Source organism: Streptomyces griseus subsp. griseus (assembly GCF_003610995.1).
Lineage (GTDB): Bacteria > Actinomycetota > Actinomycetes > Streptomycetales > Streptomycetaceae > Streptomyces.
The window spans coordinates 4,526,424-4,638,261 of record NZ_CP032543.1 but is presented as its reverse complement, the minus strand read 5'-3'; the positions used below and the strand labels follow the sequence as shown (position 1 = coordinate 4,638,261).

Sequence of the window (111,838 nt, the reverse complement as noted above, 5' to 3'; positions counted from 1 at the left end):
CCGCGTTCTTCGGCGGGTCCAGCGGCTCGGTCATCACGGCCGTCAGGGTGGCGATGGCCGACCCCTTGTCGTACGGCGGGCAGCCCTCGACGCTCGCGTACAGCAGTCCGCCGAGCGACCACAGGTCGGCGGGCGGTCCGGGCTTGTGGCCTCGGGCCCGCTCCGGCGAGATGTACGAGGGGGCGCCGACGAGCATGCCGGTGGAGGTGACCGAGGGGTCGCCCTCCACCTGGGCGATGCCGAAGTCGGTGAGCACGACGCGGCCGTCCTCGGCGATCAGCACGTTGGACGGCTTCACATCGCGGTGCAGGATGCCCTCGCGGTGCGCCGATCGCAGCACGTCGAGGATGGCGAGCCCGACCTCGGCGGCCCGCCGGGGCGTCAGGGTGCCGTCCTCGCGGATCGCTTCGGCGAGCGACTTGCCCTCGATCAGCTCCATCACGATCCACGGGCGGTCGTCCTCGTCGACCACGTCGTAGACGGTCACCGCGCCGTTGTTGCGGATCCGTGCGATCGCCTTCGCCTCACGCAGCGTGCGCGTGATCAGCCGGCGCTTCTCGTCCTCGTCGATGGCGCCCGGGAACCGCAGTTCCTTCACCGCCACCGTGCGGCCGAGCGTCTCGTCGTCGGCGCGCCAGACCGTACCCATGCCGCCCCGGCCGAGCACTCCCCCGAGCCGGTACCGCCCCGCGAGGAGACGACCGTTCTTGTCCCGTTGGGGCTCCCGTGCCTGCTCCGCCTCCGACATGCGTCCCCTCTGCGATCAACCCGCCCTGGCAGAGCGTTCATTGTCCCTCACCCCGGGACCGGTCCTGGTGCCGGGTCCGGGGGTCCGCCGCGATGCCGCGATACGGCCCGAAGAGGGAATCTCCCACAGCCTCCTACCAACCAGGCCTCCCCGTCCAGCACCGGCCAAGCGTCCACCGCGGCGGAACCCGGAACACTCCGCCCAACTGGCCCGGAGCCGAAGGGCGGTGGCCGCCCGGGTGAACGCGGGCCGGCCGGGCCCCGGCCGGCGCCCGGCCCACGGGGGCCCGCCTGATCGACAAGGCACCCCCTAGATCGGCAGGATGTCCGGCGCGCCGAGCCGCGCCGCGTCCGCGGTGAGGTCGTCGGGCTGGCGCTGCGACTCGCGCTCGGCCTCCACCCGCTTCTCGTAGTGCTCCACCTCCCGGTCGACCTGTCCCTCGTCCCAGCCGAGCACCGGCGCCATCAGCTCCGCGCAGAGGCGGGCGCTGCGGGTGCCCCGGTCGAAGGTCTCGATGGAGATCCGGGTGCGCCGGGTGAGGACGTCGTCCAGGTGCCGGGCGCCCTCGTGGGAGGCGGCGTAGACGATCTCGGCGCGGAGATAGTCGTCGGCGGCGGGCAGCGGTTCGCCCAGGGTGGGGTCGGCCAGGATCAGTTCCAGAATTTCTTCCGTCATTGAGCCGTACCGGTTGAGCAGGTGCTCCACCCGGACGACGTGGAGGCCGGTGCGGGCCGCGATCCTGGCCCGCGCGTTCCACAGGGCCTTGTACCCCTCGGCGCCCAGCAGCGGGGTGTCCTCGGTGACGCAGGCGGCGACCCGCTGGTCGAGTCCGTGCACCGCCTCGTCCACCGCGTCCTTGGCCATGACCCGGTACGTCGTGTACTTGCCGCCCGCCACGACGACGAGGCCGGGGGCGGGATGGGCGACGGTGTGCTCGCGCGACAGCTTGCTCGTCGCGTCCGACTCACCGGCCAGCAGCGGGCGCAGCCCGGCATAGACACCTTGGACGTCGTCCCTGGTCAGCGGGGTGTTGAGGACGGAGTTGACGTGTTCGAGCAGATAGTCGATATCGGCGCTGGAGGCGGCCGGGTGGGCCTTGTCCAGGTCCCAGTCGGTGTCCGTGGTGCCGATGATCCAGTGCCTGCCCCAGGGGATCACGAAGAGCACGGACTTCTCGGTGCGCAGGATGAGGCCGGTGGAGGAGTGGATGCGGTCCTTGGGAACGACCAGGTGGATGCCCTTGGAGGCCCGGACGTGGAACTGTCCGCGCTCGTTGATGAGCCCCTGGGTGTCGTCCGTCCACACGCCGGTCGCGTTGACGACCTGCTTGGCGCGGACCTCGTACTCCATGCCGCCCTCGACGTCCCGCACCCGGGCGCCCACCACCCGCTCGCCCTCGCGGAGGAAGCCGATCACCCGGGCCCGGTTGGCGACCTGGGCCCCGTAGGAGGCGGCGGTGCGGACGAGCTCGGTGACGAAGCGGGCGTCGTCCATCTGGGCGTCGTAATACTGCAAGGCGCCGACCAAGGCGTCCTTCTTCAGCGCGGGGGCGACGCGCAGGGCGCGCTTGCGGGTGAGGTGGCGGTGGACGGGCAAGCCCCGGCCGTGTCCCGAGGAGACCGACATCGCGTCGTACAGCGCGACGCCGGAGCCGGCGTAGAACCGCTCCCAGCCCTTGTGCTGCAACGGGTAGAGGAAGGGCACCGGCTTCACCAGGTGCGGTGCGAGCCGCTCCAGGAGGAGCCCGCGCTCCTTCAGCGCCTCGCGCACCAGGGCGAAGTCCAGCATCTCCAGATAGCGCAGCCCCCCGTGGATCAGCTTGCTCGACCTGCTGGATGTGCCGGACGCCCAGTCGCGCTCCTCGACCAGGCCGGTCGAGAGCCCTCTGGTGGCGGCGTCCAGCGCCGTACCCGCGCCGACGACGCCCGCCCCCACGACCAGCACGTCCAGTTCGCGCTCGGCCATGGCGGCGAGCGCGGCGGTGCGCTCGGCGGGTCCCAGTGTCGCTGTCCTCACTGCTGCCTCCCGGTGGATCGGGGTGGTCGGACACGGGAGTGCCACCCGGCCGAGGGGCCGGCCGCCCGTGTCCACCCTTCGATTCTGTCCGCGCTTCCCGACTTCAGCCACCGCCTGTGGACAACACCCGGACGACAGGCATCACGCAATGCGACATATAGGTCATATTTACGCCTAGTCTGACATTGCACTGTCCACAGCAGTTGCGCTTTTCGCACTCCGGTCTTAGGGAAGGCGGCCTTCGACATGCCCGCAGACCTCGCCGTCATCGGACTCGGCCACCTCGGCCTCCCCCTGGTGCAGGCCGCCGTGGCCGCCGGGATCGACACCGTCGGCTACGACACCGACCCACGCCCCTGCGCGGAGCTGCGCGCGGGCCGCACCCCCGTTGAGGGCTCCCTCACCGCGTCCGACATCCGCCGCATGCTCTCCGGCGGCTTCCGCCCCACCACCAGCGCCGCCGAGCTGGGCCGGGTCCGTACCGCCGTGATCTGCTCCCCCACCCCCCTCGGCCCCGACCGCACCGTCGACCTCACCGCCCTCGGCGACGCCGCCCGCGCCCTGGCCGCCCGGCTGCGCCCGCACACCACCGTGCTGCTGGAATCCGCCGTACCGCCCGGCACCACCGAGAACTTCCTGCGCCCCCTGCTCGAAGAGGGCTCCGGGCTCACCGCCGGACGCGACTTCCACCTCGCCTGCTCCCCCAGCCGCCTCGACCCCGGCAACCGCACCCACACCTACGCCTCCACCCCCAAGGTCATCGGCGGCCTCACCTCCGCCTGCACCGAGTCGGCCGCCGCCTTCTACGGACGCCTCGCCGACAAGGTCGTACGGGCCCGGGGGCCGCGCGAGGCCGAGATGACCAAGGTGCTGGAGACCAACTTCCGGCACGTCAACATCGCGCTGGTCAACGAGATGGCGGTGGCCTGCCACGACCTCGGCGTCGACCTGTGGGACGTCATCCGGTGCGCCGAGACCAAGCCGTTCGGCTTCCAGCCCTTCCGCCCCGGCCCCGGCGTCGGCGGCCACGGCGTCCCGGTGGACCCGGGCTGCCTCCCGTACAGCAGCCGCACGCCCGGCCACCCGCTGCGGATGGTCTCGCTGGCGCAGGAGATCAACGACCGGATGCCCAGCTACGTGATCCAGCGCTGCGCCACCCTGCTGAACGAGCACGGCAAGTCCGTCCGGGGCGCCCGCGTCCTGCTGCTCGGCGTCACCTACAAGCCGGACAGCGCCGACCAGGAGGCCGCGCCCGCCCGGGAGATCGCCACCCGGCTGATGGACATGGGCGCCCAGATCGGCTACCACGACCCGCACGTCCTGGACTGGCGGGTGCGCGAACGCCCCGTCCCGCGCGCCGACTCGCTGTACGAGGCGGCCGCCGCGGCCGACCTGACCGTACTGCTCCAGCAGCACCGCACCTACGACCTCCAGGGCCTCGCGGTCAAGGCCCAGCTCCTCCTGGACACCCGGGGCGCCACTCCGGCGGGGGCGGCACACCGGCTCTGACGGCGCATAACGGCCATCAGCACATGTGCATATCGGCCATCGGATAGCTAGTGACCAATTCCGCTGCGTACTGCTACCGTGCGGCGTCACAGAGCGCACACATGTTCGCGTCAAGGACGCGCATGCGCATTTCGCCCCAGGGGGAGACCCAGCGTGAGCCAGCCCGTGCAGCCGCCGAACCAGCCCCAGCAGCCGTACGGCGGCCAGCCCGTAGACGGCAACCCGTACGCGGCCGGACCCGCCGCCCCCACGGGCAACCCCTACGGCGACCAGCCCCCGGCCGCCACCGGCAATCCGTACGGCGACCAGCCCGCGGCCCCCACCGGCCGTCCCTACGGCGACCAGCCCCCCGCGCCCACCGGTAACCCCTTCGGGAACCCGCAGGGCCAGCCCGCCCCGTTCGGCGGCGCCCCCTTCGCACCGTCTCCCCCGGCCCGCAAAGGCCTCGCCGTCGGAGTGCTGGCCGCCCTCGGCGCGGCGATCGTCGCGTCCATCCTGTACGGCGTGCTCCTCGGGTCGATCGAGCGCGAGATCGGCTACGCGGCGGTCGCCGTCGGCTTCCTCGTCGGCTTCGCGGCGGCCAAGCTCGGCGGCGCGAGCCCGGTGACCATCGCCGCGGCGGCCGTCTTCTCCATCGGCGCCGTCTACTTCGGCCAGCTCATCGGTTACGCGATGGTGATGGCGGACGTCGCCCGCGTCTCGTTCTCCGAGGTGTTCTTCGACCACTTCGACGCGGTCACCCGGGTCTGGAAGGAAGAGGCCGACTTCATGCGCTACCTCTTCATCGCCCTCGGCGCGATCGCCGCGATCGGCGGCGCCAAGAAGGCGAGCTGACACCTCGCGGAGACAAGCGGAAGGGCCCGTACCGCCGTTGCGGTACGGGCCCTTCCGTCTGCGTACGAACAGGTCAGCGGCGGTGCTGCGAGTCCGCCACCGTCACCTCGACGCGCTGGAACTCCTTCAGGTCGCTGTAGCCGGTGGTGGCCATCGCGCGGCGCAGGGCACCGAAGATGTTCATCGATCCGTCCGGGGTGTGCGAGGGGCCGGTGAGGACCTCCTCGGTCGTCCCGACCGAGCCGAGGTCGACCAGCTTGCCGCGCGGCACGTCCTCGTGGACGGCCTCCATGCCCCAGTGGCGGCCCCGGCCCGGCGCGTCCGTGGCGCGGGCCAGCGGGGAGCCCATCATCACGGCGTCCGCACCGCAGGCGATGGCCTTCGGCAGGTCGCCGGACCAGCCGACGCCGCCGTCGGCGATGACGTGCACGTACCGGCCGCCGGACTCGTCCATGTAGTCGCGGCGGGCCCCGGCCACGTCCGCGACGGCGGTGGCCATCGGGACCTGGATGCCGAAGACGTTGCGCGTGGTGTGCGCGGCGCCGCCGCCGAAGCCGACGAGGACACCGGCCGCGCCGGTGCGCATCAGGTGCAGGGCGGCGGTGTACGTGGCGCAGCCGCCGACGATGACCGGGACGTCCAGCTCGTAGATGAACTGCTTCAGGTTGAGCGGCTCGGCCGCGCCCGAGACGTGCTCGGCGGAGACCGTCGTACCCCGGATGACGAAGATGTCCACCCCGGCGTCGACGACGGCCTTGGAGAACTGGGCGGTGCGCTGCGGGGAGAGCGCGGCGGCGGTGACGACACCCGAGTCGCGCACCTCCTTGATGCGCTGCCCGATCAGCTCCTCCTGGATGGGCGCGGAGTAGATCTCCTGGAGCCGGCGGGTCGCGGAGTCGACCGGCATCTCGGCGATCTCGTCCAGCAGCGGCTGCGGGTCGGCGTGCCGGGTCCAGAGCCCTTCGAGGTTGAGGACGCCCAGGCCGCCGAACTCACCGATGCGGATGGCGTGCTGCGGGGAGACCACGGAGTCCATGGGAGCGGCCAGGAACGGCAGCTCGAAACGGTAGGCGTCGATCTGCCAGGCGATCGAGACCTCCTTCGGGTCCCGGGTGCGGCGGCTCGGTACGACAGCGATGTCGTCGAATGCGTAAGCCCGGCGGCCGCGCTTGCCGCGCCCGATCTCGATCTCAGTCACGATGTGTGGCCTTTCCCTCTACGTCTGCGCTGACCAGTATCCCCGACACACGGGTGAGGGGCGGTACCGGGAACTCCGGTCCGCCCCTCACCTGTGCCGACGCGTTACTTCCGGCTGTAGTTCGGTGCTTCCACCGTCATCTGGATGTCGTGCGGGTGGCTCTCCTTGAGACCCGCCGAGGTGATCCGTACGAAGCGGCCCTTGCTCTCCATCTGGTCGACGGACTCGGCGCCGACGTAGCCCATGGTCTGGCGCAGGCCGCCGACGAGCTGGTGGAGGACGTTGGCCAGCGGGCCCCGGTAGGGCACCTGGCCCTCGATGCCCTCGGGGACGAGCTTGTCGTCCGAGGAGACCTCGGCCTGGAAGTAGCGGTCCTTGGAGTACGAACGGCCCTGGCCGCGCGACTGCATGGCGCCCAGCGAGCCCATGCCCCGGTACGACTTGAACTGCTTGCCGTTGATGAACATCAGCTCACCCGGCGACTCCTCACAGCCCGCGAGGAGGCTGCCGAGCATGACGCTGTCCGCGCCGGCGGCGAGCGCCTTGCCGATGTCGCCGCTGTACTGCAGGCCGCCGTCGCCGATGACCGGGACGCCCGCGGCCCGGGCGGCGAGCGCGGCCTCGTAGATCGCGGTGACCTGCGGGACGCCGATACCGGCGACCACGCGGGTCGTACAGATGGAGCCGGGCCCGACGCCGACCTTCACGCCGTCGACGCCGGCGTCGATCAGCGCCTGGGCGCCGTCGCGGGTGGCGACGTTGCCGCCGATGACGTCGATGCCGACGCTGGACTTGATCTTCGCCATCCAGTCGAGGGCGTTGCGGTTGTGGCCGTGCGAGGTGTCGACGATGAGGAAGTCGACCCCGGCGGCGGCGAGCGCCTGGGCGCGGTCCAGCGCCTCGGGGCTGGCGCCGACGGCCGCGCCGACCAGCAGCCGGCCTTCGGCGTCCTTGGCCGCGTTCGGATACTGCTCGGCCTTCTTGAAGTCCTTGACCGTGATGAGGCCCTTGAGGAGGCCCGCGTCGTCGACCAGCGGCAGCTTCTCGATCTTGTGGCGGCGCAGCAGCTCCATGGCCTCCACGCCGGAGATGCCGACCTTGCCGGTGACGAGCGGCATCGGCGTCATGACCTCGCGCACCTGGCGCGAGCGGTCCGACTCGAAGGCCATGTCGCGGTTGGTCACGATGCCCAGCAGCTTGCCCGCGGCGTCGGTGACCGGCACGCCGCTGATGCGGAACTTGGCGCAGAGCGCGTCCGCCTCGCCGAGGGTGGCGTCGGGGTGCACGGTGATCGGGTCGGTGACCATCCCGGACTCGGACCGTTTTACCAGGTCGACCTGGTTGACCTGGTCCTCGATCGAGAGGTTGCGGTGCAGCACGCCGACGCCGCCCTGACGGGCCATCGCGATGGCCATCCGGGACTCGGTCACCTTGTCCATGGCGGCCGACAGCAGCGGGATGTTCACGCGGACGTTCCGCGAGATGAGGGACGAGGTGTCGACCGCGTTGGGCAGGACCTCTGACGCGCCCGGCAGCAGCAGCACGTCGTCGTATGTCAGCCCGAGCGTCGCGAACTTCTCAGGCACTCCGTCGACGTTTGCAGTCATGACACCTTCCCCAAATGGTCTTGATCGGTGCGGATGTCCATGCTAACGGGCTCTACGGGTGTCTCATTCCACGATCAAGATCAGTTGGGCGTTGTGTAGCTTCCTACGGGCCGCCGCGCGGAAGGTGGCCTACTGCTCGGCCAGCGCCCGCAGCCGGCTGAGCGCGCGGTGCTGGGCGACCCGGACCGCGCCCGGGGACATCCCGAGCATCCGGCCGGTCTCCTCGGCGGTCAGCCCGACCGCGACCCGCAGGACCAGCAGCTCGCGCTGGCTCTCCGGAAGATTGGCGAGGAGCTTCTTGGCCCAGGCGGCGTCGCTGCTGAGCAGGGCGCGCTCCTCCGGCCCGAGGGAGTCGTCGGGCCGCTCGGGCATCTCGTCGGAGGGGACGGCGGTCGACCCGGGGTGGCGCATCGCGGCACGCTGGAGGTCGGCGACCTTGTGGCCGGCGATGGCGAAGACGAAGGCCTCGAAGGGCCTGCCGGTGTCCTTGTAGCGCGGCAGGGCCATCAGCACGGCGACGCAGACCTCCTGGGCGAGGTCCTCCACGAAGTGACGGGCATCACCGGGCAGGCGGTTGAGCCGGGCGCGGCAGTAGCGCAGGGCGAGGGGGTGGACATGGGCGAGCAGATCGTGGGTGGCCTGCGCGTCGCCGTCGACGGCACGGTGCACGAGTGCACCGATCACCGTGGTCTCGTCCTCGCGCATCGGACCATGGTGCCCTGATGCCGCGAGGTCCGCTCCATCGCGTCCCGAGTTGTGCACCGAAGCGTTATGAGCGGGTGCGCCGGATGTCATGTCCTGCGCCCTCCCCTTCCGCTCGACCGAATCGTTCCTGAGGAACTCCACGACTCAAGGATGCGTCATCGGCCGGGAAGCGTCACACGGCGCCGACGGCGGGCACCCGGATCCGGGGCCGTACCGCTGGTGACCCGTCCCGTCGCCCCGTCCGCCGGCCTACGGACGGGGGCGGTCCGGGCCGGGCGTCAGCGGACCAGCCCCCAGCGGAATCCCAGGGCCACCGCATGGGCGCGGTCCGAGGCCCCGAGCTTCTTGAACAGCCGCCTGGCGTGGGTCTTGACCGTGTCCTCGGAGAGGAACAGCTCACGGCCGATCTCCGCGTTGGAGCGGCCGTGGCTCATGCCTTCGAGCACCTGGATCTCCCGCGCGGTGAGCGTGGGGGCCGCGCCCATCTCGGCGGACCGCAGCCGGCGCGGGGCGAGCCGCCACGTCGGGTCGGCCAGCGCCTGGGTGACGGTGGCCCGCAGCTCGGCGCGGGACGCGTCCTTGTGCAGGTAGCCGCGGGCACCGGCGGCGACCGCGAGCGCGACCCCGTCCAGGTCCTCGGCGACGGTCAGCATGATGATCCGGGCCCCGGGGTCGGCGGAGAGCAGCCGCCGGACCGTCTCCACACCCCCCAGACCGGGCATGCGTACGTCCATCAGAATCAGATCCGAGCGGTCGGCGCCCCAGCGGCGGAGGACTTCCTCGCCGTTGGCCGCCGTGGTCACGCGCTCGACACCGGGCACGGTGGCCACCGCGCGACGGAGCGCTTCTCGGGCGAGCGGGGAGTCGTCGCAGACGAGCACAGATGTCATGACCGTCCTCCGCAGCTGATGCGCGTCACCTTGAGCCTCCAGGCTGATACAAGTCGTCACCTGTGCGGTTGACCCCTTCGGACATGTGCCCGAGCTCGTTCTCCGTCAACCGCATCCGCCCTCTTAACGATGGTCACTCGAAAGAGTTACGGGTCGGACCTTCGGGTTCGGCACTCTACGTGAGGGTCCGCACACGGAGGAGAACGACGCGGGTGATTCACCCGTCAACCGAATTTTCACTCCCTGGCTTGCCCTATTTGGCGAGATTTCTTCCCTTTTGAGGGTGTCTGTGGCTAGATTCGCAAACAGTCATATTTACATCTACTAGCACCACAGATGTACGGTCGAGAGTCAGGTCACCGAAGAGACGATCGCCGATCACGGATCGCCGGTTCACCGGCGGTCGAGGATGCCGCTTCCGACGCAGCACGGCTTCGAGGGGACAAGCGCAATGGCAGATTTCTCCCGCCTTCCCGGACCCAACGCAGACCTGTGGGACTGGCAGTTGCTCGCCGCCTGCCGAGGCGTCGACAGCTCCCTGTTCTTCCATCCCGAGGGTGAGCGCGGCGCCGCCCGCAGCGCTCGTGAGACCTCCGCGAAGGAGGTGTGCATGCGGTGCCCGGTACGCGCCGAGTGCGCGGCCCACGCCCTGGCCGTGAGAGAGCCTTACGGGGTGTGGGGCGGCCTGACCGAGGACGAGCGCGAAGAGCTCATGGGCCGGGCCAGGACCAGACTCATCACCGCGGCGCCCTCCGGCGCCACCACGGCCACCACGGGCTCCCGCCCGACCTGACACCCGACAGCCCCGACCGAACGCAGAAACGTTTCCCCAGCACCGCCCGAAACACCGCCCCCCCAACCCGGCCTCCGACAGGGCCTCGACTCGACCCCCGACGCCGCCGCCCCGTCCCCGGCCGCGCGGCTCCTCAGCGGGCGGCCGCCAGGGACAGCTGGTCCAGGGTGGCCGCCACCGCCGGGACCCGGGCCAGGTCCGGGAGGGTGAGCGCCACGATCTCCCTCTCGATGGCGGGCTCCACCGCGACGGTCCGGGCCCCCTTGGGGCGTACCGACTCCACCGCGAGCTCCGGCAGCACCGCCACACCGAGCCCGGCCCCCACCAGGCCCATCACCGCCGGATAGTCGTCGGTGGCGAAGTCGATCCGGGGCGTGAAACCGGACGCCTCGCAGACCTCCACCAGCTGGCGGCGGCAGCGCGGGCAGCCCGCGATCCACGACTCGTCGGCCAGCTCGCCGATGGCGACGCTCGCCGCGTCCGCCAGCCGGTGCCCCTCCGGGACCAGTCCGATCAGCCGGTCGGTGAGCAGCGGCCGGACCACCAGGTCGTCCCATTCGCCGCCGGTGGTGCCGTAGCGGAAGGCCAGTGCGATGTCGCAGTCACCGTCCCGCAGCAGGTCGACCGAGCGCGGCGGCTCGGCCTCCACCAGCGAGACCCTGGTCCCGGGGTGCTCGGCCCGCAGGGCCGCCAGCGCCCCGGGCACCAGGGTGGAGCTGCCGCTGGGGAAAGAGACGAGCCGGACCCGGCCGGCCCGCAGTCCGGCGATGGCGGCCACCTCCTCCTCGGCCGCGGTCAGCCCGGCGAGGATGCCGGAGGCGTGGCGCACCAGCGCCTCGCCCGCCTGGGTGAGGCGCATCTCGCGGCCGGTGCGGATCAGCAGGGTGGTGCCGGCGGAGGACTCCAGGGCCTTCATCTGCTGGCTCACCGCGGGCTGGGTGCAGCCGAGTTCGCGGGCGGCGGCGGAGAAGGAGCCGGTGGTGGAGACAGCGCGCAGGACGCGGAGGTGGCGTGCTTCGATCACACCCACCACCATAAGAGCTTCTTGGGTGGGAGGCGAATTAGTGACGTACCTCTTTGAGGGCTGAGCCGTTAGCGTGACCGGTATGAGATTGCTGAGCGTGAATATCGGCCGGCCCACCCCGCTCCCGTCCGCCGGTGGCCCCGGCGGTCTGTCCGGGATCGACAAGCGGCCGTTCGAGGGAAGCGTGCGGGTCTCCGACCCCGGCCCCAAGGGAACGGGCGGCAGCGGGCTCGCCGGGGACGCGGTCTGCGATCTGCGCAACCACGGCGGCAGCGACCAGGCGGTGTACGCCTTCGCCCGGGAGGAGCTGGACGCCTGGGAGCGGCGGCTCGGCGGCCGGGAGCTGGCGAACGGGGTGTTCGGCGAGAACCTCACCACCCTCGGGGTCGATGTGAGCGGCGCGCTGATCGGGGAGCGCTGGCGGGTGGGGGACGAACTGCTGCTGGAGGTGGCCTCCGGCCGTATCCCGTGCCGGACGTTCGCCGACCACGTCAAGGAGGAGAAGTGGGTGCGGCGGTTCACCCAGGAAGCGGTGACCGGCGCCTATCTGCGGGTGATCGAACCGGGCACGATCCGGGCCGGCGACCCCGTCGAGATCGTGCACCGACCGGACCACGAGGTCACCGCGGCTCTGCAGTTCCGGGCCGTCACCACCGAGCGCGCCCTGCTGCCGTCGCTGCTGGCCGCAGCGTCGGCACTGCACCCGGAGGCACTGCGCAAGGCGCGGGAGTACGTGGCGGCCCAGGGCTGAGGAGGCCGCCCAGGGCTGACGAGTCTGCGTCGCCGGCCGGGCCGGGCCTTCCTCATGGGCCCGGGAGGCGCGGGCACGGAGAAGGTGCTCCTCCAGCACCCGGCGGCGGCCACGGCGCCCGGGACCAGGGTGGGCGGCGGGCGGCCTATGCCGACGGCCGGGTCGTCGGCACCTCGTCGGGCGTGAGCGGCACGGACAGCGACCACCGGGCCCGCGTGCCCTGCTTCGCCGCCGCCCGGCCCTGACCGGGCCGCCCGTCCGGGGTCGCGGTGCGGCGACCACGGGCGGGTGAAACCGGGGGCGCGCGGGGGCACTAACGTGCCGCGTATGACGACTGCACTGATTACGGGCGCGACGGCGGGTATCGGGGCGGCCTTCGCGCGGCGGCTCGCGGGCCAGGGGCACAACCTGGTGCTGGTGGCCCGGGACACCGCCCGGCTGCACGAGCAGGCCACCGAACTGCACGACCGGCACGGCATCGAGGCCGAGGTGCTGCGCGCGGACCTGTCCACGGACGCCGGGATCGAGGCGGTCGAGAAGCGGCTCGCGGACCGGACGCACCCGGTCGATCTGCTGGTCAACAACGCCGGGTTCGGCAACAAGGGGCGCTACCTGGAAGTGTCCATGGCCGACGAGCTGACGATGCTGAAGGTGCACTGCGAGGCGGTGCTGCGGCTGACCTCGGCCGCCGCCACGGGCATGGAGGAGCGCGGCCGGGGCGGGGTGATCAACGTGGCGTCTGTCGCGGCGTTCGTGCCGCGCGGTACGTACGGGGCGTCCAAGGCGTGGGTCGTGCAGTTCACCCAGGGTGCGGCGAAGGACCTCGCCGGTTCGGGGGTACGGCTGATGGCGCTCTGCCCGGGCTTCGTCCGTACGGAGTTCCACGAGCGGGCCGGGATGGGCACCGGCAACATCCCCGGGTGGATGTGGCTGGACGCGGACAAGCTGGTGGCCACGGCCCTGGCCGACCTGGCCCGGGGAAAGTCGGTGTCGATCCCGGACCCGCGCTACAAGGCACTGATGGGGCTGGTCAAGGTGGTGCCGCGCAGCCTGCTGGGCGGCGTCAGCTCGCGTACGGGGCGCAAGTACGGTCCGCAGTAGGCGCGTCGGGCCCACCGGTCCGTACCGGGCCCTCCCCTCCCCCGACCCCGTTGTGATCGAATGATCGGCCATCACCCATGGTTCGATCATTCTGCTCAAGGGGGGCTGTCACCGTGCGCGAAGGTGGAGCCGAACGACATGACCGGCTGCTGAACCTGGTCCGCGAGCGCGGCACCGTACGGGTGTCGGACCTGGCGGGACGCCTGGGTGTCTCGGTGGTCACGGCCCGGCGCGATGTCGAGGCGCTGGCCTCCCGGGGGCTGCTGGAGCGGACGCACGGCGCGGTGTCCTGGCCCGCCGACCGGGGCCCGGCCGGTACGCCGGTGGGCGGCGGGCCGGTGATCGGGATGCTCGCCCCGGCGACCGCGTACTACTTCGCCGAGGTCATCCGGGGCGCCCACGAGGCAGCCGCCCGGCTCGGCGCCCGGCTGATCCTGCGCGTCACCGACTACCGCCCCGAGGACGACGCCTCGCACGCCGCCGGGCTGCTGGCGGCCGGGGCCCAGGGGCTGCTGCTGGCGCCGAGCTGGACCGAGCCCGAGCACCCGGCGCGCTACAGCGACTGGATCGCCCGGCTGCCGGTCGCGAAGGTGCTGGTGGAGCGGGAAGGGGAGCCCGGCGGTCCGCTGGAGGGGCTGGACCGGGTCGGCTCCGACCACGCGCACGGGGTGCTCCTCGCCGTGACGCATCTGGTGCGGCTCGGACACGGGACGCCGATGCTGGTCGCCCGGACGGACAGCCCCACCGCCCGGGCGGTGCGCGCCGGTTACGGGCGGGCGCTGGAGACCCTGGGCCTGGCCGGCACCGAACCGCTGATCGCCGCCACCTCCGCCGAGCGCGACCCGGCCCTCTTCGAGCGCTCCGCGCTGGCCGTGCGGAACGCGGTGCGCGAGGGGCGGGCGGGCTCGGTGCTGGTGCACAACGACGAGGACGCCATCCGCATGGTGCGCCGCCTGGCCGAGCTGGGCGTGCGGGTCCCGGACGACCTGGCGCTCATCACGTACGACGACGAGGTCGCCGCCCTCGCCGACACCCCGCTCAGCGCGGTGGCCCCGCCGAAGCGGGAGGTCGGGCGGTGCGCGGCGGAGCTGCTGGTGGAGCGGCTGTCCGGGCCCCGGTATCCGGGGGGCGAGGAGGCCGCGCCCCGGCGCCGGGTGGCGCTGCTGCCGACGTTGCGGGTGCGGGGGTCGTGCGGGCGGCCGGGGGCGGAGGAGGCCGACCGTCTTGCGACGGTCTGACCCTCTTCACACCCTCTTGAATCGATCATTATTCGATCATTCAATCTTTCGCTCTTGACTTCGCTCAGGCGGGATCGAAACATCGCGGCTACCCGCTCGAACCGTCCGTGCGTCCGTACAGGAGCCATGCCGTGAGCCGCAGTTGGTCCCGTTCCGTCCATGCGCTGGTCGGCGCCGCCACCGCTCTCGCCGTTCTCACGGCGTGCGGCGGCGCCGACGACTCCCGCACCCGAGGCACCGCCGACGATCCGGTGACCGTGTCCTTCTGGGCCTGGACCAGGGGGTCGCAGGAGGTGGTGGACGCGTTCAACGCGACCCACGAAACGATCAAGGTGGAGTTCGAGGAGATACCGTCCGGCGGTCTCGGCGGCTATCCGAAGATCGCCAACGCGGTGAAGGCGGGCATCGCCCCGGATCTGCTCTCCATCGAGTATCCGCAGCTGTCCGCGTTCGTCAGCCAGGGCTCGCTCCAGGACATCAGCGGCTACCTGACCGAGGACATCAAGAGGAAGTTCCTGCCGCAGACCATCGAGATGACCACGCTCGGCGGCCGGAACTGGGCGGTCCCGTTCGACGCCGCGCCCCAGGTCTTCTACTACCGCAAGGACTTCTTCACCGAGCACGGCATCACCCCGCCGGCCACCTGGGACGGGTTCCGGGACGCGGCCGAGCAGGTGCGGAAGGCCTCGCCGAAGACCCGGATCGCCACCTTCTTCCCCGACGACCCGACGTTCTTCCAGGCCATGGCGTGGCAGGCGGGCGCGCAGTGGTTCCGGGCCGACGCGGGCACCTCCGCCTGGCGGATCCACACCACCGACCCCGCCTCCGCGCGCACCGCCGCGTACTGGCAGGGCCTGATCGACGACCGGCTCGTCTCCACCGCCTCCTCCTTCAGCCCCGAGTGGACCGGTTCCCTCAAGCAGGGCACCACCGTCGGCTATCTCGGGGCCTCCTGGGGCGCGGGCGTGCTCGCGGGCATCGTGCCCGAGCAGAAGGGGAAGTGGGCGGCGGTGCGGCTGCCGTCCTGGGAGGCGGACCGGCCGGCCAGCGGGATGATCGGCGGCTCCACGTTCGCCGTGAGCAAGGGCAGCACCAGGACCGCGGCGGCCGTCGAGTTCGCGCTGTGGATGTCGACGCACGAGGACGCGATCAAGGCGCGGATCGGGGCGAGCACCTCCAGCGCCCTGCCCGCCTCCCCCGCGATGGTGCCGATCGCCCGGAAGGCCTTCGACACCAGCTTCTACGGGGGCCAGGACCTGTACGGGCTCTTCGAGGAGGCGGGCGCCTCCATCGGGCCGGACTGGGTGTGGGGCCCGAGCCCCGGCGCCACCAACTCCGCGCTGGGCGACGCGCTCGGCGAGGTGGTGGGTGGTGCGTCGACGCTGCCGAAGGCGATCCGGCGGGCCTATGACGCCACGGTCGCCGACCTGCGGAAGCGCGGCCTGAAGGTGGAGGACCCGGCATGAACGACAAGGCCGATCCCGTACGTGGAACGCCTGATCCCGCCACCGGCACGCCCGGTCCCGCACACGCAACACCCGGCCCCGCCACCAGCCCACCCGGTCCCGCACACGGAACGTCCGGTCCCGCCACCAGCACACCCGATCCCGCGCGCGGCAACGACAGCAGGCGCCCCGCCAAGGCGCTCAGCACCCGCGCCCGCACCCGGCTCGCGGCCGGCGCCCTCCTCACCCCCTTCTTCGTCCTCTTCACCGTGGCGATGATCGTCCCCGTCGTCTACGCGCTCTGGCTCAGTCTCTTCACCGAGAAGCAGTCCGGCCTCGGCTTCGACGGTCCCCGTACCGTCTTCGACGGGCTCGGCAACTACGCGGCGGCCCTGGGCGACCAGGCGTTCCGCGACGGCTTCTGGGTGCTGCTCGGCTACTGCGCCTTCTACATCCCGCTGATGGGCGGCGGCGCGATCGTCCTGGCCCTGCTGCTGGACACCACGCTGGCGCGCGCCCGGCGCTTCTTCCAGCTGGCGCTGTTCCTGCCGCACGCCATCCCCGGTCTGATCGCCGCACTGATCTGGATCTACCTCTACACCCCGCAGCTCTCCCCGGTCGTCGCCGCGATGGAGGCGGGCGGCATCGGCTTCGACTTCTTCTCCTCGGCGGGCACGCTGCCCTCCATCGTGAACATCGCGCTCTGGGAGTGGCTCGGCTACAACGTGGTGATCTTCTACGCCGCGTTGCAGGCCGTGGACCGCTCGCTGCTGGAGGCCGCGACCGTGGACGGCGCAGGCAACTGGCGGATCGCCTTCTCCATCAAGCTCCCGCTGATCCGCTCCTCGCTGGTGATGGTGCTGCTCTTCACGATCATCGGCTCGCTCCAGCTGTTCACCGAGCCCCTGATCCTCAGCCGCGGCTCGGGCTCCGCGGTGACGAGCACCTGGACCCCGAACATGTACGCCTACAGCGCCGCGTTCGAGCGCAACGACTACGGGCTGGCGGCCGCCGCCTCCGTCCTCATCGCCCTCGTCGCCGCTGTGCTCTCCTTCGCCGTCACCCGCTTCACCCACCGGAAGGAGGCACGGTCATGACCTCCGGAACTTCCAGAACCTCCAACCGGTGGCTGTCGAAGACCGCGGTCAACGGTGTGCTCCTGATCGCCGCCCTCTACACACTCTTCCCGCTGATCTGGCTGCTCACGGCCGCCGCCAAGGACGCCGGGAACCTGCTGGGCGGTGATGTCTTCTCCTTCGAGGGCTTCGACCTCGCGCACAACCTGTCGGAGCTGACGGCCTACCAGGACGGCATCTACTTCCGCTGGTACGGCAACTCCCTGCTGTACGCGGGCATCGGGGCGCTGGGCTGCTCACTGGTGAGCGTCGCCGCCGGGTACGCCTTCGACAAGTACCGCTTCCGGGGCAAGGAGAAGCTGTTCGCCCTGGTGCTGCTCGGCGTGCTGCTGCCCTCCACGGCGCTGTCCCTGCCGCTGTACCTGCTGGCCGTCGAGACCGGCACCGTCAACACCTACTGGGCGGTGCTGATCCCGGCGCTGGTCAACCCGTTCGGCGTGTACCTCTCGCGGATCTTCAGCGCGGGCTACATCCCCGACGAGGTGCTGGAGGCCGCCCGGATCGACGGGGCGGGCGAGCTGCGGACCTTCTGGTCGGTCGGGCTGCGCATGGTCATGCCCGGCTTCGTGACGGTCTTCCTCTTCCAGTTCACCGCGATCTGGAACAACTTCTTCCTGCCGCTGGTGATGCTCTCGGACAAGGACCTCTATCCGCTGAGCCTCGGCCTCTACAACTGGCACAGCAACGCCAACGCCGACCCGGCCTTCTACCCGATGGTCGTCACCGGCTCGCTCCTCGCCGTCACACCGCTGATCATCGCCTTCGTCGTGCTCCAGCGGCACTGGAAGGCGGGCCTGACCGCAGGGAGCCTCAAGTGACACCCACCCCCACCGCCCTCCTCGCCATGGGCCCCGGCATCGCGGACCGCCTCTTCACCCCCGTACAGCGGGAGCGGCTCACCGCGCTCGTGGAGACCGATCCGGCGCTGGTCGCCCACCGGCTGACCGGGCCGTCGCCCGAGGTCGCGGCGGCGCTCGCCGGGGCGGAGCTGCTCATCACCTGCTGGGGCGTGCCCCCGCTCACCGCCGGCGTCCTCGCCGCCGCGCCCCGGCTGCGGGCCGTCGTCCACGCGGCCGGGAGCGTCAAGCACCACATCACCCCCGCCTGTTGGGAGCGGGGCATCCAGGTCAGCTCGGCGGCCGGGGCCAACGCGCTGCCGGTCGCCGAGTACACGCTGGCCGCGATCCTGTTCGCCGGGAAGAACGTGCTGGGCGCCGCCCACCGCTACCGGCGGCTGCGCGCCCCGCACGACTGGCGCGCGGAGCTGGACGGGCACGGCAACTACCGGCGGTGCGTGGGGATCGTGGGCGCCTCGCGGATCGGGCGCCGGGTGATCGAACTGCTGCGCCCGTTCGACCTGGACGTGCTGCTCTTCGACCCGTACGTGGACGCGGGGGCGGCGGCCCGGCTCGGCGCGGCGAAGACGGGCCTGGACGAGCTGTGCGCCCGTAGCCGGATCGTCTCGGTCCACGCGCCGGAGCTGCCTGCCACCCGGCACCTGATCGGCACCGCCCAGCTCGCGGCGATGGCGGACGGCACGACGCTGATCAACACCTCGCGCGGTTCGCTGATCGACGGGGACGCGCTGCTGCCGGAGCTGGTGTCGGGGCGGCTGAACGCGGTGCTGGACGTCACGGAGCCGGAGGTGCCGCCCGCCGGTTCGCCGCTGTACGACCTGCCGAACGTCCTGCTGACCCCGCATGTGGCGGGGTCGCTCGGGGACGAGATCCACCGCATGGGGGACTTCGCGCTGGAGGAGATCGCGCGTTACGTGGAAGGGGTGCCGTTCGCCGACCCGGTCACGCCGGACGAGCTGGCGCGCAGGGCGTAGGCGAGGCGGCCGGAACGCACCGAGGCCCGGTGCCCCCGCGACGGGGGTACCGGGCCTCAGGCGTACGGAGAGCTACGTACTAGTGGGAGTGGCCGTGGCCGCCGTGACCGGCGTCGGCCTCTTCCTCGGCCGGCTTCTCGACGACCAGGGTCTCGGTCGTGAGCAGCAGCGACGCGATGGACGCGGCGTTCTCCAGGGCGGAGCGGGTGACCTTGACCGGGTCGATGACGCCGGCCTTGACCAGGTCGCCGTACTCGCCGGTGGCGGCGTTGAAGCCCTGGCCCTTGTCCAGCTCGGAGACCTTGGAGGTGATGACGTAACCCTCCAGGCCGGCGTTCTCGGCGATCCAGCGCAGCGGCTCGACGGCGGCGCGGCGGACGACCGCGACACCGGTGGCCTCGTCGCCGGTCTTGCCGAGGTTGCCCTCCAGCACCTTCACCGCGTGGACGAGGGCGGAGCCACCGCCGGAGACGATGCCCTCCTCGACCGCGGCGCGGGTGGCGGAGATGGCGTCCTCAAGGCGGTGCTTCTTCTCCTTGAGCTCCACCTCGGTGGCGGCACCGACGCGGATGACACAGACGCCGCCGGCCAGCTTCGCGAGGCGCTCCTGGAGCTTCTCGCGGTCCCAGTCGGAGTCCGTGGACTCGATCTCGGCCTTGATCTGGTTGACGCGGCCCTTGACGTCGTCGGAGTTGCCCCCGCCGTCGACGATGGTCGTGTCGTCCTTGGAGACGGTGACGCGGCGGGCGGTGCCGAGCACGTCCAGACCGGCCTGGTCCAGCTTGAGGCCGACCTCTTCGGCGATGACGGTCGCACCGGTGAGGGTGGCGATGTCGCCGAGCATGGCCTTGCGGCGGTCACCGAAGCCCGGGGCCTTCACCGCGACGGCGTTGAAGGTGCCGCGGATCTTGTTGACGACGAGGGTGGAGAGCGCCTCGCCCTCGACGTCCTCGGCGATGATCAGGAGCGGCTTGGAGCCACCGGACTGGATGACCTTCTCCAGCAGCGGGAGCAGCTCCTGGATGGAGCCGATCTTGCCCTGGTGGATCAGGATGTACGGGTCGTCGAGGACGGCCTCCATACGCTCCTGGTCGGTCACCATGTACGGGGACAGGTAGCCCTTGTCGAAGGCCATGCCCTCGGTGAACTCCAGGTCCAGACCGAAGGTGTTGGACTCCTCGACGGTGATGACACCGTCCTTGCCGACCTTGTCCATCGCGTCCGCGATGAGCTCGCCGACCTGGGTGTCCTGCGCGGAGAGCGCGGCCACGGCGGCGATGTCGGACTTGTCGTCGATCGGGCGGGCCGTGGAGAGCAGCTCCTCGGACACGGCCTTGACGGCGGCGTCGATGCCCTTCTTCAGGGCGGCCGGGGAGGCGCCCGCGGCGACGTTGCGCAGACCCTCGCGGACGAGCGCCTGGGCCAGGACGGTCGCGGTGGTGGTGCCGTCACCCGCTACGTCGTTGGTCTTGGTCGCCACCTCCTTGACGAGCTGGGCACCGAGGTTCTCGTACGGGTCGTCGAGTTCGACCTCGCGCGCGATGGTGACGCCGTCGTTGGTGATGGTGGGTGCGCCGAACTTCTTGTCGATGACGACGTTGCGGCCCTTGGGGCCGATCGTCACCTTGACCGTGTCGGCAAGCTTGTTGACGCCGCGCTCAAGGGCGCGACGGGCGTCCTCGTCGAACTTCAGAATCTTCGCCATGGGCTGTACTTCCCTCTCGAACGAACTGCGCCCCTCGCCGCCCGGCTAGTTATTTCGCAGGGGGCCAGGGGCGCAGAACACAAGCAAACGTGGGTGAATTACTTCTCGACGATCGCGAGGACGTCGCGGGCCGAGAGGACGAGGTACTCCTCGCCGTTGTACTTCACCTCGGTGCCGCCGTACTTGCTGTACAGGACGACGTCGCCGGTCTTGACGTCGAGCGGAAGACGCTCGCCGTTCTCGAAGCGGCCCGGGCCCACGGCGAGGACGACGCCCTCCTGGGGCTTCTCCTTCGCGGTGTCCGGAATGACCAGGCCGGAAGCCGTGGTCTGCTCGGCGTCGAGCGGCTGGACCACAATGCGGTCCTCAAGCGGCTTGATCGCAACCTTGGAGCTGGTGGTCGACACGATCCGGTCTCCCCCTTCGGAGATCTCACGGGGTTTAGCAGTCAGTGGGCGGCGACCAGACCGATCCGTCGTCGCGGGTGCCGGACCTGCCCTGTCGCACAGTGTGGTGCTGGCACTCTCCAGGGGGGAGTGCCAGACCCGAGACTATGACCGCGATTAGCACTCGGTCAAGCGGAGTGCCAATTCACCACCCTCGCGCCTCCCGATCGGGGCCTTGATGACGGATGCGCGCCCGGCCCGGGGAGGGCGAGCGCGCATCCGGAGCGTACGGGGAGGGCATCGGGTCAGACGTAGTCCTCCAGCTTCGCCACCGCGTACCCCTTGTCCGTGATGGTCTTCATGACCAGGCGGATCATGTCGGGCATCGTGCCCTTCCAGGCGCCCTTGCCCCGGAAGTGGGTGAGGACGATGTCGCCGGGGTGCAGGTCCCGGTCCCACTCGCGCCACTCCATGTGGTCGGCGAAGGCCTCGGCGGACCACAGGGGCACGGCGGTGATGCCGCAGCTCTTGGCGACGACGAGGGTGTCGCGGTTGTAGTTGCCGTAGGGCGGGCGGAAGAGGGTGGGCCGCTTCCCGTACTCCTTGAGGAGCTTCTCCTGCTGGCCGCAGATCTCCCGCCTCTGCTCGGCGTAGGAGAGGCCGGGCAGATAGCGGTGGTTGAGCGTGTGGTTGTTGAGGGCCACCCCGCGCTTCTGCATCTGCCGGAAGTACGCGTAGTTGTCATTGGTGACGTAGTCACTCAGGAAGGCGCTGTACGGGATGTCCAGTTCGGTCATCATCCGCAGCAGCGCGGGGTCCTTCTCCGCCCCGTCGTCCATGGTGAGGAAGACGATCTTCTCCTTGGTGGGGACGGTGGTGAAGACGGGCGGCAGCCCCTCGTCGTCCCGGACCTCGAACCCCTTGCGGGTGGTGATGCGCGGCTTCACCGCCGGCGGCTCGGGGGCCGCGAGCGGAGTCTTGGCCAGCCCCCACTTCTTCGCGGCGACGGCCCGTGCGGCCTGTCTCCGCTTGAGTTCCCCGGCGTACGTGTCCAGAGCGCGGGCGGGCCCGGCCTGCGCGGCGGCCTCGTTCGGCTGCCCGGCGGCGGGCTTCGCCGGTCCGCCCGGGGCTCCCGCGCCGCCGCCACCCGTCTCCGACGCACACGCGGAGGTGATGGTGGCGGCCAGGAGGGCCGCCAGCACGACGGAGACCGGCCGGTGCCGCTTCATGGGTGATTTTCCTTTTTGTCGTACTAGCTGCATGGCGCCGCATCCTGCCAGCCGTCCACCCGCCTCCCGTCCCGACACCGCGAGGGGACCGGACCCGTCCCCCGACCGGCCCACAGGGGCGACGCGTCGGCTTGTGGGCGACGCGTCGCCCGGTAGGAGCACGTGTCGGCGTAGAGGGAACCCGCGTCGACGTACAGGACCCCGCGTCGACCCCAGGGCGCCCGCCTTCGCGCACCGGCCACAATGGGACGGGTGAACGCATCGACCCCCGCCACCCCGGCCGACGACCCCGCCCGCGCCGCCTTCGCCGCCCTGCGCACCCCCGAGGGCGAGCACCTGCTGGCCGGGCTGCGCGACCACGACCCCGCCGCAGAGCTGGCCACCGCGACCCGGCTGCGCCGCACGCACCCGGCGGAGCTGGTGTCGGCCGCCCTGGGCCAGGCCCGGCTGCGGCAGCGGGCGGTGGCGAAGTTCGGGGCCGAGGACGCGTACCGGATGTACTTCACGCCCAACGGCGTCGAACAGGCCACCCGCACCTCGGTCGCCACCCACCGCGCCGCCCGGTTCGCCGCGCTCGGCGTGCGGAGCGTGGCGGACCTGTGCTGCGGCATCGGCGGCGACGCCATCGCGCTGGCCCGTGCCGGGATCGCCGTCCTCGCCGTGGACCGCGACCCGCTCACCGCCGAGGTGGCACGCGCCAACGCGGAGGCGCTCGGCCTGGGCGCGCTGATCGAGGTGCGGTGCGCCGACGTCACGGAGATCGACACCTCTCCGTACGACGCCGTCTTCGTGGACCCGGCCCGGCGGGGCGGGAAGGGAGGGGCCGCGCGCAGCGCGTCGGGCAGGGGTGGTGGCCGGGCGGCGGGCGGGCGGATCTTCGACCCGGAGGCGTACTCACCGCCGCTGTCCTGGGCCACGGCCGCCGCGCTGAAAGCTCCCCGCGCGGCGCTGAAGATCGCGCCCGGCATCCCGCACGAGGTGATCGGCCCGGAGGCGGAGGCCGAGTGGATCTCGGACGGCGGCGATGTGAAGGAGGCGGTGCTCTGGTACGGGGAGGGGTTCACGCCCGGTACGTTCCGGGCCACCCTGCTGCCGTCCGGCGCCACCCTCTCCGCCCCGGCCCCGCTGGACGCCCCGCCGGTGGGCCCGGTCGGGCGCTATCTGTACGAGCCGGACGGCGCGGTGATCCGGGCGCATCTGGTCGCGGACATCGTGGAGCGGTGCGGCGGGCGGCTGGTGGACGAGACGATCGCGTACGTCACGAGCGATGTGCCGTACTCCTCGCCGTACGTCACCGGGTACGAGATCACCGACCGGCTGCCGTTCAACATGAAGAAGCTGAAGGCGCTGCTGCGGGAGCGCGGCGTGGGCGTACTGACCGTCAAGAAGCGGGGCTCGGCGGTCGAACCGGAGGAGCTGCGCCGCCGGATGAAGCTGAGCGGGCCCGAGGCGGCGACGGTGTTCCTGACCCGGGTGGCCGGGGCCCCGACGATGCTGATCGGGCATCCGCTGGGGTGACGCCCGAAGCCTGAAACCCGAAGCTCAAACGCTTCGGCAGAGGCCAGCGGAGCGTCAGGGCGTCAGCCGACACTGCGGGGCGCCCGGGCCCGCCCGCCGCCAGGGCGCACGACAGCAGCAGCCGGACCGGGCTCATCGCTCATCCCGGGCAGCCGCAACTCCCGGTCGCGCTCGGGGTCCCGGTCCGGCGCACCCCGCTCCACGAGCAGCGCGCGCACCTCCCGGTCCCAGGAGCGGACCGGCGGGCGACCGGCAGGCACAGACGCGTCCCCACGAGCGGACCGGCAGGCGCGAGCGCCCCCGGGAGCGGGCCCGCCAACTCCGCTCAGGCGTCCCGCAACGCCTGGATGTCCAGCTTGCCCATGCCGAGCATCGCCTTCATCGTCCGCTCCGCCTTCACCGGGTCCGGGTCGGCCAGCAGCCCCGGCAGCTCGTTCGGGACGATCTGCCAGGAGACGCCGTACCGGTCCTTGAGCCAGCCGCACTGCCCCTCCTCGCCGCCCTCGGAGAGCGCGGCCCAGAGCCGGTCCACCTCGGCCTGGTCGGCGCAGTCCACGGAGAGCGAGATCGCCTCGGTGAAGGGGAACTGGGGGCCGCCGTTGAGGCCCATGTACTCCTGTCCCGCGAGCCGGAAGCTCACGGTGAGGACGTCGCCCGTGGTCCCGGGACCGGCTTCGCCGTAGTAGCTGATGTCCAGGATGCGGGAGTCGCCGCCGAAGACCGCGACATAGTGCTCGGCCGCCTCCTTCGCCTGGCCGTCGTACCAGAGGCAGGGGGTGATCTTCTGCATGATGGTCGTCTCCTCTTCCGGCCGCCCCGTGGTCGGGGCGGGCCTAGTGGAAGGTAGACCGGCCCGGGCGCCCGGACTCATCGGCCGGCGGCGCCCTCACTCATCGGCCGGCCGCGTCCCCTTCGTGCTCCGCCGCGACTTCATGCTCCGTCGCGACCGGCTCGGCCGCCACCGGGCCACGGGCGGCCCTCCGCTCCCCCGGCAGCAGGACGTACGCCGCCAGCGCGGCGGCCGCCAGGAGCCCGGCCGCGACCCAGAACGCGGCCGCGTACCCGGCGGAGAGGTCCGTGACCCCGGTGCCGCCGCCCGTGGCCTGGGCGGCGACCGTGACCAGCACCGCGAGGCCGAGCGAACCGCCCACCTGACGGGAGCTGTTGAGCAGCCCGGACGCCATACCGGTCTCGCCGGGCACCACGTCGGTGGTGGCGGCCGTACCGAGCGGCACGAAGCAGAGGCCGATGCCGAGCGAGCAGAGGAGCGACGGGCCCAGGATCGAGGTGAGGAAGGAGCCGTCGACCGTGGCGGTGGCCGCGAACCACCCCATCCCGAGCGCCGCCAGCACAGCGCCCACGCCCATCAGCCGCCGGATGCCGAGCACCGCGACCGCGCGGGTGGCCAGGATGGAGCCCGCGACGACGCCCACGCAGAACGGCAGGAACGCGAACCCGGCGGCGGTCGGCCCGTAGCCGAGGACCAGCTGCATGTAGAGCGAGACGAAGTAGAACGCGCCGAACTGGGCCGACGCCAGCAGCAGGCAGAACAGGTTGGCGGTGAGCACCGGCCGCCCCCGCAGCAGTCCGGGGCGGAGCAGGGGCGACGCCGTACGGAGTTCGACGGCGACGAAGGCGGCCAGCAGGAGCGCCGCCGCACCGAGCGTGGAGAGCGTGACGGCCGAGCCCCAGCCGTCGTCCGAGGCCCGGACGAGGCCGAGGACCAGCAGCGTCGTCCCGGCCGTGGCCAGGAGCGCCCCGGCGAGGTCCAGCCGGGCGCCGGTCCGCCGCTGCCCGCCGACCGGTCCGGTGCGCGCGGCGGCGACCAGGGCGAAGGCGACAATCGGCACGTTGACGAGCATCACGGCCCGCCACCCCGCCACATCGGTGAGCACACCGCCCGCCAGCACCCCGACCGCGCCGCCCGCCGCGCCCGCCATGCCCCAGAGCCCGAGCGCCCGGGAGCGGGCGGGCCCGGCCGGGAAGGCGAGGGTGATCAGGGCGAACGCCACCGGAGCCAGGGCCGCGGCGCCGACGCCCTGGACGGCCCGTGCCGCCACCAGCGACCCGGGCGACCAGGCGAGGCCCCCGGCCAGGCTGGCGAGCCCGAAGAGGACCAGGCCCGCCGTGAGGACGCGGCGGGGCCCCGCCAGGTCGGCGAGCCGGCCGCCGAGCATGAGGAGTCCGCCGAAGGCGAGGGCGTACGCATTGACGACCCAGAGCAGCCCGTCCCGGCCGAAGCCGAGGTCGCTGCGGATGTCCGGCAGGGCCACGTTCACCACGGACATGTCCAGCGACACCAGGAACTGCACGGTGAGCGCCACCACCAGCAGCCACCGCCCGTGCCGTGCCGCCCCGTCCGCCCCCGACCCGCTCGCCACCGTGCCGTCCATGACGCGCCCTCCCCTTCGCCGACCCTCACCGATCCCCGGCCAGAGAATTACCATACACGTATAGAAACTAAACCCGCCGCTACGGAGGAGAACCCGAAAGGGGAGAATGCCCAGGTGCCAGGCAGCGAGAAGACCGAGAAGCAGACCCGGAAGCCCGAGCAGAAGAAGAAACCCGTGGGCCGCCCCCGCAGGCTGGACCCGGACGTGATGGTCGCCACCGCGCGCCGCATCGTCGAGGAGGAGGGCGTGGCGGCCCTGTCCATGCGGCGGGTGGCGAAGGAGCTGGGCTCCACGCCGATGGCGCTCTACCACTACGTGCAGGACAAGGACGAGCTGCTGATGCTCACCCTCTCCGGCACCGCGGCCGCCTTCCCGCGCCCGGAGCTGCCGGAGGACCCGCGCGAGCGGATGGTGGCGGTGGCCGTGCACATGCACGACATCATCGGCCGCATCCCCTGGGTCCTGGACATCCTGGCGCTCGGCGAGCTGACCGACCGCAACGCGCTGTGGATGGTGGAGGAGATCATCGACTGCGCCCTGGCATGCGGCCTCTCCCCCGCCCGCTCGGTGCGCGCGTACCGGACGATCTGGAGTTACGTCTACGGCGACCTGGTCTTCCGCAGGGCGGCGGCCCGCCGCGCGGAGCAGCCCTCCCGGCGGGAGTTCTTCCCCGAGATGATCACGGAGAAGGACACGGCGGAGCTGCCCCGGCTCACCGAGGTGAAGGAGCACTGGCGGGAGTACGCCGCCGACTACGAGACCGCCGCCGAGCTGGACGCGATCGTGGAGGGCCTGATCAGCCGGGGCACACGGGGTTGACTCTGCACCACGGAGCCTGAGGCGCCCCTCACCCCACCGCTTCGAACCGCCACCGGTGCACCGGCCGGGTGATCAGGGCGGCGTCGGGCTCGGGGAGTTCGGGGAGGTCGTCGGCGTACGACGCCTGCTCCCACCACGTCATGACCAGCACCCGGTCCTGCGGGGCGCGCAGCAGTTCGCGGCGGGCGGGCTCGCGCGACAGCTCGGCGGCCCGGGCGCGGGCCCACTCCAGGAGTTCGCCGCCCCGGCCCTCCACGGCGCGGGCCTCCCACATCAGGACGATGGTCGCGCCGCTCATGAGTACAGGTTGTCCTTGCTGATCTCGTGCACATGGTCGTGATCATGCGTGTGGCCGGGGTCCGCCCCCGGAACGTGCGGCTCCGTCACCGGGAGCGAAGAGTCCGCCGACAGCTCCAGGTCGGAGGGGCGCCGGTTGCGGGCGACCATCTCCGCGCCGAGCGCCGCGACCATCGCGCCGTTGTCCGTGCAGAGGCCGGGGCGCGGCACCCGCAGCCGGATGCCCGCCCGCTCGCACCGCTCCTGTGCCAGCGCGCGGAGCCGGGAGTTGGCCGCGACCCCGCCGCCGATCATCAGGTGGTCGACGCCCTCGTCCTTGCAGGCCCGCACCGCCTTCCGGGTGAGCACGTCGACCACGGCCTCCTGGAAGGACGCCGCCACGTCCCGCACCGGCACCTCCTCGCCCGCCGCCCGCTTCGCCTCGATCCAGCGGGCGACCGAGGTCTTCAGGCCGGAGAAGGAGAAGTCGTACGGGGCGTCGCGCGGGCCGGTCAGGCCGCGCGGGAACGCGATGGCCTTCGGGTCGCCCTCCCTCGCGAGGCGGTCGATGACCGGGCCGCCGGGGAAGCCGAGGTCCAGCACGCGGGCGATCTTGTCGAACGCCTCGCCCGCCGCGTCGTCGATGGTCGCGCCGAGCGGGCGGACGTCGCTGGTGATGTCGGGGGCCAGCAGGAGGGAGGAGTGGCCGCCGCTGACCAGGAGCGCCATGGTCGGCTCGGGCAGCGGGCCGTGCTCCAGCTGGTCGACGCAGATGTGCGAGGCGAGGTGGTTGACCCCGTAGAGCGGCTTGTCCAGGGCGTACGCGTACGCCTTCGCGGCCGAGACGCCGACCAGCAGCGCCCCGGCGAGCCCGGGGCCCGAGGTGACCGCGATCCCGTCGAGGTCGCGGGCGCTGATCCCGGCCTCCTTCAGGGCGCGTTCGATGGTGGGGGCCATCGCCTCCAGATGGGCGCGGGAGGCGATCTCCGGGACGACGCCGCCGAAGCGGGCATGGGTGTCGACGCTGGAGGCGACGGCGTCCGCGAGCAGGGTGGTCCCGCGCACGATGCCGACGCCGGTCTCGTCGCAGGAGGTCTCGATGCCGAGTACGAGGGGTTCGTCGGCAGCCATCATTCAGTCCCGGTCTCTGGTGCGTTTTCCGCTACGTCTTCTTGCATGGTGAGGCGCATGACCAGCGCGTCGATGTTGCCCGGCTGGTAGTAGCCGCGCCGGAAGCCGATCGGCTCGAAGCCGAACCGCTCGTACAGCTTCTGCGCCCGGGTGTTGTCGACCCGGACTTCGAGGAGCACGGTGGCGCACTCGAACGCGGTCGCGGCCTTCAGCAGGTCGGTGAGGAGTTCGGAGCCGAGGCCGGTGCCCCAGGCGTCCCGGCTGACCGCGATGGTCTGGACGTCGGAGAGGTCGCCGAGGGCGGCGAGCCCGGCGTACCCGACGATCCTGCCGGTGGCCGGCTCCTCGGCGACGACGTAGTGACGGGTGGCGCCGGGACCGCGGGCGTGGGCCAGCTCGGACCAGAACATGCCGGGCGACCAGGCGTCGTCCGGGAAGAGCGCGTGCTCCAGCTCCAGCACCGGTGCGATGTCCCACCAGCGCATCTCGCGCAGCACTGCGGCGGTGACGGCGCTCACTTCGGGGTGACCACCTTGTAGTTCTTCGGGACCTGCGCGTCGGGCCGGCGCAGATAGAGCGGCTGCGGCTCCAGCAGCTCCTGCCCGGCGGCCAGCCGTTCGGCGGCGAGCGCGGCGAGCGCCCCGGCGGCCACGTGCTCGGGGCCGCGCGCGTCCGGGAAGGCGTCCGGGTAGAGCCCCGCGCCCTGGCCGATCACGGGGAGCCCGGCGAGCGCCTCGGCGATGTCGGCGGGGCGGTCGACGGCGGGTTCGCCCGAACGGGTGCGGGCGTTCTCGTACCGCGCCCAGTAGACCTCCTTGCGGCGCGCGTCCGTCGCCACGGCGAAGGCCCCTTCCAGACCGTCCTGCCCGGCGGCGTACGCGAGGCCGTCCAGGGTGCAGATCCCGTGTACGGGGACGGCGAGGGCGGAGCCGAAGGTCGCCGCGGTGACCAGGCCGACGCGCAGCCCGGTGTAGGGGCCGGGTCCGACGCCCACGACCACGCCCGTCACGGCGTCGAGTTTCACCCCGGCCTCGGCGAGGACCCGGTCGACGGCGGGCAGCAGCAGTTCACCGTGCCTGCGGGCGTCGACCTGGCCGGAGGAGGCGATGACGGACGCACCGTCGTGCAGGGCGACGGTGACGGCGGGCGTGGCGGTATCCATGGCGAGCAAGAGCACGCAAACAGCCTACGGCTCCGCCGACGGCGGTACGGCGTCCGTACGGCGTCCCGGCCTGCCCGTCCCCTGCTGCTACCGTCACCGGGTATCCGCGGGTACGACGTAAACGCTTGTACGACATGTGGCAGGGCGTGGCCGAAAGGGGAGTTCACGGTGGCAAGGGGAAGCTCGGGAATGGTGGCCGGGCTCACTGCGGCGGCGGTCGTCGTGGTCGCCGTGCTCGCCTACCAGGCATCGGCGAACGCACCCGATTCGGTGGCCTCCTCCTCGGCCACTCCGAAGGCCTCGGCCTCCGCCTCCGCCCAGCCGACCGCGAAGCCGAAGCCCACGAAGGACCCCCTCGCGGTCCCGGCGGACTCGGGCACCGGTGACCGCGTCGTCTACGCGCTGAAGGACCGGCGGGTGTGGCTGGTGGAGGGGGACGAGAAGGCGCTCCGTACGTTCACGGTGATGCCGAGCCCCGTGAGCCCGCCGCCCGGCACCTACCAGGTGTCCTCGCGCTCGGGCACGGTCCAGGGCTCGGACGGTGTCCCCATCGAGCACGTGGTGCGCTTCGCCAACGTCGGCGAGGTCGCGGTGGGCTTCAGTGCGGCGCAGGACGGGTCGATGGAGGCCCCGGACCCGACGTCGAAGACCGGTGGCGTACGGATGAAGCGGGCGGACGGCAACGCGATGTGGAGCTTCGCGACGGTCGGCGCCAAGGTCGTCGTCGTCCCGTAGGAACCCGGATTCAGGCCGCTCGGAGATATCCCGCAGGTCCCCGGATTCAGGCCGCTCGGAGACATCCCGCAGGTCCCCGGGCTCAGGCCACCCCGAGACGTCCCGCAAGGCCCCGGATTCAGGCCGCCCGGGGACGTCCCGCAAGGCCAGGGACTCAGGCCGCCCGGCGCCGCTCCGCGCTCCCGTCGCCGGTCTCCTCGTCACCCTCGGCCGCGTCCGGCTCGCTGGGCGGGGTGGAGACCGCCGTGGCCGCCGCACCCGCGGCCAGCAGGTCCTTCATCGACAGGGCGGACGGCGTCGGCTGCTGCTGCGGCTGCTCCGCGCGCTGGGGCGTCACCATGGATGCCTCCTGAGGTTCCGGTGGAGGTCGTGGTTAGGCAGACCTAACCAGGTCCCGTACCCATGTGACCACGACCACGGTCCCGTGCGCAACAATTTACCGACACCTCGTCGGGAAGGCGACCTCCGTGTGACGCCTTCGCTACGCCAGGTCCTCCCGCAGCCCCGCCCAGCGCGGGCCGACGCCGACCAGGGTCACCTCGCGCCGCTCGTCGTCCGTGTCGCCGGTCGCGCGGTCGATGAGCACGCGCAGCCGGTCCTCGGAGAGCTCCTCGACCTTGCCGTCGCCCCACTCCACCACCACCACCGACTCCGGCAGGGAGACGTCGAGGTCCAGGTCCTCCATCTCGTCGAGGCCGCCGCCGAGGCGGTACGCGTCGACGTGGACCAGCGCCGGACCCTCGACCAGGGAGGGGTGGACGCGGGCGATGACGAAGGTGGGCGAGGTGACCGCGCCGCGCACGCCGAGGCCCTCGCCGAGCCCCCGGGTCAGCGTCGTCTTCCCGGCGCCCAGCTCACCCGTGAGCATGACCAGGTCGCCGGGGGCGAGGACCCTCGCCAGGCGGCGGCCCAGGTCCTGCATCTGTTCGGGCGACTCGACGGTGATCGTCACGGTGACGGCCTCGGGGAGGGCCGCCACGGTCGTCTCCCGGCTATCGGCGGCCGGGCTGCTGTGCGGTGCTTCCATGCTCGCCAACGTTAGCGGCAGCGACCGCCCCGCCGCGTACGAGCAGGTCGGCCAGCCGGCCGGTGACCGTCTCCGGGTGCTCCAGCATCACCAGGTGCCCGGCGTCCGGCACCAGGGTCAGCTCGGCGTCCGGCAGTACGTCGGCGATGGCCTCGCTGTGCGAGCTGGGGGTGACCAGGTCCTTCTCCCCCGCCAGGATCAGCACGGGCACATCCCGGAAGGCGGGCAGCGCGCCGCTCTTGTCGTGCTCGGTGAAGGCCGGGTAGAACTCCGCGACCACATCGATCGGGGTCGACTCGATCAGCCGCTCCGCGAACCGGGCGACCGCCGGGTCCACGTCCCGCGAACTGAACGAGTACCGCTTGATCAGCCCGGCGAAGAGGTCGGCCGTGGCCCGGCGCCCCTTCTCCACCAGCTCCGCCTGCGTCCCCAGCGCCCGCAGCACCCCCGGCAGCACCCGGCGCACCGCCCGCACGCCCGCCACCGGCAGCCCGAAGTTGACCTCGCCGAGCTTGCCGCTGGAGGTGCCGACGAACGCCACGGCGGCGACCCGGTCGCGGATGAGGGCCGGGTACTGGTCGGCCAGGGCCATCATGGTCATGCCGCCCATGGAGTGGCCGACGAGCACGATGCGCCCTTCGGGGGCAGCCGCGTCGATGACGGCCTTCAGGTCGCGGCCGAGCTGGTCGATGGCGACGGCCACCCCGTCCGCCTGGGCCCGCCCGCGCTCGGAGCGGCCGTGGCTGCGCTGGTCCCAGTAGACGGCGCGGACGAGGCCGCGCAGGGCGGCGCGCTGGAAGTGCCAGGAGTCCTGGCCGAGGCAGTAGCCATGGCTGAAGACGACGGTGACGGGGGCGGAGGCCTTGCGCCCGAAGAGCCGGCGGCGGCGGTTGCCGTCGGACGCGGCCGCGTCGGCGGGCGCCGCCGGCTCCACCTCGTCGACCTCGTAGTACAGCTCGGTCCCGTCGTCGGCGACGGCCCGGCCCGGCGTCCCGCGCAGCGAGCCGTAGGGCCCGGTCGCGTCCAGCGCGAGGCGGGCCTTCTTCCGCATCCCGCGCCCGACGGTGAGCCGCTCCACGGCGACCCCGGCCGCCGCGCCGGCGGCGAGCACTCCTATCGCGGCCCCGGCCACGCCCGCCCGGCGCCAGCCGGGCGCCGTCGCGGCGGCCACCGCCATGACGTCCCCCGCCAGCTCCCCCGCGCTGTTCTCGCTCACTGTGGTGCGCCCCCGCTCGGATCGGCCGGACCTGCCGTCTCGTTCACGTACACCCTCGGTACCCGGCTGCCGATCCGGGTGACGATCTCGTACCCGATCGTGCCGGCGGCCACCGCCCAGTCCTCGACGCCCGGCTCGCCCCGGTCGCCCGGCCCGAACAGCACGGCCTCGGCGCCCGCTTCGGGCCGGTCGCCGCCGAGGTCGACGACGAACTGGTCCATGGCGACGCGGCCCGCGACCGTACGGACCGTGCCGCCGACCAGGACGGGCCCGCGCCCCGAGGCGTGGCGCGGGATGCCGTCGGCGTAACCGACGGGGATGAGGCCCAGCGTGGTCTCGGCGGGGGTGGCGTAGTGGTGGCCGTAGCTGACGCCGTGGCCGGCCGGGACGTCCTTGACCAGGGCGACGGCGGCGGCGAGCGTCATCACCGGGCGCAGTCCCAGCTCGGCGGGGTGCCCAGCTCGGGGGCGGGCGAGACGCCGTACATCGCGATGCCGGTCCGTACGAGGTCGAAGTGCGCCTCCGGAAGGGTCAGCGTGGCCGGGGAGTTGGCCAGGTGGCGCACCTCGGGGTCGACGCCCTCCTTCTCGGCGTACGCGACCATGTCCCGGAACGCGGAGAGCTGGGCGGCGTTCGCCGGGTGGCCGGGCTCGTCGGCGCAGGCGAAGTGGGACCAGAGACCGGTGATCCGGAGGGTGCCGGTCCGCTCTGCGGCGCGGGCCTCGGCGACGAGTTCGGGCCAGTCGGCGGGCTGGCAGCCGCCCCGGCCGAGGCCGGTGTCGGCCTTGAGCTGGACGCGGGCCGGGCGGCCGGCGGAGGTGGCGGCCGCGACGACCTCGCGCAGGGCCCACAGCGCGCCGACCGACACGTCGATGTCGGCCTCGATCGCCTCCCGCCAGGGTCCGCCGGGCGTCCAGAGCCAGCACATGATCCGGCCGTCGAGACCTGCGGCCCGCAGGGCGAGGGCCTCGTGCGGGGTGGCGGTGCCGAGCCAGGTGGCCCCGGCCTCGCGGGCGGCGCGGGCCACGGGCACGGCCCCGTGCCCGTACCCGTCGGACTTCACCACGGCCATGAGCTGTGCACCGGCCGCCCGCTCGCGCAGGGCACGCACATTGGCGCGCAGCGCGGCGAGGTCGATCTCGGCACGGGCTCTCAGGGACGCTGTCTCGTTCATCGCGCCCAGTCTCTCAGAGGCACCCGCCGCCTCCCCGGCAGTGCACGCCGGTATCCACACCTATGTACGTTTCATCACATGCTGGAGGTGGTCGGCCAGGACGGGCACATGGCTGTCGGCCACGTCCTTCACGGCGGTGATCAGCGTGACGGGCCCGCCCGCGCGCACGAATCCGGCCAGCCGGTCGACGGCCTCGGTGTGGGCCGGGTCGTCCAACTCGGTGCGGTAGCGGTCGACGAAGCCGTCGTGGCGGGCGCCCGAGCGGTCCTGGTGGTACCAGGACCGCAGCGCGTCCGAGGGGGTGACGTCCTTCAGCCACACGTCGATCGCGGCGCGCTCCCTGGAGACGCCGCGCGGCCAGAGCCGGTCGACGAGCACGCGGGTGCCGTCGCCGTCCTCGGGCGGGTCGTAGACCCTGCGTACGCGTACGAGGTCGTCCATGGCCGGAACCGCCCTTCTGCCAGGGCCTCGGGGGCTTCCACCTTCGCCCCGGCTCACCCCGCCCGCACGTCGCGCCAGGCCGCCGGGATGCCGTTCGCGACGTCCTGGGCGGAGACCGGGGCCCCGTCGGAGCCGTGGCGGGCGGCGAGTCCGTGCAGATAGGCGCCGACGGACGCGGCGTCGCGCGGGGCGAGCCCGGCCGCGAGCAGGGACCCGGTCAGCCCGGAGAGCACATCGCCGCTGCCGGCCGTGGCGAGCCAGCCGGTGCCGGTCGGGTTGACCCGTACGGGGGTGTCCCGGGCCTCCGCCACCAGGGTCGTGGACCCCTTGAGGAGCACGGTGGCGCGGTAGCGGGCGGCCAGCTCCCGTACGGCGGCGAGCCGCCCGGCCTCCACCTCCTCGCGCGCCACGCCGAGCAGGGCGGCGGCCTCCCCGGCGTGCGGGGTCAGGACGGTGGGGGCGGTCCGGGTCCGTACGGTCTCGGGCTCCAGCAGCCGCAGCCCGTCGGCGTCGACCAGTACGGGGACGTCGGCGCCGAGCACGTCGGCGACGGCCTCCTCCGCCCACCGGCCGTCCCCGAGGCCGGGCCCGATCACCCAGGCCTGCACGCGTCCGGCCTTCGAGGGCGGCCCGGCGTGCACCAGGGTCTCCGGGAAGCGGGCGATCACGGCGTCCGCGCCGGGCCCGACGTATCGCACCGCCCCCGCCCCGCCGTGCAGGGCGCCGGAGACCGCGAGGACGGCCGCGCCCGGGTAGCGCTCGGAGCCGGCGACGACGCCGACGACACCCCGGCTGTACTTGTCGCTCTCGGCCCCCGGCACCGGCAGCAGCGCCGCCACGTCCGCGTACTGGAGTGCCTCCAGGTCCGGCGGCTCCGGCAGCTCCGGCCCGAGCCCGATGTCCACCAGCCGCAGGGCGCCCGCGTGTTCGGCGGCCGGGTCGATGAGGAGACCCGGCTTGTACGTACCGAAGGTGACGGTCGCGTCGGCGCGGACGGCCTCCCCGTGCACCTCCCCGCTGTCGGCCTCGATCCCGCTGGGCAGGTCGACGGCGAGGACGGGCGTAAGGCCGTGGTCCCGGGTCACCGCCCGCAGCAGGGCGCGGGCGTCCTCGCGGAGCCCGCCGCGCCCGCCGATCCCGGTGATGCCGTCCACGACGAGGTCGAGGGGGCCGCCCACCTCGTCCGGTCCGTCGAGGACCTGTCCCCCGGCGGCCAGGAACGCGTCGAGACCGCCCGCGTGCGCTCGGTCGGGCGGGACGAGGAGGGCGCGCACCCCGGCGCCCCGGCGAGCGAGGCGCGCACCCGCGTACAGGGCGTCGCCCCCGTTGTCACCGCTGCCGACCAGGAGCAGGACCCGGGACCCGTACACCCGACCGTTGCGCCGCAGCAGATCCCCGCAGGCCACGGCGAGCCCGGCGGCGGCGCGCTGCATCAGGGCGCCTTCGGGCACCCGCTTCATCAGGGCGGCCTCGGCGGCCCGTACGGTCTCCACGCTGTAGGCACGTCGCATACCGCCCACCCTCCGCGATCACGGGGACGAACGCCACCCCCGCGGACCCGCGCGCGGGTTGGCGGCGGGGGGTGCGGGCTTGGGCGCGGGTCGGTGGCCGAGGCGTAGGTCCGTGGCCGAGGCCCGGGGCCGGTGACCGGGGCGCGGGTCCGTGGCCGGAGCCGGGGCCTCACCCCTCCGCGATCACCACCGCCGACGCCACCCCCGCGTCATGGCTGAGCGAGACGTGCCACCCGCGCACGCCCAGCTCGGCCGCGCGGGCGGCCACCGTGCCGCTGACCCGGAGCCGGGGCTGTCCGCTCTCCTCGACCCAGACCTCCGCGTCGCTCCACAGCAGCCCGCCCGGTGCGCCGAGGGCCTTGGCCAGGGCCTCCTTCGCGGCGAACCGGGCGGCGAGCGAGGCGATGCCGCGCCGCTCGCCGCTGGGCAGCGTCAACTCGCTCGCCAGGAAGAGCCGGTCGGCCAACTGGGGCGTACGCTCCAGCGCGGCGCCGAACCGCTCGATCTCGGCCACATCGATCCCGACCCCAATGATCACGAACCCACCCTCGCCATCCCCATCGGTCCATCACCCGGGGCGTGCGCCCCGGCTCACTCCACGGTCACGGACTTCGCCAGATTGCGCGGCTGGTCCACCTCGTTGCCACGGGCCGTCGCCAGCTCGCAGGCGAAGACCTGGAGCGGCACGGTGGCGACCAGCGGCTGAAGCAGCGTAGGCGTTGCGGGGACGGTGATGAGGTGGTCGGCGTACGGGACGACGGCCTCGTCGCCCTCCTCGGCGACGACGATGGTGCGGGCGCCCCGGGCCCGGATCTCCTGGATGTTGGAGACGATCTTGTCGTGGAGGACGGAACGCCCGCGCGGTGACGGCACGATGACGACGACCGGCAGGCCCTCCTCGATGAGCGCGATCGGCCCGTGCTTGAGCTCCCCGGCCGCGAACCCTTCCGCGTGCATGTAGGCGAGCTCCTTGAGCTTGAGCGCGCCTTCGAGGGCGACCGGGTAGCCGACGTGGCGGCCGAGGAAGAGCACCGTGTCGTGGTGGGCGAGGGAGCGGGCCAGTTCGCGGACGGGCTCCATGGTCTCCAGTACGCGTTCGACCTCGCCGGAGATCGCGGAGAGCTGGCGCACCACCGTACGGATCTCGTCGCCCCACTTGGTGCCGCGCAACTGCCCCAGGTACAGGGCGACGAGGTAGCAGGCGACGAGCTGGGTGAGGAAGGCCTTGGTGGAGGCGACGGCGACCTCGGGCCCGGCGTGGGTGTAGAGGACGGCGTCGGATTCGCGCGGGATCGTCGAACCGTTGGTGTTGCAGATGGCGAGCACCTTGGCGCCCTGTTCGCGGGCGTGGCGCAGGGCCATCAGGGTGTCCATGGTCTCGCCGGACTGGGAGATGGCGACGACGAGGGTGCGCTGGTCGAGGATCGGGTCGCGGTAGCGGAACTCGCTGGCGAGCTCGGTCTCGCAGGGCAGCCGGGTCCAGTGTTCGATGGCGTACTTGGCGATCATCCCGGCGTGGAAGGCGGTTCCGCAGGCGACGATGACGACCTTGTCGACCTCGCGGAGTTCGGCGTCGGGGATGCGCACCTCGTCGAGGCTCAGGGATCCCTCGCCATCGATCCGGCCGAGGAGGGTGTCGGCGACGGCCTGGGGCTGGTCGGCGATCTCCTTGAGCATGAAGGAGGCGTAGCCGCCCTTCTCGGCGGCGGAGGCGTCCCAGTCGACGTGGTACTCGCGCACCTCGGCGAGGGCCCCGTCGAACCCGGTGACGGTGACGCCCTCGCGGCTCAACTCGACGACCTGGTCCTGGCCCAGTTCGATGGCGGACCGGGTGTGCGCGATGAAGGCGGCGACGTCGGAGGCGAGGAACCACTCGTCGTCCCCCACCCCCACGACGAGCGGGGAGTTGCGCCGGGCGCCGACCACCACGTCCGGCTGGTCCGCGTGCACGGCCACGAGTGTGAAGGCCCCCTCCAGCCTCCGGCACACCTGCCGCATGGCGTCCGCGAGGTCCCCGCCCGCCGAGAACGCCTCGCCCAGCAGATGCGCGACGACCTCGGTGTCCGTCTCCGACTCCAGGGCGTGCCCGCGCCCGGTCAGCTCGCGCCGCAGGGCCGCGAAGTTCTCGATGATCCCGTTGTGGACGACGGCGACCCGGCCCGCGTTGTCCAGGTGGGGGTGGGCGTTCACATCGTTGGGCGCCCCGTGCGTGGCCCACCGCGTATGCCCGATCCCGGTCCGCCCGGCCGGCAGCGGCCGGTCCCCCAGCTCCTTCTCCAGATTGACGAGCTTCCCCGCCTTCTTCGCGGCGGCGAGCCCGCCGTCCGCGAGCACGGCGACACCCGCTGAGTCGTAGCCCCGGTATTCGAGACGCTTGAGTCCTGCGACGACGACGTCCTGCGCCGACTGACCACCGACATAACCCACGATTCCGCACATAGCGGCACCCTAAGGCCGGAAGCGGCCCCGGGTCAGGAAGGCGGACGACACACGTTGCTCCACCCGACGCGGGCACGGTTCCCGGACGAGGTGAGGGGCAGCAGGCCGGCGTGTGGACGGGCGGGTCAACGGCGACCGGCGGCCTCTCCGGCTCGTCGATGTGGGAGCCGGTGGCGAGGCACACGCGGCACTCCCGATCGACACGGTCACCGGCCGCCCGGTACAGCCCGACCCCGCCGACGCACCGGAGGGCGAACAGCGCGGTCGGCCGTGGGCCAGGCGGCCCGGTGGAAGGCCGGGCCGCCTCTCCGTGTCACCCGAGGACGGGAGCGGGCCGGGCCGGCGGTGTGCCACACCGGCAGACCCGGCCCGCGTGGGCGGCCGTCACGAGCAGTACTGCGCCTCCTTGCCGATCGACCGGTACATGCAGTCCGCGTTCTCGATCAGTTGGAGCACCGCGTCCCGGTTGCGGGAGGTCTCGCGTTCGATGACCTCATCCGGCGGGTAGAAGCCGCCGCCCGAGGACGAGCGCGGGTACATCTCGAAGGTGTAGCCGAAGATCTTCTGCGAGCCCCACAGCCAGTCGTCGATGGAGCCGTCCGTGATGTACAGGTCGCTGGACTGCTCGGCGGTGTACCCGTTGCTCGCCGCCATCTTGCGGCCCACCGCGGCGAACGCGTTGCGGTCGTCGGCAGTCATGCCGGGGGCCGTGTCGTTGTACGTGTAGCCGAACGGCCAGAGCACCAGCTCGCTGTACGTGTGGAAGTCGATGGCCGCCGTGATCTGCTGCTTCCCGCCGACCACCCGGCTGCGGACGAAGTCCGCCACGACCTTCGTCTCGGGCGCGGACTCGGCGCCCGCACCCCGGTATGTCTCCGAGGACGGGCTGGAGGAGGAGCCGCCGCAGCAGCCCCACTTGAAGGCCCAGTTGCGGTTGAGGTCGGTGCCCACGGCGCTGGAGCCGGAGTTGGGCTGCCGGTTCTTGCGCCAGCTGCGGTACGAGCCGGTGGCGATGTCGTACTCGCCGCCGTCCGGGTTCATGTCCGGGATGATCCACAGTTCGCGGCCGTTGACCGCCTGGGTGATCCGGGAGTCGGTGCCGTAGCCCGTGGCGAGCTCGCGGAGCAGGTAGAGCGCCATCTCGACGGTCAGGTGCTCGCGGGCGTGCTGGTGGGCGGTGAACAGGACCTCGGGCTCGGCCTCGTCGGTGCCCACGTTGTCGCTGACCTTGATCGCGACGATGTCCCGGCCCTGGTAGGTCTTGCCGATGACGCGCTTGCTCATGATCGAGGGGCTGGCGGCGATACGGGCGTCGATGGCCGCGGTCATCTCGGCGTAGTTGTGGTACCGGGAGTCGGCCGGCGGGAAGTCGAGTGCGCTGACGCCGTCGGACCCGTGGCCGTGGGCCTCGGGTGCGGGCAGCGCCTCCAGGACGTGCCCCTTGGCCCGCAGCTTCCTGGCCTGGGCCGCGTCCGCCGTGATCACGATGCCGTGGTCGTGCACCTCGTCGACCGAGACGCCCGCGCGGGCGATCTCGGTGCGGGCGGCGGGGGTGGTGCGCCCGGTGATCTCGTACTGGAGTGTCCGCTCGTCCGCGGCGACGGCCGCGTTCGGGGCGGAGGTCTCGGCGGTGGCTACGGCGGTCGCCGGGGCGGCGAGGCCGAGGGCGAGCAGGACGGCGATGGCGGCGTTCCGGCCGGCCTTCGTCCTGGCCTTCGCCGGCCGGGTTCCCGGCCGGGGATTCCGTGCGTTGACGAGTCGCATGCTGGCAGTCTCCTGAGTCCGTCGGGGTGGGGGGTGGAGCTGTGCGACGGGCACAGAATGGAGCCATGTCATGAGCGGGTCAAGGCGGGTAATCCGGCCATGATTCGCCCCTCGGACGGACAGCGACCGGTCCGGCGCGCCGGGAACCCGCTCGTGGCGGCGCGGCGCGGGTGCTCACACGCGGCGGTACGTGCGCCCGCCCCGTCGAGGCAGAGCCCTCGGGTCGTCCCCGTCCTTCGCGGTGGCCTCCAGGGCCAGATGCAGTTCCGCCCGGACGGTGGCGTCGGTGAGGTTCTGCCCGAGGCGCTCGGCACACTGGGTGAGCCAGACCGTCAGGGTGGTGCGGTGGACGTGCAACTCGCTCGCGGCGGGAGCGGTTCTGGCGTGGTGGCGCAGCCAGCAGGCGAGCGCGATCCGCAGATGGGGTTCGAGCCCCCCGACCAGGCCGACGGCCCAGGTGCGGGCCACGTCGGTGTCGAGAATGCCGCCGGGCAGCGTCTGCGGGCGGGGCGGCCGGCCATGCTCCTGGCCGTTGCTCCGTGCCTGGTCGTCGTTCCGCGCCTGGTCGTCGTTCAGTGCCTGGCCGTTGTTCCCTGCCCTGTCGTTGCGGCCCGCCTGACCGTTGCCGTCGCCGTCGCCGTCGCCCCGCGTGGGCGCGCGGAGCGCGAGCAGCAGGTGGGCCTGCACCGTGATGTCGTCGAGGTCCGCGCCGAGGAGGGCGGCCACGCCGCGGAGCCGGGTGCGGACCGTGCCGGGCGAGAGTCCTAGCGCGGCGGCGGCACGCGGGGCGCTGCCGGTGCGGAGCCGGACCAGGAGCAGGTGGCGGTGTTCCCGGGTCAGCGGGCTCAGCACGGAGCGTGCCCACGCGGTGTACGGGCCGGGGGGCAGCAGGCGGGCCAGCTGAGGGGTGCCGACGGCGTCGGCGGGGACGATGCGGTGGGCGGGGGTGGCGCTGTGCCGGGCCGCCGCCGCGTCGGCGTGGGCGGTGGGCATCTCGGCCAGGGGCACCGGTCCGGCCAGGCCCGCGAGGAGGCCGTGACGTTCGCTCACCCGGGAGACCAGGCGCAGGATTCGCCCGTCGTCGCTGCCGTGGTGGAGCTCGGCGACCAGGAGCTCGCCGTCCACCTCACCGATGAGGGCGCAGGACCCGCCGTGCCCGGCCAGGGACGGGCGGGCGGCCCGCCAGAGGACCTGGTGGGCGGTGGGAACGTCGGGGCCGGTGAGCCGGTAGAGCGTGACATGCGTGAGCCCGTCGGCGCTCACGGTGTTCGTGACGGAGGTGGTGTGGCCGGCCAGGAGCAGCCGGAGCAGGGTGGTGTGCAGCCGCATCTGCTCGGCGCGCAGCTCGGCGGCGCGCTGTCCCCGTACCTCCAGGAGGGCCGCCGTGGTGGTGACGACCAGCCCGACGTGTTCGGCGGGCACGGTGGGTGCCGGATGCAGGACGAGGACGGCTCCGGCCGCCGGGCGCTGCACATGGTGCGGGTGCTCCTGCGGATGGGCCGCGGCGTGGACGCCGTCGGCCGCCGCAGCGGCGGGTGTGCTGTAGACGGCCCCGGCGATCGGGTCGGCCAGCACCGCCGCCCCCTGGACGAGAACGGCGGCCTCGCTGACCAGCTGCGCACCGGATCGCGTCGCGGCCCGCAGCAGCCGGCCCGCCACCGCTTCCGGCGTCACGCGCCGGTCCCCCGGGCCCGCGGCATCCGGGCCCGTCGTGTGCGTGGTGCTCATACCGCACCCCCTCGGCGGACGAAGCGCGCCGCGCACCTGCGGTCCGGTGCGCGGCGCGGCGATCACGGCAACGGCTCAGGGAATGCGGGCGACGGCTCCCCACCCGGCCCGGCCGGTGGTGGTGCCGGTGTTCGCGTCGGGCCGCCAGTTCGGCCAGGACACCATCCCCGGCTCCACCATCTCCAGCCCGTCGAAGAACGCGATGGTGGTCTCCGGCTCGCGGAAGATGTACGGGATCGCCCCGCTGCTGTTGTACTCGTCCTGGACCGCCCGGTGGGCCTCGTCCGAGGCGGTGGAGTGGGACAGGGAGAGGTAGCTGCCCGAGGGCAGCCGCGCCACCAGCCGCCGCACCAGGGACAGGGCGTCGTCCCAGTCCACGATGTGCCCCAGCACGTCAGAGATCACCAGGGCGACGGGCCGGCTCAGGTCCAGGGTCTTCGCCGCGCCCTCCAGGACCGCCTCCGTGTCGCGCATGTCCGCCTCCACGTAGGCGGTCGCGCCCTCGGCGCTGCTGGTCAGCAGCGCGTGGACGTGGAGCAGCACCAGCGGGTCGTGGTCGACGTAGACGATCTTCGATTCCGGGGCTATGCGCTGCGCGACCTCGTGCGTGTTGTTGGCCGTCGGCAGGCCCGCGCCGACGTCCAGGAACTGCTTGATCCCGGCGTCCCGGGCGAGATAGGTCACCGTGCGGCGCAGGAAGTCGCGCGACTCCTTCGCGAACGTCTCGATCAGTGGGTACTTCTCACGGTAGGCATCGCCCGCGGTCCGGTCCGCCGGAAAATTGTCCTTCCCGCCGAGCCAGTAGTTCCACACCCGCGCGGAGTGCGCGACGCTCGTGTCGATCTGCGCGGGCAGTTCAGCCCCGTTCCCGGTCGTACTCATCCTGCAGAATCTCCCTCGTCCGGTCCGGACGCACCGCCATCACGCACGACACGTCCAGCATCGCCTGATATTCCTGTACGGGTGGGCCGCTGTCCCACACCTCCGCCGTTCCGGGCAGCCCGCCCTCGCGCACCACATGATCCGCGATCTCGCGGATCTCCACCCGGTAAAGGCTCAATGCCGGAACTCCGGTCAGCGGGTGGGGCGGCGAGTCCTCGTTATGGAGCTGCACCATCACATCCGGCCGGTCCGCGGCCTCCTGGAGCGCGGCGAGCTGTTCGCGCATCACCTCGTCGTCGCCCACCCGGCAGCGCAGCGCGGTGACCGGCAGGAGCGCCCACACCCGCGCCTGCTGCTCACGCAGCCGCCGCTGACGCATCATCAGCAGATCCGCGCGCCGCTGCCGGATCTCCGGGCTCAACCCGGGCCTCAGGGCGGCGTCCACGGCCATGGCGTAGGCCGAGGTCCGCAGCAGCAGCGGTACGAGCGCCGGGTCCCAGGTGCGCACGATGCTCGTGGCGGACTCCACGCTCATCAGGTCCATGAGCCAGGGGTCCATCGCATCGCGCCACGGATGCCACCAGCCCGGCATGTTGGCGGCGTTCAGCCGGCCCATGATGTCGTCGGTCTCGGCCGCACCCGCCCCGTACCGTTCGAGCAGGGCGGACACCTGCCCCACGTCCAGGGAGGTCTGCGCCTGCTCCAGCCTCCTCAGTGTCGAGGGGTGCCAGCCGAGCCGCTCGGCGGCCTGGGGCACGGACAGTCCGGCCCCTTCGCGCAGGTTCCGCAGACGGGCCACCAGGACCAGGTGCTGCGCTGTCCGGCCTGATCTTTCACGTGCCACGGCTCATCCTTCCGCTCCGGGTCGGCATCCGACAGTTCACGCAGCTTGCGCGTAGTGCACACAGCGCACCTTGCGACGAGCGCGCGGCGCTCCCATCGTGAGTATGTCCGACCCCACCGACCGCAACGCCGCGGAGCGTTGCCACCGCCTCCCGCACCCCTCGTGGAGCCTTTTCGGCCACCTCGGTCCTCGTTCGTCCGCGCGTCCGGATCAGTCCCTTCCTCACCCGGCGTTCCATCACCACCTTTCCACGGGACCCCAGTTGAACGACCGGCGCCCTCCCCGCCCCGAATCCGACGGTCCCGTACGCCCGCACTCTGGAGCCCGCCTCATGAACCGCCCGAACCTGACCGACCCGGACCCCCGCCCCGCTCCCGCATCCGCCCTCGCCCCGCCGAGGCAGCTCCGCCCACGCCCCCTTGACCTCCGTGTCCGCACCCGGCGCATCCAGGTCGAGGAACTCGTCGTCGACGACCCCGGCAAGGTCCTCGACCACGCCCACCGGGCTGCCCTCACCTCCCCGGACACCGCCGCCGTCCTGGGACACAGCTCCACCACCCCGCTCACCCTGCCCGCGGCGGCTGCCCTGCTCTGCGCCCTCCACGAACCCGGCGAACTCGCCGCGATGGGCCTGCGCCTCACCCACCACACCACTCACGTCACCGCCTCCGACCAGCAGACCGAGCCCGTCTCCCTGGAGCTGTCCTACGCCCCCGACCCGGAGAGCTGACCCGCCGTCCATGACGTTCCCGTACGCCACTGAGTACGAGGGTTGAGCACGCGTACTCACGCCCCGGGCACCCCGGTCGTCCCAGCATGGACACAGCGCAACGATCGACCGATGACCTGACCGGCCATCACTTCACCGAGGAGCTCTCATGTCCAAGCGCGTCGTCACCGTCTCCGCCCTCGCCGGTATCGCCCTGCTGGGCGGGGCCGGGGCCTACGCCTTCGCCGGGGAGACCAGGAGCGCCGGGCCCGAGGTGACGAAGGGATCCGTCGGGTACGTCGCACCGGGCAAGGACGAGGACGGCTCCCTCACCTTCACCGCACGGGTGGCCGACGACTCCGGCGTCCGGAACCTGAAGGTCCTGGCCTGGCCCGCGAGCATGGCCCCCGCCCCGGACGCCGAGGACATGGCCCACGTCGAGTCCGCCACCTGTGAGCCGGCCGGCCCGTCGGGGGACGCGGCCGCGCTCTGCACGTACAAGGTGAAGGTCACGGCGGCCGAGGCGGCCGAATCGCCGAAGGGCGCGTGGCACGTGGCGGTCCTGGCCTCGGCGGAGGACGGCGGAAAGACGTTCGCGCCGAAGGCGGCGGGCTTCACGGTCAAGGGCTGACGGTCACGCCGAGGGTCACGGCAAGGGGCGGACGGAGGCGGATACGGAGGCCACGGCCGACGGCTACGTCGGCCCCTCCCCCAGCTTCCGCCGCAGCGCGGCCCGCTCCGGCTCGGTGCCCGCCAGCTCCAGCGCTTCCCGGTAGGCCGCGGCCGCCTCCGCGCCCCGCCCCAGGCGGCTCAGCAGATCGCCCCGCGCCACCGCGTACGGCCCGTACGCGCGCAGCCGGGGCTCACCGCCCAGCGCGTCGAGAAGCGCCAGCCCCTCCCCCGGCCCGTCCCGCATCGCCACCGCCACGGCGCGGTTCACCGCCACCACGGGCGACGGCGTCAGGGTGAGGAGCACGTCGTACAGGGCCACGATCTGCGCCCAGTCCGTCGACGCCACGTCCGCCGCCTCGTCGTGCAGGGCGGCGATGGCGGCCTGCACGCCGTACGGCCCGGCCGGGCCGCCGGTCAGCGCCCGCACCACCAGCGCCCGCCCCTCCTCGATCATCGCCCGGTCCCAGAGCCCCCGGTCCTGGTCCTCCAGGAGCACCGGCTCCCCCTCCGGGCCGGTCCGGGCCGCGCGCCGGGCGTGGACGAGGAGCAGCAGCGCGAGGAGCCCGGCGGCCTCGCGTCCGCCGGGGAGCAGGCGGTGCAGTATCCGGGCGAGCCGGATCGCCTCCTCGGCCAGGTCCAGCCGCTGCAGCCGGGGACCCGAGCTGGCCGCGTACCCCTCGGTGAAGACCGAGTAGACGACCTGGAGCACCCCGGGCAGCCGCTCCGGCAGTTCGTCGGGGCCGGGCACCCGGAACGGGATCCGCGCCTCGCGGATCTTCCTCTTCGCCCGCACGATCCGCTGGGCCATGGTCGCCGTCGGCACCAGGAAGGCCCGCGCCACCTCGGGGGTGGTGAGCCCGGCGAGGCAGCGCAGGGTGAGGGCGGTGCGGTCCTCGGCGGCGAGGGCGGGGTGGGCGCAGGTGAAGAAGAGCTGGAGCCGCTCGTCCGGCAGTTCACCGGTCCCGGCCGGGGCGGCGACGGCCTCGTCCCGTTCCGCGTCGGCCCGCAGGACGGCGAGCCGCGCCGCGTACGCCTGGTCCCGCCGCAACCGGTCCACCGCCCTGCGCCGCGCGGTCGTCAGCAGCCAGGCCCCGGGCCGGGCGGGCACGCCCTCGGCCGGCCAGTGGCGCAGGGCCGCCTCGATCGCCTCGGACGTCACCTCCTCGGCCAGGTCGAGGTCGCCGAACCGGCGTACGAGGGAGGCGAGCAGCAGCCCCCGCTCCTCCCGGAACACCGCCTCGACGGCGACCCGCGCCTCCTCCGGGACCGGCCCCTCGCCCACCACCGCTCTCAGCCCCCGAAGTCCGCGACCGGCCGGACGACGACCGAGCCGCCGTCCCGCGCGCCGGGGCAGCGGGCGGCCCAGTCGAGGGCGGCGTCGAGATCGGGGACGTCGATGACGAGGAATCCGCCCAGCAGCTCCCGCGTCTCCGCGAAGGGCCCGTCCGTCACGGTCCGCTCCCCGGCCGGCGAGACCCGCACGGTGGTCGCGGTCACCAGATCGGCCAGCGACTCCCCGGAGACGAGGATTCCCGCGTCGCGCACGTCCTTGTCGTAGGCCGTCCAGTCCTCGACGGTGCACTGCGGCGCCCCGCCCCGCTCGTCGACGGCCCCGCTGTGGATCAGCAGCATGTACTTCATGGTCCGACTCCTGTCACCTGTGTGGAGCGCCCGCCGTGCGGGTCGCCTTACACGATGACGACGAACGGGACGGTCCCCGATCGACACGCCGCCCGGAGTTTTCTTCGGACCGGAGGAGCGGACCGCGGAGAAGGGCCTCAGAGCCGGCGGAGCTCCCACAGGCGCCAGACCGCGTCCTCGGCGAGGCGGTGCCCGCCCAGGACGGCCGAGCGCGTCACCACCTGGCGCTGCCTGTGCCAGACAGGGATCAGCGGGGCGTCCTTCGCCACGGTGTCCTGGATCGACCGGAACTGCTTCGTCGCCCGGCCGCGATCGGTGAACCGCTGCGTCTCCCTGATGACGTGGTCGACCTCGGCCGACGCGTAGCCGTTGGCGAGGACGTTCCCGGTGCCCACCAGCGGCTGGACGAAGGTGTCCGCGTCGGGGAAGTCGGGCACCCACTGGTAGAGGTGGATGTCGAACTCGCCTTTCAGACAGCGCTTCTGGTACGTGGTGAAGTCGCGCTCCTCGACCAGTTCGACCCGGAACAGCCCGCCCTTCTCGAACTGCCGCTTCAGCTCGCGCGCCTCGACGGCGGCGATACCGGGCTGGTGGCCCAGCCTGATCCGTACCGGAGTGGTGATACCGGCAGAGCGCAGGCGCTGTGCCGCGTAGCCGGGGTCCGCCTCCGGGTACCGGTCGAAGAAGGCCGTGCTGTGTCCGGCGACGCCTTGCGGAACGAGTGAGTACAGCGGCGTCACCGTGTGTTTGAAGACCTCGCCCGCCAGCCGCCCGCGGTCGATGAGGGCGGCGACGGCTCTACGGGCCGCGACATGGCCCAAGGGCTTGCGCGGGGAGTTCAGGTTGAGCACGAGATAGTGCGCCTCGGCGCTGTCGCCGACGGAGAGACGCACGTCCTCGTCGCCCGGGTCGATGCCCGCGAGGGTGGCGGCCGGAAGTCCCGCGTAGGCGATGTCGACCGTTCTGGCGTTCCACGCCTCTTCGACCTCCTTCGAGGTCTCGAAGTAGCGGACTTCGACCGCGACCCCTCGTGTGGTCACGGCCCCCCTGTACGCGGTGTTCGGTTCGAGGGTGAGGGACTTCCCCTCCTGGTAGGACGCCAGGAGGTAGGGGCCCGACCCCGAGGCGCTCTTCTCGGCCCGCAGCCGGTTCGCCGGGAACTCCGCCGGGTCGACGATGGAGCCCGCCCCCGTGGCGATCTTCGACGGCCAGGTGGCGTCGGCGGCCGCGAGGTGGAACGTCACGAAGGGGCCCCGGGCCTCCACGGAGACGAGGCCGGCGAACAGGGACGAGGGCCCCAGCGGATCGCGGATACGCAGAATACGGTCGAACGACCGCTTCACCGCCGATGCCGTGAGGGGGTTCCCGCTGGAGAAGGTGAGGCCGCCGCGTATTTTGCAGCGGTAAGCGGTGAGAGCGGGGCCGGTGAATGCGCAGAACTCGGCCGCGTCGGGTTTCGGAACGGGTGACCCCGGTCCGAAGCTGAGGAGGCTCTGAAAGATATTGCTGAAGACCGCCCAGGACCCGTTGTCGTACACCCCGGCGGGGTCGAGACTCGTCAGACGGCTGGCCGTCCCGATGACGATCGGGCTCTCATCCGCGGCTCCGTCCCCGCTCTGCGGCAGCTGACAACCGCTGGTGAACAGAAGAGCGAAGGATCCTGCGGCAATTCCGAGACGGGCGAGTTTCATGAAAGTGCTCATGCTTCCTTGGTCCATGGGCATGGCGATGACAGGGGGTGCTGTGCCATCGGTGGCTGGAACCTAAGGGCGGCCCCTGGATGTTTCCATCCGTAGGCCGGAATCACGGATACGGGCATGACCGCATCACCCCGGCTCGCCTCTGCGGGCCGCCGGGATACGTATAAGTGATCGGCCCGACCCGGATATTCACGGCCGGGCGCACTCCGTACGTTGGAATGACCTGTCAGCGGTCTGTCCGACGCGAGGGAACGCAGCTCCGCCGGCGGGAGTGACGCGCAGTCCGAGCCGGTGGGCCGGCGACCGCGACCCCGAGGAGATGGCTCCATGACCAAGCTCTACTTCCAGGTCGATGTCCCCACCAGGAACTCCGTACAGCCCGAGCGGTGCGGCCTGCATGTCTTCACCGGGGCCGCCGAGACCGAGTCGGAGGCCCTCCGCATCGCGCGCGAGGCCTGTGAAGCGGCGGTCGCGGCACGCGAGGCGGGCTTCGCGATCCCGCGCCGGGGCCCGGACGGCTGGGGGGCGCGCGGGGTGCGTACCGGCTGGGTGCTGGACTGGGAGGCCGCGACCGTGGCCGTCTGGGAGCACGACAGAAGGTTCTGGACCTTCCCGGCTCAGGACGTCGGGCCCGGTCGGTGAGCCAGGTCGCGGCGGGAGAGCGCGCCGGTCTTGCGCATCGCGCCGGCGATGTGCTGCTCCACGGTCCGCGGGGAGAGGTGCAGGGTCGCGGCGATCTCCCGGTTGGTCAGGCCGGAGACGGCGAGCTGCGCCACCTCCTCCTCCCGGGGTGACAGCTGGTCGGCGTGCGAGGGGCGGCCGGGCGGACGGCCCTTCCTGGCGGGCTGCCGGGTACGGAGGAGGGCTCGGGCCCGGGCGGCGTCCCAGACGGCCCCCAGGTCGGTGAAACGCTGGGCGCAGGACTCCAGATCGGCGAGGGCCGCGGTGGTGGCGGCGGACGCACCGCCCACAGGGGTCGGCGTCGCGGCTGCGTCGTCGGAGACCGGGGTCGGCGAGACGACGGCGGCGCCGGAGACCGGGGTCGGCGATGGAACGGCGGTGTCCGTCGTCTCCGCTTCCGGGGCCGGGCCCGGCGATGCCCCCTCCGTGTCCGCCGCGAGCACGCAGCGCGCGGCGCCCTCCGTGGTCAGTGCCTGGGAGTAGGGGCGCGGAAGCTCCGCGTAGGCCGCCGCGGCCTTCCCGAACAGCGTCGCGGCCTCCAGCAGTCCGCCCCGCCGCTCCCCGGTCGACGCCTCCGCCTCGGCGAGTACGGCCCGGCTCCACACCAGCGCCGCCCTGGCGGCGGGCGCGTCACAGCGGCCGAGGCCCTGGGCGAAGCTCCGGACCATGGTGCGGGCCGTGCCGCTGTCGCCCGCGCGCACCAGCGCCTCCACGGCCCACGGTGCGAGTTCCGCGGCCCATGGCCATACGCCCTTCTCGGCCACCACCTGCCAGGCCGACCGCGCCTGTTCCGCCGCGGCCGTCACCTCCTGCCGGGCCAGGGCCAGGCGGATCACGGCTCCGGCCGCCGCCGCGCCCAGGGGCACGGGCAGCCTCTCGGTCTCGAACGTCCCCCGCTGGAACAGCCAGGACTTCGCCTCGCCCCAGTCCCCCTGGGCGACGGCGAGCAGGCCGCGTACGACATAGGCGTCGGAGGCGATGAACGGCATGTCGGCGGTGGCGGCGATGAAGTCCTCGCACCGCTTGGCCAGGCCCAGCCACTGGCCGGTCCACCACGCCTGGAGCAGCAGCGTCCCCAGCGCGCTGTGTTCGGTGTAGGGCGCGCCGGTCCGCGCGGACAGCTCGCGCCCCTGGGCCAGCAGGTCGTCCACCCGCCCGTAGAAACCGAGCCAGACCGCGGAGTCCGCGGCGTTGCACAGGCCGCGCGCCGCCTGCCGGACGCAGGCGGGGTCCGTGCTCTGCACGGGCAGCTTCTCCACCAGCTCCCACGCCTCGGGGTCGGCCCAGCTCATCGCGAGCCCCACCTGGTTGGCCAGGACCGCCGTACGCATGGCCTCGTCCCCGCTGTCGTCCGCGGCGGCCATGGCCTTGATCAGCCAGCCCTGGTGGACGTCGAGGGAGACGCCCGGCTGGTACGGGAGGACCAGGGCCGCCATCGCGCGTGCGGCCAGGGCGGAGTGGACCTCGCGCAGTTCGGCGGCGGCGGTCTCCAGCACCCGCCACCCCTCGGGGAACCGGCCCACCTGGTTGCAGAGCATCAGCCCCAGGTCGAGGCGCAGCTCTCCCCGTACGGCCGGGGGCAGGGCCGCGTCCCGCACGATCTGCGCGAGCACTTCCACGGTCTGGTCCGAGCGCAGTCCGGTCACCGCGTTACGGGCCAGCAGCGGGGCCAGCCGGGCCCGGGCCTGCGGCGGGAGGTCGGGCGAGGCCAGCGTCCGCTCCAGGAGCGTGATCGCCTGCTGGTGCCGGCCGGAGGCCTCCGCCGCCCCGGCCGCCTTCTCCACCGCCCTGAGCCATCGGTGGCCGTCCCCGGCCGCCCGATGGTGCTCGGCCACATCGGCCCAGGCCACGGGGTGTCTGCGGGTGAGGACGTTCGCCGTCCGCCGGTGCAGATCCTGGCGTACGGGGCCGGGCACGGTGGCCCGTACGGCGGAGGCGGCCAGGGGGACCGCGAAGCCGTAGCGGCCCTCGGCCGGCTCCGCCAGGGCCGCGCACTCCAGGGCCCGCAGCAGCGCGCTGTTCCCCGTCGCGGCCCCGAGCCCCGACACCGCGATCAGCTCCTCGCGGGCGACGGGCCCGTCGAGGACGGCGGCCGCCCAGACCACCGGCCGGTGCTCCGGCGACAGGGCGTGCGTGCGGCTCAGCACCAGCTCGGCCAGCCGGGTCGGCACACCGGCCGCGTCCACCTCGGCGGCCGTGCCGGTGAAGGCCGGCCACTGTCCCCGCACCATGGCCAGCAGGTCCACGACCACCCGGGGCACTCCGCCGGTGCGCTCATGGATCCTGGCCACGGCCTCGGCCGTACAGCCGCTCTCGTCCAGCGCCTCGGCGGCGGCCCGGCGGACCCGTTCCTCGTCCCAGGGCGCCAGCCGGCTCCAGAGCACCGCCAGCCGGTCCGGGTACGTCATCGGCGGGCCGCCCAGCGGCAGACCGGGCACCGCCAGCTCCTCGGGGCGGTAGGTCACCACCGCCGCCGAGCCGCGCTCCAGCCCCTCCAGCACCCGGCGCAGCCGACGCAACTCGTCCTCGTCCGCCCGGTGCGCGTCGTCCACCAGCCACAGGGCGGGCTCCCGCCGGTGCTCGCCCTCCTCGGGCGGCCCGCCCTCCGCACCGCACCGCCACCACAGGCGGGCCGGCTCCGGCAGCCCGGGCAGCACGGCCAGCTCCTGGAGCAGGTGGCTCTTCCCTTCGCCAGCGGCGCCCTCGACGAACATCAGCACCGGATCGGCGTGCCGGCCGGGCAGCGCACGCGCCAGGGACCGCAGGGCAGAGCCACACGTCGTGATCACGTCGCCACCCTCGCTCTCCTCCGCCCCGATGGGCCCGGATTCGTCCAGGTGGCCCGGACTACGCCACGAGATCCGACTACGCCACGAGATCTTTCGCCGCCTCCTGGAGAAACAAGTAGATCACTTGTCCCCGGTGAACAACAGCGGGCCGAACACCTTCGGTGAAGAGCCGCAATCACCTTCGGGCGGCACCCGGGCACGCGTATGCACGGGCGTGCGGAAGAGCTCTCGGCGATAGGGCGCGCAGCGGAGCACGCTCGGCCGACTGCTCGGAATGCAGGGCGCGGCACCCTTTCGGCTGGGACTTCCGAAAGGGTGCGCACAGCTCATTCCGCACACCCGTGTCCGTGCCAGAACCTACGTCGTCCCCGCTCCCCGCAAATATCCGGGGAGCGGGTCCACGGATACGCAATTAACTTTCAAAAACAGCCCAGGGCCCGGAGGTTGGCGCGGACCCGGTCGCGCGTCCGGCCTGGTGGGAGCGGTGCGGACGGTGGTACGGGCACGCCGCCCGCCCGCCTCGGACGCGGGGGCGGCAAGCCGGTGAACGGACGGCGAATTAGATAGGGGTCCGTATACGCGGCACCCGGATGGTGATCCGGGTGCCGCGTTCGTAGGTTTCCCCTCATCGGCCGGCCACTCGCACCTCACAGCGATCAGCCGCACCGCAACGGGCTCCCGTCCCACCGGGATCCCGTGAACTGAGCATGCGGGTTCCGCGATTTCCCACGCATGCGCCACCCCCCATTTTTTGTCATGCCCAGTTCGAGCTGGGCGGACCCGGTCCTGAGCACGGCGGAACAGGACCGTATCCCCATAGGAGAAGACGTGAACAGGATCAGCAGGACTCTGTCGATCGGCGCGATAGCCGGAGCGGTGGCTCTGACCGGAGGCATCGCGGCCGCCTCACAGCCCACCGCCGCAGACCCCACCCCCGCCCCGTCCGCCCGTACGGCACAGCCCACCGGCATGGTGAAGGCGCTCGCCGACTCGCTCGGCGTCTCCGTCGCGGAGGCCGGGCGGAAACTCGACCGCCAGAGCGCCCAGCAGCAGACCCTGGAGCGCCTCGGCAGGTCGGGAGTGCCCACCAGGAGCGCGTACTTCGACGCCAGGGGCACCCTCACCGTCGACGTCACCACCGCACAGCAGGCCGCCGACGTGAAGGCCGCCGGACTCGCCGCCCGTATCCCCGCCCGGGCCCCCGCCACCCTCGACCGGATCAAGGCGGAACTCGACCGGCTCGCCGAGAAGAAGCTCCCCGTCGGCGTGGAGTCCTGGCACGTCGACCCGGCCGGAAACAAGGTCGTCGTCACCGTCCGCGACACGGACGACGCCACCAGCCGCGCGTTCGTCGCCGCCGCGCGTGCGCACGGCTCGGCCGTCACCGTGGAGACCACGGCCGGCGACGCCCCGCAGGCCGCCGCCGCCATCGCACCCGGCAGCAAGATGAACATCAATACCTCCGATGTGAACGGCGGTTACTGCTCGGTGGGCTTCGGCGCCCGGGACCAGCAGGGCCGGCAGTACCTGGCCACCGCCGGCCACTGCGTCAAGGGACTGGACACCCTGTACTTCAACGGGTCGCAGTTCGCCAAGGGGACCGCCACCCGCTTCGCGCACGGCTACGACAGCGTCGACATGGGCGTCGCCGCCATCAGCTCGGGCAACTCCGTCACCACCAAGGTCGGCGGCTGGCGAGTCGTGGCGGACACCCCGGTCCGGGGGAGCCAGCGGGCCGCCGTCGGTTCGACGGTGTGCAAGTCCGGCGCGACCACCGGGTGGACCTGCGGCACCATCAGCAGCTACAACCACTCGGTCACCTACACCGACCCGGGCCAGCCGCAGACCCTGGTCAAGGGCCTGGCCAAGTCCAGCGTCTGCATCCACAAGGGCGACAGCGGCGGCGCCTGGATCACCAACCAGGGTCAGGCCCAGGGCGTGACCTCCGGCTCCAGCGACCTCAACTGCGACGGCAGCTTCGGCAGCGGCGCCAGCTGGATGCAGCCGCTGGACGACCTGCTCCGCTACTACGGCCTGACGCTGAACACCGCCTCCTGACCGTCCGCACCGCTGCGCGAGCCCTCGGGCTCCGCCTCGCCGGGACACGACGCCCCACCGGGACACGATGAGGGCGGTGGCCACCCGACCCCCCGGCCGGGTGGCCACCGCCCCGTGCCAGGGCCGGCGGTCAGTCGTCCAGCCGGGCCGAGGGCGCCTGCGTCTCCTGGACCGCGACCCACGTCCCCCAGGACCTCACGGTGACGACCAGCTGCGCCGCCGTGCTCCGGGCCGCTCCGGTGTACGCGCCGTCCGGCTCGCCCCCGGTCCTCTCCACCCCGCAGTCGGCGAGTGCCGTGTCCAGGTCCTTGACGGCTCTGTCGGCTGCGGCCCGGGTCGCGTACTGGGAGACGCGGTACCGGGCGCGGGCGTTGTTCTCGCCCTTGTAGAGGCTGGTGAACTGCTGCTCGGGCTTCTCCGCTTCGCCGAACCCCGGGCCGCACGCGCTGTCCAGCCCCACCTGCGGCAACGGGGCCGTCTCGACCGGGTCGTCCGTCGCGGGGTCGACGCTCTTCCAGTGCAGGGCCTCGTTCCCCGGCAGCTCCGAGGGGTCCGGATTCTGCACCACCCCGTCGGACATGAACGGGTTCGGGCCCGCCGAGGCCACCTCCGTACCGCCGCCCGATCCCTCCGGCAGCACCAGGCCCGCCCACACGCCGAAGCCCATCGCCCCGGCGGCGGCGACCGCCACCACGGCCACGGCCGTACGACGGCGGTTCCGGCGGCGGTCGCCGCGGGCACGGATCGCCGCGGCCGGGGCGAGCCGCACGGGGGTGTCGGTCAGCAGTTCCTCGATGTCAGCCATTCCGGGCCATCCCCTCGTCGTCGTATGTCTCGCTGTGCGCGAGCCGCTCTCCCAGCAGCTTGCGGGCGCGGCTGAGCCGGGTCCGCACCGCACCGCTCGTGGAGCCCGTCTCCCGGGCCACCTCGTCCACCGGCAGGTCCAGCAGGTGGTGGAGCACCACCGCCCGCCGCTGGTCCGGGGTCAGCTCGCGCAGGGCCGCCACCAGCGCGGACCGGTCGCCGAGGACCCCGGAAGGGCCCGGGTCGTGCGGCGCGGGGCCGTGGCGCAGCTGGGCGCGGAGCCGGTTGCGGGTGCGGCGCCAGGCGCTGACCGCGAGCCGGGACGCGACCGTCCGCACCCACGGGAGCGGGTCGCCCTCGCGGGTCAGCCGGTCCCAGCGCTGCCAGGCCCGTGCGTACGCCTCCTGGACCGCGTCCTCGGACTCCGCCAGGTCGCCGGTCAGCGCGTAGACGGTGGCGACCAGGCGTCTGGCCGTCGCCGCGTAGAAGGCGTCGAACTCTGCTTCCCTCGACATCCTGATCCTGACTGTGGTCGTGTGCTGCGGTGGTACGACGGCGGTCGTGCGCACGTTCTCGTGCGGGAGTTGTCCTGCGCGTCCTCTCGTACGGGATTGGTCGCGCGCGTGTTCTCGTACGGGAGCCGCCGTCGTATCCCTGTCTGCGCTTCCTGACATAGACACGCCCAGGCGACCCGCGATGTTACGAACAGGCCCGGACAGCCCGCGAACCTTTCCGGCCGCCGCGGGCAACAGGGATGACCGACCTCCACCGGCCTCCCTGGAGGCGTAGTGACCGGACCACCCCCGGGCCCGGCCCACCGACGGTGCCGACGACGCGGATGTCATCGCACACTCCCGTCATCGCGCACTCCCTCGACGAGCCCGGCTGTTCGCCGGGCTCTACGACCGGCACGGTCCGGTGTCCGGCACAGGGGAGCGGACACCTGGCCCGCGTCCCTCGTACGGGGACGGACCGACACCCACGTGACCGACCCCACCCCCCACTCCGTTCAAACTCCCGCAACAATGAAGGGTGATCACTTCGCCCGCACGGAGCCCGCAGCGTCGCACCGAGCATGCGCCGACCCCCTACGTCGACCTCTCGCGCGACGAGTGGAGCGCCCTGCGGGACAAGACCCCGCTGCCGCTGACCGCCGACGAGGTGGAGCGGCTGCGGGGGCTCGGCGACGTCATCGACCTGGACGAGGTGCGGGACGTCTACCTGCCGCTCTCCCGCCTCCTCAACCTGTACGTCCAGGCCACCTCCGGGCTGCGCGGCGCGCTGAACACCTTCCTCGGGGACGCCGGGAACGGGCACGGGGAACAGCGCGGCACCCCGTTCGTCATAGGGGTCGCGGGCAGTGTCGCCGTCGGCAAGTCCACCAGCGCCCGCATCCTCCAGGCGCTGCTGGCCCGCTGGCCGGAGCACCCGCGCGTGGAGCTGGTGACCACGGACGGGTTCCTGCTGCCGATGAAGGAGCTGCGGGCGCGCGGGCTGACCTCGCGCAAGGGGTTCCCCGAGTCCTACGACCGGCGGGCCCTGACCCGGTTCGTCGCGGACATCAAGGCGGGCAAGGACGAGGTGACCGCGCCCGTCTACTCGCACCTGATCTACGACATCGTCCCCGGCGAGCGCCTCACCGTGCGCCGCCCGGACATCCTCATCGTGGAGGGGCTCAACGTCCTCCAGCCCGCGCTGCCGGGCCGGGACGGGCGGACCCGGGTCGGGCTCGCGGACTACTTCGACTTCAGCGTGTACGTGGACGCGCGCGCCGACGACATCGAGACCTGGTACCTCAGCCGCTTCCGCAAGCTGCGCGACACGGCGTTCCAGGACCCGTCCTCGTACTTCCGCAAGTACACCCAGGTCTCCGAGGAGGAGGCGCTGGAGTACGCCCGCACCATGTGGCGGACCATCAACAGGCCGAACCTGATGGAGAACGTGGCTCCGACCCGCGGCCGTGCCACTCTGGTCCTCCGCAAGGGGCCGGACCACAAGGTCCAGAAGCTCTCCCTGCGCAAGCTCTGATCCTCCCTGGGAAGGCGTGCCGCGTGCTGCATCTGCGTCTCATCGTGCCCGCCGCGACCACCGGCGAGGTGGTCACCCTCCTGGAGTCCACCGTCGGCACCGCCCACCTGGTGGTCCTGCCCGGCGCGGCCCGCTCCCCGGCCGGGGACGTGGTGATGTGCGACGTGGCGCGCGAGGCGGGGGACGAGCTGATCGACGAGCTCCGGCGCCTCGGCGTCGACCGGTCCGGCACGATCAGCGTCGAGCACTGGGACCTCACCCTCTCCGAGCGCGCCGACCGGGCGGAGCGGGAGGCGCCGGGCGACGGCGCGGACGCCGTGCTGTGGGCGGAGCTGAAGGAGACCACGTACGAGGACTCGACCTTCTCCATCACGTACGTCTCCTTCCTCGCACTCGCCACCATGCTCGCCGCCTGCGGGGTGATGCTCGACAACGCGGTACTGATCGTGGGCGCGATGGCGCTCGGCCCGGAGTTCGGCCCGCTCGCCGGGATCTCCATCGCCCTCGTGCAGCGCGCGCACCGGCTGGTGGCGCGCTCGCTGACGGCACTGATCGGCGGCTTCCTCCTGGCGATGATCATCACGGCGGGGTTCGCCTGGCTGATGGACGCGCTCGGGCTCTTCCAGCGGTCGATGATCGAGGCGGAGAGGCCCATCACCGGGTTCATCTGGCAGCCGGACTGGATGTCGTTCGTCGTGGCGTTCCTGGCGGGCATCGCCGGAACGCTCTCCCTCACCTCGGCGAAGTCCGGGGCGCTGATCGGTGTGGCGATCTCCGTGACGACGGTCCCGGCCGCCGCCAACGCGGCCGTCGCGTTCAGTTACCGCGACTACCAGCAGACCATCGGCTCCGGGCAGCAGCTGCTCGCCAACCTCGGCGGGATCGTCCTGGCCGGCACGCTGACGCTGCTGCTCCAGAAGGCGCTGTGGCGGACCCGGCAGGTACGGAGGCCCCCGGCGAGCACGCCGGGGGCTTTCGTACGCCGATGAAGCGGCGGCTCAGCCCAGCGCGGACTTCACCACATCGGCCAGCCGGCCCGCGACCGCGCGTGCCTGTTCGATGTCGGCGGCCTCGACCATGACCCGTACCAGCGGCTCCGTACCGGACTGGCGCAGCAGGACGCGCCCGGTGGAGCCCAGCTCGCGCTCCGCCTCGCTCACCGCGGTGGCCAGCTCCGACGAGGTGGTGACCCGGGACTTGTCGACGTCGGGGACGTTGATGAGGACTTGGGGCAGCCGCTGCATGACCCCGGCCAGCTCGGCGAGGGACCGGCCGGTGGCGGCGACCCGGGCCGCCAGCATCAGACCGGTCAGCGTGCCGTCGCCGGTCGTGGCGTGGTCCAGCACGATGACGTGGCCGGACTGCTCGCCGCCGAGCGCGAAGCCCTCGGCCTTCATCGACTCCAGGACGTAACGGTCGCCGACCGCCGTCTGGACGAGCTGGATGCCCTCGCGCTCCATGGCGATCTTGAAGCCGAGGTTCGACATCACCGTGCCGACGACGGTGTCCTTGCGGAGCTGCCCGGCCTCCCGCATGGCGAGGGCCAGGACGGCGAGGATCTGGTCGCCGTCGACCTCCTCGCCCGCCGCGTCCACGGCGAGGCAGCGGTCGGCGTCGCCGTCGTGGGCGATGCCGAGGTCGGCGCCGTGCTCCACGACGGCGGCGCGCAGCAGCTCCAGGTGGGTGGAGCCGCAGCCGTCGTTGATGTTCAGGCCGTCCGGCTCGGCGCCGATGGTGACGACCTCGGCCCCGGCCCGGGCGAACGCCTCGGGCGAGACCCGGGCGGCGGCGCCGTGCGCCTCGTCCAGGACGACCTTCAGCCCGTCGAGGCGGTTCGGGAGGACACCGATGAGGTGGGCGACGTAGCGGTCGAAGCCCTCCGCGTAGTCGGTGACCCGGCCGACGCCGGCGCCGGTCGGGCGGCCCCACGGCTCACCGGTGCGGTGCTGCTCGTAGACCGTCTCGATCCGGTCCTCCAGCTCGTCGGCGAGCTTGTGGCCGCCGCGCGCGAAGAACTTGACGCCGTTGTCCGGCATGGCGTTGTGGCTGGCGGAGAGCATGACGCCGATGTCGGCGCCGAGCGAGCCGGTCAGGTACGCCACGGCCGGCGTCGGCAGCACGCCGACGCGCAGGACGTCCACGCCCGCGCTGGCCAGACCGGCCACGACGGCGGCTTCCAGGAACTCTCCGGAGGCCCGGGGGTCGCGGCCGACCACGGCGGTCGGGCGATGGCCCGCGAAGGTGCCCGCCTCGGCTAGTACGTGCGCCGCCGCGACCGAGAGCCCGAGCGCGAGCTCGGCCGTCAGATCCGCGTTGGCGACACCGCGCACTCCGTCCGTGCCGAAGAGTCGTCCCACTGGTGTCCTCCGAGGTGCTCCGAAACCACAAAAACCAAAGCAAAGCGAAACTAAACAACCACAACCACGAAAACAGCAAAACGGCTGGGCGGTACGGCAGCAACGCCGACAGCCGGCCCGCGCGTCCCGTGCGGGCCGATGAACGTCTCATGCCGTTATACGCCTGCGGGGCCCGATAAACGAACGCCCCAGCAGCACGGAGTGTGCCGCCGGGGCGTTCGTGTAATGCAGACGAGCAGGCGATTTAGCGCTTGCTGTACTGCGGGGCCTTACGGGCCTTCTTGAGACCGGCCTTCTTGCGCTCGACCGCACGGTCGTCGCGGGAGAGGAAGCCGGCCTTCTTCAGCGTGGCGCGGTTGTTGTCCACGTCCGCCTCGTTCAGCGCGCGGGCCACGCCGAGGCGCAGGGCGCCGGCCTGACCGGAGACGCCGCCACCCGAGATACGGGCGACAACGTCGTAGCGGCCGTCGAGCTCGAGCACCTTGAAGGGCTCGTTGACTTCCTGCTGGTGCACCTTGTTGGGGAAGTAGTCCTCAAGGGTGCGACCGTTGATCTTCCACTTGCCGGTGCCCGGAACGATCCGGACGCGGGCGATGGCGTTCTTGCGACGGCCCAGGCCGGCCGCGGGCTGCGGGTCGCCGAAGCGGCCCGCGAGCGACTCGGAGGTGTACTCACCCTCGACGGGGACCTCCGACTCGAAGGTGGTCACCTCGGCGAAGGTCTCCTCGCCCTCGGTGCCCTCGACGGGGTTCTCAACAGTGGTCTCGGCCACGATGCTCCTCAGATCTTTCTGTACGTCTTAGGGGGTGGCCGGAACTACTGCGCGACCTGGGTGATCTCGAACGGGACCGGCTGCTGCGCAGCGTGCGGGTGCTGGTCGCCCGCGTAGACCTTGAGCTTCGAGAGCATCTGACGGCCCAGGGTGTTCTTGGGGATCATGCCCTTGATGGCCTTCTCGACGGCCTTCTCGGGGTTCTTCGCGAGAAGCTCGTCGTAGCGCACCGAACGGAGACCGCCCGGGAAGCCCGAGTGGCGGTACGCCATCTTCTGGGTCTTCTTGTTACCCGACAGGTGAACCTTGTCGGCGTTGATGATGATGACGAAGTCGCCCATGTCCATGTGGGGGGCGTAGATCGCCTTGTGCTTGCCTCGGAGGAGGTTCGCAGCCGTGGTGGCCAGACGGCCCAGGACGATGTCCTGAGCGTCGATGATGTGCCACTGGCGCGTCACATCTCCGGGCTTGGGGCTGTACGTACGCACTTCGTAGCCTTCGCTTCTTCAGTGGATGAGGTCCAGACAACACATGGCACCCCTGAAGCGATCATGCAGCTGGGGCTCACACTGCCGGGACACCGCCCGTATGCGAGCCACTGGTAACTGCTCCAGAGAACCTACGTAACGACTCTTCGTACGAGAACGACGAAGCCGATACGCATAACAAACCTCGACAGTACCCGCCCCACATCGGACGGGTCAAAACGGGCCCTGAGAACTCAGCCCCACCGCACCTCTTCCAGCCCCGCCGCACCCTCCTCAGCCCCGCCGGCGCATGAGGCGGCCCTTCCCAGCTCCGCCGCACTCTCCCCAGCCCCGCCGGCGCTTGAGGCGGCCCTTCCCGGCCCCGCCGCACCCTCCCCAGCCCCGCCGGCGCTTGAGGCGGTCTTTTCCAGCCCCGCCGCACCCCCAGCCCCGCCGGCGCTTGAGGCGATCCTTTCCAGCCCCGCCGGCGTTTGAGGCGCGGGGGCCCGGGGGCGGCGCCCCCGCAACGGCGCCGCACGGCACCCCGCACCCGCACCACCGCCACCCCGCCACCCCGCCACCCCGCCGACCGCCGACCGCCGACCGCCGACCGCCGACCGCCAAGGTCACCGCACCCGCTGCACCCGCCGCTCATCCCACACCGGCTCCGCCGTCTCCCGCACGACCCCGTCCGACCCGAACACCAGATACCGGTCGAACGACTTCGCGAACCACCGGTCGTGCGTGACCGCCATCACCGTGCCGTCGTACACCTCGAGCCCGTCCTGCAACGCCTCCGCCGACTCCAGGTCCAGGTTGTCCGTCGGCTCGTCCAGCAGCAGCGCGGTGGTGCCCGCCAGCTCCAGCAGCAGGATCTGGAACCGCGCCTGCTGCCCACCGGAGAGCCGCTCGAACGCCTGGTCCCCCTGCCGCTCCAGCTCGTACCGCCGCAACACCCCCATCGCCCCGCCCCGGTCCCTGGCGTGCTCGGACCAGAGGATCTCCACCAGCGTCTTGCCGAGCAGCTCCGGATGCGCGTGCGTCTGGGCGAAGTGGCCCGGCACGACCCGCGCCCCCAGCTTCCACTCCCCCGTGTGCGCCACCGGCTCCCCCGCCAGCAGCCGCAGGAAGTGCGACTTGCCCGACCCGTTGGAGCCGAGGACCGCGACGCGTTCCCCGTAGTAGATCTCCAGGTCGAACGGCTTCATCAGCCCCGTCAGCTCCAGGCCCTTGCAGGTCACCGCCCGCACCCCGGTCCGCCCGCCGCGCAGCCGCATCCGGATGTCCTGCTCGCGCGGCGGCTCCGGTGGCGGGCCCGCCTCCTCGAACTTCTTGAAGCGGGTCTGCATCGCGTGGTAGCGGTTGGCCATGTCGGGGCTGTTCGCCGCCTGCTGCCGCATCCGCAGGACGAGCGCCTTCAGCCGGGCGTGCTCCTCCTGCCAGCGCCGCAGCAGCTCCTCGAACCGCGCGAACCGCTCCTTGCGCGCCTCGTGGTACGTGGCGAAGCCGCCGCCGTGCACCCACACGTCACTGCCCGCCGCGCTCGGCTCCACGCTGACGATCTTCTCGGCGGCCCGGGACAGCAGCTCCCGGTCGTGGGAGACGAAGAGGACCGTCTTACGGGTCTCCTTCAGCTTCTCCTCCAGCCACCGCTTGCCGGGGACGTCCAGATAGTTGTCCGGCTCGTCCAGCAGCAGCACCTCGTCGGGCCCGCGGAGCAGCGCCTCCAGGACCAGCCGCTTCTGCTCACCGCCGCTGAGCGTGCGCACCTCGCGCCACTGCGCCTTCTCGTACGGGACACCCAGCGCGGCCATCGTGCACATGTCCCAGACCGTCTCGGCCTCGTAGCCGCGCGCCTCGGCCCAGTCGCTGAGCGCCTGCGCGTACGCCATCTGCGCGGCCTCGTCGTCGACGGTGAGAATGCGTTCCTCGGCGGCGTCGACGGCCTTCGCGGCCTCCCTGATCCGGGGCTGCGACACCGACACCAGCAGGTCCCGTACGGTCCGCTCGTCCCGCACCGAGCCCACGAACTGCGGCATCACCCCGAGCCCGCCGCTCACCGAGACCGTGCCGCCGTGCGGCTGGAGCTCCCCGGCGAGCAGGCGCAGCAACGTCGTCTTGCCCGCCCCGTTGGCCCCGACGAGGGCGACGACGGCTCCGTCGGCCACCCGGAACGAGGCGTCGCCGAGCAGCACCCGTCCGTCCGGCAGGTAGTACTCCAGGTGGCCCGCTTCAAGATGTCCCATACAGAGCATTGTCACGGCCCGCGAAGCAATGGCCCAACCGGTTTACCCGGCCGAGGTCCCGGGTCGAACGGAACGCTCTAGGATTCGCGCATGAGTTCATGGCAAGGGGGCCCTCCTGGGGGCCGGGGAACAACGGGACTCCGGGGGCAGCGGAACTCCCGACTGGGCCGCGCTCGCCGAGCAGTCCGCCGCGCGCGCCCGCCGCAAGCGGTGGCTGATGATCGGCGGCGGGGTGCTGGCGACCGCCGTGGTCGGCGCGATCGTGGCGACCGCCGTGGTCACCACGGGCGGCAAGAGCGATCCGGCCGGCAGAGCGAGCAGACTCCCGGCGCCGGCCGACCTCCCCGAGGACACATCGGCGCCCGCGCCCTCCTTCTCGCCGGTGGCACCGCCGCCCCCGCCGGACCCGAAGGAGTACATATCCAGCGCCGACAAGGACAAGGCGCCGATCACCGTCGACGGCTTCTTCCCCGGCGAGAAGCTCGCCATGGGTGAGCGCGTCCACCTCAAGGGTGCCACCGACCGCACCACGGAGTGCGCGACCGGCACCCAGGGCGCCCTCGGCGCGGTCCTCACGAAGAACGGCTGCGAGCAGCTCATCCGCGCGACCTACCGCAAGGACGGGGTGGCCGTCACCGTGGGCATCGCGGTCTTCGACACCGAGGCCCGCGCGAGGAAGACGGTCGACCAGGCCTCCGGCGGCCTCGCCTCCCTCAGCGGCGCGGGCGTGTCCACGTTCTGCCGAGGCGGTACGGTCTGCCGCCGCACGACCAACTCCTACGGGCGGTACGCCTACTTCACCGTGGGCGGGTTCACCGACGGCACCCGCGTCACCGCCCAGGACAAGAACGTCTTCGCGGTCGGCGACGACCTGACGGACTTCGTCTTCCGCCAGATCCGCCACCGTGGCCAGATCCAGGCTTCGAAGGCGGCGGAGGCCGGTTCGTAGAGGATCGGGCGGCGCCCGCCACGCAGAGACCGAGCACGTTCGCACAGGGGCCATGAACACCCCGGCCCCCGCAGTGGAGCTCACCGCCTCGCCACCGGCTACATCGCCCTGGTCACCCTCGCCGCCCTGGTCACCCTCGCCGCCCTGGCCCACGAGACCGCCGGGCGCCGGAGAGCGGCCGCGAGGCGGCGACGGCCCTGGTGAACGTCCTCATCGCCTGGGTCGTCATCGCCTTCGTACGCCACTTCAGGAACGAGGCCCGCCGCAGCGGCCGTTGACCGCACCCCGCCTCAGCAGCACCCCGCCGCCCCCGGCAACGTCCGCACGTTGCGCGCCTCTTCGGCCCGCGCTGCCAGCAACTCGTCCGCCGGGTAGGCAACTTCCTCCAGCGTCAGCCCGTGTGGCCGCACCACATGCACGCCCGGGTCGCGCACCTTCGCCGCCAGCACCTCGGCCGGCCAGGCGGCCGGGCGGCGGCCGTCGCCCACGAAGAGGGCCGCGCCGATCAGCGCGCGCACCATGTTGTGGCAGAACGCGTCCGCCTGCACGGTCGCGGTGAGGACGCCCGAGGCCGGGTCCCGTACCCAACTCAGCTTCTGGAGCGTACGGATGGTCGTCGCACCCTCACGCTTCTTGCAGTACGCGGCGAAGTCGTGCTCGCCCACCATCAGCGCGGCCGCCTCGTTCATCGCGTCCACGTCCAACGGCCGGTCGTGCCACAGCACATGACCGCGCGTCAGCGGGTCCACCCCGCCGGGCCGGTCACCGACCCGGTAGGCGTAACGCCTCCAGAGCGCGGAGAAGCGGGCGTTGAACCCGGGCGGAGCGGGGGCCGCGCGCCAGATCCGTACATCCAGCGGAAGCCGGCCCGCCAGCCGCCGCAGCAGCTTCTCCTCGTGCTCGGCCCACACCGCCTCCGGCAGGTCCACATGGGCGACCTGGCCCCGCGCGTGCACCCCGGCGTCCGTGCGGCCCGCCACCGTCAGGTCGTACGTCACCGCCGACCGGGTCACCGTCCGCAGCGCGTCCTCGATCTCGCCCTGCACCGTGCGCCGGCTGGTCTGCTTCGCCCAGCCGGAGAAGTCCTTGCCGTCGTACGACAGGTCCAGCCGCACCCGTACGCAACCGGGCTCCGCCACGTCACTCACCGCGTCATCCTCTCACTGCCCCTGCTCAGCAGAACGGGCCCGCACCGCCCCGAAGGGTGATGCGAGCCCGTCCTGTGGTCCTTCAGACGCTTCAGGCGTCCTTGGACTCCTCGTCGGCCTTCTCGACCGGCTTGGCGTCCTCGACGGTCTCCTCGGAGGACTCGGCCTTGGCCTCGTCCTTCTTGGCGGCGTCTTCCTTGACCGCGCGCTTCGTCGCGGCCTCGGCCTCACCGGTGGCCTGCTGGGCCACGGTCAGCGCCTCGACCAGCTCGATGACCGCCATCGGGGCGTTGTCGCCGCGACGGTTGCCGATCTTGGTGATACGGGTGTAACCACCGGGGCGGTTCTCGTACCGGGGAGCGATCTCGGTGAAGAGCGTGTGGACGATGCTCTTGTCCGTGATCGTCTGGAGCACCAGGCGACGGTTGTGGATGTCGCCCTTCTTCGCCTTGGTGACGAGGCGCTCGGCGACGGGGCGCAGGCGGCGGGCCTTGGCCTCGGTCGTCGTGATGCGGCCGTGCTCGAACAGCGACTTCGCCAGGTTGGCGAGGAGCAGACGCTCGTGCGCGGCGCTGCCGCCCAGACGGGCACCCTTGGCGGGACGCGGCATGGTGATTCTCCTTGTGTGCTGCACCGGCCGTATCAGGTACCGGTGTCAGTTCCCGTGAAGCGGACGCCTCACGGAAGTCGTGCGGGTGGTGCTGCTCAGTACTGCTCGGTCTCCACGAAACCGGCGTCCGCGTCGTCGTCGGCGCCGAAGGCGTCGGCGGCGGCGGTCGGGTCGAAGCCGGGAGGCGAGTCCTTCAGCGCGAGGCCCATACCGGCCAGCTTCGCCTTGACCTCGTCGATCGACTTCGCACCGAAGTTGCGGATGTCGAGAAGGTCCGCCTCGGAACGGGCCACGAGCTCACCCACGGAGTGGATGCCCTCGCGCTTGAGGCAGTTGTACGAGCGGACCGTGAGCTCCAGCTCCTCGATCGGCAGCGCCAGATCGGCGGCGAGCGCGGCGTCCGTCGGGGACGGGCCCATGTCGATGCCCTCGGCGTCGATGTTGAGCTCGCGCGCCAGACCGAACAGCTCCACCAGGGTCTTACCGGCGGACGCCATGGCGTCACGGGGACGCATGGCCTGCTTGGTCTCGACGTCGACGATCAGCTTGTCGAAGTCGGTGCGCTGCTCGACACGGGTCGCCTCGACCTTGTACGTGACCTTGAGCACCGGCGAGTAGATGGAGTCGACCGGGATCCGGCCGATCTCCTGGCCGACCTGCTTGTTCTGGACGGCGGAGACGTAGCCGCGACCGCGCTCGACGGTCAGCTCCATCTCCAGCTTGCCCTTGCCGTTGAGCGTGGCGAGGACGAGGTCGGGGTTGTGCACCTCGACACCGGCCGGGGGCGCGATGTCGGCGGCGGTGACCAGACCCGGGCCCTGCTTGCGCAGGTACATCACGACGGGCTCGTCGTGCTCCGAGGAGACGACCAGCTGCTTGATGTTGAGGATGAGGTCGGTGACGTCCTCCTTGACGCCCGGCACGGTGGTGAACTCGTGCAGGACCCCGTCGATCCGGATGCTGGTGACAGCGGCACCGGGGATCGAGGAGAGGAGCGTACGGCGGAGGGAGTTGCCGAGGGTGTAGCCGAAGCCCGGCTCCAGCGGCTCGATCACGAACCGGGAGCGGAATTCGTCGACGACCTCTTCGGTCAGCGACGGACGCTGAGCGATAAGCATGCGGTGATCCTTCAGTCGTGGGCACCCACTATTTGATGCCCGACAGTGAGACAAGGGTACGGGCGGTACGCCCCGAATGAGGCGTACCGCCCGGACCTGAACGCTACTGACGCACGGCCGTCACCGGCCGTGACGGGTCAGACGCGGCGACGCTTCGGCGGACGGCAGCCGTTGTGCGGCGTCGGGGTGACGTCCTGGATCGAACCGACCTCCAGGCCGGTGGCCTGGAGCGAACGGATCGCGGTCTCACGGCCGGAGCCGGGACCCTTGACGAAGACGTCGACCTTGCGCATGCCGTGCTCCTGCGCGCGGCGGGCGGCCGACTCGGCGGCCATCTGCGCGGCGAAGGGGGTGGACTTGCGCGAGCCCTTGAAGCCGACGTGGCCGGCGGAGGCCCAGGAGATCACGTTGCCCGAGGGGTCCGTGATCGAGACGATGGTGTTGTTGAACGTGCTCTTGATGTGCGCGTGGCCGTGAGCGACGTTCTTCTTTTCCTTGCGACGCACCTTCTTGGCTGCGCCCTGACGACCCTTGGGGGCATGTCTTGACTCCAGATGGAGAGGGGAGGTGATCGGTCCTACAGCGAAGACCGCTGGTTGCTGCGCTGCCCGGCGAACCGGATGTACGCAGTGCGTCCGCTGAGGACTACTTCTTGCCCGGCTTCTTCTTACCGGCGATGGCGCGACGCGGGCCCTTGCGGGTACGCGCGTTCGTGCTGGTGCGCTGACCGTGGACCGGCAGACCGCGGCGGTGACGAATGCCCTGGTAGCAGCCGATCTCGATCTTGCGGCGGATGTCGCCCTGGATCTCGCGACGGAGGTCACCCTCGGTGCGCAGGTTGGCGTCCACGTACTCGCGGATCTTGACCAGGTCCTCTTCGGCCAGGTCACGAACGCGGGTGTTGGGGTTCACGCCGGTGGTGGCGAGGATCTCCTTGGACCGGGTGCGCCCGATGCCGAAGACGTAGGTGAGGGCAACCTCCACGCGCTTTTCGCGCGGGATGTCAACACCTGAAACGCGTGCCATTCAATGGCTCCAGTTGTTAGTTCGGGGGTCTTCCGCAGTGCCGCTCCCGACCGCCGACCACCCGCTGGGAGTGGTGGTACGTCCGGGTCCCCGGCCCCCGCCGGAGGTGTCGTCAGCCGTGGCTTGGACGGGCACTGCGTATGTACGTGCTTACGTGCGTCGCGCGAAGAACTGCGAGATGCAGGGGGTCGTGCGTCAGCCCTGGCGCTGCTTGTGGCGCAGGTTGTCGCAGATGACCATGACCCGACCGTGACGGCGGATCACCTTGCACTTGTCGCAGATCTTCTTGACGCTCGGCTTGACCTTCATGGGATGTCAGGTTCTCCGGGTCAGTGCCATCACCGCGCCGAAACGGGGTGCGGGCAAGATCTACTTGTAGCGGTAGACGATCCGGCCGCGCGTCAGGTCGTACGGAGAGAGCTCCACCACGACCCGGTCATCCGGGAGGATACGGATGTAGTGCATCCGCATCTTGCCGCTGATGTGCGCCAGGACCTTGTGACCGTTCTGGAGCTCCACCTTGAACATTGCGTTCGGGAGGGACTCGATCACGGTGCCCTCAATCTCGATGGCACCTTGCTTCTTGGCCACGCTTCGCCTTTCGAATCGGCTACCTTGATCGGCTCTCGCGATCCCGCGCCTTGTATGCAGACACACGGATGCACCAGAGCCGACGAGTCAGTCTACGTCAGCGGACTTCAAAAGACGAATCCGTCAAGTTTGCCCACTGCGGATGATCCTTAGACCTGCCGGCCCGAAGCCGTCACCCGAGAGGGTCAGGCGCGGCCTCGATGCCGTACTCCGCGAGCTTCGCCCGTCCGCAGTCCGGCGCGGTCAGGACCAGCGGTCCCTGCTCCGTCAGGGCGATGGAGTGCTCCCAGTGCGAGGACCAGGTGCCGTCCGTCGTGATGACCGTCCAGTCGTCTCCGAGGGTCTCCGTCCGCGCCGTGCCGAGCGAGACCATGGGCTCGATCGCCAGACAGACGCCCGGGACCAGCTTGATGCCCTTGCCGCGCTTACGGGAGACGTAGTTCAGCAGGTGGGGGTCCATGTGCATCTCGGTGCCGATGCCGTGGCCGCCGAAATCCTCGATGATCCCGTACTTGCCGGTGGCCGGGCGGGGCTGGCGGCGGATGTAGGACTCGATCGCCTTGGAGATGTCGACGAGGCGGTTGTTCACCTTCATCGCGGCGATCCCGGCCCACATCGACTCCTCGGTCACCCGGGAGAGCTCCACCAGCTCCGGAGCGTGACCGGTGCCCACGAAGGCGGTGTACGCGGCGTCGCCGTGCCAGCCGTCCACGATGGCGCCGGCGTCGATCGAGATGATGTCGCCATCCTTGAGGACCGTCTTGTCGTCCGGGATGCCGTGGACGACGACCTCGTTGACCGAGGTGCAGATGGTCGCGGGGAACCCGCCGTAACCGAGGAAGTTCGACTTCGCCCCGTGGTCGGCGATGACCTTGCGGGCGACCTGGTCCAGGTCCTTCGTGGTGGCGCCGGGCACGGCGGCCTCACGGGTGGCCGCGTGAATGGCAGCGACCACCAGCCCCGCCTCGCGCATCTTCGCGATCTGCTCGGGGGTCTTGATCTGCACCATTGCTCGGCGCCTCTCTGCATCGACGGGTGACGGGGACGGGTGACGGGTCCGCTGGGGGCCCACTCAACGATACGGGGGCAAACAGTAGGCCGCGGCGCCCTGAGGCGCCGCGGCCGGCTGTACAGCGGTGGTACGGGTGGGGCTCAGCCCTCGTCGGACCGGGGCAGCGCCGCCATGGCACGCTCGGTCACCTCGGTGACCTTGCCGAGGGCGGAGATGGTCACCACCAGGCCCTGGGCCCGGTAGTAGTCGATGATCGGCTCGGTCTGCGTGTGGTAGACCTCCAGCCGCGTCCGGACCGTCTCCTCGCTGTCGTCGTCCCGCTGGTACAGCTCGCCGCCGCAGATGTCGCAGACACCCTCGGTCTTCGGCTTGTTGTACGTGGCGTGGAAGACGTGCGCGCTGTCGTTGCGGCAGATGCGGCGACCCGCGATCCGCTTCACGACCTCTTCCTCGGGGACCTCGAGATCGAGGACCGCGTCCAGCTTCACGCCCTCGTCCTTGAGCATCACGTCAAGGGCTTCGGCCTGGCCCACGTTCCGCGGGAAGCCGTCCAGCAGGAAGCCGTTCACGGCGTCCGACTGGGCCATGCGGTCCTTGGCCATCCCGATGGTGACTTCGTCCGGCACCAGCTGGCCTGCGTCCATGTAGGCGCGGGCCTGCTTGCCAAGGTCGGTGCCCTGGCTGATGTTGGCGCGGAAGAGGTCACCCGTGGAGATGTGCGGAATCGACAGGTTCTCGGCAAGGTACGCAGCCTGCGTTCCCTTGCCGGCACCCGGAGGCCCGACGAGGACGATTCGCATCAGCGGAGGAACCCTTCGTAATTGCGCTGCTGGAGCTGACTCTCGATCTGCTTCACGGTTTCCAGACCCACACCCACGATGATGAGGATGCTCGTCCCGCCGAACGGGAAGTTCTGGTTCGCACCGCCGAAGCCTGCCAACGCCATCGTCGGCACAAGAGCGATCAGGCCCAGGTACAGCGAGCCCGGCCAAGTGATCCTGTTGAGCACGTAGCTCAGGTACTCGGCAGTAGGTCGACCTGCCCGGATGCCCGGGATGAAGCCACCATACTTCTTCATGTTGTCGGCGACTTCGTCGGGGTTGAACGAAATGGCCACGTAGAAGAAGGCGAAGAACACGATGAGTACGAAGTACACCGAGATGTAGTACGGGTGGTTACCCGTCACGAAGTGGTCCTGGATCCAGGTGGCCCAGCCCGCGGTGGATCCGGAGAACTGGACGATCAGGGACGGGATGAAGAGCAGCGACGAGGCGAAGATGACGGGAATCACACCCGCCTGGTTCACCTTGAGCGGGATGTACGTCGACGTACCGCCGTAGGAACGGCGTCCGATCATGCGCTTCGCGTACTGCACCGGGATACGGCGCTGGGCCTGCTCGACGAAGACGACAAGGGCGACCATCACGAAGCCGATGAGGATGACCGTGCCGAACTCGATCCAGCCGTCGGCCAGCTTGCCGCTCTCCTTGATGGCCCACAGGGCGCCGGGGAACGTGGCGGCGATCGAGATGAACATGAGGATCGACATGCCGTTGCCGATGCCGCGGTCGGTGATCAGCTCACCGAGCCACATGACGCAGGCCGTACCGGCGGTCATGGTGATGACCATCACCATGGTCGTGAAGATCGACTTGTCGGCGACGATCTGACTGCCCACGGAGCAGTTCTGGAACAGCGCCCCGCTCCGGGCGGTGGCGACGAGGCCGGTGCCCTGGAGGACGGCCAGCGCGACGGTCAGATAACGCGTGTACTGCGTGATCTTGGCCGTGCCCGCCTGCCCCTCCTTCTTGAGGGCTTCCAGTCGGGGAATCACGACGGTCAGCAGCTGAAGGATGATGCTGGCCGTGATGTACGGCATGATGCCGAGCGCGAAGATGGTGATCTGCAGCAGAGCGCCGCCGCTGAACATCTGCATCAGACCGAGCAGGCCACCCGAATCGGCCTGGTCGATGCACTGCTGCACCTTCGCGTAGTCGACCCCGGGGGCCGGGACATGTGCCCCGAGCCGGTAGATCACGATGATGCCGAGCGTGAAGAGCAGCTTCTTGCGCAGGTCGGGCGTCTTGAACGCTCGGGCGAACGCGGTGAACACGGTGCCTCCTGCGACCCCCGCGCTATGCGTCAGAGGCGACGGGTCTGGATGGGACTGGATGGGATCGGATACAAGGCAGCCCTACATCGTAAGGAGGCCACAAAAGATTAACGGCGCTACCCTACCCGGCCCGGGACTGAGCAGGAAACACGCGCTGCACACCGGTGCAACGCCCGCTCCCCGGCCCGCGTCACGAAAGACCGGCCAAGCCACACCATTTGGGACGTGAACGCCCCTCGGCTCCCCCACCGCCGGTGCGGTGGACACCCGTTCAACCTTTCCTGAGCCTTTACGGTTCCCGTACAGCGCCACATACAGAGAAAAGCCTGGCCGGCCACCTCCGAAGAGGCGACCGGCCAGGCTCAGTTCTGTCCCGGGGCTCAGACGAGCTCGGTGACCGTACCGCCGGCGGCGGTGATCTTCTCCTTGGCGGAGCCGGAGACGGCGTCAACCGAAACCTGCAGTGCCACGGAGATCTCGCCCTGTCCGAGGACCTTGACGAGGTGGTTGTTGCGCACAGCGCCCTTGGCGACCAGATCGGCCACCGTGACCTCTCCACCCTCGGGGTAGAGCGTCGCGAGCTTGTCCAGGTTCACGACCTGGTACTCCGTGCGGAACGGGTTCTTGAAGCCCTTGAGCTTCGGGAGACGCATGTGGAGGGGCATCTGGCCACCCTCGAAGCGCTCCGGAACCTGGTAACGGGCCTTCGTACCCTTGGTACCACGGCCTGCGGTCTTACCCTTGGACGCCTCACCACGACCCACACGGGTCTTGGCGGTCTTGGCGCCCGGGGCAGGCCGGAGGTTGTGGGCCTTCAGCGGGCTGTTCTCCGCCATGTCAGTCAACCTCCTCAACCGTCACGAGGTGGCGGACGGTGTTGGCCATTCCGCGGAACTCGGGGCGGTCCTCCTTGACAACCGAGTCGTTCAGGCGCTTGAGCCCGAGCGAACGCAGGGTGTCGCGGTGGTTCTGCTTGCTGCCGATGTACGACTTCGTCTGCGTGATCTTGAGGCGAGCCATTACGCACCCGCTCCCGCACGTGCACGGAGCAGAGCCGCGGGGGCGACGTCCTCGAGGGGCAGACCGCGGCGGGCCGCGATCTCCTCGGGACGCTGCAGGCCCTGGAGGGCCGCCACGGTCGCGTGCACGATGTTGATCGCGTTGGACGAGCCAAGCGACTTCGACAGGATGTCGTGAACGCCGGCGCACTCGAGCACGGCACGCACCGGGCCACCGGCGATAACGCCGGTACCGGGGGAAGCCGGCTTGAGCAGGACGACGCCCGCAGCCTTCTCGCCCGTGATCGGGTGAGGGATGGTGCCCTGGATGCGGGGGACCTTGAAGAAGTTCTTCTTGGCCTCTTCGACACCCTTGGCGATGGCCGCGGGAACTTCCTTGGCCTTGCCGTATCCGACACCGACGGTGCCGTCACCATCGCCCACCACGACCAGCGCGGTGAAGCTGAAGCGACGACCACCCTTCACAACCTTGGCGACGCGGTTGATCGCGACGACGCGCTCGACGTACGCGGTCTTCTCGGCGGCGCTGGCGCCACCGTCACGGCCCTTCCGGTCCCGCCGCTCGCCGCCACCGGCACCGCTTCCGCGGCGCTGGGGTCCAGCCATTGGATTTACCTCTCTCTGTTACGTCCGCTGTGCGTAGGAACCGGGGCTTAGAACTTCAGCCCGGCTTCACGGGCGGCGTCAGCCAGAGCGGCAATCCGCCCGGCGTACTGGTTGCCACCGCGGTCAAACACGACGGCCTCGACACCTGCGGCCTTGGCACGCTCGGCGACCAGGGCGCCGACCTGCTGGGCCTGAGCGCTCTTGTCACCCTCGCCACCACGGATCGAGGTGTCCAGGGTCGACGCCGACGCGAGCGTGTGGCCCGCGATGTCGTCGATGACCTGGGCCACGATGTGGCGGTTGGAACGCGTCACGACCAGACGGGGGCGCTCCGGCGAACCCGACATGTGCTTGCGGACGCGGATGTGGCGGCGCTTGCGAGCAGCGCGCTTGTAGGCGTCGCCCTTGGCGATCTTCACACCGTATGCCATGGCTACTTACCAGCCTTTCCGACCTTGCGGCGGATGACCTCGCCCGCGTACTTGACGCCCTTGGCCTTGTACGGGTCGGGCTTCCGCAGCTTGCGGATGTTGGCGGCTACCTCGCCGACCTTCTGCTTGTCGATGCCCTCGACGCTGAGCTTCGTGGGCGACTCGACCTTGAAGGTGATGCCTTCCGGAGCCTCGATGAGGATCGGGTGGCTGTAGCCCAGGGCGAACTCCAGGTTGGAGCCCTTCGCCTGGACGCGGTAACCGACACCGCTGATCTCGAGCGCCTTGCTGTAACCCGTGGTCACACCGGTGATCATGTTCGCCACCAGCGTGCGGGACAGGCCGTGGAGGGCCTTGTTCTGACGCTCGTCGTTCGGGCGGGAGACGTTGAGCACGCCGTCCTCACCCTTGGAGACCTCGATCGGCGCGGCGACGGTGTGCGTGAGGGAGCCCTTGGGGCCCTTCACGGCGACCGTACGGCCATCGATGGTGACGTCCACACCGGCGGGAACCTGGATGGGGAGCTTGCCGATTCGCGACATGAGCTTTCCTTCCTTTCCCGACTACCAGACGTAGGCGAGGACTTCCCCACCTACGCCCTTCTTGCCTGCCTGCTGGCCGGTCAGGAGGCCGTGGGACGTGGAGATGATCGCCACGCCCAGACCGCCGAGGACCTTCGGCAGGTTGGTGGACTTTGCGTATACACGCAGACCCGGCTTCGAGATCCGCTTGATGCCGGCGATCGAGCGCTCGCGGTTCGGGCCGAACTTCAGCTCGAGGACGAGGTTCTTGCCGACCTCGGCGTCCTCGACCTTCCAGCCGGTGATGAAGCCCTCCTGCTGGAGGATCTCCGCGATGTGCGACTTGATCTTGCTGTGCGGCATCGAGACATCGTCGTGATATGCCGAGTTCGCGTTACGCAGACGCGTGAGCATGTCTGCGATGGGATCAGTCATGGTCATGAGTTGGCCTTCGGCCTCTCTCGCCGGGGTTTCCTGTATGCGCCATCCCTCTCCCCACTCAGTGGCGGGACGGGTGCGGTGCGGGGACCTACGGCGTAGTAAGTCGGTCGTGGGCGGCAGGCGCCCAACCCTTCAAGCCTACGGCATGAAAGGACGGGCTCCTGCCGACCCAGATGCTTACCGAGAGTCTCCAGAACTTCCCTTCGCCCTAGGGCGGAGGAGAGTTACCAGGAGCTCTTGGTCACGCCCGGCAGCTCGCCACGGTGAGCCATCTCACGAAGGCACACGCGGCACAGGCCGAACTTGCGGTAGACGGAGTGGGGCCGGCCGCAGCGCTGGCAGCGGGTGTACCCGCGAACGCCGAACTTCGGCTTACGGGCGGCCTTAGCGATCAGAGCCTTCTTCGCCACGGTCAGTTCTCCTTGAACGGGAAGCCGAGGTGACGAAGGAGGGCACGACCCTCGTCGTCGTTGGTCGCCGTGGTGACCACGGTGATGTCCATGCCCCGGACCCGGTCGATCTTGTCCTGGTCGATCTCGTGGAACATGACCTGCTCCGTGAGACCGAAGGTGTAGTTGCCACGGCCGTCGAACTGCTTCGGCGACAGGCCACGGAAGTCACGGATACGCGGCAGCGCGAGCGACAGCGTACGGTCCAGGAACTCCCACATCCGGTCACCGCGGAGGGTGACGTGGCAGCCGATCGGCTGGCCCTCGCGCAGCTTGAACTGCGCGATGGACTTGCGGGCCTTGGTGACGGCCGGCTTCTGGCCGGTGATCGTGGTGAGGTCCTTGACGGCACCGTCGATCAGCTTGGAGTCGCGGGCGGCGTCGCCCACACCCATGTTGACCACGATCTTGACCAGACCGGGAACCTGCATGACGTTCTCGTACGAGAACTCCTCACGCAGCTTGCCGGCGATTTCCTCGCGGTAGCGCGTCTTGAGACGCGGCGCAGTGGTGGCAGTCATCAGATGTCCTCACCGGTCCGCTTGGCAACGCGGATCTTGTTGCCCTCGTCGTCAAAGCGGTAGCCGACGCGGGTGACAACCTTGTTGCCGTCCTTCTCCACGACCAGCTGAACGTTGCTGACGTGGATCGGGGCCTCGGTGGTGACAATGCCACCCGTCTGCGAACCGCGAGCCGTCTGACCGGCCTTGGTGTGCTTCTTGACCCGGTTGACACCCTCGACGAGGACGCGGTCCTGAGCGGGGTAGGCCACGATGACCTTGCCCTGCTTGCCCTTGTCCTTACCGGTGATGACCTGGACCAGGTCGCCCTTCTTGATCTTCATGCTTACAGCACCTCCGGCGCGAGCGAGATGATCTTCATGAACTTCTTCTCGCGCAGCTCCCGGCCCACCGGGCCGAAGATGCGGGTGCCGCGGGGGTCGCCGTCGTTCTTCAGAATGACGGCGGCGTTCTCGTCGAAGCGGATGTACGAGCCATCCTGACGACGACGCTCCTTGACGGTGCGAACGATGACGGCCTTGACGACGTCACCCTTCTTCACGTTGCCACCGGGGATCGCGTCCTTGACGGTGGCGACGATGACGTCACCGATACCCGCGTAGCGGCGACCCGAGCCACCGAGAACACGAATGGTGAGAATTTCCTTCGCACCCGTGTTGTCGGCGACGCGCAGTCGCGACTCCTGCTGGATCACGTCTATCTCCTGATCGTCTGCCGGTTCCCGGCGGGTGCCTCTCCGTATGACGGGAGAGGCACCTCACCGAGCCTGGCGGAACTGACCTGAGGGGAATGCCCCTCAGGAATTACTTGGCCTTCTCGAGGATCTCGACGATGCGCCAGCGCTTCGAGGCCGACAGCGGACGCGTCTCCATGATGATGACGCGGTCGCCGACGCCCGCAGAGTTCTGCTCGTCGTGCGCCTTGAGCTTGTTCGTACGGCGGATGACCTTGCCGTACAGCGCGTGCTTGACGCGGTCCTCGACAGCGACGACGACGGTCTTGTCCATCTTGTCGCTGACGACGAGACCCTCACGGGTCTTGCGGAAGCCGCGGTCGGTCTTGCTGGTCTCAGTCACAGTCTTCTCGCTCATCAGACGCTCTCCACCGTCTCGATGCCCAGCTCGCGCTCGCGCATCAGGGTGTAGATCCGGGCGATGTCCTTACGGACGGACTTGAGCCGGCCGTGGTTCTCGAGCTGGCCCGTCGCCGCCTGGAAGCGGAGGTTGAACAGCTCTTCCTTGGCTTCGCGGAGCTTGTTGAGGAGCTCCTCGTCGCCCAGCTCGCGCAGCTCGGACGCCTTGGTACCGGCCGACATCACGACTCACCTGCCTCGCGCCGAACGATCCGGCACTTCATCGGAAGCTTGTGAGCAGCGCGGGTGAGCGCCTCACGAGCAATCTTCTCGTTCGGGTAGGACAGCTCGAACATCACCCGACCCGGCTTGACGTTCGCGATCCACCACTCGGGAGAACCCTTACCGGAACCCATGCGGGTCTCGGCCGGCTTCTTCGTCAGGGGACGGTCCGGGTAGATGTTGATCCAGACCTTGCCGCCACGCTTGATGTGACGGGTCATCGCGATACGAGCGGACTCGATCTGACGGTTCGTCACGTACGCCGGGGTCAGCGCCTGGATGCCGTACTCGCCGAACGCAACCTGCGTGCCACCCTTGGACATACCGCTGCGCTTCGGGTGGTGCTGCTTGCGGTGCTTGACCCTACGGGGGATCAGCATTTCGGTCAGGCCTCCGTTCCGGTGCTCTCAGCAGCCGGAGCAGCGGCGGCGGGGGCGTCGGCCTTGGGGGCCTCGGCTGCCGGCGACTGCTGCGGCTTACGGCCGCGACCGCCACGCTCGCCACCACGGCCGCCACCACGGCCGGCCGGGCGGTCGGTGCCGCCACGAGCCGGACGGTTGCCGGCGCGGGCCGCGGCGTTCTCGGCGCGAACCTCGGCGATGTTCTTGACGTCGCCCTTGTAGATCCAGACCTTCACGCCGATGCGGCCGAAGGTCGTCTTGGCCTCGAAGAAGCCGTAGTCGACGTTCGCGCGGAGCGTGTGCAGGGGCACGCGGCCCTCGCGGTAGAACTCCGAGCGGGACATCTCGGCGCCGCCGAGGCGACCGCCGCACTGGATCTTGATGCCCTTGGCGCCGGCCTTCATCGAGCTCTGCATGCTCTTACGCATGGCACGACGGAAGGAGACGCGGGAGGAGAGCTGCTCGGCGACGGCCTGGGCCACCAGCTGAGCGTCCACCTCGGGGTTCTTGACCTCGAGGATGTTCAGCTGGACCTGCTTGCCGGTCAGCTTCTCCAGCTCGCCGCGGATGCGATCGGCCTCGGCGCCACGGCGACCGATGACGATGCCCGGACGGGCGGTGTGGATGTCAACGCGGACGCGGTCGCGGGTGCGCTCGATCTCCACCTTGGAGATGCCGGCCCGCTCCATGCCCTTCGTCATCATGCGACGAATGGCGACGTCTTCCTTGACGTAGTCCTTGTACAGCTTGTCGGCGTACCAGCGGGACTTGAAGTCCGTGGTGATGCCGAGCCGGAACCCGTGCGGGTTTACCTTCTGGCCCATTACCGGGTTCCTTCCTTGCTGCTGACGACCACGGTGATGTGGCTGGTCCGCTTACGGATCCGGTAGGCACGGCCCTGGGCACGCGGACGGAACCGCTTCAGGGTCGGGCCCTCGTCCACGTACGCCTCGCTGATGACCAGCGAAGAGGCGTCGGTGTGGTCGTAGTTGTGTGCGGCGTTGGCAATGGCGCTGTCCAGCACCTTGCCAACCGGCACGCTCGCGGCCTGCGGGGCGAAACGCAGGACCGCCTGAGCCTCCGTGGCATCCATGCCACGGATGAGGTCCACCACTCGGCGGGCCTTCATGGGCGTGACGCGGATGTACCGCGCCTGGGCCCTGGCTTCCATGGTTGTCCCTTCGGTGTAAGTCATAGTCGTTTCCACCCCGCGCTAGCGGCGCTTCGACTTCCGGTCGTCCTTGACGTGGCCGCGGAAGGTGCGAGTCGGCGAGAACTCGCCGAGCTTGTGGCCGACCATCGACTCGGTGACGAACACCGGGACGTGGATCTTGCCGTTGTGCACCGCGATGGTGTGACCCAGCATGGCCGGGACGATCATCGAGCGACGGGACCAGGTCTTGATGACGTTCTTGGTGCCTGCCTCGTTCTGTACGTCCACCTTCTTGATGAGGTGGCCGTCGACGAAGGGCCCCTTCTTGAGACTGCGCGGCATCTAAACCCGCTCCTAGCGCTTCTTGTTCGTCTTGCGGCGGCGGACGATGTACTTGTTGCTCGCCTTCTTGGGAGAACGAGTACGACCCTCCTTCTGACCCCACGGCGAGACCGGGTGACGACCACCGGAGGTCTTGCCTTCACCACCACCGTGCGGGTGGTCAACCGGGTTCATCGCGACACCGCGGACGGTCGGGCGGACGCCCTTCCAGCGCATGCGGCCGGCCTTGCCCCAGTTGATGTTCGACTGCTCGGCGTTGCCGACCTCACCGATCGTCGCGCGGCAGCGCGCGTCGACCAGGCGGATCTCACCCGACGGCATACGAAGGTGGGCCATGGTGCCCTCCTTCGCCAGCAGCTGCACGGAGGCACCCGCGGAACGGGCGAACTTCGCGCCGCCGCCGGGCCGCAGCTCGATGGCGTGGATGGTCGTACCGACCGGGATGTTGCGCAGCGCCAGGTTGTTGCCCGGCTTGATGTCGGCGCCCGGACCGTTCTCGACACGGTCACCCTGCGACAGGCCACGGGGAGCGACGATGTAACGCTTCTCGCCGTCCGCGTAGTGCAGCAGCGCGATGCGCGCGGTGCGGTTGGGGTCGTACTCGATGTGCGCGACCTTGGCCGGCACGCCGTCCTTGTCGTGACGACGGAAGTCGATCACGCGGTAGGCGCGCTTGTGGCCACCACCCTGGTGGCGAACGGTCACACGACCGGCGTTGTTACGGCCGCCCTTGCTGTGCAGAGGGCGGACCAGCGACTTCTCCGGCGTGGACCGCGTGATCTCGACAAAGTCGGCGACGCTGGAGCCACGACGGCCCGGGGTCGTCGGCTTGTACTTGCGGATACCCATTTCTCAGTCCTCGTCCGATTCCGGACGACTCGGCCTCCGTTAGGAGGTCGGGCCGCCGAAGATGTCGATACGGTCGCCCTCGGCGAGGGTCACGATGGCGCGCTTCGTGTCGGAGCGCTTGCCGAAGCCGGTCTTGGTGCGCTTGCGCTTACCCTGCCGGTTGATCGTGTTGACCCCGGTGACCTTGACCGAGAAGACCGCTTCCACGGCCTGCTTGATCTGGGTCTTGTTGGAGCCCGGCGCGACGATGAAGGTGTACTTGTTCTCGTCGAGCAGCGCGTAGCTCTTCTCGGAGACCACGGGCCTGACGAGAACGTCACGCGGGTCCGAGTACGTCTTGCTGGTAACGGTCGCCTCGCTCATCAGGCGTCGCTCCCTTCGGTCTCAGCGGTCTGGGGGCCAGACACGAAGGACTCGAAAGCGGCCTGGGTGAAGACCACGTCGTCAGAGACGATCACGTCGTACGTGTTGAGCTGGCCCGGCTCCAGGATGTGCACCTGGGGCAGGTTGCGCGCGGACAGCCACGCGGCCTCGTCGGCGCGGTCGACGACCAGGAGCAGGTTCTGGCGCTCCGAGATCTTGCCGAGCAGCGTCTTGGCGGCCTTCGTGGAGGCGGCACCCTCGACCACGCCGGTGACGACGTGGATACGGGAGTGACGGGCCCGGTCCGAGAGGGCACCGCGCAGGGCGGCGGCCTTCATCTTCTTCGGGGTCCGCTGCGAGTAGTCACGCGGCTGCGGGCCGTGGACGACGCCACCACCGGCGAACTGCGGGGCGCGGGTCGAACCCTGACGGGCGCGGCCGGTGCCCTTCTGGCGGTAAGGCTTCTTGCCACCACCGCGGACTTCGCCGCGGCGCTTGGTCTTGTGCGTGCCCTGACGGGCAGCCGCCAGCTGGGCGACAACGACCTGGTGGATCAGCGGAACGCTGGTCTTCGCGTCGAAGATCTCCGCGGGGAGGTCGACGGTACCGGCCTTGTCGCCTGCCGGCGAAAGGATGTCAATGGTGCTCATTACCTCAAGCCCCCTTGGCCGCGGTACGGACCAGGACGAGGCCGCCGTTCGGACCGGGGACCGCGCCCTTGATGAGGAGCAGACCCTTCTCCGCGTCAACCGCGTGGATGGTCAGGTTCTGGGTGGTGACGCGCTCGTTACCCATGCGGCCCGCCATGCGCATGCCCTTGAAGACACGCCCAGGGGTGGCGCAGCCACCGATGGAACCGGGGGAACGGTGCTTGCGCTGGGTGCCGTGCCCGGCGCCGAGGCCCTTGAAGTTGTGACGCTTCATGACACCGGCGAAGCCCTTGCCCTTGCTCTTGCCCGTGACGTCGACCTTGACGCCGGACTCGAACACCTCGGCAGTGACCTCCTGGCCCAGCGTGTACTCGCTGGCGTCAGGGGTGCGGAGCTCCACCAGGTGGCGGCGCGGGGTGACGTCGGCCTTGGCGAAGTGACCCTTGAGGGGCTTGTTCACCTTGCGCGGGTCGATCTCGCCGAAGGCGATCTGGACCGCTTCGTAGCCGTCGCTGTCGTTGGTGCGAACCTGCGTCACGACGCACGGCCCGGCCTTGACGACGGTCACCGGGACGACCCGGTTGTTCTCGTCCCAGACCTGGGTCATGCCGAGCTTCTCGCCCAGGACGCCCTTGATGTTCTTGCTCATCTCGGCCCGTCCCCTCAGAGCTTGATCTCGATGTCGACGCCCGCCGGGAGGTCGAGGCGCATCAGCGAGTCAACCGTCTTCGGCGTGGGGTCGAGGATGTCGATGAGGCGCTTGTGCGTGCGCATCTCGAAGTGCTCGCGAGAGTCCTTGTACTTGTGCGGCGACTTGATGACGCAGTACACGTTCTTCTCAGTGGGCAGCGGCACCGGGCCCGCGACCGACGCACCAGTGCGGGTCACCGTCTCGACGATCTTCTTCGCCGAGGAGTCGATGACCTCGTGGTCGTAGGCCTTGAGCCGGATGCGGATCTTCTGTCCCGCCATGGCTACTAGTAGTCCTGTCTCTCGTAACGCTCTGGAACCCAGGGGTTCTCTGGACTCCTCCTCCGACCCACGCGGTCGGGCGTGTCGCATCCCCTCTACGAAAATCTCCCGAAAGAGATCCCAACCAAGGGGGTGCGGGCCCTGAGACCGCGGAACCGGGGGCGGAACACCCACCGGGTGCCTGGCCGGCGCCCTGCGTTGCTTCCCGGAAGATTCCCGTACGTCCGGCCCGTACAGGGCCGACGAGTACTGTGGGACTCGCTTCCGGTCCTCCCGGCGGGAGGCGCGCAGCATTGACACTCAACCGAGCAACCTGGTCAGTGTGCCATACGGGGCGCGGGCCTGGCCAATCGAGTCGGGAATCCTACCCCGCGCGAGCGAGTGCTCAAACGCAGGCGCGCATCCGGCGGTACCGGGCCCCTGACAGAATCCGGCCATGCCGACCAACACCCTGCCGCACTGGACCCTGCGCCCCGCCCTCCCCGAGGACGTCGAGGCCGTCGCCGAGCTGCGGGCGGTCGTCATGCGCCCCGACCTGGAGCGGCTGGGGCGGTACGACGAACACCGGGTACGGCAGCGGCTGCGGGACGCGTACCTGCCCGCGCACACCTCGGTCCTGGAGACCCCCGACGGCTTCGCGGGGTGCGTCACGCTGCGGCCGGCCGGGGACTGCTGGTGGCTGGAGAACTTCCTTCTCTCCCCCGGACTCCAGGGCCGCGGCGTCGGTTCGGCCGTGCTGCGCGGACTCCTGGACCGTGCAGACGCCGAGCGGATGCCCGTACGGCTGAACGTGCTCCGGGGGAGCGCCGCGCGGCGGCTGTACGAGCGGCACGGGTTCGCGCTGGAGCGGGAGGACCGGGTCGACGTGTTCCTGGTGCGCGAGCCCACCCCCTGACCGGGCAACCTCCGCGCCGCGCTCCCCGTCTATCCCCTCGCGGGTACGGCTTGACCAGCCGCTGACCTGAGCGAAGAGCCGGGAGTACGCAGGACAGGGCGACCGTTCGCCCGCTGCGGGGGAAGCGGGAGCGGACGGAGTGCGTGGCGTGGTGGATCGATCTGTCCTGTCCCGGATACGGCTGCCCCGGCGCACGCTCCTCCTCACGGCCACCGCGACCGCCGCGCTCGCCGGATGTGCCGTACCGGCACCGAGGCGCCGGGGGCCGGTGCCGGACCCGGCGCCGGGGCTGGCCATAGCGTCCACCCGGCGCGCGCGGATCATGCAGCTGCTGGCCCACCCGGACGACGACCTGTACTTCATGAACCCGGACACCCGGCAGTGCCTGGACGCCGGGACCCCGCTGGTCTGCGTCTATCTGACCGCGGGCGAGGCGGACGGCGTCAACAGGATCCCGGGCGCACCCCGCCCGGCCCCGGACCGGGCCGCGTACTCCTCCTCCCGCCACCAGGGCCTGCGCCAGGCGTACGCCGAGCTCCTCGGCCTCGACCGCTTCACGCCCTGGGAGAAGTCGGTGCTCCCCCTGCACGGCGGCCACCGGGCCGAGCTGAACGTCCTGGTCCATGGGGCGCGCCGGGTCGAGTTGGTCTTCCTCAACACCGCGATGCACACCGGCCGGGGGCGTCTCGGGCTCCCGAGCCTCTGGCAGGACCGGCGGCTGGTGCTGCGTACCGTCGTGGCCGACAACTCCCCGCTGGGCAGGGCCGGTTCGTATACGTACGACGGTCTCGTCGATGTCCTCACCGGGCTGCTGGAGCGGTACCGGCCCACCCTCGTGCACACCCTGGACCCCGACCCGGACCTCCAGTTCAGCTCCGAGGCGCAGCGGCGCCGGGACAGCGAGCAGCGCGGGTACTCCGACCACGCCGACCACACCGCGACCGGCTGCTTCGCCTGGGCGGCGCTGATCCGCTGGGTGGCGCGGGCGACGGCGGCCGGGGAGCCCGTGCCCGGGTTCACGGTCTCCTCCTTCCGGGGCTACTACAACCGGCACTGGCCCAAGAACCTGCCGCCGAAGGTGCTGGAGCGGAAGGCCGCCCACCTCGTCCCGTACGGCGGCTCCCCCGGCTGGGAGTGCGGCAACCCGTCCGGCTGCGGCGACTACAACGTGGGCGGCGACCGGCCCCTGACCAACCCCAAGGGCTGGGTCCGCTCCACCCACCACCGCTATCCGGGCCCCCGCCCGGCCCTCGCCTCCGGGTCGGACGGCCGGCTCACCGCGTACGGGGTGCTGGGGCTGCGCGCCGTGCGGTGGCGCGAGAACGCACCCGGCAGCGGGGTCTGGGACGCGCCCGACGACCTCGGCGGCGGCCCGCTCGCGCCGGTGCTGGGCTCGGCGGTGACGGCGGACGGGCGGCACATGCTGTTCGGGCTGCGGTTCGCTGCGCTCGGCGGGCACGGCTCGGAGAACGAGCGCGAGATCGTGGTGCTGGAGCAGCGCTCGCCGGGCGGCCCGTTCCGCGCCTGGCGGGGGCTCGGCAACCCCGCCACCGGCCGCGACCACGGGCGCCGCATCGGCGTGCCGGTCGCCGTGACCGCGCCGGACGGCCGCGTCCACCTCTTCGTACGGAACGCGGAGAAGGGGCTGAGCACCCGGGTGCGCGACGCGGGCACCGGGCGCTGGGGCGGCTGGCGTGACCTGGGCGGCGGTGAGGTGCAGGACGGGCTGACGGCGGTCGCGGACGCGGCGGGGCGGGTGCATGTGTACGCCGCCGGGCACCACGCCGTGCACCACTGGACGCAGGACGCCCCGGGTGGTGAGGTCACCGCCCGTCCCCAGCTCGCCGATGGACCGGTCCCCTCCCACGCACCGGCCGCCGTGCCCGCGCCGGACGGATCGGTGGACCTCTACTACCGGGCCGCCGCCCGCGCCGCGCTCACCACCGTGACCGGCTCGGGCTCCCCCGCCCCGCACTTCGACGGCTACGGCCCGGTGGCCGCCGCACCCGCTCCCCGGGGCCCGGTCCTGCTCGGCCGCACCGCCGAGGGCGCGCTCCACCTCCGTACCGCCGGCTCCACCGCCGTACGCTCACGGGGGACCGTCGCCCTGGACGGGGCCGCGCTCCACCTCGGGGCGGACGGGGCGCCCACCGTCGTGGGGTTCGGGCCGGACGCGGCGCCGTGGATCTGGCGTCCCGTGGGCGCCGCGTAGGGGCATCGGAGCCGGCATCCGGTGGCACCACCCAGGGGTGTTCGACGCCTCCGTGGCGCTACCTAAGGTTCGCCACCCCATAACGCGGCGTTATGGGAAAGCGTTAGTACCCCGCGGATGGGTTCTTCGGCACTCTGGGGCCGTCAACCCCCACAAACACGCCCCTCAGCGTGCTCCCCGAAATGAGGAACCATGCGAATAGCAAGGCTAGTTCCCGCTGCCCTCGCCGCCGCGGCCACCGTCCTCGCTCTTCTCAGCCCCGCCGCCACCGCCGCCCCGCAGCCCCCGCTCCAGGACGCCCCGCCCCCGACCACGCAGATCATCGGCGGCGGCCAGGCGTCCAACGCCCCCTGGGCCGCGCGGCTCTTCTCCCAGGGCAGAGAGACCTGTTCGGCGACGATCATCGCGCCGACCTGGATCCTCACCGCCAAGCACTGCGTCACCGGCGGCGGCCTGTCGTTCCGCATCGGCAGCCTCGACCAGCACAGCGGCGGCGTGGTCGCCAACGGCACCCAGACCTACACCCACAGCTCGGACCTGGCGCTGGTCCGCCTGGACCGCTCCGTGCAGACGACCTACTCCCGCCTGGGCAACCCCGGTTCGGTGAGCGTCGGCCAGAGCGTCCAGGTCTGGGGCTGGGGCGCCACCTCGCAGTGCGGCTCGGAGGCCAACTGCCAGTCCCGCTACCTGAAGGTCGCCAACGTGACCGTGACCGGCGGCTGCGGTGACGCGTACGGCGGCTCGGCGATCTGCGCCCGCCGCGGCAACGGCATCACCGCCGGCGGTGACTCCGGCGGCCCGATGACGGCCAACGGCATCCAGGTCGGCGTGGCCTCCACCAGCGACCGGCAGACCACGACGGCGTACACGAACGTCACCGCGTACCGCTCCTGGATCCAGTCCGTCGCGGGCGTCTGACCGACCGCCACCCCCTGGGACGGCGGGCACCTGACCGACCCGCCGTCCCTCTGAAACGTAGGGCCCCCTTACCTCTCCGCCCTGAGGTACCGGGGCCCTACATCCATGAGAGGGGCCGGGGCCTTCGCCCTGACGGCCGCCGTGCCGTCCACCGGTGTCCTGGCGCCCCGCCCGTAGCGCGAAGGCCACCTCCGTACCCCTGAGGCTTTCGGACATGGCGAAGGGCCCCGCTCCTCTTGCGAGGGGCGGGGCCCTTCTTGCAGCTCAGTGAGCCACCAGGTCCAAGGACCAAGCAGAAACTACTTGATGATCTTGGTGACCTGGCCGGCGCCCACGGTCCGGCCACCCTCACGGATGGCGAACTTCAGGCCCTCTTCCATGGCGACCGGCTGGATCAGCGCGACGTCCATGAGGGTGTTGTCACCCGGCATGACCATCTCGGTGCCCTCGGGGAGGGTCACAACGCCCGTCACGTCCGTGGTACGGAAGTAGAACTGCGGGCGGTAGTTGTTGAAGAACGGGGTGTGACGGCCACCCTCGTCCTTCGACAGGATGTAGGACTGCGCCTGGAACTCGGTGTGCGGCGTGACCGAACCCGGCTTGATGATGACCTGGCCGCGCTCGACGTCCTCGCGCTTGATGCCACGGAGGAGGAGACCGACGTTCTCACCGGCCTGGCCCTCGTCGAGGAGCTTGCGGAACATCTCGATGCCGGTGACCGTGGTGGTGGTCTTCTCGGTCTTGATACCGACGATGTCGACGGTCTCGTTGACCTTGAGGACACCACGCTCGATGCGGCCGGTGACGACCGTACCGCGACCGGTGATCGTGAAGACGTCCTCGATCGGCATGAGGAACGGCTTCTCGACGTCACGCTCGGGCTGCGGGATGGACTCGTCCACGGCGGCCATCAGGTTCAGGACCGACTGGCCCCACTCCTTGTCGCCCTCGAGAGCCTTGAGCGCCGAGACGCGCACGACCGGGAGGTCGTCGCCCGGGAACTCGTACTCGGAGAGGAGCTCACGGACCTCGAGCTCGACGAGCTCCATGATCTCCTCGTCGTCCACCATGTCGGCCTTGTTCAGGGCGACGACGATGTACGGAACGCCGACCTGGCGGGCCAGGAGCACGTGCTCCTTGGTCTGCGGCATCGGGCCGTCGGTGGCGGCGACGACGAGGATGGCGCCGTCCATCTGCGCCGCACCCGTGATCATGTTCTTGATGTAGTCGGCGTGACCCGGGCAGTCGACGTGCGCGTAGTGACGCGACTCCGTCTGGTACTCGACGTGCGCGATGGAGATGGTGATACCGCGCTGGCGCTCTTCGGGAGCCTTGTCGATCTGGTCGAAGGCCGAGGCCTCGTTCAGGTCCGGGTACGCGTCGTGCAGCACCTTGGTAATGGCGGCCGTGAGGGTCGTCTTACCGTGGTCGATGTGACCGATGGTGCCGATGTTGACGTGCGGCTTAGTCCGCTCGAACTTTGCCTTCGCCACTGGGGTCCTCCTGAGTGGTTCTGTACGCCTTGCTTCATCGGCGCCAGGTGATCTTTGCTGGGGTGCCGGCGCCGGGGGCATGCGGCACAGTGCTTGCGCGCTGTGCCGCATGCCCGCCCGGCTCCGGTGACAAGCCTAAAGCGTGAGCTCGGGAGAGTTACTCGCCCTTGGCCTTCGCGATGATCTCCTCGGCGACGTTCCGCGGAACCTCGGCGTAGGAGTCGAACTGCATCGAGTAGCTTGCGCGACCCGAGGTCTTGCTGCGGAGGTCTCCGACGTAGCCGAACATCTCCGAGAGGGGCACGAGGCCCTTCACGACGCGAGCGCCGCTGCGCTCCTCCATGGCCTGGATCTGGCCACGGCGGGAGTTGAGGTCGCCGATGACATCGCCCATGTAGTCCTCGGGCGTGGTGACCTCGACGGCCATCATCGGCTCAAGGAGCACGGGAGAGGCCTTGCGGGCACCCTCCTTGAACGCCTGCGAACCGGCGATCTTGAAGGCGAGCTCCGAGGAGTCGACCTCGTGGTAACCACCGTCGAGAAGGGTGACGCGGACGCCGACCATCTCGTAACCGGCCAGGATGCCGAACTGCATGGCTTCCTGGGCACCCGCGTCCACCGAGGGAATGTACTCACGGGGGATGCGGCCACCGGTGACCTTGTTGACGAACTCGTAGGACGCGTCGCCACCCTCGATGGGCTCAAGGGCGATCTGGACCTTCGCGAACTGACCGGTACCACCGGTCTGCTTCTTGTGCGTGAAGTCGATGCGCTCGACGGCCTTGCGGATCGTCTCGCGGTACGCGACCTGCGGCTTGCCGACGTTCGCCTCGACGCGGAACTCGCGCTTCATGCGGTCGACGAGCACCTCGAGGTGAAGCTCGCCCATACCACCGATGATGGTCTGGCCGGTCTCCTCGTCGGAGTGCACCTGGAAGGAGGGGTCCTCCTCGGAGAGGCGCTGGATGGCGACACCCAGCTTCTCCTGGTCACCCTTGGACTTGGGCTCGATGGCGACCTGGATGACCGGCGCCGGGAAGTCCATGGACTCCAGGATGACCGGGTTCTTGTCGTCGCACAGCGTCTCACCGGTGGTGGTCTGCTTCAGGCCCATGACGGCGATGATGTCGCCGGCGCCCACCGACGCGATCTCCTCACGCTTGTTCGCGTGCATGCGGTAGATCTTGCCGATGCGCTCCTTCTTGCCCTTGACGGAGTTCAGCACCGCGGTGCCGGCCTCCAGGCGACCGGAGTAGATCCGGACGAAGGTGAGCTTGCCCAGGTGCGGGTCGCTCGCGATCTTGAACGCCAGGCCGGAGAACGGCTCGTCGTCCGAGGGCTTACGGGCGATGACCTTCTCCGGGTCCTTGACGTCGTGGCCCTCGATGGCCTCGACGTCCAGGGGGGAGGGCAGGTAGCGCACGACCGCGTCGAGCAGGGGCTGGACGCCCTTGTTCTTGAACGCGGTGCCACAGAACACCGGGGTGACGGTGACGGAGTCGGCGCTGCCCTTGGAGGCCAGGGTGATGCGGCGGATCGCCTCGTGCAGCTGCTCCTGGGTGGGCTCGTCGCCCTCCAGGTACAGCTCCATCATGGCGTCGTCGTTCTCGGCGACGGCCTCGAGGAGCTTGCCGCGCCACTCGGCGGCCTGCTCCTGGAGGTTCTCCGGGATGTCGATGACGTTGTACATCTCGCCCTTGGCGGCCTCTTCGGGGTACACGAAGGCCTTCATCGACACGAGGTCGACAACGCCCGTGAAGTCCGCTTCGGCGCCGATGGGGAGCTGCATGACGATCGGGGTCGCGCCGAGGCGCTCCACGATCATGTCGACGCAGCGGAAGAAGTCCGCACCGGTGCGGTCCAGCTTGTTGACGAAGCAGATACGCGGAACGCCGTAGCGGTCCGCCTGACGCCAGACGGTCTCGGACTGCGGCTCGACGCCGGCCACACCGTCGAACACGGTGACAGCGCCGTCGAGGACGCGGAGCGAACGCTCCACCTCGACGGTGAAGTCGACGTGACCCGGGGTGTCGATGATGTTGATGGTGTGGTCAACATCGTTGAGCGGCCAGTGACAGGTCGTCGCGGCAGACGTGATCGTGATGCCGCGCTCCTGCTCCTGCTCCATCCAGTCCATCGTGGCAGCGCCGTCGTGGACTTCACCGATCTTGTAGCTCACACCGGTGTAGAAGAGGATCCGCTCAGTGGTGGTCGTCTTGCCCGCGTCGATGTGGGCCATGATCCCGATGTTGCGGACCTTGGCCAGGTCAAGCGAAGTGGTGGCCATAAGGCTCAATCTTCTCTCGGTCTCGATGGGGTAAGCGACTACCAGCGGTAGTGCGCGAAGGCCTTGTTGGACTCGGCCATCTTGTGGGTGTCCTCGCGCTTCTTGACCGAAGCGCCGAGGCCGTTGGAGGCGTCGAGCAGTTCGTTCATGAGGCGCTCGGTCATGGTCTTCTCGCGGCGGGCGCGGGAGTAACCGACGAGCCAGCGCAGAGCGAGGGTGGAGGCGCGACCGGGCTTGACCTCGATCGGCACCTGGTAGGTGGCGCCACCGACACGGCGGGACTTGACCTCGAGCGAGGGCTTGACGTTCTCAAGCGCGCGCTTCAGCGTGATGACCGGGTCGTTGCCGGTCTTCTCGCGGAGGCCTTCCATGGCGCCGTACACGATCCGCTCGGCGGTGGAACGCTTGCCGTCGAGGAGGATCTTGTTGATCAGCGAGGTGACAAGAGGAGAGCTGTAGACCGGGTCGATGATGACCGGGCGCTTCGGGGCGGGGCCCTTACGAGGCATTCTTACTTCTCCTTCTTGGCGCCGTAGCGGCTGCGGGCCTGCTTGCGGTTCTTGACACCCTGGGTGTCAAGGGAGCCGCGGATGATCTTGTAACGAACACCCGGCAGGTCCTTCACACGGCCACCACGCACGAGCACGATGGAGTGCTCCTGCAGGTTGTGTCCCTCACCCGGGATGTAGGCCGTGACCTCGATGCCGGAGGTCAGACGCACACGCGCGACCTTACGGAGCGCCGAGTTCGGCTTCTTCGGGGTGGTCGTGAACACACGCGTGCAGACACCGCGACGCTGGGGCGAACCCTCGAGCGCGGGCGTCTTGTTCTTCTCGACCTTGTCCTGCCGGCCCTTCCGGACCAGCTGCTGGATCGTAGGCACTACTTCTCCGGTTTCTGTGTGCCGTTCGTGAAACTAACCTGGAACATCACCGACCCACGCGGTCGGGTGTGTCGAATACTGCAGACTCCCGCCCCAAGGGCAGAAGGGCGCAGATTGCGGTGGCTACCGACGGGCTCGCGATGCGGTTGAGGACACGCACCGGAGCCCAGGCACACCCCAGGCACAAGGCTTGAGCGTACCTACCTCACGGACCTGGGTCAAAACAAATGCTGTCCACCCCGACACGCCGGGCCTCGCACGCTTCCGGCCGGAGGCCGTGACCGCCCCTGTCCGGCCCTGCACCAGCGGGCCCGTGCCCCGGGGCCCGCTCTCCCTCGTACGTTCGCGTACCGGGCGCGCAGACCCCCGCAAGGGCGACATCACGCCGAAGGGCGGCCACCCCGCTGCGTACGGGACGGCCGCCCTCAGGCATTCAAGCGACTCGCTTACTGGTTGTACGGACCGTAGTCGTAGTCCTCCAGCGGGACGGCCTGGCCGGAGCCGGTGCCGAACGGCGAGTAGTCGATGTCGTCGTAGCCGACGGCCGAGTACATCGCGGCCTTGGCCTCCTCGGTGGGCTCCACCCGGATGTTGCGGTAGCGGGACAGGCCCGTACCGGCCGGGATGAGCTTACCGATGATGACGTTCTCCTTGAGGCCGATCAGGGAGTCCGACTTGGCGTTGATCGCCGCGTCGGTCAGGACCCTGGTCGTCTCCTGGAAGGACGCCGCCGACAGCCACGACTCGGTGGCCAGCGAGGCCTTGGTGATACCCATCAGCTGCGGACGGCCGGAGGCGGGGTGACCGCCCTCGGTGACCACACGACGGTTCTCGGTCTCGAACTTCGACCGCTCCACCAGCTCGCCCGGAAGCAGCTCCGCGTCGCCGGACTCGATGATCGTCACCCGGCGGAGCATCTGCCGGATGATGATCTCGATGTGCTTGTCGTGGATCGACACGCCCTGCGAGTTGTAGACCTTCTGGACTTCGCCGACCAGGTGGACCTGGACCGCACGCTGGCCGAGGATGCGCAGCACGTCGTGCGGGTTGGTCGCACCGACGGTGAGCTTCTGGCCCACCTCGACCGGGTCGCCCTCGCCCACGAGCAGACGGGCACGCTTCGAGATCGGGAACGCCGTCTCGTCGCTGCCGTCGTCCGGGGTGACGACGAGCTTCTTGGTCTTCTCGGTCTCCTCGATCCGCACGCGGCCCTTGGCCTCGGAGATCGGGGCGACATCCTTCGGCGTACGGGCCTCGAAGAGCTCGACGACTCGGGGCAGACCCTGGGTGATGTCGTCACCGGCCACACCACCGGTGTGGAAGGTACGCATCGTCAGCTGGGTGCCGGGCTCACCGATGGACTGGGCGGCGATGATGCCGACCGCCTCACCGATGTCGACCAGCTTGCCGGTGGCGAGCGAGCGTCCGTAGCAGAAGGCACAGGTGCCGACCGCGGACTCACAGGTCAGGACCGAGCGGGTCTTGACCTCCTCGACGCCGGCGCCCACCAGGGCGTCGATCAGGACGTCACCGAGGTCGACGTTGGCAGGCGCGATGACCTTGCCGTCCACCACGACGTCCTCGGCGAGCATGCGGGCGTAGACCGAGGTCTCGACGTCCTCCGTCTTGCGGAGCACGCCGTCGGCGCCCTTGACGGCGATCTTCAGCTTCAGGCCGCGGTCGGTGCCGCAGTCCTCCTCGCGGATGATCACGTCCTGCGAGACGTCCACCAGACGACGGGTCAGGTAACCCGAGTCGGCGGTACGCAGGGCGGTGTCCGCCAGACCCTTACGGGCACCGTGCGTGGAGATGAAGTACTCCAGAACGGTGAGGCCCTCACGGAAGGACGCCTTGATCGGACGCGGGATGGTCTCGTTCTTCGCGTTCGACACCAGACCACGCATACCGGCGATCTGCCGCATCTGCATCATGTTTCCTCGGGCACCCGAGTCAACCATCATGAAGATGGGGTTGGTCTTGGGGAAGTTCGCGTTCATCGCCTCGGCGACCTCGTTGGTCGCCTTGGTCCAGATCGCGATGAGCTCCTGCGTGCGCTCGTCCTTGGTGATCAGACCGCGCTCGTACTGCTTCTGGACCTTCTCGTCCTGCTCCTCGTACCCCTTGACGATGGCCTTCTTGGCCTCGGGGACGACGATGTCCGCCACGGAGACGGTCACGCCGGAACGGGTGGCCCAGTGGAAGCCCGCCGCCTTCAGGTTGTCGAGCGTCGCCGCCACGATGACCTTGGGGTAGCGCTCGGCCAGGTCGTTGACGATCTCGGAGAGCTGCTTCTTGCCCACCGAGTAGTCGACGAACGGGTAGTCCTCGGGCAGCAGCTCGTTGAAGAGCGCGCGGCCCAGGCTGGTCCGCAGCCGGAAGGTGTCGCCCGGCTGGTACTCCGGCTCGTTCTCCTCGGCGACCGGCGGCACCCAGCCACGCGGCGGCATGGTGCCGACCGGGAAGCGGATGTCGACGGACGACTGGAGCGCCAGCTCGCCGGCGTCGAACGCCATGATCGCCTCGGCCGTGGAACCGAACGCGCGGCCCTCGCCCTTGGTGTCGCGGAGTTCACCGTCGGTGGTGAGGAAGAACAGCCCCAGCACCATGTCCTGGGTCGGCATGGTGACGGGACGGCCGTCGGCCGGCTTCAGGATGTTGTTCGAGGACAGCATCAGGATGCGGGCCTCGGCCTGCGCCTCCGCGGAGAGCGGCAGGTGCACGGCCATCTGGTCACCGTCGAAGTCCGCGTTGAACGCGGTGCAGACGAGCGGGTGGATCTGGATGGCCTTGCCCTCGACCAGCTGCGGCTCGAAGGCCTGGATGCCGAGGCGGTGCAGGGTGGGCGCACGGTTCAGCAGCACCGGGTGCTCGGCGATGACCTCTTCGAGGACGTCGTACACGACGGTGCGGCCACGCTCGACCATGCGCTTGGCCGACTTGATGTTCTGCGCGTGGTTCAGGTCCACCAGGCGCTTCATCACGAACGGCTTGAAGAGCTCCAGCGCCATGGCCTTCGGCAGACCGCACTGGTGCAGCTTGAGCTGCGGACCGACGACGATCACGGAACGCGCGGAGTAGTCCACACGCTTGCCGAGCAGGTTCTGACGGAAGCGGCCCTGCTTGCCCTTGAGCATGTCGGAGAGCGACTTCAGCGGACGGTTGCCGGGGCCCGTGACCGGGCGACCACGACGGCCGTTGTCGAAGAGCGCGTCGACGGCCTCCTGGAGCATGCGCTTCTCGTTGTTCACGATGATCTCGGGCGCACCGAGGTCGAGAAGGCGCTTCAGGCGGTTGTTGCGGTTGATCACACGGCGGTACAGGTCGTTCAGGTCGGAGGTCGCGAAGCGGCCACCGTCCAGCTGCACCATCGGACGCAGGTCCGGCGGGATGACCGGCACGCAGTCCAGCACCATGCCCTTGGGCTTGTTGCTGGTCTGCAGGAACGCGGAGACGACCTTGAGGCGCTTGAGCGCACGGGTCTTCTTCTGGCCCTTGCCGGTACGGATGATCTCGCGGAGGCGCTCGGCCTCCTCGTCGAGGTCGAAGGACTCCAGGCGCTTCTGCAGCGCGGCGGCGCCCATGCAGCCGTCGAAGTACGTGCCGAAGCGGTCACGCAGCTCGCGGTAGAGCAGCTCGTCGCCCTCCAGGTCCTGGACCTTGAGGTTCTTGAAGCGGCTCCACACCTCGTCGAGACGGTCGATCTCGCGCTGCGCACGGTCGCGCAGCTGCTTCATCTCACGCTCGGCACCTTCGCGCACCTTGCGGCGCACGTCGGCCTTGGCGCCCTCGGCCTCCAGCTCGGCCAGGTCGGTCTCGAGCTTCTTGGCGCGGGCCTCCAGGTCGGAGTCGCGGCGGTTCTCGGTCTGCTGACGCTCTACGGAGACGTGCGCCTCCAGGGACGGCAGGTCGCGGGTACGACGCTCCTCGTCCACGAACGTGATCATGTACGCGGCGAAGTAGATGACCTTTTCCAGGTCCTTCGGCGCGAGGTCCAGCAGGTAGCCGAGGCGCGACGGGACGCCCTTGAAGTACCAGATGTGGGTGACGGGAGCGGCCAGCTCGATGTGGCCCATCCGCTCACGACGCACCTTGGCGCGAGTGACCTCGACGCCGCAGCGCTCACAGATGATGCCCTTGAAGCGGACACGCTTGTACTTGCCGCAGTAGCACTCCCAGTCCCGGGTCGGACCGAAGATCTTCTCGCAGAAGAGTCCGTCCTTCTCGGGCTTGAGCGTGCGGTAGTTGATGGTCTCCGGCTTCTTCACTTCGCCGTGGGACCAGGTCCGGATGTCGTCCGCGGTGGCAAGGCCGATCCGCAGCTCGTCGAAGAAGTTGACGTCGAGCACTTGTCGTCAATCCCTCTTTCGGGGGTTCGAGCCCCCTCGCTCGGAAGCGAGAAATCGGGGCACTTCAGCAATGGTCTGAACGGGTCCGGGGAGAGCCGGCCGGATCACAGGGATCCGGCCGGCGAACCCGTCAGACCTCTTCGACGCTGCTCGGCTCTCGCCGGGACAGGTCGATACCGAGCTCCTCCGCTGCGCGGAAGACGTCCTCGTCCGTGTCGCGCATCTCGATGGACATGCCGTCCGAGGAGAGCACCTCCACGTTGAGGCAGAGCGACTGCATTTCCTTGATGAGCACCTTGAAGGACTCGGGGATGCCCGGCTCGGGGATGTTCTCGCCCTTGACGATGGCCTCGTAGACCTTCACGCGGCCGGTCACGTCGTCGGACTTGATCGTCAGCAGCTCCTGGAGGGCGTACGCGGCGCCGTACGCCTCCAGCGCCCACACCTCCATCTCACCGAAGCGCTGTCCACCGAACTGAGCCTTACCGCCCAGCGGCTGCTGGGTGATCATGGAGTACGGACCGGTCGAACGCGCGTGCAGCTTGTCGTCGACCAGGTGGTGGAGCTTGAGGATGTACATGAACCCGACCGAGACCGGGTCCGGGAACGGCTCGCCGGAGCGGCCGTCGAACAGCTTGGCCTTGCCGGAGGGCTGCACCAGGCGGTCACCGTCGCGGTTGGGGATCGTGGCCTCGAAGAGACCGGAGATCTCGTCCTCGCGCGCACCGTCGAAGACGGGCGTGGCGACGTTGGTGCCGGGGGCGACCTGGTCGGCGCCGATGGACTGCAGGCGCTTGGCCCACTCGTCACCGAGGCCGGAGACGTCCCAGCCGCGGCTGGCGAGCCAGCCGAGGTGGATCTCCAGGACCTGTCCCGGGTTCATTCGGGACGGGACACCCAGCGGGTTGAGGATGATGTCGACCGGGGTGCCGTCCTCCAGGAACGGCATGTCCTCGATCGGCAGGATCTTCGAGATGACGCCCTTGTTGCCGTGACGGCCGGCGAGCTTGTCACCATCGGTGATCTTGCGCTTCTGCGCGACGTAGACGCGGACCAGCTGGTTCACGCCCGGCGGCAGCTCGTCGCCCTCTTCGCGGTCGAAGACGCGGACGCCGATGACCTTGCCGATCTCACCGTGCGGCACCTTCAGCGAGGTGTCGCGCACCTCGCGCGCCTTCTCACCGAAGATCGCGCGGAGCAGGCGCTCCTCGGGGGTCAGCTCGGTCTCACCCTTGGGCGTGACCTTGCCGACGAGGATGTCGCCGGCGACGACCTCGGCACCGATACGGATGATGCCGCGCTCGTCGAGGTCGGCGAGGACCTCTTCGGAGACGTTCGGGATGTCCCGGGTGATCTCCTCCGGGCCGAGCTTGGTGTCACGGGCGTCGACCTCGTGCTCCTCGATGTGGATCGAGGAGAGGACGTCGTCCTGCACGAGGCGCTGCGACAGGATGATCGCGTCCTCGTAGTTGTGACCCTCCCACGGCATGAACGCCACGAGGAGGTTCTTGCCGAGGGCCATCTCACCGTTCTCGGTGGCCGGGCCGTCGGCGAGGACCTGGTCGGCGATGATCCGGTCGCCCTCGGAGACGACGACCTTCTGGTTGACCGAGGTGCCCTGGTTGGAGCGCATGAACTTGGCGATGCGGTACGTGGTGTACGTGCCGTCGTCGTTCGTGACGGTGATGTAGTCCGCGGAGACCTCCTGGACCACACCGTCCTTCTCGGCCTTCAGCACGTCACCGGCGTCGGTGGCGCAGCGGTACTCCATACCGGTGCCGACCAGCGGGGCCTCCGACTTGATCAGCGGCACCGCCTGACGCATCATGTTCGCGCCCATGAGGGCACGGTTGGCGTCGTCGTGCTCCAGGAAGGGGATCATCGCGGTCGCGACGGACACCATCTGGCGCGGCGAGACGTCCATGTAGTCGACGTCCGTGCCAGGCACGTAGTCGACCTCTCCGCCACGGCGGCGGACCAGGACGCGGGGCTCGGTGAAGCGCAGCTCGTCGGAGAGGATCGCGTTCGCCTGGGCGATGACGAAGCGGTCCTCCTCGTCGGCCGTGATGTAGTCGACGTCGTCGGTGACCTGGCCGTCGACGACCTTGCGGTACGGCGTCTCGATGAAGCCGAACGCGTTGACGCGGCCGTACGAGGCGAGCGAACCGATCAGGCCGATGTTCGGGCCTTCAGGGGTCTCGATCGGGCACATGCGCCCGTAGTGGGACGGGTGCACGTCACGGACCTCGAAGCCGGCCCGCTCACGGGAGAGACCACCCGGGCCAAGAGCCGACAGGCGGCGCTTGTGGGTGAGGCCCGACAGCGGGTTGTTCTGGTCCATGAACTGCGACAGCTGGCTGGTGCCGAAGAACTCCTTGATGGAGGCGACGACCGGCCGGATGTTGATCAGGGTCTGCGGCGTGATCGCCTCGACGTCCTGGGTCGTCATGCGCTCACGCACGACGCGCTCCATACGCGCCAGGCCCGTACGGACCTGGTTCTGGATGAGCTCGCCGACGTTGCGCAGACGGCGGTTGCCGAAGTGGTCGATGTCGTCGGTCTCGACGACGATCTCCCGGCCGGACTCACCGGTGGTCTCGGTCTCACCGGCGTGCAGCTTGACCAGGTACTTGATGGTCGCGATGACGTCGTCGGTGGTGAGCACCCCGGCGTCCAGCGGCTCATCGGCGCCGAGCTTCTTGTTCACCTTGTAGCGGCCGACCTTCGCGAGGTCGTAGCGCTTCGGGTTGAAGTAGAGGTTCTCGAGCAGCGTCTGAGCGGCCTCGCGCGTCGGCGGCTCGCCCGGGCGCAGCTTGCGGTAGATGTCGAGAAGCGCGTCGTCCTGGCCCTGGGTGTGGTCCTTCTCCAGGGTGGCGCGCATCGACTCGTACTCGCCGAACTCCTCCAGGATCTGCTCGGTGCTCCAGCCGAGCGCCTTGAGGAGGACGGTGACGGACTGCTTGCGCTTGCGGTCGATGCGGACACCGACCATGTCGCGCTTGTCGATCTCCATCTCCAGCCAGGCACCCCGGGACGGGATGATCTTGGCGGAGAAGATGTCCTTGTCGGACGTCTTGTCGATGGAGGAGTCGAAGTAGACACCCGGCGAGCGGACCAGCTGCGACACGACGACACGCTCGGTGCCGTTGATGACGAAGGTGCCCTTGTTGGTCATGAGCGGGAAGTCGCCCATGAAGACCGTCTGGGACTTGATCTCGCCGGTCTCGTTGTTGGTGAACTCGGCCGTGACGAAGAGCGGCGCGGCGAACGTGAAGTCGCGCTCCTTGCACTCGTCGATCGAGTTCTTCGGGGGCTCGAAGCGGTGGTCGCGGAACGTAAGCGACATCGACCCGGAGAAGTCCTCGATCGGTGAGATCTCCTCGAAGATCTCCTCCAGGCCGGACTTGGTGGGGACGTCTTGTCCACTGTCCAGAGCAGCCTCGACGCGAGCCTTCCAGGCGGCGTTGCCGAGGAGCCAGTCAAAGCTCTCGGTCTGCAGCGCGAGGAGGTTCGGAACCTCGAGGGGCTCCTTGATCTTTGCAAAAGAGATGCGCAGCGGGGCGGTGCTGGCACCGTTGTTCGTATTCGCGGTCGAGGCGTTGCGCGAGGCGGCCAAGAGGGGGTCCTTCCGAGGGCTCGGACTCACTACGCGCGTACCGGTCCCACATTGGACACCGAGACACACCGTCCCCGGGTCGACCCGAAGGGCCGGCTCGGAGGGGATCAGTCATCGTTGCTCAAAGCGTGGGTATGCCCCTGGTGACGGGCAGGAGGCAGCTAACAGGCAGCGCAAAGGGTCAGTGTAGCCAAGCGGCACACTGATGTCCAGTCGGGGTTCTCAGAGACCCACGTTGCTCTCAACAGCTGTTCTCAACTACCTGTGTGGTTAGGCCCTCGCGCGGGGTGCGCTCTTCTTTACTGCCCTCTTCACTCTCGATCCATGCCTCGAATACGGATCGAAGTGATGACGCGTCCTGAGAATTGCGCGCCTCGTGCCGTTCGTCAAGGCCCACCGGTCCGAACGGGCCCCCAGGAGCTCTCTCCGGCCGCCTCCGGGAGGCCTTCAGGAGGCCCCTGGGCGCCCCGCGAGAGGCGCACGGCGAAGATCACCCTACTCGTCGACGGCGGAAGATCAAGGCAGCCGCCACGGGTACGCCGAAGGGCGACCACCCGGATGGGTGATCGCCCTTCGGTACGGGCGCCTGACGCGCCCGAGGGGAGTCCGCGGACCCCCGGGGTGTTACTTGACCTCGACGGAGGCGCCGGCGCCCTTGAGGGACTCGGCGGCCTTCTCGGCGGCGTCCTTGGCGACCTTCTCGAGGACGGGCTTCGGGGCGCCGTCGACGAGGTCCTTGGCCTCCTTGAGACCCAGCGAGGTCAGCTCACGCACGACCTTGATGACCTGGATCTTCTTGTCGCCGGCACCGGTGAGGATGACGTCGAACTCGTCCTGCTCGGCCTCGGCCTCGGCCGGGGCGCCGCCCTGGGCGGGACCGGCGACGGCGACGGCCGCGGCGGCGGTGACGTCGAACTTCTCCTCGAAGGCCTTCACGAACTCGGAGAGCTCGATGAGGGTCAGCTCTTCGAACTGCGCGAGCAGCTCTTCCTGGGACAGCTTCGCCATGACAGGCGTCCTTCCACTATTCGGCAGGTGCCGGATGTATGTGTCTGCGGGCGTACGTGGAGCCCGCTGGACCGCTGAGCGAAATTACTCGGCGGCCTCGGCGGGAGCCGGCGTACCGGCACCGCCCTGCTCTTCCTTCTTGGCGCGAAGAGCTTCCGCGGTGCGGACGAACTTGGAGGGCAGGGCCTGGAAGACCTGCGCCGCCTGCGTCTGCTTGCCCTTGAAAGCACCGGCCAGCTTGGAGAGCAGAACCTCGCGGGACTCGAGGTCCGCAAGCTTCTTGATCTCATCGGCGGACAGCGCCTTACCGTCAAGGACACCGCCCTTGATGATGAGGTTGGGGTTGTCCTTGGCGAAGTCACGAAGACCCTTCGCCGACTCCACCGGGTCACCGGTGACGAAGGCAACCGCCGTCGGACCCGAGAACAGGTCGTCCAGCGTGTCGATCCCGGCCTCGTTGGCCGCAATCTTGGTCAGCGTGTTCTTCACCACGGCGTACTGGGCGTTCTCACCGAGCGAACGGCGCAGCTCCTTGAGCTGTGCCACGGTGAGACCCCGGTACTCGGTCAGCACGGCGGCGTTCGAGCTGCGGAACTGGTCCGTCAGCTCGGCTACCGCGGCAGCCTTGTCGGGCCTTGCCATGAGCGTCGGCCTCCTTCCGGGTGATGAGGACCGCTCAGAAGGGGCCGGGAAAGACGAAACGCCCCAGCACAAGTGCCAGGGCGCGGCTCGACCGGACACAAGTCCGGGAGCAGATCCACAGTCACCTGCGCAGGTCGTCCGATCTAGCGGAACCTTCGGTCACCGTCCCTCTGACGAGAGCACAGCGACGACCAGCGGTCTTTGGCTTCTTCTGGAGAGTACGCGACCAGGGGCGCGCCGGGCAAATCCGGCGGCGCCCACCCCGGTGCGGGAGGTTTAGGCGGAGGTCAGGAGGGCTCGGCCATCCGCTGTTCCAGGATCTCCCTGAAGTCGGCGGTGTCGGCGGCCGGAGGCTTCTGCACGGAGACGTCCGTGCCGTAGTCGCTGTAGAACACCGTCGAGTTGAAGGCTCCGGCCGCGCTCTGCCCGCGCTCGGTCTTCTTCACGAGCAGGTCGTCCTCGCCGACCCAGATGTCGACGGTCTGGGTGGTGACGCCGGCCGCGGAGAGCTGCTCCTTGAGGGCGGCGAGCTGCCCGGCGTCCAGGGCGCTGTTCCGCCCGGTCAGCTCCGCCACGTCCACGGTGCCGGAGTAGCGCGTCGCCGGGACGCCCCGTACGTCCTCCTGACCGGCCTTCCTGAGGTCCCCCGAGGCCAGCAGAGCCCTCACGCCCTGGTCGGGGGTGCTGTTCTGCACCTGCTCCTTCAGGACGTCGCCCGCGGGGCCGCCGAGCTCCGCGAGGTCCTTGTAGGCGTACCGGATCCAGTGCTTGCCGCCGACGGTCGCCGCGAAGGCGTTGCCCATGTTGGCGTAGAACTCGTCCTTGAAATAGCGCGCCCGGACCGAACCGTCGCCGCCGCCCTGCTCAAGGGCCTTGGCCATGGTGCCGCCGGTGTACGTGAGGGTGAGGGAGCCGGAGAGGCCGTCGGCCCAGCCGATGGTCCCCGTCTGTTTCATGGAGACGGCGTCGCCCATCTCCGTGGTGCCCTCGATCCGGGCCGACCGTGCGGTGCCCGTCTTCTTCCGGATCTGCTGGAGCGCCGCGACGGAGGAGGTCTCCACCGTGTCCCCGGCCGGCTTCCGCGCCGTATCCGGGTCGCCGCCTCCGCCGGTGCAGGCCGCCACCGACAGCAGGGCCGCCGCGACGGCCCCCGTACCCATGCGTCGTCGTAACGTGCTCGTGCTCATCCGGCCGCTCCGCCCCTCGTCGTGTCCCCCGTGGATTATCCCTTCCGGATACGAGGACGGGCCCCGCACCTCGAAAGGTTGCGGGGCCCGTCCACACAGTGCACGCGTACGACGCGGCTACCGGGTGAGCACGGTGGCTCAGACGGCGGCCGGGTCCTCCTCGACGAGGAGGTTGCGGGTGCGGTTGGCGTCCAGCGGGATGCCGGGGCCCATCGTGGTGGCCAGCGTGGCCTTCTTGATGTAGCGGCCCTTGGCGGCGGACGGCTTCAGACGGAGGATCTCGTCAAGCGCCGCTGCGTAGTTCTCCACCAGCTTGGTCTCGTCGAAGGAGACCTTGCCGATGATGAAGTGCAGGTTCGAGTGCTTGTCGACGCGGAACTCGATCTTGCCGCCCTTGATGTCGTTGACAGCCTTCACGACGTCGGGGGTGACGGTGCCGGTCTTCGGGTTCGGCATCAGACCACGCGGACCGAGCACGCGGCCCAGGCGGCCGACCTTGCCCATGAGGTCCGGGGTGGCGACGACGGCGTCGAAGTCCAGACGGCCCTTCGCCACCTCGTCGATGAGCTCGTCGGCGCCGACGATGTCGGCTCCGGCGGCTTCCGCTGCCGCAGCACGGTCACCGGTCGCGAAGACCAGGACCCGGGCGGTCTTGCCGGTGCCGTGCGGGAGGTTCACGGTGCCGCGGACCATCTGGTCGGCCTTGCGCGGGTCGACACCCAGGCAGAAGGCGACCTCGACGGTGCCGTCGAACTTCGTGGAGGCGGTGTCCTTGGCGACACGGACGGCCTCGAGCGGGGCGTAGTTGCGCTCCCGGTCGATCTTGGCGTCCGCAGCGCGGAGGTTCTTGCTGCGCTTCACTTCTACTCCTGTGGTTTCAGAGTGTGGAGTCGTGGTGCGGACCAGCGCTTGGTCCTACCACTGGGGGCTACGGGGCTGAATCAGCCTTCGACCGTGATGCCCATGGAACGGGCGGTGCCGGCGATGATCTTCGACGCGGCGTCGAGGTCATTGGCGTTCAGGTCGGGGAGCTTCGTCGTGGCGATCTCGCGGACCTGGGCAGCCGTCAGCTTGGCGACCTTGGTCTTGTGCGGCTCGCCGGAGCCCTTGTCCACACCCGCGGCCTTGAGGATCAGCTTGGCGGCCGGCGGAGTCTTGGTGATGAAGGTGAAGGAGCGGTCCTCGTAGACCGTGATCTCCACCGGCACGACCATGCCACGCTGCGACTCGGTCGCGGCGTTGTAGGCCTTGCAGAACTCCATGATGTTGACGCCGTGCTGACCGAGCGCGGGGCCGACCGGCGGGGCCGGGTTCGCCGCACCGGCGTTGATCTGGAGCTTGATAAGCCCCGTGACCTTCTTCTTCTTGGGAGGCATTGCTCTCTCCGGGTCCTATGAGAGTGTTTCGCCGCCGATTCCGGTCATCCGGATGGAGGCATACCGCACAACGATAACGGGTATAGCTGTGCGACCAAAAACCCAGCAGGTCAGAGCGGCCGCGAAGCCCCTCTGACCTGCTGGGTAGGCATGTGTCCAGAAACCGGCGGGAAGCGCTAGTTCTTCTGGATCTGGTCGAAGCTGAGCTCGACCGGGGTCTCGCGGCCGAAGATCTCGACGAGGCCCTTGACCTTCTTCGAGTCGGCGTTGATCTCGTTGATCGTGGCCTGGAGCGTGGCGAACGGGCCGTCGGTGACGGTGACCGAGTCGCCCACCTCGAAGTCCAGCACCTGGACCTCGACCTTGCGGGACGGAGCCGGCTTGCCCTCGGCCTCGGCGGCCTCGCGGGCGGCCTTCTCCTCGGCCTCCGGGGCGAGCATCTTGACGATCTCGTCCAGGGTCAGCGGGTACGGGTCGTAGGCGTTGCCCACGAAGCCGGTGACGCCCGGCGTGTTCCGCACGACGCCCCAGGACTCGTTCGTCAGGTCCATGCGCACCAGCACATAGCCGGGGAGCTTGTTCTGCCGGACGTTCTTGCGCTCGCCGTTCTTGATCTGGACGATTTCCTCTTCAGGCACCTCGGCCTGATAGATGAACTCCTCCACGTTGAGGGAGACGGCGCGCTGCTCCAGGTTGGCCTTCACGCGCTTCTCGTATCCGGCGTACGTGTGGATGACGTACCACTCGCCGGGGAGGCCGCGGAGCTCCTCGCGCAGGGCGGTGACGGGGTCGACGGGTGCGGCCGGCTCGGCCTCTTCCTCGTCGGCGCTCTCGTCGTCGGCATCGACGGCTTCCGCCGCCTCGGCGACCTCGGCGTCTTCGTCGGCCTCGATCGTCTCGTCGGCGACGGCGTCCACAGCGGCCTCGGTGGCCTCGGCCTGATCGGCCTTCTCGGAATCAGCAGCCTCAACGATGCCGAGCTCGTCCTTGGCGGACTCGAAGGCGCCAGCCTCGGGCTCGACGGCGTCGTTCAGGTTCGGGTCAGACACGATGGCTGCTTCTTCCTGGATACAAAGGGGTGGAACATGCGGTGGGGGCGCCGGTCCGACGCCTTCCGCCGGCTCAGCCGAAGACGTACTTGATGACCCGCGCGAACCCCATGTCAAGAACGGTAACAAGACCAATCATGACAACGACGAACACGATCACCACGCTGGTGTATGTCGTCAGCTGGCTGCGAGTCGGCCAGACGACCTTACGGAGTTCGGCGACGATCTGGCGGTAGAACAGCGCGAGACGGCCCAGAGGGCCCTTCTTGCCGCGCTTGCCGCCCTTCCGAGTCTTCTTGCTGGACTCGGGGGATTCATCCTCAGCATCAGGCATGTCGATGGAGCCCACGGCGTCCGTCACGCTTCTCACCTGATTCCGGGTCGTGGCCGTGCCGCGCCCGGTGGAGCCGCACGGCTGTGCAATGAAGTACGTACATGCGCACACATCCTGGCGAAGGAGTGTGTAGCAGGGCCGGAGGGACTTGAACCCCCAACCGCTGGTTTTGGAGACCAGTGCTCTACCAATTGAGCTACGACCCTTTGTGGTTTCCACCAACCTACCGCATCTTTCCCGGTGCCCGGGTGTGGAGACGGTGCGGCTGCTGAAGGCCAACGACAGGTGAGTGTACGTGCTCAGGGGCGCTGCGTCGAACAGACAACTACCGACCGGTCCTGTCCGGTTCCCGTACGGCTCCTGTCCGGTCCCTGAAACCCGTGTGCCGACGGGTTTTCCGGTCTGGGAGCATGGGCCCCATGAGCGCTGCAACTTCTCCGTCCGAGCGCAGGGTTTCCGCCCGCGTCGGTGCGATCTCCGAGTCCGCGACCCTCGCCGTCGACGCCAAGGCCAAGGCCCTCAAGGCCGCTGGGCGCCCGGTGATCGGCTTCGGTGCCGGCGAACCCGACTTCCCGACCCCCGGCTACATCGTCGACGCCGCGGTCGAGGCCTGCCGCAACCCGAAGTACCACCGCTACACCCCGGCCGGCGGGCTCCCCGAGCTCAAGGCCGCCATCGCAGAGAAGACCCTGCGGGACTCCGGTTACGAGGTCGACGCCAGCCAGATCCTGGTGACCAACGGCGGTAAGCAGGCCATCTACGAGGCCTTCGCCGCGATCCTCGACCCGGGCGACGAGGTCATCGTCCCCGCCCCGTACTGGACCACCTACCCCGAGTCGATCCGGCTCGCCGGCGGTGTCCCGGTCGAGGTGGTCGCCGACGAGACCACCGGCTACCGGGTCTCCGTGGAGCAGCTGGAGGCCGCGCGCACCGAGCGGACCAAGGTCGTCCTCTTCGTCTCGCCGTCCAACCCGACCGGCGCCGTCTACAGCGAGGCCGACGCCGAGGCGATCGGGCGCTGGGCCGTGGAGCACGGGCTGTGGGTCATGACCGACGAGATCTACGAGCACCTCGTCTACGGCGACGCGACGTTCACCTCGCTCCCGGCGATCGTGCCCGAGCTGCGCGACAAGTGCATCGTCGTCAACGGCATCGCCAAGACGTACGCGATGACCGGCTGGCGGGTCGGCTGGATCATCGGCCCCAGGGACGTCGTCAAGGCCGCGACCAACCTCCAGTCGCACGCCACCTCCAACGTCTCCAACGTGGCCCAGGTCGCCGCGCTGGCCGCGGTCTCCGGCCCGCTGGACGCCGTCGCGGAGATGCGCACCGCCTTCGACCGCCGCCGCAACCTGATCGTGCGGATGCTCAACGAGATCGACGGCGTGCTCTGCCCGGAGCCCGAGGGCGCGTTCTACGCCTACCCGTCGGTGAAGGGCCTGCTCGGCAAGGAGATCCGCGGCAAGCGTCCGGCCGACTCGGTGGAGCTCGCGGCCCTCATCCTGGACGAGGCCGAGGTCGCCGTGGTCCCGGGTGAGGCCTTCGGCACCCCCGGCTACCTCCGCCTCTCCTACGCCCTGGGCGACGACGACCTCATCGAGGGCGTCTCCCGGCTCCAGAAGCTGCTGGGCGAGGCCAAGGCCTGACCAGCCCGCGAATTGTGCCCCCGGCCGTCTCGGCCGGGGGCTCTTTTCGTCTCGGCCCACTCCAAAGAGGAAAGCGGCTTCCGCTCCGGCCCGCCCGTGCGGCAGGATCTTCGAATGGAGCGTGATGTACGTCTGTTGCCCAAGGCCCACCTGCACCTGCACTTCACCGGGTCGATGCGGCCCACCACCCTGCTCGAACTCGCCGACAAGTACGGGGTCCACCTCCCCGACGCGCTGACCGGCGGCGAGCCGCCCAAGCTGCGGGCGACCGACGAGCGCGGCTGGTTCCGCTTCCAACGGCTCTACGACATCGCCCGGTCCTGCCTGCGGTCCCCCGAGGACATCCACCGCCTGGTCCGCGAGAGCGCCCAGGAGGACGTCGCGGACGGCTCCGGGTGGCTGGAGATCCAGGTCGATCCCACCTCGTACGCCCCGCTGCTCGGCGGACTGATCCCGGCGATCGAGATCATCCTCGACGCGGTGGACAGCGCCGCCCGGGACACCGGTCTCGGGATGCGTGTGGTGATCGCCGCGAACCGGATGAAGCACCCGCTGGACGCCCGCACGCTGGCGCGGCTGGCCGTGCGGTACGCGGACCGGGGCGTCGTCGGTTTCGGGCTCTCCAACGACGAGCGGCGCGGGATGGCCCGCGACTTCGACCGGGCCTTCGCCATCGCCCGGGAGGGCGGCCTGCTGGCGGCCCCGCACGGCGGGGAGCTCGCGGGCGCCTCCAGCGTGCGTGACTGCCTGGACGACCTGGACGCCTCGCGCATCGGCCACGGTGTGCGGGCCGCCGAGGACCCCCGGCTGCTGGAGCGGCTGGCCGAGCGCCAGGTGACCTGTGAGGTGTGCCCGTCCTCCAATGTGGCGCTCGGCGTCTACGAGAAGGCCGCGGACGTCCCCTTGCGCACTCTGTTCGACGCGGGGGTGCCGATGGCGCTGGGCGCGGACGACCCGCTGCTGTTCGGGTCGCGGCTGGCCGCCCAGTACGAGCTGGTACGCCGCGACCACGGGTTCACCGACGCGGAGCTGGCCGAGCTGGCCCGGCAGTCGGTGCGCGGATCGGCCGCGCCCGTCGACGTACGGGACAAGCTGCTGTCGGGGATCGACGACTGGCTGGCTAGCTGATTCCGGCGAGCAGGGTGCGGGCGAGGGAGGCGGCGAACTCCTCCAGCGGCTGCGGGGGCGTTCCGCCGGGGAGCGCGTCGTAGGCGAAGGCCCGCTGGGCGCAGGCGCCGAGCAGGAGTGAAGCGGCGGCATAGGTGTCGGCACCTGCGTGCACCCGGCCCGCGCGCTGTTCGGCGCGCAGGTAGGCGTCCAGTCCCTGGATCGGCGTGTGGGGTCCGGTCCCGAGCTCGCGCAGGCCCTCCTCGTGGCGGTGCTTGAGCTGCGGTTCGGCGTACAGGGAGGCGGCCATGGGGAACGTCTGCGCGTAGAAGAGCGCGGCCTGCCGGGCGACCTCGGTGAGGTTGGCCTCGACGCTGCCCTCCCCCGCGACCAGGTCGCCGAGCAGCCCGCCGAGCTTCGGCAGCCGCTCCTTGAGGACGGTCACGAAGAGCTCTTCCTTGCTGGGGAAGTATTTGTACAGCGCCGCCTCCGAGCAGCCGGCCGCCCGTGCGATCTCCTTGGTGGTGGTCCGGGCGAGACCGATGGAGCCCATCAGCTCGTGGGCGGCGTCGACGATGCGGACGCGGGCCGGCTTCGGCTCCATGCGTGCTCCTGTACGGCTTGGCGAGGGGATATCAGCCACTCACCCTAGAGGTGAGTGAACACTTACCCACCCGAGGAGGGCCCATGCGGCTCACGGTGTTCGGAGCGACCGGGGGCGTCGGCCGGGAGGCCGTGGGCCAGGCTCTCGCGGTGGGGCACGAGGTGACGGCCGTGGTCGGCTACACCGCGAGGCTCCCGGAGCCCGTCGACGCATCTCGCGAGCCGACGTGACGCACGCGACGCTGGGGCTGATCGATGATCCGGCGGCGGCGCGGAAGGGGGTGGGCGTCGCCTACTGAGTGTCGTTACGTGTCCCTGTGGGCGACGCTCGAACGGCTGTAGGGAGACGCGAGCGCCTGTAGGACGACGCCAGCGGGTGGTAGAGAGCCACGCGTGCGCCTACGCGAACACGCATGCGCCTGTAGAGCCACGCGTAGACCTACAGGGATACGCCGACCGTCACCGGCTCGTTGACCAGGGTGACGCCGAAGGCCGCATGGACCCCGGCGACGACCTCACGGGCCAGCGCGAGGAGGTCCTCGGTGGTGGCCTCGCCTCGGTTGGTGAGGGCGAGGGTGTGCTTGGTGGAGATCCGGGCCGGACCGCTGCCGTACCCCTTGGTGAAGCCGGCCCGGTCGATCAGCCAGGCCGCCGAGGTCTTGGTGCGGCCGTCCCCGGCGGGGAACGCCGGGGGTGCCACGTCCGGGCCGAGGCGCTCGTGGACCCGGGCCAGGAAGTCCTGGAACGCGGCCGCGTCGAGGATCGGGTTGGTGAAGAAGGAGCCCGCGGACCAGGTGTCGTGGTCGTCCGGGTCCAGCACCATGCCCTTGCCGGCGCGTAGCTTCAGCACGGTCTCCCGGGCGGCGGAGGCGGCGACGCGCTCGCCCTGCTGGACGCCCATGGTCCGGGCCGTCTCCGGATAGGCGAGGGGCGCGGAGAGCCCGCCCGCCTCCTCCAGCTCGAACCGGACGCGGAGCACCACGAAACGGTCGGGTTCGGCCTTGAAGCGGCTGTGCCGGTACGAGAAGGAGCACTCCGCGTTCGGAAGGGTCACCGTCTCCCGGGTCTGCCGGTCGTAGGCGACGACCTCCGTGATGGTGGAGGAGACCTCCTGGCCGTACGCTCCGACGTTCTGGATGGGCGTCGCGCCCGCGGAGCCGGGAATTCCGGCCAGGCACTCGATGCCCGCGAGACCCGCATCCACGGTCCGGGCGACGGCATCGGACCAGACCTCACCGGCCGCCAGCTCCAGCGACGTACCGGAGAGCGTGAACCCCTCGGTGGCGATCCGCAGCGCCGTGCCGTCGAAGCCCTTGTCGCCGATGACCAGGTTGGAGCCGCCGCCGATGACCAGCAGCGGGGTCCCGCTCGCGTCGGCCTCGGCCACGGCCGCGACCACCTCGGCGTCGGTGGTGGCCGTCAGGAGCCGGGTGGCGGGGCCGCCGAGCCGGAAGGTGGTCAGGGGGGCGAGGGGGGCATCGTGGAGTTCCTGCACGGGGACAAGAGTACGGTCCGTGGCCCCGCCGCTCGGGCGGGGCCACGGACCGTACGGGTTCCGCTTGGTCCTCAGGCGGCCCGGAGGACGTACAGCTTCCGCGTGACCCTCAACCGGCCCGGAGGACGTACAGCTTCCGCGTGACCCTCAGGCGAGCCGGACGACCGCGCGGGACATGCCCAGCACCTTCTTGCCGTCGCACACGGCCACCAGGTCCACCCGGACCAGGTTGTCCTCCAGCTTGGCCGCGACCTTGCCGCTGACCTCGATCAGCGCGCCCTTGTCGTCGTTGGGCACGACGACGGGCTTGGTGAACCGCACCCCGTAGTCGACGACCGCGCCCGGATCCCCGGCCCAGTCGGTGACCACGCGGATCGCCTCGGCCATCGTGAACATGCCGTGCGCGATCACATCCGGCAGCCCGACCTCCAGCGCGAACTTCTCGTTCCAGTGGATCGGGTTGAAGTCGCCCGACGCACCGGCGTACCGCACGAGCGTCGCCCGCGTCACCGGGAACGACTGCGCGGGCAGCTCCGTACCGACCTCGACCTCGTCGAAAGAGACCTTCGCCGTCATCACGCCTCCTCGGCGGCGCGCGCCACCAGCTTCGTGAGCGCCGTGACGACCAGCTCACCGGCCTCGTCGTGCACGTCTCCGCGGATGTCCACGATGTCGTTGCCCGCCAGGGACTTGATGGTCTCGATCGTGGAGGTCACCGTCAGCCGGTCCCCCGCCCGTACCGGACGCACGTAGGAGAACTTCTGGTCGCCGTGGACGACCCGGCTGTAGTCCAGCCCCAGCTGCGGGTCCTGCACCACCTCGCCGGCGGCCCGGTAGGTGATGGAGAAGACAAAGGTGGGCGGCGCGATCACATCGGGGTGGCCGAGCGCCCGGGCCGCCTCCGCATCGACGTACGCCGGATGGGTGTCACCCACCGCCTCGGCGAACTCGCGGATCTTCTCCCGGCCTACCTCGTACGCCGGGGTGGGCGGATACGTCCGGCCCACGAAGGACTGGTCGAGCGCCATGAGCTCGCTACCTCCTGCTGGAAATGACGAATAAGGGCACGCCCCTGCGCGGGGGACCACCCCGGACAACGACACGAGGCCGCCCCCAGAGGGGACGGCCTCGTGTACGAGCCTGATTCAGCGCGTTTCGCGGTGCGCGGTGTGCGAGTTGCAGCGCGGGCAGTGCTTCTTCATCTCAAGACGGTCCGGGTTGTTACGCCGGTTCTTCTTGGTGATGTAGTTCCGCTCCTTGCACTCCACGCAGGCCAGCGTGATCTTCGGGCGGACGTCGGTGGCAGCCACGTGAGTGCTCCTTGGACGGACGATGGACGGATGAACGCATAAAAGAGTAGCCGATCGAAGGACCGACCCAACAATCGGCTACCGTTAGTAGCGGTGACCGGACTTGAACCGGTGACACAGCGATTATGAGCCGCTTGCTCTACCGACTGAGCTACACCGCTTTGATGATGAGTCCCCCCGCCGAAGCGGGGTTTCCCGATCACCAGAGCCCCAATGCGGAATTGAACCGCAGACCTTCTCCTTACCATGGAGACGCTCTACCGACTGAGCTATTGGGGCGAGCGAGGAAGACATTACACGGTCCCCGGCCGATCGCCCAAATCCGTTTCGGCACCCCGCTCCGGCCGTCACTCCGGGTCCGGCCACACCCCCTGATCAGGCCTTGATCCACCCCGCGCCCCCTTCCGGACGGAGCCCTTCCCCTCGCCGATACAGGCGCACCGGTACGACTATTGCGCTCCTCCCGGAAGCCGCCCGCGCACGCCCCTAGGCTCGACCCCACTCCGTGTGATCTTGCACCCCTCCCAGGAGCGCGATGCCCGACAGCCAGCCGCGTCGGTCCGACGACAACGCGCCCGACAGCGCCGAAGCGGCCACCACCGACGGCACCCCTGCCCTCGTCCTGAGCGGCGCCCGCCTGACCGACGGCCGCGCCGTCGACGTACGCCTCAGCGGCAGCCGTATCGAGGCCGTCGGCACCGCCGGCAGCCTCACCACCCGTGGCCCCCGCATCGACCTGCGCGGCTACCTCCTGCTCCCCGCCCCGGCCGAGCCCCACGCCCACGGCGACACCGCCCTCACCGCGGACGGCACCGGACCCGGCAGCCCGGGACCCGCCTCGCACCGCGCCGAGGACATCCAGCGCCGCGCCACCGAGGCCGCCCTGCTCCAGCTCGGCCACGGCGCCACCGCCCTGCGCGCCCACGTGCGGATCGGCGATGTCCAGGGCCTCGCCGCGCTGGAGGCCGTCCTGCAGACCCGGCGGGCCCTGCGCGGCCTCGCCGATCTGACCGCGGTCGCCGTCCCCCGGCTGCTCACCGGTGTCGCCGGTGCCGACAACCTGGCCATGCTCCGCGACGCCGTGAAGATGGGCGCCGCCGTCGTCGGCGGCCGGCCCGACCTGGACCCCGACCCCACCGGCTACACCGCGGCCGTCCTGGAGGTCGCCGCCGAGCACGGCTGCCCCGTCGACCTGCACACCGACGGCGACGACCCGACCCGGCTGGCCCGCCTCGCCGCCATGGCCGGGGGCATGCGCCCCGGCGTCAGCATCGGCCCCTGCGCCGGGCTCGCCCATCTCCCCCTGGAGACCGCGAGCCGCGCCGCCGACCAGCTCGCCGCCGCCGGCATCACCGTCGGCTGCCTCCCGCAGGGCGGCTGCGCCGGCTCCGAGCGCCGCACGACCGCTCCCGTACGCCTCCTACGCTCCGCCGGCGTGCGCGTGGTGGCGGGCAGCGGCGCACTCCGCGACACGGCCAACCCGGTGGGCCGCGGCGACCCGCTCGAAGCGGCGTACCTCCTCGCCTCGCAGCACGGCCTGCGCGCCGAACACGCCTACGCCATGGTCTCCACGACCGCCCGTGCCGCCCTCGGGCTGCCCGACATCCGCGTGGAGGCGGGCTTCCCCGCGGAACTCCTCGCCGTACGCGGCGAACGGCTCTCCTCCGTGCTCTCCCTCGCCTACAGCCGGATCGTCGTCCACCGCGGCCGGGTCGTCGCCCGCACCAGCGCCGTACGCGAATACTGCGACTCCGACCCCGACGCGGCCGCCGGCCCCGACTTCCCGCGCCAGGGACGACCCGAATCCGGTGCCGGGCCCAAGAGCTGAGCACGGGGCGGCCGCCGGGCGTACGGTCGGAGGTATGCGCATTGTCATCGCAGGTGGACACGGACAGATCGCACTGCGGCTGGAACGGCTGCTCGCCGCTCGCGGCGATGAGGCCGTAGGGATCATCCGTAACCCCCAACAGAGCCAGGACCTCACCGACATCGGCGCCGAACCCGCCGTGCTGGACCTCGAATCGGCCTCCGTCGAGGAGGCCACCGAGGTGCTGCGCGGGGCCGACGCGGCCGTCTTCGCGGCGGGCGCCGGACCGAACAGCGGCACCACCCGCAAGGACACCGTCGACCGGGGCGCCGCCGTCCTGTTCGCCGACGCGGCCCAAGCGGCGGGCGTACGCCGGTACATCGTCATCTCATCCATGGGCGCCGACCCCGACCACCCCGGCGACGAGGTGTTCGACGTCTACCTGAGGGCGAAGGGCGCGGCGGACGCCGACGTGCGCTCCCGCTCCGCACTCGACTGGACGATCCTGCGCCCCGGGATGCTCACCAACGACGCGGGCAACGGGCAGATCCTGCTCGCCGCGAAGACCGGGCGCGGCCCGATCCCGCGCGACGACGTGGCGGCGACGATCCTGGAGCTGCTGGACACCCCGGCGACGGCGGGCCTGACCCTGGAGGTCATCTCGGGGAACGTGCCGGTCACGGTCTCCGTGAAGGACGTCGCGGGCAACTGACGGAGCGGCCGGAGCGCTGCCGCAGGCTGTGGGAAACGAGGAAGCCCCCGACCAGAAGGACTGGTCGGGGGCTTCGTTCGCGTGGCGGCGCCAGGGTTCGAACCTGGGTAGGCTGAGCCGGCAGATTTACAGTCTGCTCCCTT

General features: G+C 70.5%; 114 protein-coding genes, 4 tRNA genes and 2 pseudogenes (2 of these 120 only partly in view). 28 read left to right on the top strand and 92 right to left on the bottom strand.

Annotated features, from left to right (window positions below):
- Nucleotides 1–748, bottom strand: partial view of a serine/threonine-protein kinase gene (locus tag D6270_RS21075; protein WP_109164054.1) — the start only. The gene continues 1,394 nt to the left of window position 1, outside the view; only the first 748 of its 2,142 coding nucleotides appear in the window; its start codon is at nt 746–748; its stop codon lies off the left edge, out of view.
- A gap of 309 nt (nt 749–1,057) precedes the next feature.
- A complete protein-coding gene (locus tag D6270_RS21070; protein WP_109164055.1) occupies nt 1,058–2,764 on the bottom strand; it encodes a glycerol-3-phosphate dehydrogenase/oxidase in 1,707 nt (568 codons plus the stop codon).
- A 246-nt stretch (nt 2,765–3,010) separates the two neighbouring features.
- Here D6270_RS21070 and D6270_RS21065 point away from each other — a divergent pair, with 246 nt between their 5' ends.
- Together D6270_RS21065 and D6270_RS21060 are read left to right on the top strand one after the other, a co-directional pair.
- Nucleotides 3,011–4,273, top strand: coding sequence for a nucleotide sugar dehydrogenase (locus D6270_RS21065; protein ID WP_109164056.1), 1,263 nt, complete (start codon nt 3,011–3,013; stop codon nt 4,271–4,273).
- A gap of 153 nt (nt 4,274–4,426) precedes the next feature.
- Entirely contained in the window at nt 4,427–5,107 is a 681-nt protein-coding gene (locus tag D6270_RS21060; protein ID WP_225976917.1) for a hypothetical protein, read from the top strand.
- A gap of 73 nt (nt 5,108–5,180) precedes the next feature.
- On the opposite strand, the gene D6270_RS21055 is transcribed toward D6270_RS21060, so the two are convergent.
- From D6270_RS21055 to D6270_RS21040, 4 genes are all read right to left on the bottom strand, one after another.
- On the bottom strand, nt 5,181–6,305 hold the full coding sequence (locus tag D6270_RS21055; RefSeq protein WP_109164057.1) for a GuaB3 family IMP dehydrogenase-related protein: 1,125 nt from the start codon (nt 6,303–6,305) through the stop codon (nt 5,181–5,183).
- Between the two features lie 104 nt (nt 6,306–6,409).
- On the bottom strand, nt 6,410–7,912 hold the full coding sequence (guaB, locus tag D6270_RS21050; protein ID WP_109164058.1) for an IMP dehydrogenase: 1,503 nt from the start codon (nt 7,910–7,912) through the stop codon (nt 6,410–6,412).
- A 129-nt stretch (nt 7,913–8,041) separates the two neighbouring features.
- Entirely contained in the window at nt 8,042–8,617 is a 576-nt protein-coding gene (locus D6270_RS21045) for a sigma-70 family RNA polymerase sigma factor (protein ID WP_084748752.1), read from the bottom strand.
- A gap of 278 nt (nt 8,618–8,895) precedes the next feature.
- Nucleotides 8,896–9,507: a response regulator transcription factor gene (locus D6270_RS21040; protein ID WP_003948568.1), complete on the bottom strand. Its 612-nt coding sequence runs from the start codon at nt 9,505–9,507 to the stop codon at nt 8,896–8,898.
- 451 nt (nt 9,508–9,958) lie between these two features.
- Between D6270_RS21040 and D6270_RS21035 the strand changes: the two genes are divergently transcribed.
- A complete protein-coding gene (locus D6270_RS21035) occupies nt 9,959–10,300 on the top strand; it encodes a WhiB family transcriptional regulator (RefSeq protein WP_026238029.1) in 342 nt (113 codons plus the stop codon).
- Between the two features lie 133 nt (nt 10,301–10,433).
- On the opposite strand, the gene D6270_RS21030 is transcribed toward D6270_RS21035, so the two are convergent.
- Entirely contained in the window at nt 10,434–11,324 is an 891-nt protein-coding gene (locus tag D6270_RS21030) for a LysR family transcriptional regulator (RefSeq protein WP_109167338.1), read from the bottom strand.
- 82 nt (nt 11,325–11,406) lie between these two features.
- Here D6270_RS21030 and D6270_RS21025 point away from each other — a divergent pair, with 82 nt between their 5' ends.
- The 7 genes from D6270_RS21025 to D6270_RS20995 all read left to right on the top strand — a co-directional run bounded on the left by D6270_RS21025 (nt 11,407) and on the right by D6270_RS20995 (nt 18,826).
- A complete protein-coding gene (locus D6270_RS21025) occupies nt 11,407–12,075 on the top strand; it encodes an MOSC domain-containing protein (protein ID WP_109164059.1) in 669 nt (222 codons plus the stop codon).
- Between the two features lie 327 nt (nt 12,076–12,402).
- Nucleotides 12,403–13,176 (top strand): SDR family NAD(P)-dependent oxidoreductase, encoded by a 774-nt coding sequence (locus tag D6270_RS21020; RefSeq protein ID WP_109164060.1) that lies wholly within the window; start codon nt 12,403–12,405, stop codon nt 13,174–13,176.
- 113 nt (nt 13,177–13,289) lie between these two features.
- Entirely contained in the window at nt 13,290–14,414 is a 1,125-nt protein-coding gene (locus D6270_RS21015) for a LacI family DNA-binding transcriptional regulator (protein WP_109164061.1), read from the top strand.
- Between the two features lie 131 nt (nt 14,415–14,545).
- Complete coding sequence (locus D6270_RS21010) at nt 14,546–15,880, top strand: ABC transporter substrate-binding protein (protein ID WP_109164062.1); 1,335 nt, start codon at nt 14,546–14,548, stop codon at nt 15,878–15,880.
- Nucleotides 15,877–16,956 (top strand): ABC transporter permease subunit, encoded by a 1,080-nt coding sequence (locus D6270_RS21005; protein ID WP_109164063.1) that lies wholly within the window; start codon nt 15,877–15,879, stop codon nt 16,954–16,956. Before D6270_RS21010 ends, D6270_RS21005 begins: the two co-directional genes overlap by 4 nt.
- Complete coding sequence (locus tag D6270_RS21000) at nt 16,953–17,813, top strand: carbohydrate ABC transporter permease (RefSeq protein WP_109164064.1); 861 nt, start codon at nt 16,953–16,955, stop codon at nt 17,811–17,813. Before D6270_RS21005 ends, D6270_RS21000 begins: the two co-directional genes overlap by 4 nt.
- A gap of 26 nt (nt 17,814–17,839) precedes the next feature.
- Nucleotides 17,840–18,826 carry a hydroxyacid dehydrogenase gene (locus D6270_RS20995; RefSeq protein ID WP_109167339.1) on the top strand — a complete coding sequence of 329 codons (987 nt, stop codon included), beginning with the start codon at nt 17,840–17,842 and terminating at the stop codon, nt 18,824–18,826.
- A gap of 79 nt (nt 18,827–18,905) precedes the next feature.
- Here D6270_RS20995 and groL read toward each other — a convergent pair whose 3' ends face one another.
- The 3 genes from groL to D6270_RS20980 all read right to left on the bottom strand — a co-directional run bounded on the left by groL (nt 18,906) and on the right by D6270_RS20980 (nt 22,146).
- On the bottom strand, nt 18,906–20,531 hold the full coding sequence (groL, locus tag D6270_RS20990) for a chaperonin GroEL (protein ID WP_093692747.1): 1,626 nt from the start codon (nt 20,529–20,531) through the stop codon (nt 18,906–18,908).
- Nucleotides 20,532–20,629: 98 nt separating this feature from the next.
- Entirely contained in the window at nt 20,630–20,938 is a 309-nt protein-coding gene (groES, locus tag D6270_RS20985) for a co-chaperone GroES (RefSeq protein ID WP_003966899.1), read from the bottom strand.
- A 284-nt stretch (nt 20,939–21,222) separates the two neighbouring features.
- The gene (locus D6270_RS20980; protein ID WP_109164065.1) at nt 21,223–22,146 is read right to left on the bottom strand and encodes a polysaccharide deacetylase family protein; all 924 of its coding nucleotides are present in this window, start codon (nt 22,144–22,146) and stop codon (nt 21,223–21,225) included.
- Between the two features lie 243 nt (nt 22,147–22,389).
- Between D6270_RS20980 and D6270_RS20975 the strand changes: the two genes are divergently transcribed.
- Nucleotides 22,390–23,664, top strand: coding sequence for a THUMP-like domain-containing protein (locus D6270_RS20975; RefSeq protein WP_109164066.1), 1,275 nt, complete (start codon nt 22,390–22,392; stop codon nt 23,662–23,664).
- Nucleotides 23,665–23,726: 62 nt separating this feature from the next.
- On the opposite strand, the gene D6270_RS33285 is transcribed toward D6270_RS20975, so the two are convergent.
- From D6270_RS33285 to D6270_RS20965, 3 genes are all read right to left on the bottom strand, one after another.
- Nucleotides 23,727–23,924 carry a hypothetical protein gene (locus D6270_RS33285; RefSeq protein WP_162600260.1) on the bottom strand — a complete coding sequence of 66 codons (198 nt, stop codon included), beginning with the start codon at nt 23,922–23,924 and terminating at the stop codon, nt 23,727–23,729.
- Nucleotides 23,925–23,989: 65 nt separating this feature from the next.
- Nucleotides 23,990–24,454, bottom strand: coding sequence for a VOC family protein (locus D6270_RS20970; RefSeq protein ID WP_109164067.1), 465 nt, complete (start codon nt 24,452–24,454; stop codon nt 23,990–23,992).
- Nucleotides 24,455–24,554: 100 nt separating this feature from the next.
- The gene (locus D6270_RS20965; RefSeq protein WP_109164068.1) at nt 24,555–26,057 is read right to left on the bottom strand and encodes an MFS transporter; all 1,503 of its coding nucleotides are present in this window, start codon (nt 26,055–26,057) and stop codon (nt 24,555–24,557) included.
- A gap of 114 nt (nt 26,058–26,171) precedes the next feature.
- Between D6270_RS20965 and D6270_RS20960 the strand changes: the two genes are divergently transcribed.
- Nucleotides 26,172–26,876, top strand: a complete 705-nt coding sequence (locus D6270_RS20960) for a TetR/AcrR family transcriptional regulator (protein ID WP_109164069.1) — start codon at nt 26,172–26,174, stop codon at nt 26,874–26,876.
- A 28-nt stretch (nt 26,877–26,904) separates the two neighbouring features.
- Here the strand turns inward: D6270_RS20960 and D6270_RS20955 are convergent, their stop codons facing one another.
- From D6270_RS20955 to tsaB, 4 genes are read right to left on the bottom strand one after another with little or no spacing between them, the layout of a single operon-like run.
- The gene (locus D6270_RS20955; protein ID WP_109164070.1) at nt 26,905–27,174 is read right to left on the bottom strand and encodes a hypothetical protein; all 270 of its coding nucleotides are present in this window, start codon (nt 27,172–27,174) and stop codon (nt 26,905–26,907) included.
- Nucleotides 27,171–28,283, bottom strand: a complete 1,113-nt coding sequence (gene tsaD, locus D6270_RS20950) for a tRNA (adenosine(37)-N6)-threonylcarbamoyltransferase complex transferase subunit TsaD (protein WP_109167340.1) — start codon at nt 28,281–28,283, stop codon at nt 27,171–27,173. Before tsaD ends, D6270_RS20955 begins: the two co-directional genes overlap by 4 nt.
- Complete coding sequence (gene rimI, locus D6270_RS20945; protein WP_204117078.1) at nt 28,283–28,801, bottom strand: ribosomal protein S18-alanine N-acetyltransferase; 519 nt, start codon at nt 28,799–28,801, stop codon at nt 28,283–28,285. Before rimI ends, tsaD begins: the two co-directional genes overlap by 1 nt.
- Nucleotides 28,798–29,445: a tRNA (adenosine(37)-N6)-threonylcarbamoyltransferase complex dimerization subunit type 1 TsaB gene (tsaB, locus tag D6270_RS20940; protein WP_109167342.1), complete on the bottom strand. Its 648-nt coding sequence runs from the start codon at nt 29,443–29,445 to the stop codon at nt 28,798–28,800. Before tsaB ends, rimI begins: the two co-directional genes overlap by 4 nt.
- 189 nt (nt 29,446–29,634) lie before the next feature.
- On the opposite strand from tsaB, the gene D6270_RS20935 reads away from it, so the two are divergent.
- Nucleotides 29,635–30,180, top strand: a complete 546-nt coding sequence (locus D6270_RS20935; RefSeq protein WP_109164071.1) for a hypothetical protein — start codon at nt 29,635–29,637, stop codon at nt 30,178–30,180.
- Nucleotides 30,181–30,334: 154 nt separating this feature from the next.
- On the opposite strand, the gene D6270_RS20930 is transcribed toward D6270_RS20935, so the two are convergent.
- From D6270_RS20930 to D6270_RS20875, 12 genes and pseudogenes are all read right to left on the bottom strand, one after another.
- Nucleotides 30,335–30,520, bottom strand: coding sequence for a hypothetical protein (locus D6270_RS20930; RefSeq protein ID WP_109164072.1), 186 nt, complete (start codon nt 30,518–30,520; stop codon nt 30,335–30,337).
- 141 nt (nt 30,521–30,661) lie between these two features.
- Nucleotides 30,662–31,207 (bottom strand): tRNA (adenosine(37)-N6)-threonylcarbamoyltransferase complex ATPase subunit type 1 TsaE, encoded by a 546-nt coding sequence (gene tsaE / locus D6270_RS20925; RefSeq protein ID WP_109164073.1) that lies wholly within the window; start codon nt 31,205–31,207, stop codon nt 30,662–30,664.
- Nucleotides 31,173–32,384 (bottom strand): alpha/beta fold hydrolase, encoded by a 1,212-nt coding sequence (locus D6270_RS20920; RefSeq protein WP_109167343.1) that lies wholly within the window; start codon nt 32,382–32,384, stop codon nt 31,173–31,175. The genes tsaE and D6270_RS20920 overlap by 35 nt, the downstream gene beginning before the upstream one ends.
- Nucleotides 32,385–32,419: 35 nt before the next feature.
- Nucleotides 32,420–33,597: pseudogene (gene alr, locus D6270_RS20915) on the bottom strand (alanine racemase).
- Between the two features lie 60 nt (nt 33,598–33,657).
- Nucleotides 33,658–34,038, bottom strand: a complete 381-nt coding sequence (locus D6270_RS20910) for a DUF488 domain-containing protein (protein ID WP_109164075.1) — start codon at nt 34,036–34,038, stop codon at nt 33,658–33,660.
- Nucleotides 34,039–34,091: 53 nt separating this feature from the next.
- Nucleotides 34,092–35,549, bottom strand: a complete 1,458-nt coding sequence (locus D6270_RS20905; protein ID WP_109164076.1) for an NAD(P)H-hydrate dehydratase — start codon at nt 35,547–35,549, stop codon at nt 34,092–34,094.
- A gap of 169 nt (nt 35,550–35,718) precedes the next feature.
- Nucleotides 35,719–36,087, bottom strand: coding sequence for a holo-ACP synthase (locus D6270_RS20900; protein WP_109164077.1), 369 nt, complete (start codon nt 36,085–36,087; stop codon nt 35,719–35,721).
- A gap of 53 nt (nt 36,088–36,140) precedes the next feature.
- Nucleotides 36,141–37,988, bottom strand: coding sequence for a glutamine--fructose-6-phosphate transaminase (isomerizing) (gene glmS, locus D6270_RS20895; protein ID WP_109164078.1), 1,848 nt, complete (start codon nt 37,986–37,988; stop codon nt 36,141–36,143).
- Between the two features lie 384 nt (nt 37,989–38,372).
- Complete coding sequence (locus tag D6270_RS20890) at nt 38,373–39,752, bottom strand: M14 family metallopeptidase (protein WP_109164079.1); 1,380 nt, start codon at nt 39,750–39,752, stop codon at nt 38,373–38,375.
- 174 nt (nt 39,753–39,926) lie between these two features.
- Nucleotides 39,927–41,480 (bottom strand): helix-turn-helix domain-containing protein, encoded by a 1,554-nt coding sequence (locus tag D6270_RS20885; RefSeq protein ID WP_151414709.1) that lies wholly within the window; start codon nt 41,478–41,480, stop codon nt 39,927–39,929.
- Between the two features lie 75 nt (nt 41,481–41,555).
- Complete coding sequence (locus D6270_RS20880; RefSeq protein WP_109164080.1) at nt 41,556–42,362, bottom strand: SAM-dependent methyltransferase; 807 nt, start codon at nt 42,360–42,362, stop codon at nt 41,556–41,558.
- The gene (locus tag D6270_RS20875; protein WP_109164081.1) at nt 42,337–43,206 is read right to left on the bottom strand and encodes a helix-turn-helix domain-containing protein; all 870 of its coding nucleotides are present in this window, start codon (nt 43,204–43,206) and stop codon (nt 42,337–42,339) included. Before D6270_RS20875 ends, D6270_RS20880 begins: the two co-directional genes overlap by 26 nt.
- Nucleotides 43,207–43,537: 331 nt before the next feature.
- On the opposite strand from D6270_RS20875, the gene D6270_RS20870 reads away from it, so the two are divergent.
- Together D6270_RS20870 and D6270_RS20865 are read left to right on the top strand one after the other, a co-directional pair.
- On the top strand, nt 43,538–43,936 hold the full coding sequence (locus tag D6270_RS20870) for a hypothetical protein (protein WP_109164082.1): 399 nt from the start codon (nt 43,538–43,540) through the stop codon (nt 43,934–43,936).
- Nucleotides 43,937–44,084: 148 nt separating this feature from the next.
- Nucleotides 44,085–44,546 (top strand): DUF5707 domain-containing protein, encoded by a 462-nt coding sequence (locus D6270_RS20865; protein ID WP_109164083.1) that lies wholly within the window; start codon nt 44,085–44,087, stop codon nt 44,544–44,546.
- Nucleotides 44,547–44,609: 63 nt separating this feature from the next.
- On the opposite strand, the gene D6270_RS20860 is transcribed toward D6270_RS20865, so the two are convergent.
- From D6270_RS20860 to D6270_RS20850, 3 genes are all read right to left on the bottom strand, one after another.
- Nucleotides 44,610–45,872: an RNA polymerase sigma factor gene (locus D6270_RS20860; protein ID WP_391039979.1), complete on the bottom strand. Its 1,263-nt coding sequence runs from the start codon at nt 45,870–45,872 to the stop codon at nt 44,610–44,612.
- Between the two features lie 5 nt (nt 45,873–45,877).
- Entirely contained in the window at nt 45,878–46,228 is a 351-nt protein-coding gene (locus D6270_RS20855) for a YciI family protein (RefSeq protein WP_109164085.1), read from the bottom strand.
- A gap of 137 nt (nt 46,229–46,365) precedes the next feature.
- Nucleotides 46,366–47,931: an ABC transporter substrate-binding protein gene (locus tag D6270_RS20850; RefSeq protein ID WP_225976916.1), complete on the bottom strand. Its 1,566-nt coding sequence runs from the start codon at nt 47,929–47,931 to the stop codon at nt 46,366–46,368.
- Between the two features lie 324 nt (nt 47,932–48,255).
- Here D6270_RS20850 and D6270_RS20845 point away from each other — a divergent pair, with 324 nt between their 5' ends.
- Nucleotides 48,256–48,570, top strand: a complete 315-nt coding sequence (locus D6270_RS20845) for a hypothetical protein (RefSeq protein WP_109164087.1) — start codon at nt 48,256–48,258, stop codon at nt 48,568–48,570.
- Here D6270_RS20845 and D6270_RS20840 read toward each other — a convergent pair.
- A complete protein-coding gene (locus tag D6270_RS20840; RefSeq protein ID WP_109164088.1) occupies nt 48,546–51,398 on the bottom strand; it encodes a LuxR C-terminal-related transcriptional regulator in 2,853 nt (950 codons plus the stop codon). The genes D6270_RS20845 and D6270_RS20840 overlap by 25 nt on opposite strands.
- Before the next feature lie 828 nt (nt 51,399–52,226).
- On the opposite strand from D6270_RS20840, the gene D6270_RS20835 reads away from it, so the two are divergent.
- Nucleotides 52,227–53,456, top strand: coding sequence for a S1 family peptidase (locus D6270_RS20835; RefSeq protein WP_109164089.1), 1,230 nt, complete (start codon nt 52,227–52,229; stop codon nt 53,454–53,456).
- A 130-nt stretch (nt 53,457–53,586) separates the two neighbouring features.
- Here the strand turns inward: D6270_RS20835 and D6270_RS20830 are convergent, their stop codons facing one another.
- Nucleotides 53,587–54,261: a hypothetical protein gene (locus D6270_RS20830; protein WP_109164090.1), complete on the bottom strand. Its 675-nt coding sequence runs from the start codon at nt 54,259–54,261 to the stop codon at nt 53,587–53,589.
- On the bottom strand, nt 54,254–54,775 hold the full coding sequence (locus tag D6270_RS20825; RefSeq protein ID WP_109164091.1) for a SigE family RNA polymerase sigma factor: 522 nt from the start codon (nt 54,773–54,775) through the stop codon (nt 54,254–54,256). The genes D6270_RS20830 and D6270_RS20825 overlap by 8 nt, the downstream gene beginning before the upstream one ends.
- 517 nt (nt 54,776–55,292) lie before the next feature.
- On the opposite strand from D6270_RS20825, the gene coaA reads away from it, so the two are divergent.
- The gene (gene coaA / locus D6270_RS20820; RefSeq protein WP_109164092.1) at nt 55,293–56,288 is read left to right on the top strand and encodes a type I pantothenate kinase; all 996 of its coding nucleotides are present in this window, start codon (nt 55,293–55,295) and stop codon (nt 56,286–56,288) included.
- 23 nt (nt 56,289–56,311) lie between these two features.
- The gene (locus tag D6270_RS20815; protein ID WP_109164093.1) at nt 56,312–57,277 is read left to right on the top strand and encodes a DUF389 domain-containing protein; all 966 of its coding nucleotides are present in this window, start codon (nt 56,312–56,314) and stop codon (nt 57,275–57,277) included.
- A 9-nt stretch (nt 57,278–57,286) separates the two neighbouring features.
- Here D6270_RS20815 and glmM read toward each other — a convergent pair whose 3' ends face one another.
- The 4 genes from glmM to D6270_RS20795 form a co-directional block, all read right to left on the bottom strand.
- A complete protein-coding gene (gene glmM, locus D6270_RS20810) occupies nt 57,287–58,645 on the bottom strand; it encodes a phosphoglucosamine mutase (RefSeq protein ID WP_109164094.1) in 1,359 nt (452 codons plus the stop codon).
- Nucleotides 58,646–58,889: 244 nt separating this feature from the next.
- Nucleotides 58,890–59,417, bottom strand: a complete 528-nt coding sequence (gene rpsI / locus D6270_RS20805; RefSeq protein WP_109164095.1) for a 30S ribosomal protein S9 — start codon at nt 59,415–59,417, stop codon at nt 58,890–58,892.
- A 44-nt stretch (nt 59,418–59,461) separates the two neighbouring features.
- Nucleotides 59,462–59,905 carry a 50S ribosomal protein L13 gene (gene rplM / locus D6270_RS20800; protein WP_003966932.1) on the bottom strand — a complete coding sequence of 148 codons (444 nt, stop codon included), beginning with the start codon at nt 59,903–59,905 and terminating at the stop codon, nt 59,462–59,464.
- A gap of 605 nt (nt 59,906–60,510) precedes the next feature.
- Nucleotides 60,511–62,130 carry an ABC-F family ATP-binding cassette domain-containing protein gene (locus tag D6270_RS20795; protein WP_109164096.1) on the bottom strand — a complete coding sequence of 540 codons (1,620 nt, stop codon included), beginning with the start codon at nt 62,128–62,130 and terminating at the stop codon, nt 60,511–60,513.
- Nucleotides 62,131–62,347: 217 nt separating this feature from the next.
- Between D6270_RS20795 and D6270_RS20785 the strand changes: the two genes are divergently transcribed.
- A complete protein-coding gene (locus tag D6270_RS20785) occupies nt 62,348–63,079 on the top strand; it encodes a hypothetical protein (protein ID WP_151414707.1) in 732 nt (243 codons plus the stop codon).
- A 290-nt stretch (nt 63,080–63,369) separates the two neighbouring features.
- On the opposite strand, the gene truA is transcribed toward D6270_RS20785, so the two are convergent.
- The 31 genes from truA to rpsJ form a co-directional block, all read right to left on the bottom strand.
- Nucleotides 63,370–64,227 (bottom strand): tRNA pseudouridine(38-40) synthase TruA, encoded by an 858-nt coding sequence (truA, locus tag D6270_RS20780; protein ID WP_109164098.1) that lies wholly within the window; start codon nt 64,225–64,227, stop codon nt 63,370–63,372.
- Nucleotides 64,228–64,318: 91 nt separating this feature from the next.
- Complete coding sequence (gene rplQ, locus D6270_RS20775) at nt 64,319–64,837, bottom strand: 50S ribosomal protein L17 (RefSeq protein ID WP_109164099.1); 519 nt, start codon at nt 64,835–64,837, stop codon at nt 64,319–64,321.
- Nucleotides 64,838–64,932: 95 nt separating this feature from the next.
- A complete protein-coding gene (locus D6270_RS20770) occupies nt 64,933–65,955 on the bottom strand; it encodes a DNA-directed RNA polymerase subunit alpha (protein ID WP_003966937.1) in 1,023 nt (340 codons plus the stop codon).
- A gap of 137 nt (nt 65,956–66,092) precedes the next feature.
- Complete coding sequence (rpsK, locus tag D6270_RS20765; protein WP_128839686.1) at nt 66,093–66,509, bottom strand: 30S ribosomal protein S11; 417 nt, start codon at nt 66,507–66,509, stop codon at nt 66,093–66,095.
- A gap of 91 nt (nt 66,510–66,600) precedes the next feature.
- On the bottom strand, nt 66,601–66,981 hold the full coding sequence (gene rpsM / locus D6270_RS20760; RefSeq protein WP_014047799.1) for a 30S ribosomal protein S13: 381 nt from the start codon (nt 66,979–66,981) through the stop codon (nt 66,601–66,603).
- A gap of 195 nt (nt 66,982–67,176) precedes the next feature.
- Nucleotides 67,177–67,290 (bottom strand): 50S ribosomal protein L36, encoded by a 114-nt coding sequence (rpmJ, locus tag D6270_RS20755; protein ID WP_003956441.1) that lies wholly within the window; start codon nt 67,288–67,290, stop codon nt 67,177–67,179.
- Between the two features lie 60 nt (nt 67,291–67,350).
- The gene (gene infA / locus D6270_RS20750) at nt 67,351–67,572 is read right to left on the bottom strand and encodes a translation initiation factor IF-1 (protein WP_003956442.1); all 222 of its coding nucleotides are present in this window, start codon (nt 67,570–67,572) and stop codon (nt 67,351–67,353) included.
- Between the two features lie 172 nt (nt 67,573–67,744).
- Nucleotides 67,745–68,581 (bottom strand): type I methionyl aminopeptidase, encoded by an 837-nt coding sequence (gene map / locus D6270_RS20745; protein ID WP_109164100.1) that lies wholly within the window; start codon nt 68,579–68,581, stop codon nt 67,745–67,747.
- A 143-nt stretch (nt 68,582–68,724) separates the two neighbouring features.
- Nucleotides 68,725–69,384 carry an adenylate kinase gene (locus tag D6270_RS20740; protein WP_109164101.1) on the bottom strand — a complete coding sequence of 220 codons (660 nt, stop codon included), beginning with the start codon at nt 69,382–69,384 and terminating at the stop codon, nt 68,725–68,727.
- Nucleotides 69,384–70,697, bottom strand: a complete 1,314-nt coding sequence (gene secY / locus D6270_RS20735) for a preprotein translocase subunit SecY (protein ID WP_109164102.1) — start codon at nt 70,695–70,697, stop codon at nt 69,384–69,386. The genes D6270_RS20740 and secY overlap by 1 nt, the downstream gene beginning before the upstream one ends.
- Nucleotides 70,698–71,077: 380 nt before the next feature.
- Nucleotides 71,078–71,533 (bottom strand): 50S ribosomal protein L15, encoded by a 456-nt coding sequence (rplO, locus tag D6270_RS20730; RefSeq protein WP_003966942.1) that lies wholly within the window; start codon nt 71,531–71,533, stop codon nt 71,078–71,080.
- Between the two features lies 1 nt (nt 71,534).
- Nucleotides 71,535–71,717 (bottom strand): 50S ribosomal protein L30, encoded by a 183-nt coding sequence (gene rpmD, locus D6270_RS20725; protein ID WP_015610734.1) that lies wholly within the window; start codon nt 71,715–71,717, stop codon nt 71,535–71,537.
- A complete protein-coding gene (gene rpsE, locus D6270_RS20720) occupies nt 71,717–72,322 on the bottom strand; it encodes a 30S ribosomal protein S5 (protein WP_003966944.1) in 606 nt (201 codons plus the stop codon). The genes rpmD and rpsE overlap by 1 nt, the downstream gene beginning before the upstream one ends.
- A 47-nt stretch (nt 72,323–72,369) precedes the next feature.
- A complete protein-coding gene (gene rplR, locus D6270_RS20715) occupies nt 72,370–72,753 on the bottom strand; it encodes a 50S ribosomal protein L18 (RefSeq protein WP_018510591.1) in 384 nt (127 codons plus the stop codon).
- A 2-nt stretch (nt 72,754–72,755) separates the two neighbouring features.
- Nucleotides 72,756–73,295, bottom strand: a complete 540-nt coding sequence (rplF, locus tag D6270_RS20710) for a 50S ribosomal protein L6 (protein ID WP_093693506.1) — start codon at nt 73,293–73,295, stop codon at nt 72,756–72,758.
- Between the two features lie 21 nt (nt 73,296–73,316).
- A complete protein-coding gene (gene rpsH / locus D6270_RS20705; RefSeq protein ID WP_007446728.1) occupies nt 73,317–73,715 on the bottom strand; it encodes a 30S ribosomal protein S8 in 399 nt (132 codons plus the stop codon).
- A 224-nt stretch (nt 73,716–73,939) separates the two neighbouring features.
- Entirely contained in the window at nt 73,940–74,125 is a 186-nt protein-coding gene (locus D6270_RS20695) for a type Z 30S ribosomal protein S14 (RefSeq protein WP_003948630.1), read from the bottom strand.
- 2 nt (nt 74,126–74,127) lie between these two features.
- On the bottom strand, nt 74,128–74,685 hold the full coding sequence (rplE, locus tag D6270_RS20690; RefSeq protein WP_003966948.1) for a 50S ribosomal protein L5: 558 nt from the start codon (nt 74,683–74,685) through the stop codon (nt 74,128–74,130).
- The gene (rplX, locus tag D6270_RS20685) at nt 74,685–75,008 is read right to left on the bottom strand and encodes a 50S ribosomal protein L24 (protein WP_003966949.1); all 324 of its coding nucleotides are present in this window, start codon (nt 75,006–75,008) and stop codon (nt 74,685–74,687) included. Before rplX ends, rplE begins: the two co-directional genes overlap by 1 nt.
- A 2-nt stretch (nt 75,009–75,010) precedes the next feature.
- Nucleotides 75,011–75,379: a 50S ribosomal protein L14 gene (gene rplN, locus D6270_RS20680; RefSeq protein WP_003966950.1), complete on the bottom strand. Its 369-nt coding sequence runs from the start codon at nt 75,377–75,379 to the stop codon at nt 75,011–75,013.
- Between the two features lie 109 nt (nt 75,380–75,488).
- Nucleotides 75,489–75,776 (bottom strand): 30S ribosomal protein S17, encoded by a 288-nt coding sequence (gene rpsQ / locus D6270_RS20675; protein ID WP_093693505.1) that lies wholly within the window; start codon nt 75,774–75,776, stop codon nt 75,489–75,491.
- Nucleotides 75,776–76,000: a 50S ribosomal protein L29 gene (rpmC, locus tag D6270_RS20670; RefSeq protein WP_015610729.1), complete on the bottom strand. Its 225-nt coding sequence runs from the start codon at nt 75,998–76,000 to the stop codon at nt 75,776–75,778. The genes rpsQ and rpmC overlap by 1 nt, the downstream gene beginning before the upstream one ends.
- Complete coding sequence (gene rplP, locus D6270_RS20665; protein ID WP_003966953.1) at nt 76,000–76,419, bottom strand: 50S ribosomal protein L16; 420 nt, start codon at nt 76,417–76,419, stop codon at nt 76,000–76,002. Before rplP ends, rpmC begins: the two co-directional genes overlap by 1 nt.
- Nucleotides 76,420–76,424: 5 nt before the next feature.
- Nucleotides 76,425–77,264, bottom strand: coding sequence for a 30S ribosomal protein S3 (gene rpsC, locus D6270_RS20660; RefSeq protein WP_018510593.1), 840 nt, complete (start codon nt 77,262–77,264; stop codon nt 76,425–76,427).
- Nucleotides 77,264–77,611, bottom strand: a complete 348-nt coding sequence (rplV, locus tag D6270_RS20655; protein ID WP_004571827.1) for a 50S ribosomal protein L22 — start codon at nt 77,609–77,611, stop codon at nt 77,264–77,266. The genes rpsC and rplV overlap by 1 nt, the downstream gene beginning before the upstream one ends.
- A 42-nt stretch (nt 77,612–77,653) precedes the next feature.
- On the bottom strand, nt 77,654–77,935 hold the full coding sequence (rpsS, locus tag D6270_RS20650; RefSeq protein ID WP_003966956.1) for a 30S ribosomal protein S19: 282 nt from the start codon (nt 77,933–77,935) through the stop codon (nt 77,654–77,656).
- A 12-nt stretch (nt 77,936–77,947) separates the two neighbouring features.
- The gene (gene rplB, locus D6270_RS20645) at nt 77,948–78,784 is read right to left on the bottom strand and encodes a 50S ribosomal protein L2 (RefSeq protein WP_018510594.1); all 837 of its coding nucleotides are present in this window, start codon (nt 78,782–78,784) and stop codon (nt 77,948–77,950) included.
- Between the two features lie 39 nt (nt 78,785–78,823).
- A complete protein-coding gene (gene rplW / locus D6270_RS20640; RefSeq protein WP_109164103.1) occupies nt 78,824–79,147 on the bottom strand; it encodes a 50S ribosomal protein L23 in 324 nt (107 codons plus the stop codon).
- Nucleotides 79,147–79,797: a 50S ribosomal protein L4 gene (gene rplD / locus D6270_RS20635; protein ID WP_003966959.1), complete on the bottom strand. Its 651-nt coding sequence runs from the start codon at nt 79,795–79,797 to the stop codon at nt 79,147–79,149. The genes rplW and rplD overlap by 1 nt, the downstream gene beginning before the upstream one ends.
- Before the next feature lie 4 nt (nt 79,798–79,801).
- Nucleotides 79,802–80,446: a 50S ribosomal protein L3 gene (gene rplC, locus D6270_RS20630; protein WP_003966960.1), complete on the bottom strand. Its 645-nt coding sequence runs from the start codon at nt 80,444–80,446 to the stop codon at nt 79,802–79,804.
- A gap of 14 nt (nt 80,447–80,460) precedes the next feature.
- The gene (gene rpsJ / locus D6270_RS20625) at nt 80,461–80,769 is read right to left on the bottom strand and encodes a 30S ribosomal protein S10 (protein ID WP_003948644.1); all 309 of its coding nucleotides are present in this window, start codon (nt 80,767–80,769) and stop codon (nt 80,461–80,463) included.
- A 436-nt stretch (nt 80,770–81,205) separates the two neighbouring features.
- On the opposite strand from rpsJ, the gene D6270_RS20620 reads away from it, so the two are divergent.
- The 3 genes from D6270_RS20620 (at nt 81,206) to D6270_RS20610 (ending at nt 84,794) form a co-directional block, all read left to right on the top strand.
- Entirely contained in the window at nt 81,206–81,664 is a 459-nt protein-coding gene (locus D6270_RS20620; RefSeq protein WP_109164104.1) for a GNAT family N-acetyltransferase, read from the top strand.
- Between the two features lie 181 nt (nt 81,665–81,845).
- A complete protein-coding gene (locus D6270_RS20615; RefSeq protein ID WP_109167344.1) occupies nt 81,846–83,876 on the top strand; it encodes a PIG-L family deacetylase in 2,031 nt (676 codons plus the stop codon).
- A 192-nt stretch (nt 83,877–84,068) separates the two neighbouring features.
- Entirely contained in the window at nt 84,069–84,794 is a 726-nt protein-coding gene (locus D6270_RS20610) for a S1 family peptidase (RefSeq protein ID WP_109164105.1), read from the top strand.
- A 299-nt stretch (nt 84,795–85,093) separates the two neighbouring features.
- Here the strand turns inward: D6270_RS20610 and tuf are convergent, their stop codons facing one another.
- The 14 genes from tuf to D6270_RS20535 form a co-directional block, all read right to left on the bottom strand.
- Nucleotides 85,094–86,287 (bottom strand): elongation factor Tu, encoded by a 1,194-nt coding sequence (gene tuf, locus D6270_RS20605; RefSeq protein WP_015610719.1) that lies wholly within the window; start codon nt 86,285–86,287, stop codon nt 85,094–85,096.
- 157 nt (nt 86,288–86,444) lie between these two features.
- Nucleotides 86,445–88,574 (bottom strand): elongation factor G, encoded by a 2,130-nt coding sequence (gene fusA, locus D6270_RS20600; RefSeq protein WP_109164106.1) that lies wholly within the window; start codon nt 88,572–88,574, stop codon nt 86,445–86,447.
- A 38-nt stretch (nt 88,575–88,612) separates the two neighbouring features.
- Nucleotides 88,613–89,083 (bottom strand): 30S ribosomal protein S7, encoded by a 471-nt coding sequence (gene rpsG / locus D6270_RS20595; protein WP_003966970.1) that lies wholly within the window; start codon nt 89,081–89,083, stop codon nt 88,613–88,615.
- A gap of 2 nt (nt 89,084–89,085) precedes the next feature.
- Nucleotides 89,086–89,457 (bottom strand): 30S ribosomal protein S12, encoded by a 372-nt coding sequence (rpsL, locus tag D6270_RS20590; protein WP_003948652.1) that lies wholly within the window; start codon nt 89,455–89,457, stop codon nt 89,086–89,088.
- Between the two features lie 446 nt (nt 89,458–89,903).
- A complete protein-coding gene (locus D6270_RS20585) occupies nt 89,904–93,803 on the bottom strand; it encodes a DNA-directed RNA polymerase subunit beta' (protein WP_151414706.1) in 3,900 nt (1,299 codons plus the stop codon).
- A 130-nt stretch (nt 93,804–93,933) separates the two neighbouring features.
- Complete coding sequence (gene rpoB, locus D6270_RS20580; RefSeq protein ID WP_093693497.1) at nt 93,934–97,419, bottom strand: DNA-directed RNA polymerase subunit beta; 3,486 nt, start codon at nt 97,417–97,419, stop codon at nt 93,934–93,936.
- Between the two features lie 624 nt (nt 97,420–98,043).
- A complete protein-coding gene (rplL, locus tag D6270_RS20570) occupies nt 98,044–98,427 on the bottom strand; it encodes a 50S ribosomal protein L7/L12 (RefSeq protein ID WP_093693496.1) in 384 nt (127 codons plus the stop codon).
- A gap of 84 nt (nt 98,428–98,511) precedes the next feature.
- Nucleotides 98,512–99,069, bottom strand: coding sequence for a 50S ribosomal protein L10 (gene rplJ, locus D6270_RS20565; protein ID WP_003966997.1), 558 nt, complete (start codon nt 99,067–99,069; stop codon nt 98,512–98,514).
- 287 nt (nt 99,070–99,356) lie between these two features.
- On the bottom strand, nt 99,357–100,256 hold the full coding sequence (locus tag D6270_RS20560) for an SCO4651 family lipoprotein (RefSeq protein WP_109164108.1): 900 nt from the start codon (nt 100,254–100,256) through the stop codon (nt 99,357–99,359).
- Nucleotides 100,257–100,394: 138 nt separating this feature from the next.
- Complete coding sequence (rplA, locus tag D6270_RS20555; RefSeq protein ID WP_109164109.1) at nt 100,395–101,117, bottom strand: 50S ribosomal protein L1; 723 nt, start codon at nt 101,115–101,117, stop codon at nt 100,395–100,397.
- Nucleotides 101,118–101,197: 80 nt separating this feature from the next.
- Nucleotides 101,198–101,632 (bottom strand): 50S ribosomal protein L11, encoded by a 435-nt coding sequence (gene rplK, locus D6270_RS20550; protein WP_010058817.1) that lies wholly within the window; start codon nt 101,630–101,632, stop codon nt 101,198–101,200.
- Between the two features lie 176 nt (nt 101,633–101,808).
- On the bottom strand, nt 101,809–102,681 hold the full coding sequence (gene nusG, locus D6270_RS20545; RefSeq protein ID WP_109164110.1) for a transcription termination/antitermination protein NusG: 873 nt from the start codon (nt 102,679–102,681) through the stop codon (nt 101,809–101,811).
- A gap of 73 nt (nt 102,682–102,754) precedes the next feature.
- A complete protein-coding gene (gene secE, locus D6270_RS20540; RefSeq protein ID WP_030561924.1) occupies nt 102,755–103,042 on the bottom strand; it encodes a preprotein translocase subunit SecE in 288 nt (95 codons plus the stop codon).
- Nucleotides 103,043–103,148: 106 nt separating this feature from the next.
- Nucleotides 103,149–103,221 (bottom strand) — tRNA-Trp (locus D6270_RS20535).
- A 213-nt stretch (nt 103,222–103,434) separates the two neighbouring features.
- Between D6270_RS20535 and D6270_RS20530 the strand changes: the two genes are divergently transcribed.
- Both D6270_RS20530 and D6270_RS20525 read left to right on the top strand, forming a co-directional pair.
- On the top strand, nt 103,435–104,661 hold the full coding sequence (locus D6270_RS20530; protein ID WP_109164111.1) for a pyridoxal phosphate-dependent aminotransferase: 1,227 nt from the start codon (nt 103,435–103,437) through the stop codon (nt 104,659–104,661).
- A gap of 114 nt (nt 104,662–104,775) precedes the next feature.
- Nucleotides 104,776–105,789 (top strand): adenosine deaminase, encoded by a 1,014-nt coding sequence (locus D6270_RS20525; protein WP_018510608.1) that lies wholly within the window; start codon nt 104,776–104,778, stop codon nt 105,787–105,789.
- On the opposite strand, the gene D6270_RS20520 is transcribed toward D6270_RS20525, so the two are convergent.
- The gene (locus tag D6270_RS20520) at nt 105,782–106,372 is read right to left on the bottom strand and encodes a TetR/AcrR family transcriptional regulator (protein ID WP_109164112.1); all 591 of its coding nucleotides are present in this window, start codon (nt 106,370–106,372) and stop codon (nt 105,782–105,784) included. The two genes, D6270_RS20525 and D6270_RS20520, sit on opposite strands and share 8 nt — an antisense overlap.
- An 83-nt stretch (nt 106,373–106,455) precedes the next feature.
- Between D6270_RS20520 and D6270_RS20515 the strand changes: the two are divergent.
- Nucleotides 106,456–106,566: pseudogene (locus D6270_RS20515) on the top strand (epimerase); the annotation flags it as partial.
- 244 nt (nt 106,567–106,810) lie between these two features.
- On the opposite strand, the gene D6270_RS20510 reads toward D6270_RS20515, so the two are convergent.
- From D6270_RS20510 to D6270_RS20485, 6 genes are all read right to left on the bottom strand, one after another.
- The gene (locus D6270_RS20510) at nt 106,811–107,866 is read right to left on the bottom strand and encodes a UDP-N-acetylmuramate dehydrogenase (protein WP_109164113.1); all 1,056 of its coding nucleotides are present in this window, start codon (nt 107,864–107,866) and stop codon (nt 106,811–106,813) included.
- Nucleotides 107,867–108,013: 147 nt separating this feature from the next.
- Nucleotides 108,014–108,442, bottom strand: coding sequence for a MaoC family dehydratase (locus tag D6270_RS20505; protein ID WP_109164114.1), 429 nt, complete (start codon nt 108,440–108,442; stop codon nt 108,014–108,016).
- On the bottom strand, nt 108,442–108,894 hold the full coding sequence (locus D6270_RS20500; RefSeq protein WP_109164115.1) for a MaoC family dehydratase N-terminal domain-containing protein: 453 nt from the start codon (nt 108,892–108,894) through the stop codon (nt 108,442–108,444). The genes D6270_RS20505 and D6270_RS20500 overlap by 1 nt, the downstream gene beginning before the upstream one ends.
- Before the next feature lie 117 nt (nt 108,895–109,011).
- Nucleotides 109,012–109,176, bottom strand: a complete 165-nt coding sequence (gene rpmG, locus D6270_RS20495; RefSeq protein ID WP_003956487.1) for a 50S ribosomal protein L33 — start codon at nt 109,174–109,176, stop codon at nt 109,012–109,014.
- A gap of 88 nt (nt 109,177–109,264) precedes the next feature.
- A tRNA-Met gene (locus tag D6270_RS20490) sits at nt 109,265–109,337 on the bottom strand.
- Nucleotides 109,338–109,382: 45 nt separating this feature from the next.
- Nucleotides 109,383–109,455 (bottom strand) — tRNA-Thr (locus D6270_RS20485).
- A 256-nt stretch (nt 109,456–109,711) separates the two neighbouring features.
- On the opposite strand from D6270_RS20485, the gene D6270_RS20480 reads away from it, so the two are divergent.
- Nucleotides 109,712–111,004, top strand: coding sequence for an amidohydrolase family protein (locus D6270_RS20480; protein ID WP_109164116.1), 1,293 nt, complete (start codon nt 109,712–109,714; stop codon nt 111,002–111,004).
- A gap of 34 nt (nt 111,005–111,038) precedes the next feature.
- On the top strand, nt 111,039–111,695 hold the full coding sequence (locus tag D6270_RS20475; RefSeq protein ID WP_109164117.1) for an SDR family oxidoreductase: 657 nt from the start codon (nt 111,039–111,041) through the stop codon (nt 111,693–111,695).
- 82 nt (nt 111,696–111,777) lie between these two features.
- Here D6270_RS20475 and D6270_RS20470 read toward each other — a convergent pair.
- Nucleotides 111,778–111,838: transfer RNA gene (locus D6270_RS20470), tRNA-Tyr, on the bottom strand (it continues 21 nt past the right edge of the window).

Bases quoted from the DNA above. Each gene is read 5' to 3' on its own strand.
- D6270_RS20910 (WP_109164075.1), bottom strand. From the start codon at position 34,038: ATGGACGACCTCGTACGCGTACGCAGGGTCTACGACCCGCCCGAGGAC.
- D6270_RS20770 (WP_003966937.1), bottom strand. From the start codon at position 65,955: ATGCTTATCGCTCAGCGTCCGTCGCTGACCGAAGAGGTCGTCGACGAA.
- D6270_RS20560 (WP_109164108.1), bottom strand. From the start codon at position 100,256: ATGAGCACGAGCACGTTACGACGACGCATGGGTACGGGGGCCGTCGCG.
- rplC (WP_003966960.1), bottom strand. From the start codon at position 80,446: ATGAGCAAGAACATCAAGGGCGTCCTGGGCGAGAAGCTCGGCATGACC.
- rplW (WP_109164103.1), bottom strand. From the start codon at position 79,147: ATGAGCGAGGCGACCGTTACCAGCAAGACGTACTCGGACCCGCGTGAC.
- guaB (WP_109164058.1), bottom strand. From the start codon at position 7,912: ATGACTGCAAACGTCGACGGAGTGCCTGAGAAGTTCGCGACGCTCGGG.
- D6270_RS20955 (WP_109164070.1), bottom strand. From the start codon at position 27,174: ATGAGCGGCGCGACCATCGTCCTGATGTGGGAGGCCCGCGCCGTGGAG.
- D6270_RS20890 (WP_109164079.1), bottom strand. From the start codon at position 39,752: ATGCGACTCGTCAACGCACGGAATCCCCGGCCGGGAACCCGGCCGGCG.
- rpmC (WP_015610729.1), bottom strand. From the start codon at position 76,000: ATGTCGGCCGGTACCAAGGCGTCCGAGCTGCGCGAGCTGGGCGACGAG.
- rpmJ (WP_003956441.1), bottom strand. From the start codon at position 67,290: ATGAAGGTCAAGCCGAGCGTCAAGAAGATCTGCGACAAGTGCAAGGTG.
- rplQ (WP_109164099.1), bottom strand. From the start codon at position 64,837: ATGCCGCGTCCCGCCAAGGGTGCCCGTCTGGGCGGCAGCGCCGCGCAC.
- D6270_RS21035 (WP_026238029.1), top strand. From the start codon at position 9,959: ATGGCAGATTTCTCCCGCCTTCCCGGACCCAACGCAGACCTGTGGGAC.
- D6270_RS20500 (WP_109164115.1), bottom strand. From the start codon at position 108,894: ATGGCGCTCGACCAGTCCTTCGTGGGCCGGACGTATCCGCCCACCCCG.
- rpsC (WP_018510593.1), bottom strand. From the start codon at position 77,264: ATGGGCCAGAAGGTAAACCCGCACGGGTTCCGGCTCGGCATCACCACG.
- rplF (WP_093693506.1), bottom strand. From the start codon at position 73,295: ATGTCGCGAATCGGCAAGCTCCCCATCCAGGTTCCCGCCGGTGTGGAC.
- tsaE (WP_109164073.1), bottom strand. From the start codon at position 31,207: ATGGAAGCACCGCACAGCAGCCCGGCCGCCGATAGCCGGGAGACGACC.
- D6270_RS21005 (WP_109164063.1), top strand. From the start codon at position 15,877: ATGAACGACAAGGCCGATCCCGTACGTGGAACGCCTGATCCCGCCACC.
- D6270_RS20880 (WP_109164080.1), bottom strand. From the start codon at position 42,362: ATGAGTACGACCGGGAACGGGGCTGAACTGCCCGCGCAGATCGACACG.
- D6270_RS20970 (WP_109164067.1), bottom strand. From the start codon at position 24,454: ATGCAGAAGATCACCCCCTGCCTCTGGTACGACGGCCAGGCGAAGGAG.
- D6270_RS20795 (WP_109164096.1), bottom strand. From the start codon at position 62,130: ATGGGACATCTTGAAGCGGGCCACCTGGAGTACTACCTGCCGGACGGA.
- D6270_RS20975 (WP_109164066.1), top strand. From the start codon at position 22,390: ATGGGACGGGTGAACGCATCGACCCCCGCCACCCCGGCCGACGACCCC.
- fusA (WP_109164106.1), bottom strand. From the start codon at position 88,574: ATGGCCACCACTTCGCTTGACCTGGCCAAGGTCCGCAACATCGGGATC.
- D6270_RS20980 (WP_109164065.1), bottom strand. From the start codon at position 22,146: ATGAAGCGGCACCGGCCGGTCTCCGTCGTGCTGGCGGCCCTCCTGGCC.
- D6270_RS21000 (WP_109164064.1), top strand. From the start codon at position 16,953: ATGACCTCCGGAACTTCCAGAACCTCCAACCGGTGGCTGTCGAAGACC.
- D6270_RS20995 (WP_109167339.1), top strand. From the start codon at position 17,840: ATGGGCCCCGGCATCGCGGACCGCCTCTTCACCCCCGTACAGCGGGAG.
- D6270_RS20845 (WP_109164087.1), top strand. From the start codon at position 48,256: ATGACCAAGCTCTACTTCCAGGTCGATGTCCCCACCAGGAACTCCGTA.
- rpsM (WP_014047799.1), bottom strand. From the start codon at position 66,981: ATGGCACGCGTTTCAGGTGTTGACATCCCGCGCGAAAAGCGCGTGGAG.
- D6270_RS20825 (WP_109164091.1), bottom strand. From the start codon at position 54,775: ATGTCGAGGGAAGCAGAGTTCGACGCCTTCTACGCGGCGACGGCCAGA.
- D6270_RS20865 (WP_109164083.1), top strand. From the start codon at position 44,085: ATGTCCAAGCGCGTCGTCACCGTCTCCGCCCTCGCCGGTATCGCCCTG.
- rpsJ (WP_003948644.1), bottom strand. From the start codon at position 80,769: ATGGCGGGACAGAAGATCCGCATCCGGCTCAAGGCCTACGACCACGAG.
- tsaB (WP_109167342.1), bottom strand. From the start codon at position 29,445: ATGGATACCGCCACGCCCGCCGTCACCGTCGCCCTGCACGACGGTGCG.
- D6270_RS20480 (WP_109164116.1), top strand. From the start codon at position 109,712: ATGCCCGACAGCCAGCCGCGTCGGTCCGACGACAACGCGCCCGACAGC.
- rpsG (WP_003966970.1), bottom strand. From the start codon at position 89,083: ATGCCTCGTAAGGGCCCCGCCCCGAAGCGCCCGGTCATCATCGACCCG.
- D6270_RS21065 (WP_109164056.1), top strand. From the start codon at position 3,011: ATGCCCGCAGACCTCGCCGTCATCGGACTCGGCCACCTCGGCCTCCCC.
- map (WP_109164100.1), bottom strand. From the start codon at position 68,581: ATGGTGCAGATCAAGACCCCCGAGCAGATCGCGAAGATGCGCGAGGCG.
- D6270_RS20920 (WP_109167343.1), bottom strand. From the start codon at position 32,384: ATGGCGGTGGCCGCCGCGACGGCGCCCGGCTGGCGCCGGGCGGGCGTG.
- rpmD (WP_015610734.1), bottom strand. From the start codon at position 71,717: ATGGCTCGCCTCAAGATCACGCAGACGAAGTCGTACATCGGCAGCAAG.
- rplP (WP_003966953.1), bottom strand. From the start codon at position 76,419: ATGCTGATCCCCCGTAGGGTCAAGCACCGCAAGCAGCACCACCCGAAG.
- tsaD (WP_109167340.1), bottom strand. From the start codon at position 28,283: ATGGCTGCCGACGAACCCCTCGTACTCGGCATCGAGACCTCCTGCGAC.
- rpsS (WP_003966956.1), bottom strand. From the start codon at position 77,935: ATGCCGCGCAGTCTCAAGAAGGGGCCCTTCGTCGACGGCCACCTCATC.
- rplO (WP_003966942.1), bottom strand. From the start codon at position 71,533: ATGGCGGAGAACAGCCCGCTGAAGGCCCACAACCTCCGGCCTGCCCCG.
- rplR (WP_018510591.1), bottom strand. From the start codon at position 72,753: ATGGCATACGGTGTGAAGATCGCCAAGGGCGACGCCTACAAGCGCGCT.
- D6270_RS20830 (WP_109164090.1), bottom strand. From the start codon at position 54,261: ATGGCTGACATCGAGGAACTGCTGACCGACACCCCCGTGCGGCTCGCC.
- rplL (WP_093693496.1), bottom strand. From the start codon at position 98,427: ATGGCGAAGCTGTCCCAGGAAGAGCTGCTCGCGCAGTTCGAAGAGCTG.
- D6270_RS20965 (WP_109164068.1), bottom strand. From the start codon at position 26,057: ATGGACGGCACGGTGGCGAGCGGGTCGGGGGCGGACGGGGCGGCACGG.
- rplE (WP_003966948.1), bottom strand. From the start codon at position 74,685: ATGACTGCCACCACTGCGCCGCGTCTCAAGACGCGCTACCGCGAGGAA.
- rplB (WP_018510594.1), bottom strand. From the start codon at position 78,784: ATGGGTATCCGCAAGTACAAGCCGACGACCCCGGGCCGTCGTGGCTCC.
- D6270_RS20885 (WP_151414709.1), bottom strand. From the start codon at position 41,480: ATGAGCACCACGCACACGACGGGCCCGGATGCCGCGGGCCCGGGGGAC.
- D6270_RS21040 (WP_003948568.1), bottom strand. From the start codon at position 9,507: ATGACATCTGTGCTCGTCTGCGACGACTCCCCGCTCGCCCGAGAAGCG.
- rpsQ (WP_093693505.1), bottom strand. From the start codon at position 75,776: ATGAGCGAGAAGACTGTGACTGAGACCAGCAAGACCGACCGCGGCTTC.
- rplV (WP_004571827.1), bottom strand. From the start codon at position 77,611: ATGGAAGCCAGGGCCCAGGCGCGGTACATCCGCGTCACGCCCATGAAG.
- glmS (WP_109164078.1), bottom strand. From the start codon at position 37,988: ATGTGCGGAATCGTGGGTTATGTCGGTGGTCAGTCGGCGCAGGACGTC.
- D6270_RS21045 (WP_084748752.1), bottom strand. From the start codon at position 8,617: ATGCGCGAGGACGAGACCACGGTGATCGGTGCACTCGTGCACCGTGCC.
- D6270_RS21025 (WP_109164059.1), top strand. From the start codon at position 11,407: ATGAGATTGCTGAGCGTGAATATCGGCCGGCCCACCCCGCTCCCGTCC.
- groL (WP_093692747.1), bottom strand. From the start codon at position 20,531: ATGGCGAAGATTCTGAAGTTCGACGAGGACGCCCGTCGCGCCCTTGAG.
- D6270_RS20935 (WP_109164071.1), top strand. From the start codon at position 29,635: ATGGTGGCCGGGCTCACTGCGGCGGCGGTCGTCGTGGTCGCCGTGCTC.
- D6270_RS20855 (WP_109164085.1), bottom strand. From the start codon at position 46,228: ATGAAGTACATGCTGCTGATCCACAGCGGGGCCGTCGACGAGCGGGGC.
- D6270_RS20525 (WP_018510608.1), top strand. From the start codon at position 104,776: ATGGAGCGTGATGTACGTCTGTTGCCCAAGGCCCACCTGCACCTGCAC.
- rpsE (WP_003966944.1), bottom strand. From the start codon at position 72,322: ATGGCTGGACCCCAGCGCCGCGGAAGCGGTGCCGGTGGCGGCGAGCGG.
- D6270_RS20475 (WP_109164117.1), top strand. From the start codon at position 111,039: ATGCGCATTGTCATCGCAGGTGGACACGGACAGATCGCACTGCGGCTG.
- rplX (WP_003966949.1), bottom strand. From the start codon at position 75,008: ATGAAGATCAAGAAGGGCGACCTGGTCCAGGTCATCACCGGTAAGGAC.
- D6270_RS20785 (WP_151414707.1), top strand. From the start codon at position 62,348: ATGATCGGCGGCGGGGTGCTGGCGACCGCCGTGGTCGGCGCGATCGTG.
- rplK (WP_010058817.1), bottom strand. From the start codon at position 101,632: ATGCCTCCCAAGAAGAAGAAGGTCACGGGGCTTATCAAGCTCCAGATC.
- rpsH (WP_007446728.1), bottom strand. From the start codon at position 73,715: ATGACCATGACTGATCCCATCGCAGACATGCTCACGCGTCTGCGTAAC.
- D6270_RS20520 (WP_109164112.1), bottom strand. From the start codon at position 106,372: ATGGAGCCGAAGCCGGCCCGCGTCCGCATCGTCGACGCCGCCCACGAG.
- D6270_RS20530 (WP_109164111.1), top strand. From the start codon at position 103,435: ATGAGCGCTGCAACTTCTCCGTCCGAGCGCAGGGTTTCCGCCCGCGTC.
- D6270_RS20850 (WP_225976916.1), bottom strand. From the start codon at position 47,931: ATGAGCACTTTCATGAAACTCGCCCGTCTCGGAATTGCCGCAGGATCC.
- D6270_RS20905 (WP_109164076.1), bottom strand. From the start codon at position 35,549: ATGCGACGTGCCTACAGCGTGGAGACCGTACGGGCCGCCGAGGCCGCC.
- D6270_RS20620 (WP_109164104.1), top strand. From the start codon at position 81,206: ATGCCGACCAACACCCTGCCGCACTGGACCCTGCGCCCCGCCCTCCCC.
- D6270_RS20505 (WP_109164114.1), bottom strand. From the start codon at position 108,442: ATGACGGCGAAGGTCTCTTTCGACGAGGTCGAGGTCGGTACGGAGCTG.
- rplD (WP_003966959.1), bottom strand. From the start codon at position 79,797: ATGAGCACCATTGACATCCTTTCGCCGGCAGGCGACAAGGCCGGTACC.
- rplJ (WP_003966997.1), bottom strand. From the start codon at position 99,069: ATGGCAAGGCCCGACAAGGCTGCCGCGGTAGCCGAGCTGACGGACCAG.
- D6270_RS20740 (WP_109164101.1), bottom strand. From the start codon at position 69,384: ATGCGAATCGTCCTCGTCGGGCCTCCGGGTGCCGGCAAGGGAACGCAG.
- D6270_RS20610 (WP_109164105.1), top strand. From the start codon at position 84,069: ATGCGAATAGCAAGGCTAGTTCCCGCTGCCCTCGCCGCCGCGGCCACC.
- D6270_RS21020 (WP_109164060.1), top strand. From the start codon at position 12,403: ATGACGACTGCACTGATTACGGGCGCGACGGCGGGTATCGGGGCGGCC.
- D6270_RS20930 (WP_109164072.1), bottom strand. From the start codon at position 30,520: ATGGTGACGCCCCAGCGCGCGGAGCAGCCGCAGCAGCAGCCGACGCCG.
- D6270_RS20870 (WP_109164082.1), top strand. From the start codon at position 43,538: ATGAACCGCCCGAACCTGACCGACCCGGACCCCCGCCCCGCTCCCGCA.